The sequence below is a fragment of the Thioclava litoralis genome, from assembly GCF_045278885.1.
In the GTDB taxonomy this organism is placed as follows: Bacteria; Pseudomonadota; Alphaproteobacteria; order Rhodobacterales; family Rhodobacteraceae; genus Thioclava; species Thioclava litoralis.
On sequence record NZ_CP135444.1, the window covers coordinates 417,243 to 504,951 of the forward strand.

At 62.7% G+C, this 87,709-nt stretch carries 68 protein-coding genes (1 of these 68 running past the window's edge); 43 read left to right on the forward strand and 25 right to left on the reverse strand.

The window, feature by feature from the left end:
- From RPE78_RS15520 to RPE78_RS15560, 9 genes are all read left to right on the forward strand, one after another.
- Positions 1 to 636 carry the 3' portion of a FecCD family ABC transporter permease gene (locus tag RPE78_RS15520; RefSeq protein WP_406721704.1) on the forward strand. Its footprint begins 372 nt before the window's first position, so only the last 636 of its 1,008 coding nucleotides appear in the window; its start codon lies beyond the left edge, outside the window; its stop codon occupies positions 634 to 636.
- Entirely contained in the window at positions 636 to 1,397 is a 762-nt protein-coding gene (locus RPE78_RS15525; protein WP_330646995.1) for an ABC transporter ATP-binding protein, read from the forward strand. The genes RPE78_RS15520 and RPE78_RS15525 overlap by 1 nt, the downstream gene beginning before the upstream one ends.
- A 10-nt stretch (positions 1,398 to 1,407) precedes the next feature.
- Positions 1,408 to 1,842, forward strand: coding sequence for a pseudoazurin (locus tag RPE78_RS15530; protein WP_406721691.1), 435 nt, complete (start codon positions 1,408 to 1,410; stop codon positions 1,840 to 1,842).
- 467 nt (positions 1,843 to 2,309) lie between these two features.
- The gene (locus RPE78_RS15535; RefSeq protein ID WP_330646998.1) at positions 2,310 to 3,752 is read left to right on the forward strand and encodes a cytochrome ubiquinol oxidase subunit I; all 1,443 of its coding nucleotides are present in this window, start codon (positions 2,310 to 2,312) and stop codon (positions 3,750 to 3,752) included.
- Positions 3,753 to 3,767: 15 nt separating this feature from the next.
- A complete protein-coding gene (locus RPE78_RS15540; RefSeq protein ID WP_330647000.1) occupies positions 3,768 to 4,817 on the forward strand; it encodes a cytochrome d ubiquinol oxidase subunit II in 1,050 nt (349 codons plus the stop codon).
- Between the two features lie 6 nt (positions 4,818 to 4,823).
- A complete protein-coding gene (gene cydD / locus RPE78_RS15545; RefSeq protein WP_330647001.1) occupies positions 4,824 to 6,602 on the forward strand; it encodes a thiol reductant ABC exporter subunit CydD in 1,779 nt (592 codons plus the stop codon).
- On the forward strand, positions 6,595 to 8,268 hold the full coding sequence (gene cydC, locus RPE78_RS15550; RefSeq protein WP_330647002.1) for a thiol reductant ABC exporter subunit CydC: 1,674 nt from the start codon (positions 6,595 to 6,597) through the stop codon (positions 8,266 to 8,268). The genes cydD and cydC overlap by 8 nt, the downstream gene beginning before the upstream one ends.
- 7 nt (positions 8,269 to 8,275) lie before the next feature.
- Positions 8,276 to 9,613: an ATP-binding protein gene (locus RPE78_RS15555; RefSeq protein ID WP_330647003.1), complete on the forward strand. Its 1,338-nt coding sequence runs from the start codon at positions 8,276 to 8,278 to the stop codon at positions 9,611 to 9,613.
- Positions 9,610 to 10,146: a response regulator gene (locus RPE78_RS15560; protein WP_330647005.1), complete on the forward strand. Its 537-nt coding sequence runs from the start codon at positions 9,610 to 9,612 to the stop codon at positions 10,144 to 10,146. The genes RPE78_RS15555 and RPE78_RS15560 overlap by 4 nt, the downstream gene beginning before the upstream one ends.
- Positions 10,147 to 10,152: 6 nt before the next feature.
- On the opposite strand, the gene RPE78_RS15565 is transcribed toward RPE78_RS15560, so the two are convergent.
- On the reverse strand, positions 10,153 to 11,244 hold the full coding sequence (locus RPE78_RS15565) for an N-acetylglucosamine-6-phosphate deacetylase (protein WP_330647006.1): 1,092 nt from the start codon (positions 11,242 to 11,244) through the stop codon (positions 10,153 to 10,155).
- Between the two features lie 4 nt (positions 11,245 to 11,248).
- A complete protein-coding gene (locus tag RPE78_RS15570; RefSeq protein WP_330647007.1) occupies positions 11,249 to 12,205 on the reverse strand; it encodes an ROK family protein in 957 nt (318 codons plus the stop codon).
- Positions 12,206 to 12,480: 275 nt separating this feature from the next.
- Between RPE78_RS15570 and minC the strand changes: the two genes are divergently transcribed.
- From minC to RPE78_RS15595, 5 genes are all read left to right on the forward strand, one after another.
- Complete coding sequence (minC, locus tag RPE78_RS15575; RefSeq protein WP_330647008.1) at positions 12,481 to 13,320, forward strand: septum site-determining protein MinC; 840 nt, start codon at positions 12,481 to 12,483, stop codon at positions 13,318 to 13,320.
- A complete protein-coding gene (gene minD, locus RPE78_RS15580; RefSeq protein ID WP_330647009.1) occupies positions 13,317 to 14,186 on the forward strand; it encodes a septum site-determining protein MinD in 870 nt (289 codons plus the stop codon). The genes minC and minD overlap by 4 nt, the downstream gene beginning before the upstream one ends.
- Positions 14,183 to 14,461, forward strand: a complete 279-nt coding sequence (gene minE, locus RPE78_RS15585) for a cell division topological specificity factor MinE (RefSeq protein WP_330647010.1) — start codon at positions 14,183 to 14,185, stop codon at positions 14,459 to 14,461. The genes minD and minE overlap by 4 nt, the downstream gene beginning before the upstream one ends.
- Before the next feature lie 163 nt (positions 14,462 to 14,624).
- Complete coding sequence (locus RPE78_RS15590; RefSeq protein WP_330647012.1) at positions 14,625 to 17,933, forward strand: ATP-binding protein; 3,309 nt, start codon at positions 14,625 to 14,627, stop codon at positions 17,931 to 17,933.
- Positions 17,923 to 18,816, forward strand: a complete 894-nt coding sequence (locus RPE78_RS15595; RefSeq protein ID WP_330647013.1) for a DNA-binding response regulator — start codon at positions 17,923 to 17,925, stop codon at positions 18,814 to 18,816. Before RPE78_RS15590 ends, RPE78_RS15595 begins: the two co-directional genes overlap by 11 nt.
- A gap of 24 nt (positions 18,817 to 18,840) precedes the next feature.
- On the opposite strand, the gene urtE is transcribed toward RPE78_RS15595, so the two are convergent.
- The 5 genes from urtE to urtA form a co-directional block, all read right to left on the reverse strand.
- A complete protein-coding gene (gene urtE, locus RPE78_RS15600) occupies positions 18,841 to 19,560 on the reverse strand; it encodes an urea ABC transporter ATP-binding subunit UrtE (RefSeq protein ID WP_330647014.1) in 720 nt (239 codons plus the stop codon).
- Between the two features lie 4 nt (positions 19,561 to 19,564).
- Positions 19,565 to 20,335, reverse strand: a complete 771-nt coding sequence (gene urtD, locus RPE78_RS15605; RefSeq protein WP_330647015.1) for an urea ABC transporter ATP-binding protein UrtD — start codon at positions 20,333 to 20,335, stop codon at positions 19,565 to 19,567.
- A complete protein-coding gene (gene urtC / locus RPE78_RS15610) occupies positions 20,332 to 21,393 on the reverse strand; it encodes an urea ABC transporter permease subunit UrtC (RefSeq protein ID WP_330647016.1) in 1,062 nt (353 codons plus the stop codon). The genes urtD and urtC overlap by 4 nt, the downstream gene beginning before the upstream one ends.
- A 1-nt stretch (position 21,394) precedes the next feature.
- Complete coding sequence (gene urtB, locus RPE78_RS15615) at positions 21,395 to 22,288, reverse strand: urea ABC transporter permease subunit UrtB (protein WP_330647017.1); 894 nt, start codon at positions 22,286 to 22,288, stop codon at positions 21,395 to 21,397.
- 61 nt (positions 22,289 to 22,349) lie between these two features.
- Positions 22,350 to 23,546 (reverse strand): urea ABC transporter substrate-binding protein, encoded by a 1,197-nt coding sequence (gene urtA / locus RPE78_RS15620; protein WP_330647019.1) that lies wholly within the window; start codon positions 23,544 to 23,546, stop codon positions 22,350 to 22,352.
- Positions 23,547 to 23,768: 222 nt separating this feature from the next.
- Here urtA and RPE78_RS15625 point away from each other — a divergent pair, with 222 nt between their 5' ends.
- A complete protein-coding gene (locus RPE78_RS15625; RefSeq protein WP_330647020.1) occupies positions 23,769 to 24,353 on the forward strand; it encodes a hypothetical protein in 585 nt (194 codons plus the stop codon).
- A 6-nt stretch (positions 24,354 to 24,359) separates the two neighbouring features.
- On the opposite strand, the gene RPE78_RS15630 is transcribed toward RPE78_RS15625, so the two are convergent.
- Positions 24,360 to 25,397, reverse strand: coding sequence for a LacI family DNA-binding transcriptional regulator (locus RPE78_RS15630; RefSeq protein ID WP_330647022.1), 1,038 nt, complete (start codon positions 25,395 to 25,397; stop codon positions 24,360 to 24,362).
- Between the two features lie 211 nt (positions 25,398 to 25,608).
- Between RPE78_RS15630 and iolG the strand changes: the two genes are divergently transcribed.
- The 10 genes from iolG to RPE78_RS15680 all read left to right on the forward strand — a co-directional run bounded on the left by iolG (position 25,609) and on the right by RPE78_RS15680 (position 37,970).
- Positions 25,609 to 26,628, forward strand: a complete 1,020-nt coding sequence (gene iolG, locus RPE78_RS15635) for an inositol 2-dehydrogenase (protein WP_330647023.1) — start codon at positions 25,609 to 25,611, stop codon at positions 26,626 to 26,628.
- 169 nt (positions 26,629 to 26,797) lie between these two features.
- Positions 26,798 to 27,715, forward strand: a complete 918-nt coding sequence (locus tag RPE78_RS15640; RefSeq protein ID WP_330647025.1) for a sugar ABC transporter substrate-binding protein — start codon at positions 26,798 to 26,800, stop codon at positions 27,713 to 27,715.
- 189 nt (positions 27,716 to 27,904) lie between these two features.
- Positions 27,905 to 29,011: an ABC transporter permease gene (locus RPE78_RS15645; protein WP_330647026.1), complete on the forward strand. Its 1,107-nt coding sequence runs from the start codon at positions 27,905 to 27,907 to the stop codon at positions 29,009 to 29,011.
- 67 nt (positions 29,012 to 29,078) lie between these two features.
- Positions 29,079 to 29,837 (forward strand): ATP-binding cassette domain-containing protein, encoded by a 759-nt coding sequence (locus tag RPE78_RS15650; RefSeq protein WP_406721705.1) that lies wholly within the window; start codon positions 29,079 to 29,081, stop codon positions 29,835 to 29,837.
- A gap of 64 nt (positions 29,838 to 29,901) precedes the next feature.
- A complete protein-coding gene (locus RPE78_RS15655; RefSeq protein WP_330647028.1) occupies positions 29,902 to 31,014 on the forward strand; it encodes a Gfo/Idh/MocA family oxidoreductase in 1,113 nt (370 codons plus the stop codon).
- 43 nt (positions 31,015 to 31,057) lie between these two features.
- Positions 31,058 to 32,983 carry a 5-dehydro-2-deoxygluconokinase gene (gene iolC / locus RPE78_RS15660; protein WP_330647030.1) on the forward strand — a complete coding sequence of 642 codons (1,926 nt, stop codon included), beginning with the start codon at positions 31,058 to 31,060 and terminating at the stop codon, positions 32,981 to 32,983.
- Positions 32,984 to 33,117: 134 nt separating this feature from the next.
- Complete coding sequence (gene iolD / locus RPE78_RS15665) at positions 33,118 to 34,980, forward strand: 3D-(3,5/4)-trihydroxycyclohexane-1,2-dione acylhydrolase (decyclizing) (protein WP_330647032.1); 1,863 nt, start codon at positions 33,118 to 33,120, stop codon at positions 34,978 to 34,980.
- A 97-nt stretch (positions 34,981 to 35,077) separates the two neighbouring features.
- Positions 35,078 to 36,013, forward strand: coding sequence for a myo-inosose-2 dehydratase (iolE, locus tag RPE78_RS15670; protein ID WP_330647033.1), 936 nt, complete (start codon positions 35,078 to 35,080; stop codon positions 36,011 to 36,013).
- A 33-nt stretch (positions 36,014 to 36,046) separates the two neighbouring features.
- Positions 36,047 to 36,826, forward strand: a complete 780-nt coding sequence (locus tag RPE78_RS15675; RefSeq protein ID WP_330647034.1) for a TIM barrel protein — start codon at positions 36,047 to 36,049, stop codon at positions 36,824 to 36,826.
- Positions 36,827 to 37,001: 175 nt separating this feature from the next.
- A complete protein-coding gene (locus RPE78_RS15680; RefSeq protein WP_339109661.1) occupies positions 37,002 to 37,970 on the forward strand; it encodes a GNAT family N-acetyltransferase in 969 nt (322 codons plus the stop codon).
- Positions 37,971 to 38,122: 152 nt separating this feature from the next.
- Here RPE78_RS15680 and RPE78_RS15685 read toward each other — a convergent pair whose 3' ends face one another.
- Both RPE78_RS15685 and RPE78_RS15690 read right to left on the reverse strand, forming a co-directional pair.
- Complete coding sequence (locus tag RPE78_RS15685; protein WP_330647036.1) at positions 38,123 to 39,022, reverse strand: homocysteine S-methyltransferase family protein; 900 nt, start codon at positions 39,020 to 39,022, stop codon at positions 38,123 to 38,125.
- 22 nt (positions 39,023 to 39,044) lie between these two features.
- Positions 39,045 to 40,259: a M20 family metallopeptidase gene (locus tag RPE78_RS15690; protein ID WP_330647037.1), complete on the reverse strand. Its 1,215-nt coding sequence runs from the start codon at positions 40,257 to 40,259 to the stop codon at positions 39,045 to 39,047.
- A gap of 96 nt (positions 40,260 to 40,355) precedes the next feature.
- On the opposite strand from RPE78_RS15690, the gene RPE78_RS15695 reads away from it, so the two are divergent.
- A complete protein-coding gene (locus RPE78_RS15695) occupies positions 40,356 to 41,330 on the forward strand; it encodes an NAD(P)-dependent oxidoreductase (RefSeq protein ID WP_406721692.1) in 975 nt (324 codons plus the stop codon).
- 99 nt (positions 41,331 to 41,429) lie between these two features.
- Here the strand turns inward: RPE78_RS15695 and potE are convergent, their stop codons facing one another.
- The 5 genes from potE to RPE78_RS15720 form a co-directional block, all read right to left on the reverse strand.
- Positions 41,430 to 42,845, reverse strand: a complete 1,416-nt coding sequence (potE, locus tag RPE78_RS15700) for a putrescine-ornithine antiporter (RefSeq protein WP_330647040.1) — start codon at positions 42,843 to 42,845, stop codon at positions 41,430 to 41,432.
- A gap of 11 nt (positions 42,846 to 42,856) precedes the next feature.
- The gene (gene speC, locus RPE78_RS15705; protein WP_330647279.1) at positions 42,857 to 45,016 is read right to left on the reverse strand and encodes an ornithine decarboxylase; all 2,160 of its coding nucleotides are present in this window, start codon (positions 45,014 to 45,016) and stop codon (positions 42,857 to 42,859) included.
- A gap of 439 nt (positions 45,017 to 45,455) precedes the next feature.
- Positions 45,456 to 46,388 (reverse strand): phosphoadenosine phosphosulfate reductase, encoded by a 933-nt coding sequence (locus RPE78_RS15710; RefSeq protein ID WP_330647042.1) that lies wholly within the window; start codon positions 46,386 to 46,388, stop codon positions 45,456 to 45,458.
- Positions 46,385 to 47,338, reverse strand: coding sequence for a formylglycine-generating enzyme family protein (locus tag RPE78_RS15715; protein WP_330647043.1), 954 nt, complete (start codon positions 47,336 to 47,338; stop codon positions 46,385 to 46,387). The genes RPE78_RS15710 and RPE78_RS15715 overlap by 4 nt, the downstream gene beginning before the upstream one ends.
- On the reverse strand, positions 47,335 to 48,333 hold the full coding sequence (locus tag RPE78_RS15720; protein ID WP_330647044.1) for a hypothetical protein: 999 nt from the start codon (positions 48,331 to 48,333) through the stop codon (positions 47,335 to 47,337). Before RPE78_RS15720 ends, RPE78_RS15715 begins: the two co-directional genes overlap by 4 nt.
- A gap of 138 nt (positions 48,334 to 48,471) precedes the next feature.
- Between RPE78_RS15720 and RPE78_RS15725 the strand changes: the two genes are divergently transcribed.
- From RPE78_RS15725 to RPE78_RS15780, 12 genes are all read left to right on the forward strand, one after another.
- Positions 48,472 to 50,706: a hypothetical protein gene (locus tag RPE78_RS15725; RefSeq protein WP_330647045.1), complete on the forward strand. Its 2,235-nt coding sequence runs from the start codon at positions 48,472 to 48,474 to the stop codon at positions 50,704 to 50,706.
- A complete protein-coding gene (locus RPE78_RS15730; protein ID WP_330647046.1) occupies positions 50,703 to 52,814 on the forward strand; it encodes a sulfatase-like hydrolase/transferase in 2,112 nt (703 codons plus the stop codon). Before RPE78_RS15725 ends, RPE78_RS15730 begins: the two co-directional genes overlap by 4 nt.
- Positions 52,815 to 52,908: 94 nt before the next feature.
- Complete coding sequence (locus tag RPE78_RS15735) at positions 52,909 to 54,156, forward strand: Zn-dependent hydrolase (RefSeq protein ID WP_330647048.1); 1,248 nt, start codon at positions 52,909 to 52,911, stop codon at positions 54,154 to 54,156.
- 180 nt (positions 54,157 to 54,336) lie between these two features.
- Positions 54,337 to 55,338, forward strand: a complete 1,002-nt coding sequence (locus RPE78_RS15740; protein WP_330647049.1) for a LysR family transcriptional regulator — start codon at positions 54,337 to 54,339, stop codon at positions 55,336 to 55,338.
- Positions 55,339 to 55,547: 209 nt separating this feature from the next.
- Entirely contained in the window at positions 55,548 to 57,116 is a 1,569-nt protein-coding gene (locus tag RPE78_RS15745; protein ID WP_330647051.1) for an ABC transporter substrate-binding protein, read from the forward strand.
- Between the two features lie 76 nt (positions 57,117 to 57,192).
- On the forward strand, positions 57,193 to 58,161 hold the full coding sequence (locus tag RPE78_RS15750) for an ABC transporter permease (protein ID WP_330647053.1): 969 nt from the start codon (positions 57,193 to 57,195) through the stop codon (positions 58,159 to 58,161).
- Positions 58,162 to 58,171: 10 nt separating this feature from the next.
- The gene (locus RPE78_RS15755; protein ID WP_330647055.1) at positions 58,172 to 59,011 is read left to right on the forward strand and encodes an ABC transporter permease; all 840 of its coding nucleotides are present in this window, start codon (positions 58,172 to 58,174) and stop codon (positions 59,009 to 59,011) included.
- Positions 59,011 to 60,636, forward strand: coding sequence for an ABC transporter ATP-binding protein (locus tag RPE78_RS15760; protein WP_330647058.1), 1,626 nt, complete (start codon positions 59,011 to 59,013; stop codon positions 60,634 to 60,636). The genes RPE78_RS15755 and RPE78_RS15760 overlap by 1 nt, the downstream gene beginning before the upstream one ends.
- 41 nt (positions 60,637 to 60,677) lie before the next feature.
- Positions 60,678 to 62,060, forward strand: a complete 1,383-nt coding sequence (locus RPE78_RS15765) for an aspartate aminotransferase family protein (RefSeq protein WP_330647060.1) — start codon at positions 60,678 to 60,680, stop codon at positions 62,058 to 62,060.
- A 3-nt stretch (positions 62,061 to 62,063) separates the two neighbouring features.
- A complete protein-coding gene (locus tag RPE78_RS15770) occupies positions 62,064 to 63,485 on the forward strand; it encodes an amidase (RefSeq protein ID WP_330647061.1) in 1,422 nt (473 codons plus the stop codon).
- A gap of 49 nt (positions 63,486 to 63,534) precedes the next feature.
- Positions 63,535 to 64,599 (forward strand): phosphotransferase, encoded by a 1,065-nt coding sequence (locus RPE78_RS15775; RefSeq protein WP_330647062.1) that lies wholly within the window; start codon positions 63,535 to 63,537, stop codon positions 64,597 to 64,599.
- On the forward strand, positions 64,596 to 65,945 hold the full coding sequence (locus RPE78_RS15780; RefSeq protein WP_330647063.1) for an aspartate aminotransferase family protein: 1,350 nt from the start codon (positions 64,596 to 64,598) through the stop codon (positions 65,943 to 65,945). Before RPE78_RS15775 ends, RPE78_RS15780 begins: the two co-directional genes overlap by 4 nt.
- Positions 65,946 to 65,959: 14 nt before the next feature.
- Here the strand turns inward: RPE78_RS15780 and RPE78_RS15785 are convergent, their stop codons facing one another.
- The 7 genes from RPE78_RS15785 to cysD form a co-directional block, all read right to left on the reverse strand.
- Positions 65,960 to 66,796, reverse strand: a complete 837-nt coding sequence (locus tag RPE78_RS15785) for an ATP-binding cassette domain-containing protein (RefSeq protein WP_330647064.1) — start codon at positions 66,794 to 66,796, stop codon at positions 65,960 to 65,962.
- Entirely contained in the window at positions 66,793 to 67,629 is an 837-nt protein-coding gene (locus tag RPE78_RS15790) for an ABC transporter ATP-binding protein (protein ID WP_330647065.1), read from the reverse strand. Before RPE78_RS15790 ends, RPE78_RS15785 begins: the two co-directional genes overlap by 4 nt.
- A 1-nt stretch (position 67,630) precedes the next feature.
- Positions 67,631 to 68,512, reverse strand: a complete 882-nt coding sequence (locus RPE78_RS15795) for an ABC transporter permease subunit (RefSeq protein WP_406721706.1) — start codon at positions 68,510 to 68,512, stop codon at positions 67,631 to 67,633.
- Between the two features lie 14 nt (positions 68,513 to 68,526).
- On the reverse strand, positions 68,527 to 69,534 hold the full coding sequence (locus tag RPE78_RS15800; protein WP_330647067.1) for an ABC transporter permease subunit: 1,008 nt from the start codon (positions 69,532 to 69,534) through the stop codon (positions 68,527 to 68,529).
- 64 nt (positions 69,535 to 69,598) lie between these two features.
- Positions 69,599 to 71,200, reverse strand: a complete 1,602-nt coding sequence (locus RPE78_RS15805; protein WP_330647068.1) for an ABC transporter substrate-binding protein — start codon at positions 71,198 to 71,200, stop codon at positions 69,599 to 69,601.
- 327 nt (positions 71,201 to 71,527) lie between these two features.
- Positions 71,528 to 73,444 carry a sulfate adenylyltransferase subunit CysN gene (gene cysN / locus RPE78_RS15810; protein ID WP_330647070.1) on the reverse strand — a complete coding sequence of 639 codons (1,917 nt, stop codon included), beginning with the start codon at positions 73,442 to 73,444 and terminating at the stop codon, positions 71,528 to 71,530.
- Between the two features lie 63 nt (positions 73,445 to 73,507).
- Positions 73,508 to 74,413 (reverse strand): sulfate adenylyltransferase subunit CysD, encoded by a 906-nt coding sequence (gene cysD, locus RPE78_RS15815; protein ID WP_330647071.1) that lies wholly within the window; start codon positions 74,411 to 74,413, stop codon positions 73,508 to 73,510.
- A 104-nt stretch (positions 74,414 to 74,517) separates the two neighbouring features.
- On the opposite strand from cysD, the gene RPE78_RS15820 reads away from it, so the two are divergent.
- Positions 74,518 to 75,555, forward strand: coding sequence for a helix-turn-helix transcriptional regulator (locus tag RPE78_RS15820; RefSeq protein WP_406721693.1), 1,038 nt, complete (start codon positions 74,518 to 74,520; stop codon positions 75,553 to 75,555).
- Between the two features lie 3 nt (positions 75,556 to 75,558).
- On the opposite strand, the gene RPE78_RS15825 is transcribed toward RPE78_RS15820, so the two are convergent.
- Positions 75,559 to 76,536 (reverse strand): glycosyltransferase, encoded by a 978-nt coding sequence (locus tag RPE78_RS15825; RefSeq protein WP_330647073.1) that lies wholly within the window; start codon positions 76,534 to 76,536, stop codon positions 75,559 to 75,561.
- Between the two features lie 256 nt (positions 76,537 to 76,792).
- Here RPE78_RS15825 and RPE78_RS15830 point away from each other — a divergent pair, with 256 nt between their 5' ends.
- From RPE78_RS15830 to RPE78_RS15845, 4 genes are all read left to right on the forward strand, one after another.
- Positions 76,793 to 79,480 (forward strand): DUF4214 domain-containing protein, encoded by a 2,688-nt coding sequence (locus tag RPE78_RS15830; protein WP_406721694.1) that lies wholly within the window; start codon positions 76,793 to 76,795, stop codon positions 79,478 to 79,480.
- Positions 79,481 to 79,614: 134 nt separating this feature from the next.
- A complete protein-coding gene (gene gmd, locus RPE78_RS15835) occupies positions 79,615 to 80,643 on the forward strand; it encodes a GDP-mannose 4,6-dehydratase (protein ID WP_330647075.1) in 1,029 nt (342 codons plus the stop codon).
- Positions 80,644 to 80,699: 56 nt separating this feature from the next.
- The gene (locus RPE78_RS15840; RefSeq protein WP_330647076.1) at positions 80,700 to 83,285 is read left to right on the forward strand and encodes a glycosyltransferase; all 2,586 of its coding nucleotides are present in this window, start codon (positions 80,700 to 80,702) and stop codon (positions 83,283 to 83,285) included.
- A complete protein-coding gene (locus RPE78_RS15845; RefSeq protein WP_330647077.1) occupies positions 83,282 to 84,238 on the forward strand; it encodes a sulfotransferase family 2 domain-containing protein in 957 nt (318 codons plus the stop codon). Before RPE78_RS15840 ends, RPE78_RS15845 begins: the two co-directional genes overlap by 4 nt.
- Positions 84,239 to 84,479: 241 nt before the next feature.
- On the opposite strand, the gene RPE78_RS15850 is transcribed toward RPE78_RS15845, so the two are convergent.
- Positions 84,480 to 86,222: an NAD(P)/FAD-dependent oxidoreductase gene (locus RPE78_RS15850; protein WP_330647280.1), complete on the reverse strand. Its 1,743-nt coding sequence runs from the start codon at positions 86,220 to 86,222 to the stop codon at positions 84,480 to 84,482.
- A 158-nt stretch (positions 86,223 to 86,380) separates the two neighbouring features.
- Positions 86,381 to 87,454, reverse strand: a complete 1,074-nt coding sequence (locus tag RPE78_RS15855) for a 2,3-butanediol dehydrogenase (protein ID WP_330647078.1) — start codon at positions 87,452 to 87,454, stop codon at positions 86,381 to 86,383.
- Positions 87,455 to 87,709 lie beyond the last annotated feature (255 nt).

Below are 87,709 nucleotides of genomic sequence, written 5' to 3' on the forward strand. Positions count from 1 at the left end.
GCGCTGGCCGCCTTCGGGGCGGTGGTGGCGCTGGCCCATGCCATTCCGGGCGGCGGGCGCGGCAATCAGGGGGCGGCGGCCATCATTCTGGCGGGGATCGCGGGGAGCCAGATGTTCAACGCGCTCACCGCCTTCATCATTGCCCGCTCTGCCAATGCCGAACAGGCGCGCGGCATCATGTTCTGGCTGATGGGCAATCTGTCGGGCGTGCGCTGGGAGGACGTGGCCCCGGCGGTCTTCGTGACCTGTCTGGGCGTCGGGCTATGCCTTTGGTACCGGCGTGCACTGGATGCCTTTACCTTCGGTGCCGAGAGCGCGGCCTCGTTGGGGGTGGATATCCGCAGGACACGCGGCTTGCTGATCACGGTCACAGCGGTGATGGTGGGGGTTCTGGTGGCCAAAGTAGGGGCGATCGGCTTTGTCGGGCTGGTGGTTCCGCATGCGATGCGCTTTCTGGTCGGCACCCGCCACCAGCGCCTTGTGCCGGCCTCGGCGCTGGCGGGGGCGGTGTTTCTGGTGGCGGCGGATATTCTGGCCCGCATCATCGTTCCGGGGCAGGTGCTGCCCATCGGTGTGGTGACGGCGCTGGTCGGGGCACCGGCCTTTGCCCTGATCCTGATGCGGGGCGCGCGCTGATGGTCCTGCATCTCGAGAATGTTTGCGCCAAGGCGCATCGCACGCCGCTGCTGCACGCGATCACCCTGCAACTGGAGCCGGGGGAATGTCTGGGCCTGATCGGCCCGAACGGGTCGGGGAAATCCACCCTGATGCGGCTTATGGCGGGCTTGGGCAAACCCGCCTCGGGCGAGATCCGTTTTGGCGCAGTGCCATTGCACAGGATCTCGGCACGGGCGCGAGCGCAGAAGATCGCCTTTGTCGAACAGCAGGCCGAAACCACCGACCGTTTGCGGGTGCGCGAAGCGGTCGAATTGGGACGCATCCCCTTTCTGTCGCCCTTGCGGGGCTGGACCGCGCAGGACGACGCGCATGTGGCCAAGGCCTTGGCGGCGCTGGATATGCAGGGCATGGAGGACCGTCTCTGGCATAGCCTGTCGGGGGGCGAGAGGCAGCGGGTGCATATCGCACGGGCATTGGCGCAGACCCCCGAGTTACTGCTTCTGGACGAGCCGACAAACCATCTGGATATCCGCCATCAACTGGCCCTTATGGGCTTGGTGCGGGCATTGCCGGTGACGCGGGTGATCGCGCTGCATGATCTCAATCAGGCGTTCGGCTGTGATAGGGTCGCCTTGCTGGAGCACGGTCGACTGCGCGCGATCGGCCCCCCGTCCGAGGTCCTGACGCTGGACCATCTGCGCGGCTGCTTCGGGGTCGAGGCGCAGCATATCCGCGATCCGGACGGCAGGCCCTTGCTGCATTTTATACAGGCATTATGAGGATAGTATATTGAAATATTGTGCAATTATTGGATGTATCGCGGTGGCGGCGCTGCTATTGCCCGATGCCGTGATGGCCGAAACCCATGAGGTCAAGATGCTGAACCGCGGCGCGGGAGGGGCAATGGTCTATGAGCCGGATCATCTGACAATCGCCCTTGGCGACAGCGTGCATTTCGTGCCCACACAAAAGGGCCATAACGCGGCTTCGATCAAGGAAATGCTCCCCCAAGGCGCAACTCCGTTTCTGGGGCCGCTCTCGAAAGAAGAGACCGTGCGCTTTGATGTGGCGGGGCGCTATGGCATCAAATGCACGCCGCACTACGCGATGGGAATGGTCATGGTGATCGATGTCGGGGAAACGGTCGACCCCTTGCCCCAGACCCTGCCCGACACCATTCCGCGCCGCGCCAGAGAGCGTTTCGAGGAGATCCTGTCGCGCTAGTCATGGACGGCAAGCGGGATTGGTCCTGACAGGTTAGCTGGCGTCAAGCGGAGGCGATCCGCTTGGCGCTTTTGTGTACGTATGGGGCCTTTGGTTTCTCTGCCGCGAGAGGGATCAGCGCGAAATGGTTAAATTACAGTTAAAACCTGAGATGAGGATTTTACCATAGGGCATTGAAACATCTTTATTTTACTGAATCCCCACCAATTTCCTTCAAGGCGCATATCTATTCATTTCCTGCATGAAGACCGTCAGGCAAGTTGTTATTAACAAAACGTAAACCCCGATATGTGCCGCGCGAAAAGATGTATTCAGCATTGGACAATTTGTCCAATGCCGCGCCTTGCACTGCGGGTTTAGGAACGGGCGCGTCAGCAAATGCGGCGTTGTTTCCTGATATCGGGCATGAGGGCCTTTTCCGGCCTCGGCCAAGGGCTATGGGCGCTGCCACAGCAAAAGGCGTTGCGATGCAACCAGATCCACTCAGTGTCCTGATCTCGCGGATGGATTTCGCGCTGATCTCTTCCGTACATATCCTGTTTCCGCCGCTTACGATCGGCCTTGCCATCATCCTGTTCAGTTTCGAACTGGCATGGTTCCGTACCAATGATGAACGCTGGTACCGGCTGTGCCGCTTTTTCGAGAAGCTCTTCATTGTCAATTTCGGCGCGGGCGTGGCCACCGGCGTGACGATGGAAATGGCCTTCGGGATCCTTTACGGGCCGTTTTCACAGGCTGCGGGGCCGTTTTTCGGGCAGGTGCTGGGCTATGAGACCATCACGGCGTTCATGTATGAGGCCGGTTTTATCGGTCTGATGATCTTTGGCTGGGGTAAGATCAGCCGCAAGATGCACCTGTTTGCGACATTCAATGTGGCGCTGTCCTCGACGCTGTCGGCGATGTGGATTCTGGTGGCCAATAGCTGGATGCAGACGCCGACCGGGATCGAGTTCAAGGACGGGATGTTCCATGTCACCGACTGGCTGGCCGCGCTGTTCAATCCCAATGTCTTCGCGGCTTTCCCGCATATGCTGCTGGCGGCGGTCGAGCTGTCTTTGTGTTTTGTGGTGGCGGTCTGCGCATGGTTCGTCTTCAAGCGCCGTGAGGTCCAGCTGTTCATCCGTCCGCTGCGTTACAGCCTTGTCGCGCTGGCCGTTGTGGCGGCGGGCCAGATCTATCTGGGCGATCTGCTGGGCGAGAATGTGCTCGAGCATAAACCGGCGGCGCTGGCGGCGATGGAGGGCCAGTATGACACCTATGATGCCGATGGGAACGCCAATACCGCGTGGAACGTCATCGGCTGGCCCAACAAGGAGGGCACCGGTCTGGCATGGTCGATCAAGATCCCGCATGCGCTGTCGCTGATTGAAACCAAAACGTGGAATGGCGCGGTCGAGGGGTTGAATACTTTCCCCGAAGACGAGCGCCCGCCGGTGGTGCTGCCGTTCTACAGCTTCCGGATCATGGTCGCGATTGGCGGGGCCATTCTGGCGGTGGCGCTCTGGGGGGGCTGGCTGAGCTACCGTCGTCAGCTCTGTGCCAGCTATGCGCCGCTTCAGCGCCGCTTCCTGATGGTCTGTATCGCGATGGTTTCGCTACCGTATATCGCGGTCATTGCGGGGTGGTGGACGCGCGAGATCGGGCGTCAGCCGTGGATTGTCTACGGGATGATGCGGGTCGAGGATGGCATGTCCAACCTGTCGGTCGGTCTGGCCAGCTTCTGGTTTGCGGGCTTTGCCATTTTCGAATGCGCCGTGATTGCGGGCACGATCTGGTATCTGCTGAAGGTCTGCCGGAACGGGCCCGACCTGACCAGCCCCGTCGCGGGGGACGGAGAGGAAACGCTGGGCGAGCTGGACCTGCCCGAAGGGCCGCATGCGAAACGTCCCGAATATATCCGTCCGGTTTGAGGGGAGAAAAACGAGATGACCCAACTTGATGACATGCAGTATTTCCTTGCCAATGCCTGGTGGCTTGGTCTGGGGGTTGCGATGCTTCTTTATATCGTGCTGGACGGGGCCGATCTGGGGGCAGGGATTTTCGGGCTTGTGGTGGGCGACCATGACGAGCGCGGCGCGATCATGGCGGCGATGGCGGGCACGTGGGATGCCAACGAGACATGGCTGATCGTGGCGGGCGGCATTCTTTTCGGCACCTTCCCCTTTGTCTATGGCTCGGCGTTCCATTATCTGATGGTGCCTCTGGCCTTCGTGCTCTGGGGGGTGATGTCGCGGGCGGTTGCGATCGAATTCCGCCATCTCGCGTCCGAGAAATGGCAGCGCTTCACCGATTGGGTGTTCGGCCTGTCCAGCCTGACCGTCACCTTCTTCGGCGGCATGAGCGTGGGGGCGGTCCTGCAGGGCTTTCCGCTGGTGCATGAGGCCGGAAAGCTGCCCTATTATGCGGGCGGTGCCTTCAATTTCGTCTCGGCTTTCTCGATCTGGACGGGGATTGCCGCCTGTGTCGCGGTCACGCTTTCGGGGGTGCTTTTCGTGCGGGCGCGTTTTGAGAAAACCGAGCGTATCCGGCAGGATGCGGCCCGCTGGACGGCTGTGATCTTCTGGCTGGCAATCGGCTCTGTGCTGGTCACGCTGGTCTGGAGTGCGGTGCTCTTCGACTGGGCGCGCGACGCGTGGTTCGGGCGGCATTTCTGGGCATGGGGGCTGTTCGGGCTGGCCGCGCTGTGGTGCATCGAGCAGGTCCGCCGCGACACGCTGCGCGACCGTGATCTGGCAGCGATCCTGTGGTATAACGCCGCTGTGCTGATCCTTGGTCTGGGCATGCTGGTCACGCTGCATCCCTGGCTTGTTCCGGGGACCTGGACCATCCGTGACGGGGCAAGCCCGCAGGTGTCGCTGATCACCTTCACCATGACAATGGGGGGCTTCCTGCCGGTTATGATCATGTATAACTGGTACCAGATCTGGGTCTTCCGTGCGCGGATTTCCAAGCTGGTCGCCTACGAGCACCACTGAGCGCGCATGTCTGTGCCCGCCCGCCCGCAAGCCCCGCGTCCCCTGCATGGGGACGCCGTCCGGCCCATCGAAGGCTGGCTGCGCCGTCATGGTCTGGCGGGGCGCAGCGTTGCGGCCCTGTCGGTCTGTGCAGCGGTCGGTTCGGGGGCGATGGTGGTGCTGCAGGCCTATGCCACCGCCCGCATGATTACGGCGGTGGTGGTGGATGGGGTCGCGCTTTCGTCCTTGCAGGGCGATATATCCTTATTCATCATTTCCATGATGTTACGAGCCATTCTTGATGTTTTGCGTGAAGGGCTGGCCTTCGAGGCAGGGGGCAGGATCCGCGCGCATCTACGGCGGATCATCCTGCAGCGGATCGGGCATGCGAGGCTGCAGGATCTGCCGCCTTCGGGCGAGGTCGCGGGCATCCTGTCCGAGGGGGTTGAAGCGGTTCAGGACTATTTCGCGGCCTTCCTGCCCCAGCGTCTTGTTGCGGCTCTGATCCCTGTGCTGGTGCTGGTCTGCGTGATCCCCTTCGACTGGGTCAGCGCGCTGATCCTTGCGGTGACCGCTCCCGTCATTCCTGTCTTCATGATTGTGGTCGGCAAGGGGGCCGAGGCGCTCAACCGTCGCCAATGGCAGCGCTTGATGGTGATGGGGGCGCATCTGTTCGACCGTATCGCGGGGCTGGTGACCCTGCGCCAGCTTGGCGCGGCGCGGCGCGAGGCGGCGCTGGTTGCGGCCATGTCGGAAGGCTATCGCAGCGTCACGATGAAAGTGCTGCGTCTGGCGTTCCTGTCCTCGCTGGTGCTGGAATTCTTTTCGACCATCGCGGTGGCGATGGTGGCGGTCTATGTGGGGTTCCGCCTGTATTACGGCGATCTTACCTTTTTGCCGGGACTGTTCGCGTTGCTGGTCGCGCCCGAATTCTTCCGTCCGCTGCGCGAGATGGGCCAGCATTATCATGCACGTATGGCGGCCATCGGTGCGGGCGAGGCGATGATGGCGTTGATCGGCCCCGATCAGCCCGCCGCCACAGGGATCGCCGCCGCAGGGATCGCCCCGCGCGACTGGCGGATGCTGCGGGTGGAGGCGTTGAGCTTTACCCATGCCGACCGCTCTGCCAGCACCGATGTCGATGGGGACAGCGTGGGGCCGCTCTCCTTCACACTCGAACGCGGGCGGAGCCTTGCGGTGATGGGCGCAAGCGGGGCGGGCAAAACCACCTTGGCGCGGCTGCTTCTGGGGCAAGTCTCGCCTTCCAGCGGGCAGATCCTGCTGGACGGGCAGACGATCGCCGCGCAGGACTTGCGGGCGGGTATCGGCTGGCTGCCACAGACGCCGCGCCTGTTTGCGGGCACGCTGGCCGAGAATATCGCGCTTGGCCAGCCCGCCGCGACGCAGGCGCGGATCGAGGCTGCGGCACGGGCCCCGCAGGCGCACGGGTTTATCTCTGCCCTGCCGGAGGGCTATGCCACCCGTCTGGGGGAAGGCGGGGCGGGCCTGTCGGGCGGCCAGATCCGGCGGGTGGCGATGGCGCGGGCCCTGCTTGTCTCGCCCGCGCTTCTGATCCTTGACGAACCGACGGCGGCGCTGGATGCGCAAGGCGCGCAGGCCCTGATGCGCAGCGTTCTGGCGGCCACGCCCGATGCGGCCCGCCTGATCATCACCCATGACCGCGCCTGCGCACAGCTTGCCGATCATCTGATTATGCTGCAGGCGGGCAAGGTGGTCTTTGACGGGCCACCACAGGATCTGCCTGCGGCCTTCTTCGAGGCGCCGAAGGAGGTGCGTGATGTCTGATCTGCGGCGCCTGTTACATCTGTGCAGACCGTTCCGCTGGCGTATCGCGTTTGGGGTCGCGCTCTCGGTAACGGTGATGCTGTCGAATGTGGCGCTGATGGCCGTGTCGGGATGGTTCATCACCTCGATGGCCCTTGCGGGTCTGGGGCGGTTGACGCTGGAATTTTTCACACCGGCGGCGGCCATCCGTGGCCTTGCGCTGCTGCGGGCGGGGGCGCGCTATCTGGAACGGCTGGTGACCCATGAGGCGACGCTGGCCCTGATCGCCAAGCTGCGCCCGTGGCTTTATACGCGCCTTGTGCCGCTGGCCCCTGCCGGTCTTCGGGGGCTGCGGCATGGGGATCTGCTGGCGCGACTGCGGGGCGATGTGGATGCGCTGGAAAATGTCCACCTGCGCCTTCTGGGGCCGGTGCTTTCGGCGCTGGTTGCGGGCGGGGCGGTGGTGCTCTGGCTCGGGCTGGTCTGGTGGCCGCTGGCGCTTTGGGTGGCGCTGGGGCTTTGCGTGGCGGGCGGGCTTGTGCCGCTGATCCAGCGCGCGTTCCTGCGCCAAAGCGGCGGGCGGATCACGCGCGCCCGTGCCCGTCTACAGGCCGAAAGCGCCGATCTGACCCGCGGTCTGGCTGAATTGCAGGTGTTTGGCGCGGTGGAGCGGCAGGTCCTGCTGGTGCAGGCCTGCGCCGCGCGGATGGTGGCGGCGCAGCGCAGGCAGGCATGGCTGGGCGCGGTCTTCACCGCCTTGGGCAGCCTTGTCGGTCAGGGGATGGTGCTGGGCGCGCTGGTGCTGCTGATCCCGCAGGTCAGCAGCCACACCCTGTCGGGGCCGGAGATGGCGATGCTGGTTCTGGCGGTGATGGCGGCGATGGAAACCGTTGCGGGGCTTCCGGCGGCTGTGGCGCATTGGGACAGCACGATGGCTTCGGCGCGGCGCATTTTCGAATTGGCCGACCAGCCGCCCGAAGTCCTCGAGACGCCCCATCCCCGACCTCCGCGCGCGCCGGAACTGGTGCTGGATCATGTGTCTTTCGCCTATCCCGGCGGGCCGGAGGTGATCCGTGATCTCAGCCTGCGGCTTGTACCGGGCCAGAGCCTTGCGCTGACGGGGCCAAGCGGGGCGGGCAAGACGACGGTGCTGAATCTGGTGCAGCGGTTCTGGGACCCGTCCGAGGGGGCGATCTCGCTTTCGGGGGTGGATCTGCGGGCGCTGTCCGATGCCGATCTGCGTGGCGGGATTGCGGTGGTGGACCAGCATGTGCATCTGTTTAACGGCACGATTGCCGAAAACCTGCGGCTGGCGCAGCCCGGGGCCAGTGACGAGGCGCTTTGGAACGCGCTTGATCTGGCGGCGCTGCGGGCCGAGGTGGCAGCGATGCCGCAGGGGCTTGCGACCCGTCTGGGCGAGCTGGGAGCGCGGCTTTCGGGGGGGCAGGCGCGGCGGCTTGCCGTGGCACGGGCGGCGCTGCAAGAGGCCCCGCTGCTGCTGCTGGACGAGCCGACCGAAGGGCTGGACCGCGCCACGCAGGCACAGGTGATTGCGGGGCTGCGGCAGTTGGGGGCAGGGCGGATGATGCTGATTGTGACCCATCACCCGCAGGTTCTGGCCCTTGCGCAAAAGAAGATTATGTTAAACCCGACTGCCGCCTGCACTCCCCTGCCTGCCAGCCTCTGAAGGTCCGATGAAGACACCTGTCCTGCCGCCTGCCGCCTCCGGCGACCCCGATGACGCCATTCGGGCGCTGTCCGAAGATACCGGACGCCGCAATCTGGCGCTGCTGATCCGGCTGCGCTGGATCGCCCTTGCGGGGCAGGCGCTGGCGATTGCGGTGACCGTGCTCTATCTGGGCGCGGATCTGCCGGTGCCCGAGATGATGGCGGTGATCGGGCTGTCCTGCGCGATCAATCTCTTTGCGCTCTGGCGCTGTTGCAAGGGGCTGGCCGTTTCCGACTGGATCGTGACCGTCGAGCTGCTGATCGACATCGCGGCGCTGACCGTGCTTTTGTATTTCAGCGGCGGGGCGGCCAATCCTTTCGTGACGCTGTTCATCTTGCAGGTGATGCTGGGATTGCTGCTGGCCCCCATGCCGCAGGTGATTTTCATCCTGTCTGCGGCTGCGGCTGCGCATTTCTGGCTGCTGCGCCACGGTCGTCCGCTGCGACTGCCGGCGATGGGGCCGGAGCAAATGACCCAGATGACCGGCGACGGGTTTTTCGGCCTGCATCTGCTGGGAATGTTTCTCAGCTTCGTGCTGGCGGCGGGGCTTCTGACATGGTTTGTCAGCGGGCTGCGGCGCAATCTGGCGGCGCGGGATGCGCAGATTGCGGTCTTGCGGCAGAAACTGGTGGAAGACGAGCATTTCGTGCGTCTGGGGGTGATGGCCTCCAGCACGGCCCATGATCTGGGCACACCGCTGACCACTCTGGCGGTGACGCTGGATGAATGGCACGAAAGCGGCATTCCCGACAGTCCACGCCGCGAAAAGGTTCTGGCGCGGATGCAGCAGGAGCTGGCACGGTGCCGACATATTGTCAGCGGCATGCTTTTTGCCGCAGGGCTTGACCGGCTGGATCTGGCCGAGGCGCTGCCTGCGGGCGAATTTCTGGACGAGGTGATCACCGACTGGCGCGAGGACGGGGGCGCGCTGGAGGTGGAGATGCGGCCCGCGCCGGTGCTGGGGGCGGCGCTGATTGCCGATACGATGCTGGAACAGGCGCTGCGCAATATCCTGACCAATGCCCAGCAGGCAGGCGCGCGCCATATGACCCTGTCGGCGCATCGCGAGGCCGGTCATCTGGTGGTGGTGTTTGACGATGATGGTCCGGGATTTCCGCAGGCGGTGCTGGATCATCCGGTGCGGCCTATGGCGGCGGGCAAGGGCGACCCCGGTCGGGGGTTCGGGCTGTATCTGGTTTCCAATGCCGTGCGTAGGCTGGGCGGGGACTGGTCGGTCGAGAACAGGGCGGAAGGTGGTGCGCGGGTGCGACTGAGCCTGCCGTTGAAAGAGGACGAGACATGACAGAAGCGGTGCGTAACTTGCTGATCGTCGAGGATGATTCCGCCCTGGCGGAGACATTGACCGAGGCCATGACACGGCGCGGCTTTGCGGTGTCGCAGGCCGGTTCGACCGAAGAGGCGGCCATCGTGGCGGCGCAATCCCCGCCCGATTTTGCGCTGGTGGATCTGAAGCTTCCGGGGCGGAACGGGCTGGAATGCGTGCGCGAGCTGGCCGCGCTTGATCCGGCGCCGCGGATCGTCGTGCTGACAGGCTTTGCCTCGATTGCCACAGCGGTCGAGGCGATCAAGCTGGGTGCGGGGCATTATCTGGCCAAGCCCGCCACCGCCGCCGAGATCGAGGCCGCTTTCGCGCGTGGCGCGGGCGAGACGGATCTGGCCTTGGGGCAGGCCTCGGGGGGCATTCGGGTGAATGAATGGGAACGCATTCAGGAAGTGCTGCGCGCCACCGATTTCAATATCTCCGAGGCGGCGCGGCAACTGGGGATGCACCGCCGGACACTGGCGCGCAAACTGGCCAAACGCCAGCTGCGCTAGGCATCGCTACACCGTGACATGCTGCAGCTGGTCATCAAGCAGCAGCAGCTCGGCCACCGGCAGGCCCGCCGCAAGATCGGGACGCGCCAGCCCCATAGCATCGCGCGGCACCAGTGCCGCCATGCGATAGGCGGTCTCGACGGTCATGCCCATTCGCGTCACCGCATTGCGCAGGCAGTGCACCAGATCGGTATGGGCCCCCGCCAGCGCACCCTCGGCATTGACCAGCGCCCCGTCCTTGAGGCGGATCGTCTGGCCATAAAGCTCGAAATGGTCGGGGCCGCCAATCGTGGCCATCGCATCCGAGACCATGAACATCCGGTCGGGCAGCGGGCGCGCCTGACAGGCGATCTGCGCCATCGTGAAATCCACATGGTGGCCGTCGAGGATGATGCCCGCATAGGCCTCCGAGGCGATGGCGGCCCCCAGCAGATTGGGCGCGCGCGAGGTCATGGCGGGCATGGCGTTGTAGAGATGGGTGAAACAGCGCAGCCCCGCCGCAAGGGCCGCGCGGGTTTGTGCGGCATCGGCCATGCTATGCCCGCCCGAGACCACAACCCCCATTTGCGCCAGCTCCTGGATCACCGGCAGGGGCACACATTCGGGGGCCAGCGTCAGCATCACCGGAATATCCCGCGCGCGCAGCCGCTGCAGATCCGTCATCGTGCGGTCATCGAAGGGGCGGATGAACTGCGCCTGATGGGTGCCGCGCTTGGCGGGGTTGATATGCGGCCCCTCGATATGCAGGCCCACAAACCCCTCCATCCCGAAGGCCTCGATTGCGGCATCGACCGCGCGGGTCAGGCGCTCGGGCTCGCAGGTGATCAGCGTGGGCATGGCCCAGCCCGTGCCCCGCAGGCGCAGCGTGCGGATGATATGGGCGATCCCTTCGGCATCGGGGCGCGAGTTCAGCATCACACCGCCTGCGCCATTGACCTGCAGATCGGTCAGCGCCGGACCGGCAAACCCGACCTCTAGATCGCCGGTTTCTCCCGCCTCTGCAGCCCGAAACCCGACCAGACGGCCCTGCACCACCTCCAGCCGCAGCGGTCCGCAGAACTGTCCCGCGACCCAGCCGCGCTTGGCGATGACGATCATGATGCTATTCCTTTGCCGCTTCCTGCACCGCCAGAATGGCCGCGCCGCGTGCGCCCGAACTATCCCCATGCGCCGCCAGCCGCAAGTCGGGCAGCGCCATCGGGCCAAGCCGCACACGGGTGAAAGCCCGCGCCAGATGGTCGGTGACCTGAGGCAGTTGCGACAGCCCGCCGCCCAGAATGATGCAATCCGGATCAAGGGTCAGATGCAGCGTCAACAGCAGTTCGGCGGCCAGCGCGGCCCAGATCTCCAGCACGCCGGTGGCCGCAGGGTCGCCATTCGCCACCGCCGCCCCCAGATCCTCGGGGGGCAGGGCGTGGCCCAGTTTGTGCTGGCAGATCCGGCGCAGCCCCGGACCGGCAAGATAGGTTTCAAAACATCCCTTCCTGCCGCAGCCACAGGGGCGGATCGGCAGGCCGTGCCGTTCAAGCAGCGGCGCTGGCAGGCCCAGATGTCCGGCCTCGATTCCTGCGATGTTGCGCCGGTAGGGCAGCGCGCCGTCCAGCACATGGCCCGCCCCGATGCCCGTGCCCATGATCAGCCCCAGAACCGAGCGCGCGCCCAGACCGGCCCCGCCATGTGCCTCGGACAGGGCAAAGGCCTGCCCGTCATTGATCAGCGGGATCTTGCGCCCGATCTTGCGGGCGATGGCGGCGGGCAGGTCAAGGCCGGTCACCGGAATATTGGCGGCCATTGCCGCGCCGTTGAACGGGTTGATGATCCCCGGAAGGCCGATGCCGATCGGCAATCTGGACCCGCGTCCAGAAGTCTCCTCCAGCCAGCGGATGGCTTTGGACAGCGCTTGCAGGAACGTCTCGACGGTATCGGTCGGCGTAGGAAAGCGGGTCGCTTCAAGGCTCTGATAGCCTGCGCCGAACAAACGCGCCTCGATCTTGGTGCCCCCCAGATCGATGCCTCCGGCAATCGCGTTCGGATAGGTTTTGGCTGTAGCTGCCGCCATCGACGCGCCTCCTTCTGTCTTGCGCCAGATTAGCGGCAAGAGCTTTTCACCGCCAGTGCCGGAATTTGCTTCACATTCCGCAAGGGCATGCGTTATACGCCCCTCCATCAGCACAGCTTAAGTCATCCGATCCGGCCGGTGGGCGGCAGGAACCCGCGCAATCCGTAGCGTCAAGCTTCACAGACCCCTGTCCATAGTGGCAAGAGAGGGGCAAACATCAAAATGGGCGATCCTGAGTCGAAGCCTGAATCGGGTCTCGGGACGGGGCCCATCAAATGAGGAGCAGTTTCGTCGTGGCGAAAGACGATATCCGCAGCCGGGCCGACGCGCCCCCGGCCGTTGTACGGCCCTTCCATTTCCGTGGCCGGTTCCTGACCGCAATCGCGCTGCGTATGGAATCCGACACGCCGGACGAGGCTTTCTATACCGCGCTTGATCAACAGCTCGAGAAGACGCCGCAGCTTCTTGTCGGCTCGCCTATGGTCATCGATTTCGCTGATGTGCCCGGCTTTGCCAAGCCCGAAGCCATTCAAGACCTCGTGGCCCAGATGCGCGCGCGCAATCTGTCGGTTTTCGGGGTGCAGAACGCCAATAAGGCGCAGCGCGAGACTGCCGACCAGCTTGGGCTGATTCCGGTGATCAGCGGACGGGACGGGCCGGTGCACGAGCCGCGCAAGCCGCTGAACCCCAAGGGCCAGAACGGGGCCCACCAGCTTGGCCAGAACAAGGGCCAAACGGTCGAGGCGGAGGCCGAGACAGAGGCCGACCAGCCTGCCGCAGCCCCCGCCCAGACCCTGACCATCCGCAATCCCGTGCGCTCGGGCCAGCAGATTGTGGCCGAACATGGTGACCTGATCGTGCTGGGCTCGGTGGCCTCGGGGGCCGAATTGGTGGCCGCGGGCAATATCCACGTCTATGGCGCGCTGCGCGGGCGCGCGATGGCAGGTGTGTTCGGCGATGAAAGCTGCCGGATCTTCTGCCGTGATCTTGATGCCGAACTTCTGGCCGTGGCGGGCCTTTACCGTACCAGTGAAACCATCGGAGACGACCTGCGCCATCGGGCTGTGCAGGCTTGGCTCGAAGATGACAGACTATGCATGGAGACCTTTGCATGAGCACCCAAACCACAGATAAGGCCAAGGAAGAGCTGAAGGAAAAGCCGCCGCTCGGCCGGGTGATCGTCATCACCTCGGGCAAGGGGGGCGTTGGCAAGACGACCTCTGCCGCCGCGATTTCGGCAGGTCTGGCCAAACGCGGTTTCCGCACCGTTGTCATCGATTTCGATGTGGGTCTGCGCAACCTCGATATGATCATGGGCTGCGAACGCCGTGTGGTCTTTGACTTTATCAACGTCATTCAGGGCGATGCCCGTCTGAAACAGGCGCTGATCAAGGACAAGCGCGTTGAAACGCTGCAGATCCTGCCGACCTCGCAGACGCGCGACAAGGACGCGCTGACCAAAGAGGGCGTGGAAGAGGTGCTGAACGAGCTGAAGAAAGAGTTCGACTATATCATCTGCGACAGCCCCGCAGGGATCGAACGCGGCGCCCAGCTGGCGATGTATTTCGCCGATGAGGCGGTCGTTGTGACCAACCCCGAAGTGTCTTCGGTGCGCGATAGCGACCGCGTTCTGGGCCTGCTGGCGTCAAAAACCCAGCGCGCCGAGAAAGACGGCACCGGCGTGAAGGCGCAGGTTCTGCTGACCCGTCACGATCAGGCCCGTATCGACAAGGGCGAGATGATGACCGTGGAAGACGTGCTGGAAATTCTGGCCGTGCCGCTTCTGGGGATCGTGCCCGAAAGCCCCGCCGTGCTGCGTGCGTCCAATGTGGGCACGCCGGTCACGCTGGACGATCCGTCTTCGGCAGGTCGCGCCTATGAGGATGCGGTTGCGCGTCTGCTGGGCGAGAAAGTCGAGATGAAGGTCGAAGGTGAAAAGAAACCCGGCCTTCTGGGCCGCATCTTCGGGCGGTCGGCATGAGCCTTTTCGGATTTTCTCTCAAACCCCGTCGCAAGCAGACCGCCAATGCCGCCAAAGAGCGCCTGCAGATCCTGCTGGCGCATGAGCGCGGCTCGAACTCCTCGGGCGGGGATTACCTGCCGCAGCTGCAACGCGATATCATCGCGGTGATCCGCAAATATGTCGAAGTGGCCGATGAAGAGGTCGATATCCGCATGGAGCGCGGTGACGATATCGAAAGTCTCGAAATCAACATCGAGATGCCGTCGAAACCCGCCAAGGCGGACAAAGCCTGAGCGCCCACACTTTGCGCCATGATCTGCCGGGGCCATTGGTCCCGGCTTTCTTTTGCCTGATATATAGGCAAAGGCCGTCTTTTCGGGCGTCTATCATGCCGCATGACTTGCGCCTTGGTCTTCCCCCGTCCTAACCGGAGGAAGAGACCGGAAAGGACATGCCTTGCGCCATCAGTTCATCGCGCCCGAGCGTCGTGAGTATAATCAATGGGCGGCGAACGAGACGCTGGAGGATTTCGCGCTGCGCTTTACCGCAAGGCGGGCGCGGTTACGCCCGTCGCGTGTGGCCCATACGGCCATCGGGGCGCTGGCTTTTCTGGCCTGCGAGGCGATTGGCGGGTCGCTGACACTGGCGCATGGCACCCGCGACACGCTGGCTGCGGTGGCGGGGCTTGTGGTGCTGGCGCTGCTGGTGGGCTGGCCGATCACGCGGAACGCGGCGCGTTCGGGGCTGGATATCGACCTGCTGACGCGGGGCGCGGGCTTTGGCTATATCGGCTCGACGGTGACCTCGCTTGTCTATGCGTCTTTCACCTTCGTGCTGTTCGCGATCGAGGCTTCGATCATGTCGGTGGCGCTCAATCTGGCGCTCGGGATGCCCCTATGGCTGGGGCATATGGTGTCGGCGCTGGTCGTGCTTCCGATTGCGGCCTTCGGCATCCGGCGCATTTCGCGGATACAACGCCTGAGCCAGCCGCTATGGCTGGGGTTGCAACTGGCACCGCTTCTGGTGCTTGCGGTGGCGGGAACGGAAGACACGGTGCCCGATATGGCGTCTTGGCTGGGCTTTGGCGGCGCGGCATCGGGCGTCGATCTGCTGCAGATCGGTGCGGGGCTGTCATTGCTGCTGTCGCTCTTGCCGCAGATTGGCGAACAGGTCGATTATCTGCGCTTCCTCCCCGAGGGCAAAAGCTGGCGCAGGCGTCTGGCACTGGGCATGGCGGGGCCGGGCTGGGTGCTGATTGCCGGTGCCAAGATCATGCTTGGCTCATGGCTGACGGTCATGGCAACCCGTGCAGGCATCGCGCCCGATCTGGCCGCCCAACCCGCCATCGCCTTCGATCTGGCCTTCGGCACGCTGCTGGGCAATCCGGTTCTGGCATTGATCGCGATGGGGGTTCTGGTCTGTGTCGCGCAGGTCAAGATCAATGTGACCAATGCCTATGCCGGTTCGATCGCATGGTCGAACTTCTTTTCGCGGCTGACCCATAACCATCCGGGACGTGTGGTCTGGCTGGTGTTCAACACCGCATTGGCGCTGATGCTGATGGAGCTTGGTGTCTTTGGCGCGCTGGAAAGCATTCTGGATCTTTACGGCATTCTGGCGGTGGGCTGGCTGGGGGCTGTGGCGGGCGATCTGGCGATTGCCAAGCCGCTGGGGCTGTCGCCCAAGCTGATCGAATTCAAACGCGCCCATCTTTATGACATCAACCCCGTGGGCTGTGGTGCGATGGCGCTGTCGGTGCTGGTGTCGGTGCTGTGCCTGACGGGGTGGCTGGGGCCCTTGGCGCAGGCCTTCTGTGTGCCCGCCGGTCTGGTGGTGGCTTTTATCGCCGCGCCGCTTCTGGCTTGGGCGACGCGGGGGCGTTTCTACATCGCGCGGGGGTCGCAGATTGCCCCCGCAGCGGACGGGCTGTGTGGATGCGGGATTTGTGGCAACCGGTTCGACCCCGAGGATATGGCCCAATGTCCGGCCTATGGTGTGGCGATCTGTTCGCTGTGCTGTTCGCTGGAGGGGCGGTGCCGTGATCTGTGCAAACCGCAGGCGCGGCTGTCGCAACAGATCCGCGCGCTGTCCGAACGGGCCCTGCCGGCACGGCTCTCGCCCCGCAGGCGGGCGCGGATCGGGCAGGTTGCGGGGCTGGCGGCCGTGTTTGTTCTGGCGACGGCGGGGCTTCTGGGGGCGGTGCGCCATCAGGTGACGCGCGGGATGGCGGCAGGCTCGGCACAGGCGGTCGGCTCGGCTTTCTGGGTGATTTTCGTGGCGCTGGCGATCCTGTCGGGGCTGATGGCGTGGTTCTTCGTGCTGGCGCATGAGAACCGCCGTCAGGTCGAGGACGAGTTCGAGCGGCAGGCCGAGGCGCTGCGCCGCGAGGTGGGTGCGCGCGAACAGGCCGAGGCGCAGGCCCGTCAGGCGCGCGAGGTGGCCGAGGCCGCCAATTTCGCCAAATCGCGCTTTCTGACCGGTCTCAGCCATGAAATACGCTCGCCGCTCAATGCGATCTATGGCTATGCCCAGCTGATGGAGCGCGATCTGTCCGCTGCGCCTTCGGCGGTGGGGGTGATCCGGCGCTCGGCCGAGCATCTGACGGATCTTGTGGACGGGCTTCAGGATATCTCGCGGGTGGAAAGCGGCACGCTGGTGCTGGCGCGTGATCGCGTCGCGCTGCCCGAACTGTTGGACCAGCTGGCCGAGATCTTCCGCTTTCAGGCCGAGGCGAAGGGCTTGGATTTTGTCTATGACCGTCAGGGCTGGCTGCCGCGTCAGGTGCTGGTGGACCGCAAGCGGCTGCGGCAGGTGCTGATCAACCTGTTGTCCAATGCGGTGAAATTTACGGACCGTGGTCAGGTAGGGTTACGTCTGCGCTATCGCAACCATCTGCTGGAGGTCGAGATTTTCGACACCGGCATCGGCATTGCCCCCGAAGATCTGAAGCGTATTTTTGATCCGTTCGATCGGGGCAGCCGCGCCGATCTGGTGCCCGGCACCGGGCTGGGGCTGACCATTACCAAGCTGCTGGTCGAGATCATGGGCGGGCATATCCGCGTGGAAAGTGTGGCCGGCGAGGGCACGCGGATGGTGGTGCAACTGCTGATGTTCGAGGCAGGTGGTGACCTTCTGCCAACGGGCGCGCGGCCGGTTCTGGGCTATGAGGGGCCGCGCAAGCGCCTGCTTCTGGTGGATGATGATGCCGATCATCTGGCGCTGTTACGCCGGATACTGGCGCCTTTGGGCTTTCAGGTGGTGGTGGCGCAGAACGGGGCCGAAGCTTTGCGGCTGGCCCCCGCGCTGCGCCCCGATCTGGCGGTGCTGGATATCACCATGCCCGGCATGAGCGGTTGGGAAGTGGCGGCACGGTTGCGCGCGCTGGACCCCGAGATGCGCGTGGTGATGCTGTCGGGCAATGCCCATGACAGTCAGGCCGAAGGGGCGGGGCTTCAGGACGGGTTCCTGTCGAAGCCGGTGGATCTGGATGCGCTGCTGGCGGAGATTGGCGGGCTTTTGCAGATCGACTGGCTATATGATGCGAGACCGGCGGAGCGTCCGGCAAAGCCCGATCTGCCCGCCGATCTGCTGGAACGGCTGCTTGCGGCGGCGGAAATCGGGCATCGGCGCGGGGTGTTGGATATTCTGGAGGACTGTCCTGAAGGATCGGTTGCGCAGTGGCTGCAGCTTGCGCAGGGGTTCGAACTGCCGCGCCTTGCGCAGCAGGTGCGGATGATGATGGAGGAGGGGCGCGATGACGGATGATATCGTGTTGATCGTGGATGACACGCCGCAGACGCTGGGGCTGTTGACCGATACGCTGGAGCGCGAGGGGATGACGGTGCTGGTGGCGACCTCGGGTCAGGCGGCGCTGGATCTTCTGGCCAAGATCGCGCCGCATGTGATCTTGATGGATGCGGTGATGCCAGGGCTGGATGGCTTTGCCACCACGCGGGCCATCAAACAGACGCCGGGGCGCGAGAATATCCCCGTGATCTTCATGACCGGATTGTCAGATACCGAACATGTGGTGGCCGGATTGGCGGCAGGCGGCGTCGATTATGTCACAAAACCGATCAAGCTTGAGGAATTGATCGCCCGTATCCGCGTGCATCTGCTGAATGCGCGTCTGGCCGAAGGGGCGCGGGCGGCGCTGGATGCGACGGGGCGGTCCTTGCTGGCGATGGATGGCGGCGGGCGTATCCTGTGGTCCACGCCGCGCGCCGAAGACCTGCTGGGCGGGCTGTTTCATGGCGGGCAGCTGCTGCTGACCGATGCGCTGGTAGGGCAGCTTCTGTCGCTGACCCGTCAGACGGGCAGCACGGCGGTGGTGCCCTTGGGCGAGGCCGAGATCGGGTTCCATTACCTCAACCCCGTGCGCGAGGGTGAATATCTGTTCCGCGTCACCGAAGACCGTCCGGGCCTGCGCGAAGAGATCCTGCGCGGGCGTTTTCCGCTGACCCAGCGCGAGGCCGAGGTGCTGGTCTGGGTTGCCGCTGGCAAATCCAATCAGGACATCGCCGACATTTTGGGAAATTCGGTCGCCACGGTGAAAAAGCACCTTTTGCAGATCTATGCCAAATTATCCGTGGAAAATCGGGCCACTGCGGCGGCGATGGCGGTGCAGGTGCTGTCCGAGCAGGGATAATCTGCTCGGACCGGATGTCACACATCAGACATTGACCAGATGGGCGACTTCTGCGGCGGTATCTTCAGCGGTGCGTCCCTGACGCACCTGCCGCCCGCGTTGCAGCACGCAATAGTCATCGGCAAAGGACCATGCGAAATCGAGATATTGCTCGACGATAACGATGGTCACCCCCAGCTCGCTGCGCACGCGGCGCAGGGCATCCTCGATCTGCTGGACGACATTGGGCTGGATCCCTTCGGTCGGCTCGTCCAGCAGCAGAAGCTTCGGCTGGCCACAGAGCGCGCGACCGATGGCGAGCTGCTGTTGTTCGCCGCCCGACAGAACACCCGCCTTGCGATGGCGGATCTGGTCGAGCTTGGGGAAGAGGTCGAAGATATGGTCGGGAATGCCCTTGGCAATCAGCCCCTTACCGCGCCCCGCCAAAGCCGAAAGCCCCGACAGCAGGTTTTCTTCCACGCTCAGATGCGGGAAGACATGGCGGCCCTGCGGCACAAAGCCGATGCCTGCGCGGGAGCGCTCATGCGGCTTGGCCTGCGTCACATCCGCGCCGTCCAGTGTGATGCGGCCCTTGGTGGCTTTCTGCACGCCCATGATGGTGCGCAAAAGGGTGGTTTTGCCCACGCCATTGCGCCCGATCAGCGCCAGCGCACCGCCGCGCGCTACATTGAGGTCGATGTCGAACAACACGGGGCTTTGGCCGTAGCCTGCGCCGACGCGCTCCATTTTCAAGAGGCTGTTCATATGGTTACTCCTTTGCGCGGCCAAGGTAGACGGCGGCGACTTCCGGATCGGCGCGCACATCGGCAACCGAGCCCTGTTTCAGGAATTTGCCCTGATGCATCACGGTGACCTTGGCGCCCAGTTCCTCGACGAAGGCCATGTCATGGTCGATCACCAGCACCGCATGATCGCCCAGAAGCGAGTGGATCAGCTTGGCGGTCTTGGAGGTTTCATTCGGGCCCATCCCTGCGGTGGGTTCGTCCAGCAAGAGCAACTCGGCCCCCGTTGCGACCACCATCCCGATCTCGAGCCATTGCTTCTCGCCATGCGCCAGATCGCGCGCGAAGGTCTCTGCCCTCTCGGTCAAGCCGATCTTGTCGAGCAGCGCCTCGACCTTCTCGGCCTCTTCGCGTTTGGCCCCGTGCCCCAATCCCTTCCACCAGCGGCGGTCGCGGCGCGCCGAGACCAGAAGGTTATCGCGCACGGTCAGCGAGGGCAGCACCCCCGGCGTCTGGAATTTGCGGCAGATGCCACGGCGGACGATCTCGAATTCGGGGAGGTTGGTGATATCGGCACCGTTGAAGGTCACCGTACCCGCCGCCGATTGCACGCGCCCGATGATCGTGTCGCAAAGCGTGGATTTGCCCGCGCCATTGGGGCCGATCAGCACCCGCAGCTGGCCGCGTTCCAGCGTCATCGAGAAGTTGTCGATGGCTTTGAACCCGTCGAAATCCACCGTGATACCATCGAGTTTCAGGATATAGGGATCGGGGGTTACGGGGGTATAGGCGTTCATTTCGGCTCCTCCACGAGGTCCGCTTCGGGGATGCGGCGGTTGCGGGATTTCTCGATCAGGTCTTCGATCAGACCGGCGATCCCATTGGGCAGGAACATCACGGTCAGGATAAAGACGAGGCCCAACACATAGAGCCAGGCTTCGGGCATGGCCGAGGAGATCACATCCTTGGCGAGGTTGACGACCAGCGCCCCCAGCACCGCACCCCAGAGGCTGTGACGCCCCCCGACGGCGACCCAGACCACCATCTCGATGGAGGGGACCACACCGACAAAAGCGGGCGACACCACACCTGCGTGCAGGGTAAAAAGCGCACCGGCGATCGAGGCGAACATGCCCGCGAAGGCAAAGGCCACGACCTTATAGGGGGTGGTGTTATAGCCCAGAAAACGCACGCGATTCTCGCCGTCACGGGTGGCGCGCAGAAGGGTGCCATAGCGCGATCCGGTCAGCCATTTCGAGAAGGCGAAGACCACGACCAGCAGCGCCAGCGTGACGAAATAGAGGATGCGGTTGGTCTCGGGCGTGCCTAGTTGCAGGCCGAAGATCTCGGTAAAGCCCGTCAGCCCGTTATAGCCGCCGGTGGTGCTTTGTTGGCTGGTCAGCAGCGTGGCGAAGGTCAGGGCCACGGCTTGGGTGATCAGCGCGAAATAGACCCCCACGATGCGGCGGCGGAACACAAGCCACGAGAAGAGTGCGGCGAAAGCGGTGGGGATCACGATGATCGCCGCCAGCGCAAAAACGGGGTTGGCGAAGGGTGCCCACCACCACGGCAGCGCCATCACGCCCGACCATTCCATGAAATCGGGCAGGCTGCCTGACGGTAGCGAGGCCAGCTTCATATACATGGCGATGGAATAGCCGCCCAATCCGAAGAAGACGCCTTGGCCGAGGCTGAGGATGCCTGCCTCGCCCCAGATCAGCACGATGCCGATGGCAAGGATGCCCATCGCCAGAAAGCGGCCCAGCAGGTTGAGGTCGTAAGACGACACGAAAGAGGGCGCGAGAGCGGCCAGAGCCAGCACGGCGATCCAGCCATAGCGGTGTAATGCGGTCATCTTAATCCTCCAGAGCGCGCGAACGGGTGGCCACCACGCCTTGCGGGCGGAATTGCAGGAAGATGATCACGGCCAGCAGCATCAGAACCTGACTCATCGAGACATCAAGGAAGATTTGGCTGATGGCCGAGACAAGCCCGAGGATGATGGCGGCAATCGTGGTGCCCACCATGGACCCGAGGCCGCCCATCACCACCACAAGGAAGGCCGGAACGATATAGCTTTGCCCGACACTAGGGGTAACCGGCCCAAGGAGCGAGAGAACAACGCCGGCAAGCCCCGCGATGCCCGTGCCAAGGCAGAAGACAGCCAGATCGACGCGGCGGACATTGATGCCCGAGGCCGCGGCCATCATGCGGTCCTGATTGACGGCGCGCACCAGAAGCCCAAGGCGGGTGCGGGCAATCAAGAGCCCCAGCGCCAGCAGCACCAGAACGGCCACGCCCAGAATGAAAAGACGGGTCGAGGGGAAATAGACGCCCCCCAGCATGAAGCCGGTGTTCAGCCAGTCGGGCGCGGTCACACCCACGCCAATCGGCCCGAAGATCGAGCGCGCGGCCTGTTGCAGGATCAGGCTGACGCCCCAAGTGGCCAGCAATGTGTCAAGCGGGCGGGCGGACAGTTTGCGCACCACGGTCAGCTCCATCACGCCGCCCAAGAGGGCCGCGCCAAGGAAGGCCACGGGGATCGCGACGAGAATGGCCAGCGGTCCGGGAACCACGAGATAGGTCAGATAGGCCAGATAGCCGCCCAGCATCAGCATTTCGCCATGCGCCATATTGATCACCCGCATCAGCCCGAAGCTGAGCGCCAGACCGAGGGCGGCAAGAACGAAAAGCGAGGCGACGCTGAAACCGTTGAAGATCTGCCCGACAAGAAGGGTTGCATCTACCATGGGGTGTCTCCTGCATGTTCGAGAAAGAGGCCCCCGACATGTCGCGGGGGCCAGTCGGGGATCAGTTGGTTGCGCTCAGGTCGCAGGATTTGCCGGGGAAGGTGAGCGCGTCATAGGGTTCGGGCGCGATCTCGCCTTCGGATTTCCAGACGATGTCGAATTTGCCCTTGTCGTCGAGCTTGCCGACATAGGCGGTCTGGGTCAGCGACTGGTTGGGCGCGAAGGCCACATCGCCCATCGGCGTTGCCACATCCAGATCAACGGCGGCTTTACGCACGGCATCGGCATCGAAGCTGCCTGCTTTTTCCACAGCGGCTTTCCATGCGTAGACGTCCAGATAGCCGTGCAGCATCGGGTCGGTAATCGCGGCATCGGCGCCGAATTTCGCGCGGTAGGCATCGACGAATTTCTCGTTCGCCTCACCCGGCAGGGTCTCGAAATAGTTCCATGCGGCATAGGAGCCTGCCACCAGTTTGGTGCCCATGGCTTGCGCTTCCTGTTCGGCAATCGAGAAGCTCATGACCGGCGTGTCTTCCAGCGTGATGCCCGAAGCGGCCAGCTGTTTGAAGAAGGAGACGTTGGAATCGCCATTGAGCGTGTTGAAGATGATATCGGGCTTGGCCGCGCGGATCTTGGCGATCACGGCCGAGAAATCGGTGCCACCCAGCGGCACATATTCCTCGCCCGCCATAGTCAGCCCGTCTTCGGCGATATGTTTTTTCACGATCAGGTTGGCCGTCCGCGGGAACACGTAATCCGAGCCGACAAGGAAGATGCTCTTGTCGCCTTGGGCTTTGGCCCATTCATAGGCGGGCAGGATCTGCTGGTTGGGCTGGGCGCCGGAATACATGATATTGGCCGAGCATTCATTGCCCTCGAACTGGACCGGATACCATAGCAGGTTGTCGGTGCGCTCGAAGACCGGCAGCATGGCCTTGCGCGAGGCCGAGGTCCAGCCGCCGAAGACGGTGGCGACCTTGTCGTTTTCAATCAGCTTGGTGGCTTTTTGCGCGAAGATCGCGGGGTCGGAAGCGCCATCCTCGACGATCGCCTTGATCTGATGCCCCATCACGCCGCCTGCGGCATTGATCTCGTCAATCGCCATGACTTCGGCGTTTTTCACGGTGACTTCCGAAATCGCCATCGTGCCGGAAAGCGATTGCAGCACACCCACATTCACGCTGTCTTCGGCCAGAGCGCCCTGCGCCGAAGCAGCGCCGAAAGCCAGTGCGGCCAGTGTCAGATTGGTCTTTTTCATGAATCGTCCCCGTTGTTGTTGGCGTCGCGCTTTATGGTTGCGCGGCATGGGGAGAGCATGCGGGCCTTTGCGGGTGCCGCATATGCACCGAAGGGAGTATGGCAAAAGGCGGCGGATGCGGCCTATCACGCGCTCTGCATGGCAGCCTTGCCCGAAACGCAAGCGGAAAACCCGATGCGGCGCGCTACTCTTTTCGGGGGAGGGCGTGTGAAAGGGTAAAAAGTGCTGGCGGAATATCTTCTTGCAAAGGTCGATGGTCTGGTGCGCAAGACATTGCGTGCGGGGCCTATGCGTGATGCGCGGCGCAAGCCCGCGCGGCCTCACAGCGAGCGTGGTGAGCTGCCGCGACGCGGGCGTCTGGCCGATGTATCGGATCCGCTGGAACGCGCCTGTGTCGCGGTTATTCTGGGGCTACCGGCAGAAGAGCGGCGGGTGCTGGAACTGACCTATGGTCTGACCGGCCATTTGCCCTGTCCGCCCCATCGGGCCGCCGATATTCTGGGCTGGGGCTTGGCGCAGACCATGACCATCGGCGAAGCCGCGCTGCTGCGGTTGCGTAATTCCGCGCGGGGACGGGCGGCCTTTGCGCCCTTGCTGGCGGCCCTGCATCTGCGCCTTCTGGAGGCGGCGCAGAAGATCTACGACCTGCGGATGGCGCAGGCCCCGCGGGCCGAACGCGACCATGTGCTCTACCGTTTCTGGTGTGATCTGACGCCGGTCGAACGCCTGTGTCTGCGCGGCTTCGGCGAGGGCGAAGTGGCCGAGATGCGGCGGGCCCTTGAACACCGTGCGGCGGGGCGGATCTAGGCTGCGTCAGGCCGTCTCGCGGATGATCAGCTGGCCCAGAAACGTCTTGCTGCTGAGCGGGCTACGCGAGTCCAGCACCTCGACCAGATAGGCGGCCATGTCGCCCAGCGGCTGCTGATAGGTCGTCAGGCGGTAATTCGGGCTGGCAGCTTGCGGAACGTCGTCAAAGCCGATCACCGCGATGTCTTCGGGTACGCGCAATTTCAGATCGTGGCGGATCGCGTCGATCGTACCCAAAGCCAGCGCGTCATTCTCGCAGACGATGACATCGGGCAGATCCTGCGGGGCGCGTCCCGTCAGGCTCTGGCGGATCAGCCGTTCGGCCTTTTGCGAATCATAGGCATCCACCCATTGCGTTTCCGGCTGGCTGCCATAGGTGTCGGCCCAGTATTCCATGAAGGTCTCCTTGCGCAGAAGATGCGCCGAGAAAGTGCGCGGTCCGGCAAGGTAGAACGGTTTTCGGAAGCCCTTCTGGGTGATGTATTGTGCGATCTTCAGGGTCGCGGCCCTGTCATCGACGGCAATCGAAATGACATTTTCGTTCTGCGAGGTCCGCGCGAAGACAATCAGTTTGGGCTGGCGTCCGCCCTGCTGCACAGCATTCAGGATGTCGTCATGGAACTGGATGCCGATCAGGATGGTGGCATCGACGCGACGCTGGCTGGCATGGCGCAGGGCGGGGGCGGTGTCATCGGTATCGAGCGTATTGACCAGCAGGATATCCCAGCCCCCGCGGCGCAGGGCGCGGGTCAGATGTTCCAGCATCACCAGCTTGTGCGGATTGGCGAAATCGTCGATCAGGAGTGCCACCAGATTGGACCGTGCCGAGGACGAGCGCGCCGAGGCCAGCGCGGCGGCCCGCAGGTCGGGGATATAATCCAGCGCGGCCGCGGCCTGTAGGACCTTCTCGCGCGCCTTCTCGGAAATCGAGGCATCCTTGCGGAAGGCACGATTGACCGTCCAGCGCGACACACCGGCGGCGCGGGCGACGTCATCTGCGGTGACGTAGCTCTCTGCAGGCTGCGGGGCGGGGTCTTTTTTCATCGGTGGTCCGTCCTGTCTTCCGTAAGGGCACGGCAAAGATTTGCCGTCTGCCTACACCCAAACTGCGGGCAATCCAAAATGTATCTGACAAATAATAGGCTAGCCCATCTATTTTGCACTCGCGAGCAAATTTATCTTGCACGCGCGTGCAACGGCGGTATTAATGAGTCGTGTCGCGGCCTTGAGGAGGGCTGCACACAGGGAGGATCATATGCTGAAAGTTGGGTTGCTCGGCGCTGGCCGTATCGGGCAGGTGCATGCGGTAAACATTGCGGGGAACGCGCGTTCCAGCTTGGTGGCGGTGTCGGATGTGCATCGCCCCGGTGCCGAGGCGCTGGCTGCGAAATTCGGGGCGCAGGCGCGCTCCACCGAAGAGATCCTGAGTGATCCGTCGATTGATGCGGTGCTTGTGGCGACCTCGACCGATACCCATTCGGATCTGATCGAGGCGGCGACAGCGGCGGGAAAAGCCGTTTTATGTGAAAAGCCCGTGGATCTGTCGCTGGCTCGTGCGCGGGCCTGTCTCGGGGCGGCACGTCTGAGCGGGCGGCCCGTGATGATCGGCTTCAACCGCCGGTTCGACCCCAATTTCGCGGCGCTCAAAGCCGCCGCACAGCGCGGCGAGATCGGTAAATCCGAGCTGCTGTCGGTGACTTCGTTCGACCCTGCGCCGCCGCCGGTATCCTATATCAAAGTGTCGGGCGGGCTGTTCCGCGACATGATGATCCATGATTTCGATATGGCCAATTTCCTGATGGGCGAGGTGCCTGTGACGGTGCGCGCGGTCGGAAGCTCTATCGTTGATCCCGAGATCGGCGCGGCAGGGGATGTGGACACTGCGGTGGTGACACTGACCTATGCCGACGGGCGGATCGCGGTCATCAAGAATTCGCGCCGCGCGGTGTATGGCTATGACCAGCGTGTCGAGCTTCTGGGCTCTGACGGGCTGCTACAGGCGCAGAATATGCTGGAAAATACGGTTGTGAAGTCGACCACGGCAGGCGTCGTGAGTGCCAAGCCCACCTATTTCTTCCTTGAACGCTATATGCCCGCCTATGCGGCGGAATGGGAGGCATTCGTGTCGGCGGTGCTGGAGAATGCACCGATGCCCAGCACGCTTGAGGACGGAATTGCCGCCTTGGCGATGGCCGAAGCCGCGACCGAGTCCGCCAGAACCGGTCAGGCGGTCACGCTTGATTTGCAAGAGGATTTCTACCGGAAGGCCGTCTGAGGCCCCGCCGTTAGAAAAGTGGCTCCGTGCGGGCCTGCACCGGAAGAGGAGCCGGTTCAGGGAACGGCCGCACGGGGAGAGGCGGGGTTAATCTGCCCTCCGGCTTTGCCAGCATATGCGGGTGGCGGCGAGGCACGCCCTGCCCAAGACCTTTTTGGGAGGAGAAAGCATGAAGACCCTTTTTGCTACGGTCGCTCTGAGCGCCATGATGGCCGGTGCCGCGATGGCGCAGGAGATCATCGTTGTCAGCCACGGTCAGGCCAATGACCCGTTCTGGTCGGTTGTGAAGAATGGCGCGGTCGAGGCGGCCAAGGATACCGGCGTCACTGTCGATTTCCGTTCGCCGGAAACCTTCGATATGGTGCAGATGAGCCAGTTGATCGATGCCGCTGTCAATCAGGAGCCGGACGGGCTTGTGGTCAGCATTCCCGATGCGGATGCGCTTGGTCCGTCGATCAAACGCGCGGTCGATGCGGGGATCCCCGTCATCTCGATGAATTCGGGGGGCGATGTGTCCAAGCAGCTTGGCGCGCTTTTGCATGTCGGCCAGTCCGAATTCGACGCGGGCAAGGCGGCAGGCGAGAAGCTGTCGGAAATGGGCGGCACCAAGGGCATCTGCGTCAATCAGGAAGTGGGCAATGTCTCGCTTGATCAGCGCTGCGCTGGTTTTGCCGAAGGGTTCGGTCATCCGGTTGCGGTGATCCCGACCATGACCGATCCGGCAGAGGTGCAGGCAAAGGTGCGTGCGGCGCTGGAATCCGATCCGGATGTGAACACGGTTCTCAGTCTTTCGGCACCGCTTGTGGGGGAGCCTGCCGTGAAGGCGGTAAAGGCCCTTGGGCGCGATGATGTGCTGGTGGCGACCTTCGACATGTCGTCGTCCTTCCTGCAATCGGTGGCCGATGGCGACGCCGCTTTCGCGATCGACCAGCAGCAGTTCCTGCAGGGCTATCTGCCGGTCTCCTTCCTTGCGCTGCATGCCAAATACGGGCTGATGCCTGCAGGGGACGTGCCCTCGGGGCCGAACCTGATCACCAAAGACAAGGCCGCGCAGGTCATCGACCTTGCGGCCAAGGGAATCCGCTAAGTTTCGGAACCGGATGTCCGGCCCCGTGCCGGGCATCCGGCGCGACACGCCCCGAACACCCGCCGGTTTCAGGGCCGCGCGTCACATACAGAGCCTTCGCGGCTCTGCCATGACCACCACGCCATAGGGCAGGCTACAGCATGATTGTGGCCGCTATCTCCAAAACTGACTGCATGATGGGAGGGATTCATGCCAACGGACGCCACCATTGCGGCGGACGAACGGATCAAATCCGAGTCGTTTGCCACCAAACTCATGAAACGACCGGAACTGGGCGCGATCGGGGGGCTGATCCTCGTGACGCTGTTCTTCCTGCTGACCGCCGATGGGACGATGTTCACATTGTCCGGTATCATGAACTTCCTCACGCCCTCGGCCCAGCTCGGGATTTTGGGGATTGCCGCAGCCATGCTGATGATCGGCGGCGAATTCGACCTGTCCATCGGGTCGATGGTCGGCTTTGCGGGCATGATCTTCGGGGTTTTCACCGTCAATCTGGGGTTGCCGCTGATCTTCTCGATCCCGCTGACCATGATATTTGCCGCAGCGATCGGGGCGGCGAATGGGGCCATCGTGATGCGCACGGGGCTGCCGTCCTTTATCGTGACGCTGGCGGGGCTGTTCATCCTGCGCGGTCTGGCGCTGGTGGGGCTGAAGCTGTTTACCGGCGGCTCGACCCAGCTGCGCGGTGTGCGTGAGGCGGTCGAGGGGGATGTCCTGACCCCGGTCTTTTCGGGCGATGCCTTTCAGGGCCTGTTTGCCTGGGCTGCCAAAGCGGGCCTGATCGACAGTTTCAAATCCGGCGCACCGAAAGTGCCGGGCGTTCCGGTCGAGGTGCTGTGGTTTATCGGGCTGGCGCTGGTGGCAACCTATATCCTGCTGCGCACGCCTGTCGGGAACTGGATCTTTGCCACGGGCGGCGACAGCAACGCCGCGAAGAATTCCGGCGTTCCGGTGCGCAAGGTCAAGATCTCGCTCTTCATGCTGACGGCTGTGGCGGCAAGCCTTGTGGCTATCATCACCGTGATCGATGCCGGCTCGACCGATGCCCGTCGCGGGTTCCAGAAAGAATTCGAGGCGATCATTGCTGCCGTGATCGGGGGCTGTCTGCTGACGGGGGGCTATGGCTCGGCGATCGGGGCCTTCTTCGGGGCGATCATCTTCGGCATGGTGACCATCGGCCTGACCTATACCAATTTCGATCAGGACTGGTTCCAGGTGTTCCTTGGCGCAATGCTGCTGATTGCTGTGGTCTTCAACAATGTGATCCGCAAACGTGTGACGGGGGAGCGTTGAGATGACCCTTCAGGATAGCAAGTTCCATCATGGCTCCGTGGCCGAGGCGCAGGCCCCGATCATCGAGATGAAAGACATCACCAAGCATTTCGGCAATGTCATCGCACTGAACGGGGTGACCTTCAATGTGCGCCCCGGAGAATGTCACTGCCTTCTGGGCGATAACGGTGCGGGGAAATCGACCTTTATCAAGACCATGTCGGGCGTGCACAAGCCCACATCCGGCACGATCACCTTTGACAACAAGCCCCTGTCCTTCAACAGCCCGCGTGACGCGATGGAGGCGGGGATTGCCACGGTGTTTCAGGATCTGGCGATGATCCCGCTGATGTCGGTCACCCGCAATTTCTTCATGGGGCGCGAGCCGACCAAGGGGCGGGGGCTTCTCAAGCGGCTCGATATCGAGAGCGCCAACCAGATCACGATGGAAGAGATGCGCAAGATGGGCATCAATCTGCGCGCCCCCGATCAGGCGGTGGGCACGCTTTCGGGCGGCGAGCGGCAGACGGTGGCGATTGCCCGCGCGGTCTATTTCGGGGCGAAGGTGCTGATTCTTGACGAGCCGACCTCGGCGCTGGGGGTGCGCCAGACCTCCAACGTGCTGGCCACGATCGACCGTGTGCGGGCGCAGGGTGTGGGGGTGGTCTTCATCTCGCATAATGTGCGCCATGCCATGGCGGTGGGGGATCGTTTTACCGTGCTCAATCGTGGCCAGACACTAGGCACGGCGGAGCGTGGCAAGATCAGCTCTGCCGAGTTGCAGGACCTGATGGCGGGCGGGCAGGAACTGGCCAGCCTCGAAGGGTCGCTTGGCGGCACCATCTAGGCCACGGCCTTCGGGCAGCTTTGCCCGGAGGCATCCGAAAATCCAGCGCAGAACGGAGACCGTCATGACGGCGATGCTGCCCGAAACCCCGTTGGGGGTGGCCCTGATCGGCACGGGGTTCATGGGGAAATGTCACGCGATGGCGTGGAACAATGTGGCCACCGTGTTTGGCGGTGCGCGCCCGCGGCTGGAAGTGCTGTGTGATGCGGTCCCCGACAGGGCGCGCGCCTTGGCCCCGCAATTCGGCTTTGCCCGCAGCAGCGAGGCGTGGCAGAGCGTGATGGAGGACCCGTTGGTGGATGTGGTGTCGATCACCGTCCCGAACGGCCTGCATCTGCCGCTGGCCTGTGCCGCGCTTGAGGCGGGCAAGCATGTCTGGCTGGAAAAGCCGATGGCGCTGACGCTGAACGAGGCCGCGCAAATGGCCGCATCTGCCGCCTCCCGCCCCGATCTGGTGACGATGCTGGGCTATAACTATCTGCGTTCTCCGGCGTTTCAGGCGATGCGTGCGCTGGTCGAGGACGGCGCGCTGGGGCAGCTTTACAGCTTCCGAGGCGTCTATGACGAGGATTACGCGGCAGATCCCGATCTGCCCTGGTCCTGGCGGCATACGCTGCAAGACGGGGGGCTGGGCGCGTTGGGCGATCTTGGCTGCCATCTGGTCAGCCAGATGATCGCGCTGATGGGGCCGGTTGCGGGGCTCTGCGCGCAGACCCATATCGCGATCCCCGAACGCCCCTCGGCCACGGGCATGACACCGGTGGAAAACGAGGATAGCGCAATGGCGATGTTGCGCTTTGCATCGGGGGCACAGGGCTCGTTTGCCACCTCGCGCGTGGCGCGGGGGCGCAAATGCCATCTGGCATGGGAGATCCACGGCAGCCTTGGCAGCCTGCGGTTCGATCAGGAACATATGAACGAATTCTGGCTGCACAGGCGTGGTGAGGCGGGGTTTACCCGCCACCTGACAGGGCCGGATCAGCCCGATTTCGGCGCATTCTGCCCCGCAGCGGGTCACAATTTCGGCTTTAACGAACAGAAAGTGGTCGAGGCGCGCGACCTGTTACAGGCCATTGCGGGCGGCCCTGCATGCGGGCCGGATTTTGCCCGTGGCCACGAGATCGAGACGGTGATCCATGCAATGGCGCGCTCGGGCGGGCAATGGATTGAACTCTAAAGACGTGATCCGCCGGAGGAGGCCGGATCGCAGGGAGGGACTTATGAAGACGTTGGATGTAATCACGATCGGTCGCGCGGGCGTTGATCTTTATGGCTCTCAGATCGGGGGCCGTCTGGAAGATATGGGGTCTTTCGAGAAATATATCGGGGGCAGCCCGACCAATATCGCTTGCGGCACGGCGCGTCTGGGGCTGCGCTCGGGGCTGATCACGCGGGTGGGCGACGAGCATATGGGCCGCTTCATCCGAGAGGAGCTTATGCGTCACGGGGTGAATGTCGAGGGGGTGAGCACCGATCCCGAGCGTCTGACGGCGCTGGTCATCCTCGGCATCCGTGACGAGGAACAGTTCCCGCTGATCTTCTACCGCGAGAATTGCGCCGATATGGCCCTGTGCGAGGCGGATATCGACGAGGGGCTGATTGCCCGGACGCGCTCGGTTCTGGCCACGGGCACCCATCTGTCGAACCCCAAAACGGAAGCGGCGACCCTGAAGGCGCTGAAGCTGGCGCGGCAGTATGGTGCAAAGACGGCGCTCGATATCGATTACCGTCCGAACCTCTGGGGGGTGGCAGGTCATGGCGAGGGCGAAAGCCGCTTTGTGGAATCTGCCGCTGTTACCGCCAAGCTACAGAAGAGCCTGCATTATTTCGACCTGATCGTGGGCACGGAAGAAGAGTTCCACATCGCGGGCGGCACGACCGACACCATCGCGGCGCTCAAGGCTGTGCGGGCGGTGTCGAACGCCACGCTGATCTGCAAACGCGGGGCGGCGGGTGCTGCGGCCTTTGAAGGCGCGATCCCCGACAGCCTTGACGGGGGCCAGACCGGCCCCGGTTTCCCGATCGAGGTGTTCAATGTGCTGGGCGCGGGCGACGGGTTTTTTTCGGGGCTTCTCAAGGGCTGGCTGGAGGGCGAAACCTGGCCCAAGGCGCTGGAATATGCCAATGCCTGCGGGGCCTTTGCTGTCTCGCGCCACGGCTGCACGCCGGCCTATCCCTCGCTTGAAGAACTCGACTTCTTCCTGAGCCGCGGCGTCACACAGCCCGATCTGCGCAATGACCGCGATCTCGAGCAGATTCATTGGGCCACCAATCGCCATCGCAGTCATGGCGGTGATTTCTCGGAGATGCGGGTCTTCGCCTTCGACCACCGTATGCAGCTTGAAGAGATGGAGGGCTATACGCTGAAGAAGGGGGGCGCCTTCAAAGAGCTGTGCCTCGAGGCCGCGCTGAAGGTCCAGCAAGGCCGCTCGGGCTACGGGATCCTGTGCGACAACCGTATCGGTCGCCATGCGTTGCATGCCGCCTCGGGCACGGGCCTGTGGATCGGTCGTCCCTGCGAATGGCCCGGCTCGCGCCCGCTGGAGCTTGAACCCGAGCTTGGCCCCGATTGTGGCGGGCTGAAGGAATGGGCGCGCGAGAATGTGGTGAAAGTGCTGTGTTTCTGCCATCCCGAGGATGATGCCGACATCTGGGCCAGACAACTGGATCGGGTCCGTAAACTCTATGCGGCCGCGCGGCGGAACAACCTCGAATTCCTGCTCGAGATCATCCCGTCGAAAGTGGCCGCGACCGATGACGACACCACGGCCCATCTGATCCGGCGCTTCTATGCCGAAGGGATCTATCCCGATTGGTGGAAGCTGGAGCCTTTGGCATCGCAGGCCGGATGGGCCAAGGCCTGCGATGCCATCGAGGCATATGACCGCCATACCCGTGGCATTGTCGTACTGGGGCTGGATGCGCCCGAAGCCGAACTGGCGGCAAGCTTCGAGATCGCCGCAGGCTTTCCGCTGGTCAAGGGCTTTGCCGTGGGCCGCACGATCTTCGGCTCGGTGGCGCGTGACTGGTTGGCGGGACGGATGGGGGATGACGAGGCCGTGGCCGAAATGGCCACCCGCTATGCCCGTCTCGCAGATATCTGGGACAAGGCGCGGGCGGCTGCGACCGCTGTTGCCGCCGAATAGCCACAGCACCGGCGCGCCCCAGCGGGGGCGAAGCCGCCGATGCGCGCGCGCCGCGGGGTCAATCCCTGCGGCGCGCGCGACCCCCACCCGAAGACGGGGCCCCTTGAACGGGGGCACAGCAAAGGAAGATGACTATGGGCACGATCCGCATGACCGCCGCACAGGCGATGGTAAAATGGCTCAGCGTGCAGCTGACGCCCGAGGGCGAGCGGTATATCGAGGGGATCTGGGCGATCTTCGGCCACGGCAATGTCGCGGGCTTGGGGCAGGCGCTCGAGGAGATCGGTGCAGATTTCCCGACATGGCGCGGCCAGAATGAACAGACGATGGCCCATACGGCGCTGGCCTATAGCAAGGGACTGGCCCGCCGCCGCGCGATGGCGGTGACCTCCTCCATCGGGCCGGGGGCCACCAATCTCGTCACGGCGGCAGCACTTGCGCATGTGAACCGCCTGCCGATCCTGCTGATCCCCGGTGACGTCTTCGCCAATCGCCGCCCCGATCCGGTGCTGCAACAGGTCGAAGCCTTCGAGGATGGCACGCTCTCGGCCAATGACTGCCTGCGCCCCGTTTCGCGCTATTACGACCGGATCACGCGGCCCGAACATCTGCTTACAGCGCTCCCCCGCGCGCTGGCCACAATGACCGATCCGGCCTCCTGTGGCCCCGTCACGCTGGCCTTCTGTCAGGATGTGCAATCGGAACCCTATGAGTACCCGGCCGAATTCTTCACCCCCAGAACCTGGCATATCCGCCGCCCCGCGCCCGATGCGCGCGAGCTGGAAAACGCCATTGCGATGATCCGCGCGGCCCGAAGCCCTGTCATCGTCGCAGGCGGCGGGGTGATCTATTCCCGGGCCGAGGCCATGCTGGCCGAGTTTGCCACCCGCCACAATATCCCCGTCGTCGAGACGCAGGCGGGCAAGTCGGCGCTCTCGCAATTCCACCCGATGAATTTTGGCGCCTCCGGTGTCGATGGCTCGGCGGCCGCCAATGCCGCCTCGCGCCGCGCTGATTTGGTGATCGGCATCGGCACGCGGCTGCAGGATTTCACCACCGGCTCGCGCACGCTCTTTGCCAATCCCGGGGCAAGGCGTCTGTCGATCAATGTCGCGGCCTATGATGCGGTGAAACATGGGGCCGAGCCCCTGATGGCCGATGCCAAAGTGGCGCTCGCGGCGCTTACGGCAGGGCTTGGGGAATATCGCGCCGGGGAGGCCGACCAGAGCGCGCGCGAGGATTGGCTGCGCGCTGTGACGCATCATTGCCGCGACCGCAGCGACGAGCGGGCGACAGGCGAACGCCCTCTTGATGCCGAAGTCATCGGTGCGGTCCAGCGCGCCGCCCCCGAAAGCATCGTGATGTGCGCCGCCGGCACCATGCCCGGCGCGCTCAAGCTGCTCTGGCAGCCAATGCAGGGCGGCTATCACATGGAATATGGCTATAGCTGCATGGGCTACGAGATCGCAGGCGGCATGGGGCTCAAACTTGCCAATCCTGACCGCGAGGTGATCTGCTTTGTGGGCGACGGCTCCTATATGATGGCCAATTCGGAACTGGCCACAGCGGTGATGCGGCGTATCCCCTTCACCGTGGTGCTGACCGATAATGCGGGCTATGGCTGTATCAACCGCCTGCAGACGCTGGGCTGCGGCGGCAATCCGTTCAACAATATGTATGTCGATTGCACCATCGAGGCCCAGCCGCGGATCGACTATGCGGCCCATGCGGCATCCATGGGCGCATATGCGGTGAAGGCGAAAGATATCAAGGACCTGGAGGCGCAGCTGGTACTGGCCCGCACCCGCGATCTCCCGACCGTGATCGTGATCGAGACCACGGCAAAAGACTTCCCCGGCACGGGGATCGCCACGAGCGCCGGCGAGGCCGGCCAGTTCTGGGATGTCGCCATTCCCGCCACGGGCCACGCCCCCAACCGTGCCGCCGCCTATCAGCGTTACATCGACAACATCACCCGACAGCAGACCGTCAACTGACATGCGCGCCGGAGGGCCCCCGCAGGGGGGCTCCGACGCCGCGTGCAGGGGGCTCGATGCCCCCAATCGCGGCCCGCAACCGTAAAAGGAGAGTTCCATGATCAAATTCGGCACCAACCCCATCGCATGGGCCAATGATGACGACCAGTCCATCGGTGCGGATATTCCCACCGCGCGCATCCTTGACGAGGCGGGCCGTCTGATCGGCTTCGACGGGATCGAGAACGGCCACCGCTGGCCGCAGGACGACCCCGAAGCCCTGCGCAGTCTGCTGGCGCAATACGGGCTCGTTTTCATCTCGGGCTGGTATTCCACCGAACTCCTGACCCGCTCGGTGGAAGAGGAAATCGCAGCCGTTCAGGGGCATCTGGCCAAACTCAAACACAATGGCTGCAAGGTCTGTATCGTGTGCGAATGCTCCAATACCGTCCACGGACAGCCCCTGACACCCGTCAATGACCGCCCCGTGCTGAACGCCGTCGAAATGGCCGGGTTCGGGGCCAAGATGGAAGCCTTCGCGGCCTATCTGGCGGGCGAGGGCGTGACGCTGGTCTACCATCACCATATGGGCTCGGTTGTGGAAAGCCCCGCAGATATCGATGCTTTCATGGCCGCCACCGGTCCCGCAACCCATCTGCTGTTCGATGCGGGCCATTGCGCCTTCGGAGGTGGCGATCCGGCACTGGTGCTGGCCCGCCATATCAAGCGCGTCGCGCATTTCCATGCCAAGAATATCCGCCCCGAGATCACGGCCAAGGTGCGTGCTGAAAACCTCTCCTTCCTGCAAGGCGTGCGGGCGGGGGCGTTCACCGTGCCCGGCGATCAGGAGGGCGCGGTCGATTTCGCGCCGCTTCTGCGGATCCTCCGACAGAACGGCTATGACGGCTGGATCGTGATCGAGGCAGAGCAAGACCCCCATGAACGCAATCCGCTCCTGTATCAGACCCTCGGGTTGCATACGCTCAAACGGATCGCGAAAGAGGTCGGATTTGATCTCGTCCCGTCCCCGCACCCCGAGACCGTCGGGGCCTGAGCCTGCGATTTCATGCCTGTTGGAGACCCTAGGATGACACAGCCTTTCCAGCTTGCCGCCTGCGCCGAGATGCTCTGGCGCGACAAACCCATCGAATGGCGCGCCGCGCGCCTGACCGAGCAAGGTCTCGGCGTGGGGCTTTGGAACTGGCCCGATCACGATCTGGCCAAGCTCGAAGCGGTGGGGGCCGATTATACGATCATGAACGGCTATCTCGAAGGACGGCTGGCCGATGCGGAGGGGGCGGATCTGCTCCTCGCCTCGGCCCGCGAGACGATCAAGGTGGGCAAGCGGCTTGGCGTGCGTCGGCTCAATCTGCACGGCACCGGTCTGGGCGAGGGCGGTTTGCCGATCTGGCGGCACGAGACGGTCACGGGGCCGATGTGGCTGAAAGCTCGCGACACGCTCGAGCGGATCTGCGATCTGGCCGCCGAGGAGGGCGTGGTCTTTACCTTGGAAAATCTCAACCAAATGGACCATCCGGGCTGTCCTTTCGGGGCGACGGGGGATGTTCTGGCGCTTGTCTCTTCGATTGACCGCCCCGAGCTGCGGATGAATCTCGACCTCTATCATACGCAGATCGGGGAGGGGGATCTGCTGCGCTGGTGCGAGAAATCCCTGCCTTGGATCGGCGAGCTGCAGGTGGCCGACACGCCCGGTCGTTGCGAGCCGGGCACTGGCGAGATCAATTATCCGGTCATCGCCCGTGGTTTGCAGGCGATGGGCTATCATGGGCCTGTCGGGCTGGAGGCATGGGCGCAGGGCGATAGCGATGCAGCCGTCGCGGCCTTCGTCGCGGCCTTCACCCTCTAGGGCACGGCCCCACCGCCTTTACACGCCCTGCTGTCCGGCCCTGTCCCGTCGGGGGCAGGGCATCGCGACAAAAAGCATCACTCCAGCAGAATCTATCAACTGGCGCGCAGATACGGTATAAACGGCTTTGTTTTGTCGTTTAGACTGGTCGCGACCTATTGATGAGGAAGGGTGCATGAGCCGCAATACCACGATTGGTCCGTGTTCCGAAACGATGCCTCAGGCGGCAAGAACGCGGTATATTGATTTCATGGCGCATCAACATGTGGCCGACGAGAATTCCATTCAGATCGATAGCTATAAAGCCGATATCATCACGCTGACCCCCGCGCACCGGCAGGCGCTGCACGAACTGACGGTTTCGGTGTTCTGGCCCCATCGCGCGCGGGATCTGGATGTGTTTCTGGCGCTCGGGCGGGGCTATCTGGCGATAGACGGGATCGGACGTCCCTTGGGGTCGGCGATGTATTTTCCGGTGGGCGAGGATTACGCCATGTTCGGGATGATGATCACCACACCGCGTCTGCAAAGCTACGGGGCAGGCGCGCGCCTCTTGCGGCGGATCATGCGCGATTGTGAAGGCCGCGACCTGCGGCTGTCTGCCACCCGTGCAGCCTACCGTCTTTATGAATATGCCGGTTTCGTGCCGGTGGGCACGATCTGGCAGCATCAGGGTATCGTGCGGCCCATGCGGCCGCCCACCGCTGTGCCGGGGCTGGAGGTGCGCCCGCTGGAGCCTGCCGATCTGGCGCAGATCCACGCGCTTGACAGCCATGCCTACGGGGCCGATCGTCATGCGATGCTGGAGATGTTCGTGAGGCTTTCCGACGGGATGGTGGCCCTGCGAGAGGGTCGGGTGGTGGGCTATGCGCTCAAACGCGACTTCGGAAAGGGCGTAGTGATCGGGCCGCTTGTGGCCGAGAATGACCGCATCGCCATGCAGCTGGCAACTCCGTTCCTACAGGCGCTGGAGGGCCAGTTCGCCCGTCTGGATACGCCGGTTGAAAGCGAGCAATTCGCGGCCTTTCTGGCATCGGCGGGCCTCGGGGTCTTCGATACCGTCACCGAAATGCGCAATGGCGTGATGCGGCGCCCGCAGGACGGGCTACAGATCTACGGGCTTTCGGCGCATTCTCTGGGATGATCGGGGCTCTGGGATGATCCGGGCTTTGGGATGATCTGCCCTGATAGCCCCCCCCGCGGGGCGTCCGGCAGGACACCGGCGCCATCGTAACAGAAAACGCCCCGCGAGGGAAAACCTGCGGGGCGCCAGTCGGGATGTGCGTCAGAGCCCGCTCAGGCTTTCTGCGCCAGATGCGCGGCAATCGCTGCGATATGCTCGGAGCCGATCCCGCAGCATCCGCCCACCATCGTGGCCCCTGCCGCGATCCACTGATCGACCCATTGCAGATAGCCCGCCGGCGTCAGATCCTTGCGGACCTGCGAGAGCACTTCATTGGCGGCCCCGTCATCATCTTGCGATTCAAAGGCATTGGCATAGATGCCGATCGGCAGTTGTGCGTCGCCAAAGGCGGCACGGGCGGCCTTGATGGCGGGTTCCATGACTTCGGGCATGGAGCAGTTGAACAGCAGCGCCTCGGCCCCCAGTTCCTGCGCCAGACGGGCAGCCTCCGCGACGCTCTCACCGCTGCGCAGGGCCGGAGGCTGGTCCAGTGCCCCTTCGCTGTCATGCAGGGTGAAGGACAGCCAGACCGGCTTGCCGCTGGATTTGGCGGCGGCGACGGCACAGCGGGCCTCGGCAAGGCTGCTGAGCGTTTCGGCCACCCACAGATCGACCTTGTCCTGCATCGCGCCGACCAGCATGTCGAGGATCGGGCGGGCGATGGCCGCGTCGAAAGCTTCGGGCATATAGGAGCCGCAGGGCGGCGGCAGGCTGCCTGCCACGCGCGCGCCCGGGAATTTGTCGGCGGCGGCGCGGGCCAGACGGGCGGCATCGGTTGCCAGAGCGGCCCCATCGCGGGCAAATCGCTCTTCGCCCAGATGGAAAGGCACGACGGCATAGCTATTGGTGGTGATGACCTGCGCACCGGCTTTCAGGAAGGCCTCATGCGCGACCTGCACGATCTCGGGGGTTTCGATCAGCGCGACCGCCGACCATTCGGGTTGGCGCAGTTCGGCCCCCCAATGTTGCAATTCGCGGCTCATGCCGCCGTCGAGGAGAGTGATGGTGGTCATTGAAAGGGTCCTCCAATCGCGCTTATCGCGCAGGGCTTAGGAAATCGGCGGCCAACCGGCTGAGGGCTCTTGCCGAAAGCGTGATGGCGCTTTCATCGGGTTGGTAATCCGAATTGTGCAGGCGGTCATCCCGACCGGGCTGGCCCGAGCCGACATGGAATTGCAGCGCGGGCAGACGTTCGGAGAAATAGGAAAAATCCTCGGCTCCGAAATCGGTGCCCGTCTGCGTATGGGGAGCGGTGCCGAAATGCGCGCTCAGGCTGGTCAGCGCACGGTCGACCAGCGTTTTGTCATTTTGCAACGCAGGCGCACCGCGCAGATAGGTGACCTCGGCCCGGACCCCGAGCGCACGGGCGGTATCGGTGCAGATCTGGCGGAAGCGTTCCTCGGCCATGTCGCGGGTCTGTGCCGAGCGGCAACGGATCGTGCCTTTGAAGCTACAGCTATCGGGGATGATATTTTCGGTGAACCCGCCCGCGATCTGGCCGATGGTCAGCACCATCGGGTCGGCGGGGTCCATCCGGCGCGACACGATGGTCTGCAACTGTGTGATGATATGCGCGCAGGCCACGATCGGGTCCAGCGCAAGATGTGGCCGCGCGGCATGGCCCGAAGACCCGAGAACCGTCACGCAGAATTCATCGCTCGAGGCGGTGCTGGCGCCGTGGATCAGGCGCAGCTCTCCTGCGGGGAGTTCCGGCTGGTTGTGGAAGGCGATGGCCATATCGGCGCCCTCCGCAGCCCCGTCTGCGATCATCGCGGCGGCACCGCTTTCAACGGTTTCCTCGGCAGGCTGGAACACCAGTCGCACCCGTCCGGCAAGCTCTTGTGTCAGATCTCTGAGCACATAGGCCGCCCCCAGCAGGGCCGATGTGTGGATATCATGCCCGCAGGCATGCATCGCGCCCTGTATCTGCGAGGCGAAGGGCAGATCCGTGCGCTCCTCGATGGGCAGGGCATCCATATCGGCGCGCAGGATCAGGCAGGGGCCGGGCAGGGCCCCCGTGATTTCGGCAATCACGCCGGTGCGTCCGATACCGGTGGTGACCTCAAGCCCCATCTGCCGCAATTCATGCGCGACCAGATCCGCCGTCCGCTGCGTTTCAAAGCCGATTTCCGGATGGGCGTGGATGTCGCGGCGCAGCGCGACCAGATGCGGGGCGATCTCGGCCACCTTGTCATCGATCCGGCGCGTCAGATCGTTGATGCCCGTCTCGCTTGGGGGGAAGTGGGTCATGCTACACTCGCAGAGGCGTTGGGAGTTTCTCCTTGGCATCAATTATACGATTGTGCAACAAAAAGCCGAAACAGTCCGCACAGAAGGAACATGACAATGCCCGAGACGGTCATTCACGGCGTCTATCTGAGCCAGACTCTGGACCTTGAGGCGCTGTATGGCGCGGCCTTGCATGCGCAAGGTGCCGATGTCGTGCTCTGTCGCCCCGAGGAGGTGACCGATCCGTCCGCGATCCGCTTCGCGATCTGCTGGCTGCCCGAAGACACGGCCTTTGCGCCCTATCCGAACCTGCATTTGGCGATGTCGATCGGGGCGGGGGTGGATGCGCTTCTGGCGCATCCGGGGCTTGAGGGGCAAGGCCCGCGCCCGCCCGTGCAGATCGCGCGGGTGCGCGACCCGCATCAGGCCGATCTCATGGCCGGTTTCGCGGCCCATGAGGTGCTGCATCACGAACGGTCCTTTGGTGCGCTGGCCGCGCAGGCGCAGGCGCGGTGTTGGGCCCCGCTGCCCTTGCGGGCACCTGCGGCGTCTGTGGTGGCGGTGCTGGGGCATGGCACGATGGGGCGGGCCGTGGCGCGCGCGATGCGGGCCTTGGGGTTCAGGGTGCGGGTGGCCTGCCGGTCCTTGCCCGAGACCGCGGCCCGCATCGAAGGGGTGGAATACTGTTTTGGCCCCGAGGCCATGCGGGAGGCCGCACAGGAGGCGCGCTATCTGGTCAATGTGCTGCCCTTGACCCCCGCCACCGAGAATGTGCTGCAGGGCGCGCTTTTCGCCTGTCTGGCGCAGGGGGCCTATCTGGTGCAGATCGGTCGGGGCGAACATCTGGTCGAGGCCGATTTGCTGGCCGCCTTGGAGTCGGGGCAGCTGGCGGGGGCGACGCTGGATGTGTTCCGCACCGAACCGCTGCCGCAAGATCATCCGTTCTGGACACATCCGCTGCTGCGGATCACGCCGCATGTGGCCAGTGACTCTTTGCCAGACGTCGTGGCCGCGCAGGTCGTGCAGACCGCAAGAGAGCTGCGGGACGGGGCGGCACTGACCTATCTGGTCGATCGCCTGCGCGGCTACTAAGCCCGCTTCGCCAACCATCCTTTGTCAAGCGCCATAGGAAACGGGCCCCGAAGGGCCCGTTGCAAGAGGTCTGTGCAAGCAGATCCGGTACGCGTCGGATTAGCGGCTTTCTTCCAGCACGGCTTTCTGCGCACTGGCGGCCACGGCGGTATAGGTGCCGTTGGCATCGGGGGTTGCGGCTGTCTCGCCCGTGCCCGGCTGACGCACGGGACGGTGATTGAGCCGCGCGGCCACAAGGCTGAACAGCACCCATCCCGCAAAGGTCACCAGACCGCCATACATCATTGCCTGCGTGCCCGTGGCATAAAGCGCATAAAGGCTGTAGAGGGCGGCGATGATGGCCACGATATTGGTGGTCCGCGCCGCAGAATCCGGCACTTTCTCGGCATGCTGCAACGAGCTGAGTGCCGACATCGACAGGATATAGGGGATCAGGTTGGTCATCACCGCCAGATTGACCAGCAAGGAGAACTGTGTGTTCAGCGTGGGGCTGATGGTCATCAGCGACAGTGCCGTTTGCGCCAGCGTGATCACGCAGATCCCGACGATCGGCGCGCCGGATTGGGTGACTTTGGCGAAGAAGGGCAGGAAATAGCCCGTAACAGCCGAAGACCGCGCCACCTCGGCAATGGTGAACTGCCAGCCCAGCAGCGAACCGAAGCACGAGATCACCATCAGGCCGATCACGATCTTGCCCACGGTCGGGTCCATGATCTGGGCGAAAACCAGGCCGAAAGGCGCATTCGAGGCCGCAAGCTGGTCAATCGGCACGATCCCCGCGATCACGCTGGTCGAGGCAATATACAGCAACGCCGTGATGCCGGTCGCGATTAGCACGGCAAGGGGGATATTGCGTTTGGGGTTTTCCACCGCATCGCCGTTGGCGCTGGCCGATTCCAGCCCCAGAAACGCCCAGAGCGTGACCGAGATCGAGGCGCTCAACGCCTGGAAGGTCGGCATGTCATGGGGGTTCCATGCCGCGACATAGCGGCTGGGGTCAAACCAGAACCAGCCCAGAAGGGCGATACCCGCCACCGGCAGGATCACGCCCCAGACGGTAAAGGTGCCCAGCTTCCCCGTGATCTTCGGGCCGCCGAAATTGAGCACCGAAGCCAGCCACAGGCAACCGATGGTCAGCAATCCCGTCATCAGCGGTGAAAGTTCCACCCCAAGGAACGAGGCCCCATAGCCCACCGTCGTGACCGCAATCGCCACATTGGCGATAACCAGCGACACGAAATAGGTATAGTTGGTCATGAAGTTGCCGGACCGGCCATGCGCATATTCGGCATAGCCGCCCATCCCGCCTTGGTGGTTGGAATAGGTGCCCGCCCGTGCGAACGCATAGGCCAGAAGCATGGCACCGATGGCGGTGACAATCCATGACAGGACCGAGATATTGCCCACCTGCGCAAGGTTCGCAGGCAGCAAGATGATGCCGGACCCCATCATGTTCACCACCGTGATCGTGGTTAACGAGACAAGGCCCATCCGGTTTTCTTGTTTATGTGCCATTACGGGGTTCCTTAATTTTTAAGCACGTAACCATAGGCGCGGATGTATCCGTCGGCCTCGGTTTTCAGGTGGACGCCCTGCAATTCGGGCGCGAAACCGGGCAATTTGTTGATGCCTTCCTCAAGGGTCAGGAAGTAATCGCGCGTCAGGTCGGTCCAGGCTTCGCCGGGGACGACACACAGGATGCCCGGCGGATAGGGCAGCGCCCCTTCGGCACAGATGCGGCCCGAAATCTCGCTCAGCGGCACCAGATCCACATTGCCGCGCTGGAAGTCCCAGTTTGCCTCATGGGCAGGGCGGCGCACCGGCGGGAAATTCGGCTCGCGGAACATGTCCTTCTGCATCTGCTTGACGTTCTTGGCCTTGTAGAAATCATGCATTTCCTGACAGAGCTGCCGGATCGTGTAGCCGCGATAGCGGGCCGCATGCTCGGTATAGATCCCGGGCAGAACACGCGCCAAGGGCTGGTCCTGTTGTACGGCCTCTTCAAAGCGGATCAGCGTGGCCACCAGATTCTGCATCTTGGTGATCAGCTCGGCAGGCGTCATCAGGAACAGGATCGAGTTGAGATCGGCCTTCTCGTTGATGATATGGTTGTCGCGCAGGAAATTCGCCAGAATATTCGCGGGAATACCGAAATCCTCGTAATCGAAGCTTTCGACCTTCAGCCCCGGTGTGGTCAGCAGAAGCTTGTTCGGGTCAACGAAATACTGCCCCTTCTTGTAGCCCTCGAACCCATGCCAGTCGTCTTCGGGATCGAAGGCGAAATAGGCGCGGTCGTTCATGATTTCTTCGGTCGGGGCATCTTCCCACAGCCGCCCATAAACCTTCTTGGGGACGAAAGGACGGATCATCGAACATTGGCGCAGGATCATCTTGCGCGCCTCGATGCCGACCCGCAGCGCATTGGCCCAAAGCCGTTTGCCGCCGCCATCGGCATGCATCTTCGCGTTCACCTCCAGCGCCGCGAACATCGGATAGAACGGGCTGGTCGAATAATGCATCATGTAGGAATTGTTGAAGCGGTCGCCATTGATATAGCGCGGCTCCGAGGCGATATGCGCGTCCTTTTTGTGGATCTGCGAGGCCTGCGAGAACCCGGCCTGCTGTTTATGCACGCTCTGGGTGACGATGATGCCGGGATCCTCGGGTTTGAGATCGAGAAGCAGCGGCGAGCAATCCGACATGATCGGAATGAACTGCTCGTAGCCGACCCAGGCGCTGTCAAACAGGATATAGTCGCACAGCTTTCCGATACGGTCGATGACCTGACGCGCGTTGTAGATGGTGCCGTCATAGGTGCCAAGCTGGATCACGGCCAGCCGGATCGGGCGCTCGGCCTTGGCCCGCTCGGGATCGATCCGTGCGATCCGCTCGCGGATATAGCTTTCCTCGAAGCAATGCTCGTCGATCCCGCCGATCAGCCCGTAGGCATTGCGCGCGGTTTCCAGATAGATCGGCGTCGCCTGCGACAGGAAGAGCGCGCCGTGGTGGACCGACTTATGGTTGTTGCGGTCAAACAGCACCAGATCCCCGGGGGTCAGGATGGCGTTCAATGCGATCTTGTTCGAGGTCGAAGTGCCGTTGAGCACCAGATAGGTGTAATCCGAATTGAACACACGGGCGGCGTGCATTTCGGCCTGTTTGGGCAGCCCTTCATGGATCAGCAGATCGCCCATCTTCACATCGGCATTGCACAGGTCCGTGCGGAACAGGTTCTCGCCATAGAATTCATAGAAGCGGCGGCCTGCGGGGTGGCGCTGGAAAAACTGTCCGCCCTGATGGCCGGGGCAGTCGAACTGGGCATAGCCTTCCCGCTCGTATTGGGTGAGTTCGCGGAAGAAGGGCGGCAGAACATCATGGTCGAATTTGGCTGCCGCCACTTCGACCATACGCCCGAAATACTCGACATTGTTTTCTTCGCGCGCCAGAACGCCGGTCAGCCCTTTCAGGCCGGGCGTGGTATTTGGGTCTTCGTCCGAGACGGCAAAAACCGGAATATTGAAGCCCAGTGCCTGCACATGGTCGAGAAGACCGGCATCAATATCCGCTTCGGAAAGAACCACCGCCGATACATCGGTAAAATTGGTGCTTTTTACGGAAACTGTTGCACGGTCTGTGCGAAGATACTCTTCGATCTCGGGGCTGAACGCAATCTTTCCAACAGGAATGGACACGGATCTTTCCTCCTAATTCAACACTGAAATAATTGTGCTCACAATGAGCTACATTCCTTCCATGACATGGGTCAATTTATTGATAAATAACGGATACGTGATTTATGTCGCCAAAATCCCTTTTGCGGTCCATTTCGGGTTCCCTGTAGTTTTGCCCGTTTCTGCCCATAAAATAAGCAGAAAACCCGCGTCGCGCCGGTAGATTGATCAGTAAATTAAAAGAGTTAGCGGATATATGTCGATGCTATTTCCTGATTGTATTTATCAGGAAATAGGGCTTTGGAACGTCCATCCGGTGGGCCGTTCGGGCGCTTTGGGGGGGGGCGACCTGCGTCAGAGTGTCGCGGGTGATGCAGCGCGGTCCGCTGGCCGACAAGGGGCGCCAGTCGGGCTCGGCGATCGGGCGCGGCAGGTCGGAATTGTGGAACAGGCGTCAGAGGCCGGGCGGATGTCCGGTCCGGCCAAGCGCCTTTGCCGCGGCAAGGAAGTGGTTGAGAAAGACCGGCCGTTTGACGGGCAGGCTGTCGCGCAGCACGGCCTGCGTATACCCGTAGACCAGCCCTTGCCGGCGGCTTTGCAGCAGACGGGTCAACAGTGCCTTCTGGTACAGCGGCAACCGGCGGCGGGCGCGCAGATGGTGATAGACCTGCGCCTCGGTCAGGTCTTCGGCCACAAGGCCGCACACGATCGGTTTCAATACCGACATCTTGGTCAGCATGGTGGCCATATTATGGCCCAGATGGCGGCAGCGGATGGGGTGGATATTGGGGCCACGGAACAGCGCCGCATGCACGGCATCCTCACGCTCGAACGGGTCATGGAACAGCCAGACCGCCTTGGCGCAGGCCACCTGATCGGGTGCATAGCCGTAACGCCCGCTGAAATCCCGCCGCCACGCGCCCCTGAAGCGCGGCTCCCAGCCGCCGGTGATGTCGCGATCCAGCGTGGCCTGTGGCGAGAGCGCGATGACGATGGACCCCGGCACGGCAGAGGAAAAGGCGCAGGCGGCATAGCCTGCCATGGATGTGCCGTAAAACACCACCTTGCGGAATTTTGCGAAAAACCCGCTGTCGCGCAGCTCGTCGAAAAAGTCCAGCACCGCTTGCGCGCGATACCATGTCCAGCCATGCGCGCCGATCCCCAAGGCCGACCAGCCCTGCGCGGTAATGAACTTGACGCCCCAAGGCATACGGTCCTCGGGATGCTGGCGGGCATCATCGAGATTGTCGAAGGTCACCACCAATATGTCCCCGCCTTCGACGAAAAGCGCCTTATGTTCGGCATCGAGCTGGCGGAAAAACCCCTGATCGGCACCGATGTTATTCATGGCGGACGCCCATGCGTCTTTGGCCTGCGGGGATGTCATGATGTGGTCTCCGGATCGGCGGCAACGCGAAAACTGATATGGCCTGTGGAACTGTCGGGGGTGGTTCGGGTGCGCGAATGGGTGAAATACCGCTCGCAATAGGAGGCGTGGCACAGATGCGAGCCGCCCCGTATGACACGCTCCTCGCCGCTGGCTGGCCCCTTCGGATCAAGCAGCGGTGGCATCTGCGCATGGGGCAACGGGCCGAACCAGTCGGCGCACCAGTCCCATGCATTGCCCGTCATATCATAAAGCCCGAAACCATTGGGAGGATATTGCCCGACAGGGGCCAGACCGGCAAAGCCGTCCTCGGCCCTGTCTTCGGTGGGAAAGTGACCTTGCCAGACATTATGCCCGTGCCGTCCTTCGCGCAGCGCCTCCTCTCCCCAAGGATAGGCCTTGCGGGCCAGACCACCGCGCGCGGCGCATTCCCATTCGGCCTCGAAGGGCAGGCGCAGGCCGGTGAACTGGCAAAAAGCCTGCGCGTCCTCCCATGCCACATGCACCACCGGATGATCGGGACGGTCGCGCCAGTCCGAACCGGGCCCCTGTGGTGCCGCCCAGAACGCGCCCGGCACCGCGCGCCACCACGGAGCCTCTGCGGGGCCCTTGAACGGCGCGCCCTGTTCGGTGGCATACAGGTGGAAGACAAAGGACCAGCCCTCGCGCTCGGCCACTGTGACATAGCCACTCTCCGCGATGAAACGGGCGAAGTGCCGGTTGGTGACCTGCCGTGCGGCAAGGCGGAATGGCGACACCCGCACCTGTCGGGCAGGGCCGGAGAGGTCGGCGGCATATCGCGGGCTATAGGTGCCCATCTCGAACAGCCCGCCCGCAATCTCGCAGAGATCTTGCATCAGACTGGCGCGGAACGCGGCGGAGGCGTGCGGGGCCAGCGTGGCGGCGCGATGGCCGGTATGGCGGGTCAGTCCCGAACAGCAGCCGCTCATTTCGGGGCCTGTTCTATCCGGGCCCGTTCTATCCGGGGCTGTTCTATCCGGCGCTGTGCCAGAGCCGCGCGCTTGCGCGGCGGCAGGGCCTCCAGCGCGGCCTGTCGCGCCTTGACGAAAACGGGGCCTTTCTTCTCGCGCATGACCGCATCCGACCATGCCACGACCTTCGCGTGTTTTCCGGCCTTCTGCAGGCTGTGCAGCACAAGCTTCTTATAGGTCAAAGAGCTGTGCCGCGCGCGCAAAAGCCGCGCGATCCCGAGGCGGTCGGCATGTCCTTCGATGCAGGCCGAGACGATGGGCTTTAAAATTCCCATATCGCGCCAGACCGACAGCATCCCATGCCCCATAAAGGGGCATTTGACCTTTTCGACCTGCGGCCCGCGGAAAAGCGCGACATGGGCCGCATCGGCGGCGATGCGGCTGTCATAGAACATCCAGACCTTTTCTGCCGCACCGATCATATCCGGCGCAAAACCGTAAGGGCCCGAAAAATCATTGCGCCAAGCGGGACGGAAGCGCCGCTCCCAGGAGGCTTCACTGCGTGACAGGGTCGATTGCGGATTGATGGCCAGCACGGTTGCGCCGGGCGCTGCGGCGGAAAAGGCACAAGCCGCATAGCCGCCCATCGAGGTGCCGTAAAAGACCACCCGCCGGAACAGGGCAAAGAACCCGTCCTTTTTGAGCCGTTCGAAAAACGCCCAGACTGCGGGGTCGCGATACCATGTCGCGCCATGTGCCATCAGCCCCAAAGACGACCATCCCTGCGCCGAGATGAAATCCACCGCCCAAGGCAGGCGGTCCGTCTTCTGGCGCGTATCGTCGAGATTGTCGAACACGACGACCAGCGTATCGGCTTTCGGGCCGGTGGCGGGAATATAGATCGCCTTATGCAGGGGGCCTATATCCTCGAAAAAGCCGCTCTGCTCGGCCTGCGCCAATAGCGTTTGCCGCCATGCCTCGGCGCGGGCGGCTTTGTCGTTCTTGGCATCCATCGGGCTCTGTCCGCTGCTAGAAAGTCGCAATCACAGTATAAGCGTCAAGTTTTAACTTGGTAAATCTTGGAACCGAAGAAAAACTGTCGCTAGAATGCGCAAAACCGCTATTCATGACCGTTTCTTATAGAGCATCCAATGTCTGATACTGATTCCGAAGACCTCGCCGAGGATCATGCGCGCCTGCCCGAAAAACAGGCACCCGAAGAGATCCTGCCGGCATGGTATCGCGAAATCTATCCGGCGGGCGGTTGCGACGGTTTTTACGAGAAAATCGGAGATCATGCGCTGATCCATGTGGATCGTGGCCCCGAAACGCTGGTGGTGACCTTCGATAACCTGTCGGATGCGGGCTATAAGGGCTATGACATCCGCGCATGGGCCGAGAATTTCCTGCGTGACAGCGGTGTCAGCCATCTGGGCGTGGTGGCACAGGGGCCGACATGGTTTCGGGATGCGGCGCTGATTGCGCGGATGGAGGCTTTGGCCGCGCAAGGCTTTTTCCGCCGCTTCGAGCGCGTGGTCATGGCGGGCACCTCTATGGGCGGCTTTGGCGCGCTGGCCTTTGCCGATCTGGCACCGGGCTGTGATGTGCTGGCCTTCAGCCCGCAGACCACTCTGGCGGCTGGTCTTGTACCGTGGGAAACCCGCTTTGCCCCTGGTCGTGCGCAGGATTGGACGCTGTCGCGGTCGGATGCGGCGCGGACCCTTGCGGGCGTCAACCGCATCTGGCTGGTCTATGATCCGTTTCTTGCACCCGACCGCCAGCAGGCGCTACGCCTGCCGCAAGACAGGGTGATCGCGCTGAAAGCCTTCGGGCAGGGGCATAAGACCGCGCTGGTCCTGCGCCGGATGGAGCAGTTGAAAGCGGTGATGGGCGCGGCGATTGACGGCACATTGACGCCTGCGCTGTTCTACCGGCTGACGCGGGGGCGCAAGGATCTGTATCTCTATCGCAAGGTGATGGAAGGGCATTTGTCCGATCGTGGCCATGCCGCCCGTATCCCTGCCTTCCAGCGCGCCTTCCGCCTTCGGGCGCAAAGGACGCGCCCTGCCGGTTCCGTTCCGGAAACATCCGCGCCCGAGGCGCAAAAGGAAATTGTTATGCCCGATGCTTCCCGCCCACTCCACAATGGGCCCGCCCGCAAACCCCGCACCTTGGGCAATGTCTGGCAGCTGATCGATGACGGGCAGAGCCTGCGCTACCTGTCCGACCAATATCGCGGTCAGGTGATGGGGTTCGCGGAGCGTCACGGGGTGACCTTGGCGCAGACGCCTGATGTGGCTTTGGGGATGGCCTGCGTGGGGGGCTCGGCGGGGGTGCCGCGCCCCTTGCCCGAGCGTTTCGACTACCATATCCGCGATGAGGCCCTATCGCAGGACAGCGCGCCCTATGGCGCCACGGCGCAGGGCGTGGCCAGCCTGTCCTCGGCCCGCGCGCGCCATCATGCGCTGCGGAATGTGATTGCTCTGTCGCAGCCGCAGGCGGGGATCACGGCGGCGGAATCCCTGCCCGAGGCGGCGATCTACCAGAGGCTGTTCCAGCGTATCGCACAGGCGAAAGAGGCTCTGGCCCCTTGGGGGAAGTCGCTGTTTATCGACCGGATCTCGCTGGATCTTCTGGCGGGGGCGCCCGATATGCTGGAGCTGGAGGCTCAGGCCCATTACAGTGAGGTGATCCAATGGCTCAGGCCGCAGGTGGCAAGGGCTGCGGGGCAGTCCAGCCTGCCGCATGTGACCCTGTGCCAGAAGGCTGGCAGCCGCACCGATGGCACCTCCGAGGTGATCCTGGCCGAGGGGCGGCTGGAGATTTACGAACCCGCCTTGGGGATCATTGTGGCAAGCCCCAGCTATATGCTGCGCCTGATGCCCGAGACGGTGGCGACGATCCTGCCCGAAGACCGGCTCTGGCTGGATGAACTTGAGGCCTGCGCCATCGAGACCGTGCAGAATGGTGGCAAATGGCACTGTCCCAGCCTGCGGCAGGTGCTGGTGAATGGCGTGCGTATCTTTGCGGAATTTGCCACCCTCGGGCCGCTGGAATTTGACGAAACCCAGCCGCATCATGGCTTTACGCTATCGGGCTGTGATAATGGCGCGCAGATCACTGCGATCGGGCTGGGGCCGCATCGCGCAGGCGGGCAGTTTGTGGTGCTTGACTGCGACCGCGTGCCAACAGGCCCCGCGCTGCATCTGGATTATGCCTTTGGCCAAAGCCTGCCGCCCGCAGGTGATGACCGCCCCGCCAATCGCGGCGCGCTGCGTGAGGTCTGGTCGCGCCCGAGCCTGCTGCAAGAAGGTCGCCATCTGCACCGCTATGCGCTGTCCTCGCGGCTGCCGGTGATGCCCAGCAATCTGCAGGTGACCCCATGAGCCGCCCCAATATCCTCTTTATCAGCCTTGATGACGCCTTCGCCTATTGGCGCTTTCGCGATGTCTTCGGTGTCAGGCTGCAGACCCCCAATCTGGACCGGATCTGCGCCCAAGGCACGGCCTTCCACCAGGCCTATTGTCAGGTGCCAGTCTGCGGGCCGTCGCGGGCCAGCTTCCTCTCGGGGCTTGCCCCGCATCAGACCGGTATCTTCGACAATTACAGCGAGATCTTCGAACTTCTGCGCCCCGACCAGATGTGGTCCTATCGGCTGAAGGCGGCGGGCTATTATTGCGCAACCGCCGGCAAGCTGCATCACGGCTATATCCCGCGCCCGCCCGAAATCCACGAGGCGCTTTATTCGCATGAGGCCCATCCCTGTCTCTTTGGTCCGCGCTCCTCGGCACCCTCCAAGGATTACGGCGGCGGCGGGCGCGGCATTGGCACCACCGACACGCGAGATGACAGCCGCTATTATGACCATTTCTCCTCGCAGGATGCAGTGGAGTTTCTCACCAGCTACCAAGGCCCCGCGCCCTTCTACCGCGAGGCCGGTTTCCATAACCCCCATCCGCCCTTCAAAACGCCCGCGCGCTTCAAGGAGATGTATGACGAGGACGCTTTCACCATGCCCGAAGGCTGGGAGGCACCCGATGATGCGTTTGCCAGACGGTCCTTCCCGCCCAATCTGGACCTGAAAAATGACCGCTTCTGGCGCAAGACCGTGCGCAATTACTTCTCGGCCTATAGCCATGCGGATTACCATATCGGGCGGGTCTGGGATGCGCTTCAGGCGTCTGGACATGCGGGCAATACCATCACCATCATCGGGGCCGATCATGGCTATCACATGGGCGACAAAGGGCGTTTCCGCAAATATACGCTGTGGGAAGAAGCCGCAGGGGTGCCGCTGATCATCCATGACCCGCGGCAGGCTCCGCAGGTGGTGGAAGACCCTGTGGCGATGCTGGATGTGGGGCCGACGGTGCTGGATTATGCGGGGCTTGCGCCGATGCGCGGCGCGGCGGGGCGGTCTTTGCGCCCGCAGGTCGAGGGCGCGCAGGTCGAGGGCCGTGCCGTGCCCAGCTTCTGGTTCGGCTCGGCGGCGATCAGGCAGGGCGATCACCGCTATATCGCCTATCAGGACGGCAGCGACAGGCTGTATGACCTGCGGACGGACCCGTGGCAGATGACGGATCTGGCCGATGATCCGGCGCGTGCGCGCCTGCGCGAGACGCTGGAAGATACCTGCCGCGACTACGGGCTGAGCATGGGGGCAAGCGAGGCGCCTGCACTTTATACTTCTGTCCCCGAGGGCGGCAAACCGCCTGCCACACCGCCCACGAACGGGGTGATCTCCTTCGAGGCGCCGGACCCCGCGACCCCCGCCCATCCGGGATGGCGGCGTTATTTCATCCGCCCGCGCGAGGATATGGAGCTTACTCTACCCGAGGCCTATCGCGAGCTATATTACGCGGGCGATATCGGGGATGGGGCCGAGACCCTGACGGTGAATTGTAACGACCTTGGCTGCCATCTGGATTTTGTCGGCGGGCATAAGCGCTTTCATCTGGTGGTGCGCGGCGGGCGCGGCGACGACCGGATCGAGACCGCGCATGAAACCCTGCATCTGACGCTTCTGGCAGGGCGCAACAGGGTCGAGGCGGGCTTCAGTGACACCGAGATCCACGGCGGCTCGGGCCATGATGCGATCGACTGCCAGCGCGGCGGGAATGTTATTTATGGCGGCTCGGGCAGCCTTGAGGTCACCTGTGGCTCGGGCCATGACGTGATCCATACGGCGGCGGTGGCCACGCAGATCACGGGCGGCACAGGCCGTGCCGAGATCCACCTGAACGCGGGCCGCACCCATGTCACCCTGCCCGAAGGCCAGACGCCCGAGCAGACGGTTTTCCATGTCAAACGGACCGGATTGCCGCAGCGCATCACGGGCTATGCGGGCGGGCGGATCGACCTGTCGGATTGGGCGGGGGGCTACCGGCTGCAGGCAGAGGGGCCGGATGTGCGGCTAAGCTCTGCCACCGAAAGCCTGCTGTTTGACGCCACCACGGTGGAGCTGGTGCAGGCAGGGATCGACCGCACCCCATAGGCCCGCGTGATAGGCCCCATCGCGCGTCTTGATTGGCGCGCGCGTGCGTCCCGTGCTTCCCTTGTGGCAGCAGAACAGGATCGGGAGCGCGAGGATGGAACCACGACACGGGCAGGGCCTTATCGATCAGGAGCGGCTGTGGTCCGATCTGATGACGCTGGGGGCGATTGGCGGCACGCCCGCAGGCGGGTCGATGCGCGGCGCATTAAGCCCTGCCGACCGCGAGGGGCGGGCGCTGTTTTCCCATTGGGCGATTGAGGCGGGGCTGAGCCTGCGGGCCGACCGGATCGGCAATCTCTTCGCGCGGCGCGAGGGGCGCGATCCGCAGGCGGCCCCTGTGATGATCGGCAGTCATCTGGATACCCAACTGCCGGGTGGGCGCTTTGACGGGGTGTTGGGGGTGCTGGCAGGGCTTGCGGTCTGCCGCGCGCTGGATCGGGCCGGCATTGTCACCCGCCGTCCCATCGAGGTGGTGGATTGGACCAATGAGGAAGGCGCGCGTTTCCAGCCCGGGGTGATGGGGTCGGCCGTTTATACCGGTGCGCTGGATCTGGACGAGGCGCTGGCGCGTCAGGACCCGCAGGGGATCAGCGTCGCGCAGGCCCTCCACCAGACGGGCACGGCAGGCACGGCACCTGTACCGGGCCGTATACCGCACAGCTATCTTGAGCTGCATATTGAACAGGGGCCCGAGCTTGACACGCGGGGCAAGACCATCGGTATGGTCACGACCTCTTCGGCCATGTGCTCGGGTTATGCCACGATCCGTGGCGCCAATGGCCATACGCAGACGCTGGCCATGTCCAGACGGCGGAACGCCTTGGCGGGGGCGGCCCGTCTGGTGCTGGCCATCGAAGAGATCGGGGCGGGGCTTGAGCCTGCGGGGATGGTCAGTGCCTCGGTGCTGGAGAACTGGCCCAATAACCGCGTCAATATTCCCCATCTCAGCACGCTGTCATGGGCGGTCGTGGGCTTTGATCCGGCCCTGCGAAACGCCGCCGTGGCCCGTATCGAGGCCGCCGCCGCCGACATCGCGCGCGAGACGGGGCTGGAGATCGAGATCGACCATCGCCATTACCGCGAGCCCTGCCACTTTGACGATGCCCTGATCGCGCGGGGGATGGCGCGGGCGGCGGCGCGTGGATTGCCGGCCATGACCCTGCCCACGCTGACCGCGCATGATGCGCTCAGCTTTACCGCGCTCTGCCCGACCGCGTTGATCTTCGTGCCCTGCAAGGACGGCGTCTCGCATAGCGAGGCCGAATGGTGCCGCCCCGAAGATGCGGCCAGAGGGGCCGAGATCTTGCTCGATCTTGCCTGCGAGGCGGCAGACGCCCCTTAAGCCCGTCGCAAGGCATTCCAAGGCGCCCGCTGCCTTATCCTTGGGCAAAGCCGTCTTTATGGCGGGCTTGCCTTCGGGTTGTGGGCGGTGTTCTCTTGACCGCAGGCACGGGCTGGGGCGCCTTTGATCTGTCTGGAAACCCTCCTCGGGGCGCGGGGAGGGTGCATAAAGGGGAACGGCATGAAGGATATCGGCTTTTCGCATCTGGACTGGAACCTGCTGCGCAGCTTCGTGACCATCGCGCAATCCAGCTCGATCACCGATGCGGCGCAGCGGTTGTGCCTGACGCAACCGGCGGTGTCGGGCTGCCTTAAGCGGCTGGAAGAACAGGTGGGCTACCGGCTGATCGAGCGATCTTCGACCATGTTCGAACTGACCGAGGCCGGACGGCGACTTCTGCACGAAGCGATCGATATTACGGCTGCGGTCTCGCGCCTGCCCGCCTCGCTGGGCGAGGCCGAGAAAGTGCTGACCGGCGAGGCCACGATCGTGCTGGCCTCGCATGTGGAAAGCCCCGAATTCGATGCCGCTCTTGCCTGTTTCCACCAGCGTCATCCGCAAGTCGGGCTGACCCTCAAGGTCGAAGCCTCGCGCGAGGGCTTGGCGATGGTGGCGGCCAAACGCGCCGATATGGCGGTCTGTGTGGTGGGCGATAGCAATCTGCAACTGGAGTATACGCTGCTCTTCCAAGAGCATTTCGGGCTTTACTGCGGCCCGAGCCATCCGCTGTTCGGGCGCGAGGATCTGTCGGTCAGCGACCTGAACGGCTTTGCCTCGGTGGGGTATCTGGCCGAAAGCAGCAACCGTGCGCTGCATGAGCTGACCGCTTTGCGCCAGCGCTGCGGGCTGAAGCCCGATCTGGTGGGCCGCTCGCATAATCTCGAAGAGATCAAGCGGATGATCATTGCCGGTTTCGGCATCGGTCCTTTGCCCGTGCATGTGGTCGAACGCGATTGTGCGGCCGGCAGGCTCTGGCGTCTGCCCCCCTTCGAGGGCACCCCGCAGGCGGGCGTCTATGTCGTGACCCAGCCCGCCGCATTGCGCACCCGCATTGCCGACGAGCTGCATCGTGTGTTTAGCGAACAGGTCGCCGCGCACCCGCCCGAAAGCCGCATTTACGGCGGCGCAGACCCCGCGCCGGAGCAGGGACGGGGCGCGCGCCCGCGCCCTCTGGCTGTATAGCGCAGACTGATAGGGTGGATCGGGCAATATAATTCGACAACGCCTGCCCCCCGTCGCAAGCTTTGTTTCGGGATGTGACCAGCGCTTTCCAAGGGCGATCCGGAAATATTCCCTTCGGGTGTGCAGGCTGTTTTCGCCACAGCCGCCCCCGATATGACCCGATGATAAAGGCCGGATCACACGGCCGATCCAACAGGAAGGTCCAAACCATGATGTCTACAACTTCGCTCCGTCAGGGGGCGTTGGCGCTTTCGCTTTGTCTGGGCGCAACGACCGTATTCGCCCAAGAGACCCCCGTCGAGGGCGGGCGCCTCGATCTTGTCGTCCAGCCCGAACCGCCGAGCCTCATGATCGGCATCACCACCAATGGCCCCAGCCTTCTGGTGGCGGGGTCGATCTACGAGGGCTTGCTGAAATATGACAGCAACCTCGAACCGATGCCCTCGCTGGCCGAAAGCTGGGAGGTCTCGGATGATGCGATGACCTATACCTTCCATCTGCGCAAGGGCGTGAAATTCTCCGATGGCGAGCCCTTCAGCGCCAAGGATGTGATGTTCACCTTCACCAAATTCCTGACCGAGACCAACCCGAAATGGCGCGAGGTGATGCGCCATGTCGAGACGCTGGAATCGCCCGATGACAATACGGTCGTCTTCAAGCTGAAAGCCCCCTATGGGCCGTTCATCCGCTCGTTCAGCTATACCGTGTCCCCGATCATTCCGGCCCATCTTTACGAGGGCACGGATTTCGCGAAAAACCCCAATAACGACAAGCCCGTGGGCACCGGTCCCTTCGAACTGAAGGAATGGAAGAAGGGCGCCTATATCGATCTGGTGAAAAATCCCGATTACTGGGCCGAGGGCAAGCCGCATCTGGACGAAGTCGTCTATCACGTCGTCCCCGATGCCGCCTCGCGCGCCACCGCCTTTGAAACCCGCACCGTCTCGGTTCTGCCCGGCGGCTCGGTCGAAAACTTCGACATCCCGCGTCTGGCCAAGGAAGAGGGCGTCTGCGTCACCGAGAAGGGCTGGGAATATAACAGCCCGCTGTCCTTCCTGTGGCTGAACAACCGCACCGCCCCGATGGATAATGTGAAGTTCCGTCAGGCGGTGATGTATGCGCTGAACCGCCCGCTGATGCAGAAGGTCGTCTGGAACGGCTACGGCAAGGTGGCGACCGGTCCGATCACCTCGACCATCCCCTTCTATGACAAGGTCGATCCGCAATATGATTATGACCCGAAAAAGGCCAAGGAACTCCTGAAGGAGATCGGCTATGACGGCAAACCGCTGCGCCTGCTGCCGCTGCCCTATGGCGAGACGTGGCAACGCTGGGCCGAGGTGGTCAAGCAGAACCTTGCCGCCGTGGGTATTCCGGTCGAGATCGAATCCACCGATGTGGCGGGCTGGAACCAGAAGACCGCACAATGGGATTATGACATCGCCTTCACCTATCTCTACCAGAACGGCGATCCGGCCCTTGGTGTGGCGCGGAACTATATCTCCAGCCAGATCGTGAAGGGCAATCCCTTCGCCAATGTCGAGGGCTATTCCAACCCCGAGATCGACCAGATGTTCGACGAGGCGGCTGTGGCCGCAACCGATGCCGAACGTCAGGCGCTCTACACCAAGATCCAGACCCAGCTGCAGGAAGATGTACCGGTGGCATGGCTGCAGGAACTCAGCTTCCCCGCGCTTTACGACTGCAAGGTGCATGATCTGATCAGCACTGCAAACGGGATCGGTAACTCGCTGGGCGAGGCCTGGATCGAGAAGTAATCCCTATGTTCTGCCATGATTTGTCCGGGCGCGATGCGCGTGCCCGGACCTTCCCCGACCAAAACGAGCCCCCCTCATGCTACGTTTCCTGATCGGGCGCGTGGTGAAGATCGTGATTATCCTCTTCGCCATTACCGTCCTGAATTTCTGTCTGATCCATATGGCCCCCGGCGATCCCGCGCTGGTGATGGCGGGCGAGGCCGGTGACGCCGACCCGCAGTTCATCGAAGACCTGCGCCGCCAGTTCGGGCTGGACCAGCCGTTCTATATCCAGCTCTGGACCTATCTGTCGCATTTCGCGCAGGGCGATCTGGGCTATTCCTACCGCCAGCAGGCCCCTGTTCTGTCGCTGATCCTCGAGCGCCTTCCGGCCACGCTGATCCTGTCGATCTCGGCCTTTGTGATCTCGCTGGGCTTGGGCGTTGTGGCGGGTGTCGTCGCGGCTGCGCGTCAGGGCCGCTGGTCTGATAGCGTGATCTCGACCGTCGCGCTTCTGTTCTATGCCACGCCCCTGTTCTGGATGGCGCTGATGGCGGTCTTGCTGTTTTCCGTGACCTTCGGCTGGTTTCCGGCCTTCGGCTATGAAACCGCCGCCTCCAGCTATACCGGCCTTGCCCGCGCTTGGGATATCGCCCAGCATCTGGTGCTGCCTGCGGTGACACTGGGGCTGTTCTTCATGGCCACCTATGTGCGCATCACCCGCGCCTCCATGCTGGAAGTCAACCGGCTGGACTTTGTGAAAACCGCCCGCGCCAAGGGGTTGAAGCCCAGCGTGATCCAGCGCCGCCATGTGCTGCGCAATGCGATCCTGCCGGTGGTGACGCTGGCCGGTCTGCATGCGGGCCAGCTTGTCGGCGGCGCCGTGCTGATCGAGACGGTCTTTGCATGGCCCGGCATCGGACGGCTGATGTTCGAGGCGCTACAAAGCCGCGATTACAACCTGCTTCTGGGGGTATTCACCGTCTCGGCAGCGCTTGTGTTGCTGTTCAACCTGTTCACCGACCTGCTGTACCGCGTGGTCGATCCCCGTATCCGTCTGGCATAAGGAGAGAAAGATGAAAGAGTTCTGGAAAGCCTATGCCGCAAATCGCGGTGCGGTCGTCGGGCTGATCATTCTGGCCGTGGTGCTGCTTGGGTCGATCACCGCGCCCTTCTTTTTCCCCACCTCGCCTTGGGATATGGTGAATATGCCCTTCGTGGCGCCCTTTCAGGACGAGATGACGCCCCTTGGCACCGACACCCTGGGCCGTGATATCGCCGCAGGGCTGGCACATGGGGCCTATGTCTCGCTGTTGGTGGGGGTGATCTCGACGGTCGTCAGCCTCGCCATCGGCATCCCGATCGGGGCGCTTGCGGGCTATTTCGGCGGCTGGGTGGATGATGTTCTGTCGCGCATCACCGAGTTCTTCCAGGTGATCCCCTCCTTTGCCTTTGCCGTGGTGCTGGTGGCGATCTTCGAGCCCTCGCTGTGGTCGATCATCACCGCCATCGCCCTTGTCAGCTGGCCGCCCGTGGCGCGTCTTTTGCGCGGCGAGGTCATGGCCCTGCGCCACCGCGAATTCATCGAGGCCGCGCAGCTTTCGGGGCAATCGGGGCTGACCATCATCCGCCGCCAGATCCTGCCCAATACGATCTCGCCGGTGATCGTGCTGGCCTCGATGATGGTGGCCACCGCCATCCTGACCGAATCCGCGTTGGATTTCATGGGCTTGGGCGATCCGAACGTCATGAGCTGGGGCTATATCATCGGCGCGGGCCGCACGGTTCTGGCGCAGGCATGGTGGGTCAGCTTCTTCCCCGGCGTGGCGATCCTGCTGACGGTTCTGGCCTTCAACCTGATCGGCGAGGGGCTGAACGATGCCCTCAACCCGCGTCTTGCGAAAAGGAGAGCGTGATGCGCGATGCAACCATGACCAAACCTGCCGTCCGTATCGAGGGGCTGAAGATCGCACTTCCCGAAGGGGCCGACCGTCTCTATGCCGTAGACCGCGTGAGTTTCGACCTCTGGCCCGGCAAGATCCTTTGCGTGGTGGGCGAAAGCGGCTCGGGCAAGTCGATGTCGGCCAATGCGCTGATGGGGCTGTTGCCCGAGGGGCTGATGGTCAATGATGGCCGGATCCGGCTGGGCGAGGAAGATCTGGTGGGGCTGTCAGATGCCCAGATGCGTGCCCTGCGCGGCAAGCGCGTAGCGATGATTTTCCAAGAACCCATGTCGGCGCTGAACCCGCTGATGCGGATCGAGGATCAGATCGCCGAGGTCTTCGAGGCCCATGGGCTCTTGCGCCCCGCCGAACGCCGCGCCCGAGCGTTGGACCTGCTGACCGAGGTGGGGCTGCCCGACCCCAAACGCGCAGCGAGGGCCTATCCGCACCAGCTGTCGGGCGGGCAGCGCCAGCGGGTGGTGATCGCCATGGCGCTGGCCTTGGAACCCGAGGTTCTGGTGGCCGATGAGCCCACCACCGCACTGGATGTGACCACTCAGGCGCAGATCCTCGAACTTATCCGCAACCTCCAGCAAAGCCGCAATATGGCGGTGATGTTCATCACCCATGACTTTGGCGTGGTGGCCGAAATTGCCGATTATGTGACGGTGATGAAACTGGGCCGTGTGGTCGAGGAAGGCCCCGCCGAGCGCGTGCTGCATCACCCCGAGCACCCTTATACCATCGGGCTGATCGACGCGATCCCGAAGCTGCGCGCAGGCCGTGCAGCCGCGCCTACGCGCCCGCCCCTGATGCAGGTGGAAGGCGCCTGTAAAACCTACCGCACAGGCGGCGGCATGTTCCGCAAGGCGCGTGTAGTCGAGGCGGTGAAGGATATCACCGTGACCATCGGGCGCGGCGAAACCCTTGGGATTGTTGGTGAATCCGGTTCGGGAAAATCCTCTTTCGGGCGGTGTCTTGTGAAGCTGCAGGATTTGGATGCGGGGCGCATGCTGCTGGACGGGCAGGATATGACCCATGCCACAGGCCCCGCGTTGCAGGATCTGCGCGCCCGTGTGCAGATGATCTTCCAGGACCCGTTCTCCTCGCTCAACCCGCGTATCCGCGTGGGTCAGGCGATTGCCGATGGCCCCATCGCCCATGGCACGCCGCCCAAACAGGCGATGGCCGAGGCCGAGGCGCTGCTGGCCCGTGTCGGCCTTCCCGGATCGGCCAAACGCTTCCCGCATGAGTTCTCGGGCGGGCAGCGCCAGCGGATCGGGATTGCCCGTGCGCTTGCGCTGAAACCCGAGATTATCGTGGCCGATGAGGCGGTCTCGGCGCTGGATGTGTCCATTCAGGCGCAGGTGCTGGAACTGCTGGAAGAACTCAAACGCGAGCTTGGCCTCAGCCTTGTGTTCATCACCCATGATCTGCGTGTCGCCGCCCAGATCTGTGATAGGGTGATGGTCATGCAAAAGGGCGCTTGCGTCGAAATCGGGCCGGGGGCGCAGGTGTTTGACGCACCGAAACACCCCTATACCCGCTCTTTGATCGAAGCCATTCCCGGCAAGGACTGGGATCTGGCCTTCAGCTGAAATCATATGGCGCCAAGGCGCCGAAACCAAGGACGACGAAGATGTCTCAATCGAAAACCATTGCGCCCAATTCCATCGAAGCGCGCGATATTGCCTATCAGTTCCACCCCTCGGTCGATCTGCGCCGCTATGAGGAAGAGGGCGGTCTGATCATCGACCGCGGCGAGGGCATCTATGTCTTCGACCAAGCGGGCAAGCGCTATATCGAGGGGCTTGCGGGTCTGTGGTCGGTGGCCGTGGGCTTCAATGAAAAGCGTCTGGCCGATGTGGCCTATGCGCAGATGCAGAAACTGCCCTATTATCACAGCTTCAACTACAAGGCGCATGGCCCTTCGGTCGATCTGGCCGAGAAGCTGGTACAGATCTCGCCCGAGCATCTGACCAAGGTGCATTTCACCTCGTCGGGGTCCGAGGCCAATGATCTCGTGGTGAAGATGATCTGGTATCGTTCGAATGCGCTGGGTCTGCCGGATAAGAAGAAGATCATCGGCCGCGTGAAGGGCTATCACGGGGTGACGATTGCGGCGGGATCGGTCACCGGTATTCCGGCAAACCACGGCAGCTTCGATCTGCCGCTTGACCGGATGATCCACACGCTGACGCCCGATTACCCGCGCGACCATCTGGAAGGCGAGACCGAAGAGCAATTCTCCGCCCGTATGGCCGAGGCGCTGGAAGAGCTGATCCTGCGTGAAGGCCCCGAGACGATTGCCGCGATGTTCGGCGAGCCGGTGATGGGCGCGGGCGGTGTCATCGTGCCGCCCAAGGGCTATTGGGAGGCCATTCAGGCCGTTTTGCGCAAATATGACATTCTTCTGGTGGCTGATGAGGTCATTTGCGGCTTTGGCCGGACAGGCAAGATGTTTGCCTGTGAGGTCTATGGCATCAAGCCCGATGTGATGGTGACCTCGAAACAGATTTCCTCGTCCTATATGCCGCTGTCGGCGATCCTGATGAGCGATGATTTCTACAACCCCATCGCCGATGAAAGCCACCGTCTGGGGGTGTTTGCGCATGGCTATACCGCCTCGGGCCACCCTGTGGCCACCGCTGTGGGGCTTGAGAATATCAAGATCATCGAAGAGCGTGATCTGGTGGGCAATGCCGCCCGTCTGGAAGCCCAGTTCCTCTCGGGGCTGAGGGGGCTGGAAAGCCATCCGATGGCGCTGTGGTCGCGGGGCGTCGGGCTGATTGGCGCGCTTGAGATCAAGGGCACCGCCAAAGTGGGCGAGATGGGTCAGCTGGCGCAGGCCTGCCTGCTGGAAGAGGGGCTGATCGTGCGTGCGATTGGCGATGCGATCTGCCTCTGCCCGCCGCTGGTTATCACCGCCGAGCAGGTGGACGAGATGATCGCCGCCATCGGGCGGGCGCTGGATGCGCTGGCCGAAACCGATCTGGCACGCAGCGTTCTTGAGGAGGCGTAAGCAATGGACGTGATCGACAAGACCGATCTGGGCGAGATGAGCGCCACCGAACTGACCCGCGCCTATGCGGCCAAAGAGGCTTCGCCCGTCGAGGCGGTGCAGGCCTCGCTTGACCGCATCGCGAAATTCGATGGTGCGGTCAATGCTTTCGTCTATGTGGTGGCCGAAGAGGCGCTGGCCGAGGCGCGCGCCTCCGAGGCTCGCTGGGCCAAGGGCGCGCCGCTTTCGCCCATCGACGGGGTGCCTGCCACCATCAAGGAACTGACCCGCGTGAAGGGCATCCCCTTCCGCAAGGGCTCGGTTCTGGGCGAGAAAGAGCCATCGCCCACCGATCTGGAAATCGTCACCAAGCTGCGTCAGGCCGGCACGCCGATCTTGGGCACCACCGCCTCGCCGGAATTTGGCTGGAAGGGTCTGACCCATGGGCCGGAGGGCGGCAATACGCTCAACCCTTGGAATACCGCGCGCGCCTCGGGCGGGTCTTCGGGCGGGGCGGCTGTGGCGGCGGCACTGAATATGGGCGTGCTGCATGAAGGCTCGGACGGGGCGGGCTCGATCCGTATTCCGTCCTCCTTCTGCGGGGTCTTCGGGATCAAGCCGACCTTCGGCTGGGTGCCCTCGACCGCGCCCACGGGGCTGTTTGAACTGGCGCATCGTGGTCCGCTGACCCGTACCGTCGAAGACAGCGGGCTGTTCCTCAATGCGGTGGCAGGCCCTTCGGTGAATGCGCTTTATGGCCGCTCGCCCAAGGAGGTGACCGATTTCGCGGCCGCCAGCCGCCGCTCGATCAAGGGGATGCGTATCGCCTATGCCCGTACGCTGGATGGTGCGCCCGTGGCCCCTGCGGTGGCCGAAGCCGTGGACCGTGCGGCTAAGGCTCTGGCCGATCTGGGCGCGATTGTCGAAGAGGCCGATCCCGGTTTTGCAAGCCCGCAGCAGGCGCTCCTGGATCTGTGGTATGCAGCTCAGGCTTGGGCGGTCGAGCAGGTCAACCCGACGCCTGAACAGATTGCCAAGATGGACCCCGGTTTCGTGTCGATCACCGAGCAGGGGCGGCTTCTGAGCGCGCGCGACTTTATCGCCGCCGATCAGATCCGCGCCCAGCTGAAGGTGACCATGGCCAAGTTCCATGAGCGCTATGACGCGCTGATGCTGCCCACCATGCCGCTGACCGCCTTTGAGGCAGGCGTCGATGTGCCGACCGGTTCCGGCATGACCGAATGGACGGATTGGTCGCCCTTCACCTATCCGTTCAATATGACCGAACAGCCTGCCGTCTCGGTGAACTGCGGCTTTGATGCGGATGGCCTGCCGATCGGTCTGCAATTCGTGGGCCGCTGGTTCGAAGACGAGGTGGTTCTGGCGCTGGCGGCGGCCTATCAGGCGGCTCATCCGACGCCATTTGTGGATGCTCCGCGCAGCTGATAGCCTCTGGCCTGTCCCGAAACGGGGCGGGCCACAGCCGGAGAGTGACATGACAGACCTGAAGGACGCGCTTGCCTTTGCAGGGCAGGGCGGTTTGGCCACCCGTTTCACCCGTATCGGCCCCGAAGAGGCGGCAGCCCTGTGCCAGCAGACCTATGGTATTTCGGGCAGGGTGAAGCGGCTTGAGACCGAAAAGGACGACACCTATCTGATCAGCGCGCCGGACGCCCGCTATATCCTGAAGATCGCCAATCCCGATGAAGCGCAAGCCGAGCTGGATCTGCAGAATGCGGTGCTTGACCATCTGGCCGTGCATTTCGCCCGCCCCGCGCCGCGGCTGATCCGTGCGATCTCGGGCGAGGGGATGCTACGCGAGCCTGCCTCGGGGCGGTTCTACCGGCTGCTCAGTTTCGTCGAAGGCACGCCTCTGGATATGATGGACCTTGCGCCCGAGACCCTGCCCGAGATCGGGCGGGTGTTGGGCGAATTGCGGCTGGCTTTGGCGGGGTTTACCCATCCGGCGCAAAACCGCGAGCTGGTCTGGGATGTGCAGCATGTGATGCGCCTGCGGCCCTTGCTGGCCGAGGTCAGCCTGCCCCCCGAGCATCACGCGCTTGCGGGCGAAGCCTTCGCGCGGTTGGCCGAGGTGGCGCATCGTATTCCGCGGCTCGCGCGTCAGGTGGTGCATAATGACTTCTACGCCTCGAATATCGTGGCCGATCCCGAAACGGGCCGCCTGACGGGGGTCATCGATTTCGGCGATGTGGTGGAATCGGCGGTGGCGATTGATCTGGCGGTGGCGCTGATGGGGCAAATCCTGACCGATTTCACCCCCGATCAGGATATCTTCGCCCCCGCCTATCCGGTGCTTGCGGGCTATCTGGAGGTTGCGCCCATCGCCAAAACAGACCTCGCCATGGTGCCCCATATGGTCATGGCGCGGGTTCTGGTGCGGGCGGTGATGACCCAATATCGCGCGGCCCTCATGCCCGAGAACGCCCCCTATATCCTACGCAAGGCCGCGCCCAGCTGGGCGCAGCTTCAATGGTTTCTGGCGCGCCCGACCGCTGAGGTCGAGGATATCCTGCGTGCCCCCCTCCGGAGTTTCTCATGAATACAGATACCCTCGACAAACCCGTCATCGGTATGGTCAACGGGTTCGATCCCTCGAAGGCGGCAAATCTTGACCCCGCGCTGGCAGACCGCATCGACCGCCGCACCCGCCTGCTGGGCCCTGCCTATCGGCTGTTCTATCAAGAGCCCCTGACGGTTGACCGCGGCGAGGGCGCCTATCTTTATGCCCCTGATGGCCGCGATTATCTGGACGCCTATAACAATGTGGTCTCGCTGGGCCATGCCCACCCCCGCGTGGTCGAGGCGGTCTCGGCGCAGATGGGCAAGCTTTGCACCCATACCCGCTATGTGCAGGACGGCATCCTTGATCTGGCCGAGGAAATGCTACCGACATTCGGCGGGCAGATCGCGGAAAACGGCCATATGATGTTCACCTGCACGGGGTCGGAGGCCAATGATCTGGCCACCCGTATCGCCATGCATAAGACCGGCAAGCGCGGGGTGATCATCACCTCCGAGGCCTATCACGGCACCTCGCATCTGACGGCGGGCTATTCGCCCTCTCTGGGCGCGAAATCGCCCTTGGGCACATGGGTGCGCCGCGTCTCCGCCCCCGATAGCTACCGCCGTGATGTGGCCACTCTGGGCGCGCAAATGGCCGCCGAGGTCAAAGCCCGGATCGAGGATCTGGAGCGCCATGGCGACGGCATCGCCTGTTTTATCGCCGACAGCCTGTTTTCCTCCGATGGTATCTATTCCGATCCGAAGGGCCTCTTGGCGCCGGTGGCCGAGGTGGTGCGCGCGCATGGCGGCATCATGATCGCCGATGAGGTGCAATCGGGCTTTGGCCGCTCGGGCGAGGCGATGTGGGGCTATCAGCGTCTGGGCATCGACCCCGAGATCGTCACCATGGGCAAACCGATGGGCAATGGCTTTCCGGTGGCGGGGATCGCGGTCCGCCATGATGTGGTCGCACCCTTCGGGCAGGATCTGCGCTATTTCAACACTTTCGGCGGCAATACGGTGGCGATTGCGGCGGCGCGCGCGGTGTTCGACACAATCCGCGAGGATAACCTGCTGGCCAATGCCGTGCGTATGGGCGATGCCATCCGCGACGGCCTGCGCAGCCTGAAGGACGAACGTATCGGCGATGTGCGGGGTGTGGGCCTCTATGTGGCCTGCGAGTTCGTGACCGACCATACCACCAAGACCCATGATGCCGCGATAGCCACCGCCTGTGTCAATCTGATGCGCAAGAAAGGCGTGCTGATTTCCTCAACAGGGCCGGGGGCGAATATCCTGAAAATCCGCCCGCCGCTGATCTTTGATGCCTCCCATGTGGACCGGCTCCTCAGCACGGTTGAAGCCGCGCTGAAGGAGATCTGATCAAACTGGTTTAATCACACGGGCGCGCGGGCCTTCCTGCGCGCCACCCGCGCGCGGATCGCGGCCAAATCAGTCACCGGCGTCGCTGCGAAAAGCTGGCGGGTATAGGGGTGCTGCGGGTCGGCGAAGATCTGGTCGCGCGAGGCCTGCTCGACCGCCTCGCCCTTGTTCATCACCATCACCTCATCGGCGATATAGCGCACGACTGACAGGTCATGGCTGATGAAGACATAGGTCAGGCCCAGCTCCTCCTGCAGGTCCGACAGAAGGTTCAAAACCTGCGCCTGCACCGAAAGATCCAGCGCCGAAACCGCCTCATCGAGCACCAACAGCTCGGGGTTCAGCATCAAGGCCCGCGCAATCGCGATCCGCTGGCGCTGCCCGCCCGAGAACATATGCGGATAGCGGTTGAAATGCGCGGCCTGCAGCCCGACCTTCTCCAGCATTGCCTCGGCCTTCTCGCGCCGTTCCTTGCCGCTGTCTTTGGTGTTCAGCAAAAGCGGCTCGGTCAGGCAATCGCCGACTTTCTGGCGCGGGTTCAAAGACCCATAGGGGTTCTGGAACACCATCTGCACCATAGAGCGCAACCTGTGGTCAGGCTTTCGCTTCGAGATATCGACAGCCTGACCGCCAATCTCAAGGCTGCCGCCCGATTGCGCATCGATCAAAGCGATGATCCGCGCGAGTGTCGATTTGCCCGAACCACTCTCGCCCACGATGGCCAGCGTCTTGCCCTTCTCAACGGCGAAATCAACACCTTTCACGGCGCGCACGGTCTTCGCGCGGCCAAGAAGACCGCCCGACACATGGTAATCCTGCGTCAGGCCGCGCCCTTGAACGACTGTGCTCATGCACCTTCCTCCGTGTAATAGTCCGAGACCGTGGGCAGGCGGTCGCCCGTGGCAAGCTCCGGCAGAGCCGACAAAAGCGCTTTCGTGTAAGGATGCTGCGGGGCTTCGAACAGCGTTAGCACATCGGCCTCCTCCATTTTACGCCCCTTATATTGCACCACGACGCGGTCGGCGGTTTCGGCCACCACGCCCATGTCATGGGTGATCAATATCAGCCCCATCCCATGCGCCTCCTGCAGATCCATCAATAGATCAAGGATCTGCTTCTGGATCGTCACATCCAGCGCCGTGGTCGGCTCATCGGCGATCAGCAGTTTCGGGCCGGTGGCGATCGCCATTGCGATCATCACCCGTTGGCACTGCCCGCCCGACATCTGATGCGGATAGGCGTCGATCTTGGTCGCGGGCTCAGGGATGCCCACCTGCTCGAACAGATGGATCGCCTCGGCACGGGCAGCGGCTCTGCCCAGACCCTTGTTGAGACGCAGCACCTCCTCGATCTGGAAGCCCACCGTGAAGGCAGGGTTGAGCGAGGCGATGGGTTCCTGGAAGATCATCGTGATCTCGCGCCCGATCAGGCGGCGGCGTTCGGCCTTTGACATGCGCAAGAGATCGCGCCCGTCATAGGTCATTTCATCGGCGGTGACGGTGGCGGTGTCGGGCAAAAGCCCCATCACCGCCAGCATCGAGACCGATTTGCCCGAGCCAGATTCGCCCACGATGGCCAGCACCTCGCCTGCATCGACGAATGTGTCGATCCCGTCCACCGCCTTGAAGGGGCCGGAAGAGGTGGCGAAGCTGACCGTCAGGTTCTTGATCTTCAGAAGGGCCATATCAGCTCCGTTTCAGTTTCGGGTCAAGGGCGTCACGCAGCCCGTCGCCCATCAGGTTGATCGCCAGAACCGAGATCAGGATCGCAAGGCCCGGAAAGGTCACAACCCACCATGCCCGCAGGATGAATTCACGCGCCTCGGCCAGCATGGTGCCCCATTCGGGCGAGGGCGGCTGTGCGCCCATCCCCAGAAAGCCCAAGGCGGCGGCATCCAAGACGGCCGACGAAAACGACAGCGTTGCCTGCACGATCAGCGGAGCCAGACAGTTCGGCAGGATGGTCTTCAGCATCAGCCGCAGAGGCCCTGCGCCCGCCATACGGGCGGCCACCACGTAGTCACGCGATTTCTCGCCCATGACGGCGGCGCGGGTCAGGCGCGCGAAATGCGGCTGATAGACGATGGCGATGGCGATCATCGCATTGGTCAGCCCCGGCCCCAAGATTGCCACCAGCACCAGAGCCAGAAGCAGCGAGGGGAAGGCGAGGATGATATCCATCACCCGCATGATCACGGTATCGACCCAGCCGCCAAAGAAACCGGCCAGAAGCCCAAGAATGATCCCGCCCGACAGCGCCACCAGCACCACCACCACACCGATAAACAGCGAATAGCGCGACCCATAGATCAGCCGTGACAGCATATCGCGGCCCACCGCATCGGTGCCCAGAAGGAACTCGGGGCGCCCGCCTTCCGCCCATGAAGGCGGCACCAGAAGCGCATCGCGATATTGTTGGGCGGCCTCATGCGGGGCCAGAAGCGGCGCGAAAACCGCCACCAGCACCATCAGCGCGAAGACGCAAAGCCCCACCACAGCGCCTTTGTTACGGCGGAAATCATGCCAGAAATCCGCGATCATCTTGCGACGGATCTGGCCGTCGGTCATCTGGAGAGTTGTGCTCATTTGTGACGGATCCTCGGATTGATGAGGCCATAGGTCAGATCGACGATCAGATTCACCACCATCACGACGCCCGCAATCAGCAGAAGACCCGATTGCACGACCGGATAATCACGGCGCGAGATGGAATCGATCATCCATTTACCGACTCCGGGCCAGCTGAAGATGGTCTCGGTCAGGATAGCGCCCGCCATCAACAGGCCGATCTGCAGCCCGATCGTGGTCACCACCGGCACCATCGCATTGCGCAGCGCATGGACCATGACGACGCGACGCCCCGTCAGGCCCTTGGCGCGGGCGGTCCGGACATAGTCCTCGCCCATCACCTCCAGCATGGCGGAACGGGTCTGCCGCGCGATCACCGCCAGCGGAATAGTGCCCAGCACCACCGAGGGCAGGATCAAGTGGGAGAGCGCCGAACGGAACGCGCCGTCCTGCCCCGACAGAAGGCTGTCGATCAGCATGAAGCCCGTGGGCGTGTCAAAGAAATACATCAGCGACATCCGCCCCGAGACCGGCGTCCAGCCCAAGGTCCCCGAGAAGAAGATGATGAGAAGAAGCCCCCACCAGAAGATCGGCATGGAAAAGCCGACAAGGGCGGTGGTCATCGAGATCTGGTCAAACCAGCTGCCACGCTTGACGGCCGCCAGCACCCCCACCGGCACGCCGATCAGCGTGGCGAGGAGGATCGCGCAAAGCGATAGTTCCACGGTTGCGGGGAAAAGCTGCAAGAATTCATCCAGCACCGGCTTTTTCGTCACGATCGAATTGCCGAAATCACCATGCAGAAGCCGCCAGAGGAAGTCGAGATATTGCGCCCAGACAGGGCGGTCAAAGCCCAGTTGCGCGGCCAGTTGGGCATGGCGTTCGGGGGTGATGCCCCTTTCGCCCGCAAGCAACGTCACCGGATCGCCCGGCAGCACGCGGACAAAGCCGAAGGCCACAATCGTGATGCCGATCAGCGTCGGCACCAGATAGAGAAGTTTGTTCAGGAAGAAGCGGATCATGTCATCGCCTTGCAATGAGGCACGCGGAAACTGCCCGCGCGCCCGATGTGACCTTACGCGAGGCTTATTTCAGATCGACGGTCTCGAAGGTGAAATCGCCCAGAGGGCTCATCACGAAGCCTTCGACATTTTTCCGCATCGGCACATATTGGGTGGAATGCGCGAGCGTGTCCCACGGCGCTTGATCCTTGAAGATCACCTGCGCCTGTTCATAGAGCTTGGTACGCTCGGCCTGATCGGTGGTGGCTTTGGCCTTGGTGATCAGGTCCGAGAAATCCTTGTTGCACCATTGCGCACGGTTCGAGCCCCCATCGCCCGTAGCCGCACAGCTCAAGAGCACGCCCATGAAGTTGTCGGGGTCGCCATTGTCACCCGTCCAGCCCATGATCACCGCACCCTTACGCGCCGGATCGGTGGAGCGTTTCAGATATTCGCCCCACTCATAGGAGACGATCGACGCCTTCACGCCGACTTTCTCAAGATCGGCCTGCATCAGCTCGGCAGTGCGCCGCGCATTGGGCATATAGGGGCGCTGGACGGGCATCGCCCAGATTTCCATATCCAGATCCTTCACCCCCGCATCTGCCAGCATCTGCTTGGCTTTCTCGGGGTCATAGGGATCGTCCTGAATGCTGTCATTATAGGACCACATGGTCGGCGGGATCGGGTTTTTGGCCACTTCGCCCGCGCCTTGGAAGACCGCATCGATGATCGCCTGCTTGTTGATCGCCATATTCAGGGCGCGGCGGACCTCGGGCTTGTCAAAAGGCGCCACGGTGGTGTTATAGGCCAGATAGGCCACGTTCAGGCCTGGCTGGCTGTCAAGCTTGAGATTGCTATCGGCTTTGATCGCCTCCAGATCGGCGGGCGAGGGATAGGGCATCAGCTGGCATTCATTGGCCTGCAGGCGCTGCAGACGGACCGAGGCTTCGGGAGTGATTGCAAAGACCAGATCATCGATCTTGGGCGCGGTGCCCCAGTAGTCGGGGTTCTTCTTGTAACGGATGACGGCATCCTGCTGATAGGCCACGAACTGGAACGGGCCGGTGCCCACGGGCACCTGATTGAACTGCGCCTGCTTGCCGTCTTTGGCCAGCGTATCGGCATATTCCTTCGACACGATCGACATGAAGGGCATGGCGAGATTGGCGAGGAAGGGCGCTTCGGGACGGGTCAGGGTGATCTTGACCGTCAGATCATCGACCTTCTCGATCGAGGAAATCAGATCGGCCATCTCCATCGCCGAGTAATATTCATAGGTGATGCCGGGCAGATAGTCATGCCACGGGTTTTCCGCATTGCCCTGACGGTCGAAGCTGAAGATCACGTCATCGGCATTCATGGTGCGGGTGGGCGTATAGCCCTGAACCGATTGCCACTTCACATCGGGGCGCAGGTGGAACGTGTAGGTCAGGCCGTCATCGGACACATCCCAAGAGGTCGCCAGACCCGGCTCGATTTCGGTCGTGCCCTTCTTGAACTCCACCAGACGGTTGAAGACCGGATGCGCGGAGGCATCGAAGGTCGTGCCAGCGGTATAGGGCGCGGGATCGAAGCCTTCGGGCGAGGCTTCCGAGCAATAGACAAAAGTTTTCGCGAATGCCGGTGCCGAAAGCCCGAGCATGAGTGCAGAAGCAGCCAAAAGGCTACGCGTCATCTTCGACATGATTTCCCCTCTCTGTCACATCGGAGGGCCTCGGTTGTGAAGGCCATCCGGTCTTCCGGAATTTTGACTATCCGGTAAAACATGAAAGAAGGTATCGGCAAAATTCGATATGACAAGCCATTCCAAGCGTTCATCGTCACGTAAAAGAGAACAAAAACTTATATTGCGGGATATTTCGGCGGAATGGTGAAAACTTGCTGATCGCTCGGGATATCTGAAATTTTCACACGGCTGTGACCAGAATATCGGGGCGGAAAAGGCGTTTTTGCATGCAAAACGCCCCGCCGATCAAGGCGGGGCGCAGAGAACCGGCATGAAAACCGTTTGTTACGGAATCAGGCGCGCGATGATCAGATCGGCGGCCTCTTCCGGCGTCATCTCGGTGGTGTCGATGCGCAGCTCGGCATTGTCGGGCGCCTCATAGGGGCTGTCGATACCGGTGAAGTTCTTCAACTGACCCGAACGGGCCTTCTTGTAGAGACCCTTCACATCGCGCTCTTCGGCCACTTCCAGCGGCGTATCCACGAAGACCTCGACAAACTCGCCCGGCTGCATCATGGAGCGCACCATGTCGCGCTCCGAACGGAAGGGCGAGATGAAGGCGGTGATCACGATGAGACCGGCATCGGTCATCAGCTTGGCGACCTCGCCCACGCGGCGGATATTCTCGATCCGGTCGGCCTCGGTGAAGCCCAGATCCTTGTTCAGCCCGTGACGCACGTTATCGCCATCCAGAAGGAAGGTATGGCGGTTCATCCGCGCCAGTTTCTTCTCGACGATATTGGCGATAGTCGATTTGCCCGAGCCCGACAGACCCGTCAGCCACAGCACGGCGGGCTTCTGGTTCTTCATCGCCGCATGGCTCTCGCGCGAGATATCGGTGGCCTGCCAATGGACATTGGTCGAGCGGCGCAGTGCGAAATGCAGCATACCGGCGGCGACCGTCTGGTTGGTCATCTTGTCGATGAGGATAAAGCCACCAAGGTCGTGGTTTTCCTCATAGGGCGCAAAGGGGATCTCGCGGTCGGTGGTGATATTGGCCACGCCGATCGCGTTCAGATCCAGCGTCTTGGTCGCCAGATGTTCCTGCGTGTTGACATTGACCTCGTATTTCGGCGCCTGAACGGTGGCCGAAACGGTCTGGGTGCCGATCTTCAGCCAGTAGGCGCGACCGGGGATCATCTCTTCCTCATCCATCCAGATGATGGTGGATTCGAACTGGTCGGCCACTTCCAGCGGGCTTTGCGCCGCCACGATGACCTGCCCGCGCGAACAGTCGATCTCGTCTTCCAGCGTCAGGGTAACCGCTTCACCGGCAATCGCCTCGTCGCGATCGCCCTCGAAGGTGACGATTTTCGCAACCTTGGAGGTCTTGCCCGAAGGCAGCACGCGGATTTCATCGCCCGGGCTGACACGACCCGAGGCAATCAACCCCGCGAAGCCGCGGAAGTCGAGGTTCGGACGGTTCACCCATTGCACCGGCATACGGAAGGGCGCATCGACAGGCTCATGCGACGAGGTGATCTCGACGGTTTCCAGATGCGGCAGCAGCGGCGTGCCGGTGAACCACGGCATATTGTCCGACGATGTGGTGATATTGTCGCCCTTGTAGCCCGAAATCGGCATCGGCACGAAATCTTCCAGCCCGATGGTTTTGCCGAATTCGGTGTAATCGGCGACGATCTTGTCGAAGGTTTCCTGACTATAGCCCACAAGGTCCATCTTGTTGACCGCCAGCACCACATTCTTGATGCCCAGCAGTTTCACCAGATAGGAGTGACGTTTGGTCTGGGTCAGCACGCCCTTGCGCGCGTCGATCAGGATTACGGCCAGATCGGCGGTCGAGGCGCCGGTGACCATATTGCGGGTATATTGCTCGTGGCCGGGGGTGTCGGCGACGATGAACTTGCGCTTTTCGGTGGCGAAGAAGCGGTAGGCCACATCGATGGTGATGCCCTGCTCGCGCTCGGCGGCAAGACCGTCAACCAGAAGCGCGAAGTCGATCTCTTGGCCCTGGGTGCCGACACGTTTGGAATCGGCTTCCAGCGTGGCAAGCTGGTCTTCGAAGATCATCTTGCTATCATAGAGCAGACGCCCGATCAGCGTCGATTTCCCGTCATCGACCGAGCCGCAGGTGATGAAGCGCAGCATGGTCTTATGCTGGTGGACCTGCAGATACTGGTCGATATCTTCCGCGATCAGCGCGTCGGTCTTATAGATCGGGTCATTGGTTTGGGTGGTCATGTGCGTGCACCTGAATTCTTATATCCGGAGAAAGGCGGGCCTTCCGGCCCGAGCCAAAAGCGATCAGAAGTAGCCTTCCTGCTTCTTCTTCTCCATCGAGGCGGCCTGATCATGGTCGATCGCACGGCCCTGACGTTCCGAGGTGGTGGTCAGCAGCGTTTCCTGAATGACCTCCGGCAGCGTGGTGGCCTGGCTTTCGACGGCCCCCGTCAGCGGGTAGCAGCCCAGCGTGCGGAAACGGACCGAGCGCATCACCGGCTCTTCGCCCTCTTTCAGGCGGAAGCGGTCGTCATCCACCATCAGGATCATGCCATCGCGTTCCACCGTCGGGCGCGGAGCTGCGAAATACAGCGGCACGATCTCGATGCCCTCGAGGTGGATATATTGCCAGATGTCCAGCTCGGTCCAGTTCGAGATCGGGAAGACCCGCATCGACTCGCCCTTGTTCTTGCGGGCGTTATACAGGCGCCACAGCTCGGGGCGCTGGTTCTTCGGGTCCCAGCGGTGCTGGGCGGTGCGGAAGGAGAACACACGCTCTTTCGCGCGGGATTTCTCCTCGTCGCGGCGCGCGCCACCGAAGGCCGCGTCAAAGCCGTATTTGTCCAGCGCCTGTTTCAGACCTTCGGTCTTCCACATATCGGTATGCAGCGAGCCGTGGTCGAAGGGGTTGATGCCTTTGGCTTTGGCTTCGGGATTCTGATAGACCAGAAGCTCCATCCCCGCATCTTTTGCCGCCTTGTCGCGCAGCTCGTACATCGCGCGGAATTTCCACGTGGTGTCCACATGCAGCAGCGGGAAGGGCGGCGGCGCGGGGTAGAAGGCCTTCTTCGCCAGATGCAGCATGACCGCCGAGTCCTTGCCGACGGAGTAAAGCATTACGGGGTTTTCCGCCTCGGCCACGACTTCACGCAGGATATGGATGCTCTCGGCTTCCAGCCGCTGAAGATGGGTAAGAGATGTCTTGGTCATGATGGTCTCTGGTCAAACTTCGTGTTGACACCAGAGGTAAGCCTGTCACTTTGGTCGCGAACCTCCCATATGGGGGGTATTTGGTTTTTTCTGGAAACGCTGCCGTGATCTATAGCGAAGAGACTGTTCTCAAATCACTCTTTGCCGCCGCCTCGGGGGTGACAGAGTTGCCCGTGGCCGAAACGGGCACGTCCCCCGCGCGTGATCTGTGGCCGGATTTCCTGCAATCTCTGGCGCAAATGAGCGGCGGCGACGGGGCGGGGCTTGTCCAGCTGCGCGGGACAGCGGTGGGGCAAAGCTGGGCATGGGGCCATGCCGTGCCGCAGTTCGAGCGCGACACCTATGAACGCCTGCGCAGCCAGCGGGTCTATAGCCAGACAGACCTGCCAGCCTATCAGGCAGGCGAGATGGCGCTGAGGGTTCTGCGCTGGCGGGTGGATGCCACCAGCCATGCCGTGATCTGGGTCGCCCGCCACGGAACCGATTTCCGTGCCCGCGACGGGGTCGGGCTGACACGTCTGGCCCCGTATCTCGGTCCGGCGCTGATCTCGTGGCAGGCGCTTCAGGCCGAACGGCTGCGCGCCCGGAAGGAACGGCAGATCGGGCAGGATCTGGGCGGTTTCTGGCTGCGGTTTTCGGGGGCGGGGCGGGTTCTGGCCCAGTCCGAGGGTCTGGCGCAAAGGCTGGAGGGCACCGCTTTGCACATCACCGAACAGGGCTGGCCGGAATTTGCCACCCCCGATCTGGCGCGGCAGTTCCGTGCGACCTTGGGTCAGATCGCCCCGATATCGGGCGAGGTGGTCAGGATGGCGGGGATGCTGGATCTGTCGCTTGCGCGGCCCTTGCAACTGGTGCTGCGGGCCGATCCGTCGGCCGTGTCGGTGCTGGGGCTGCTGCGGCAACCCCGCGCGGCCAGCGAGCTTGGCGAAAATCATGTGATGCAGTTCTACGGACTGGCCCGAAACGAGGCGCGGCTGGCGATCTGCCTGTGCGACGGGCTATCGCTCAACGCTGCGGGCGAGGCGCTTGGCTGGTCACGCGAGACGGCGCGCAGCTATTCCAAACAGCTTTACGCCCGCCTCGGGGTCAGCGGCCAGACGGGCGTCTTGCGGCTGATGCTGGGCGGGGCGATATGGTTCTAGCGGTCACAGCCGTCCGGTGCGGGCCATGACCTGCAACACACGGTCCCCCTGCAGGGTCTGGCGGTGTATATTCAGTTCGCGCAGCGCACGGGCATAGGCCCCGCCACCTGTTCTGCGCGCCGCGACAAAGCGGGTCAGCAGCGCGTCATTCTCGGGGGTCAGGGCCAGACGGTTGGCCCAGAGTGCGGCCAGGTTGGCATCAAGCCACTCTGCATAATGGCGCTTGGCCACCGTGCCCAGCCGCTTGAGCCGCCCCCGCACCGGCCCGTGATGCCCAAGCTGGTTCGACCCGTGCTGACGGTAATAGAGGGTCGGCTTGGGATCATTGAAGATCTCGGCCCCCGCGCCGGAGAGCATGATATAGATCCACCAGTCATGATAGGAGACCCGCGCCGCAATCGCCGCCTGCGCCGATTGTGCCAGAATGGCGGCGGCGGGCGGCGACAGCATCAGCGTATTACCGCCCAGAATATTCTGCACCAGCGCGTTACGGAAAGATGGCCCCCGCCGGTGCAGATGCGACAGGCCCAGCTTGTTCAGGCGGGTATCGGTCAGAATGGTGCGGCTGGCATAGACCAGCGGATCATGACCAAGATCGCCTGTGCGTTTCATCCAGCGCAAGGCACGGGCCAGCTTGACCTTGGACCAGACGTCATCCTGATCGGACAGGGCCAGAACCGCCTCCGGAGCCTCTTTGGCCGCCCGTGCCGCCAGTGTCAGAAAGGCGGGGGCGACGCCGGCTTTGGGGCCATCAAAGAGGCGCACCTGTTTGGGATGACGCTGGCGGAAGGCTTCCAGAATCTCGCGTGTAGCATCGGTCGAGCCGTCGTCGCTGGCATCAAGCGACCAGTTCCGGTGGGTCTGGCGCTCGAAGCTTGCAAGCTGCTCGGGCAGATAGGCGGCCCCGTTACGACACGCCATGATGATCCGCACATGCGGCGTCTGGGCAAAGGTCAGAAGAGAAGTCAGCGGTCCGGTCATGGGGCCATCTTTGCGCCTTGGCACGGCGCTTGTCCAGCGCACATCCGGGGCCGGACCCAAAGCCAGAGCGCGGGCCACTGGCAGCCGCAAGCCCCGTCCCGACATACCGCATTTAACGAAAATCCAAGCGAAAAGCCTTGTTTCGTTCTCATTTTGATCCGGCTTCGGGCAGGCTTTGTTTGCATGTTTGGCAATGTGGGGAACAAACGGGGTCGGGCGCTTGGTCATGGCCTCGTGCTGGGTCGGGATAAAGGTGATGGGGTATCTGACGCATCTGGGCATGGTGACTTCTGGCACCAGCCGTTACATGACGCAAATCGACGATCTGATGCTGTCGCTGGATGGCAGCCTGTTATATCAGGCCTCCGGCGAAGGAGGGGGCATCGTTGTGCGCGATGCCGAAACGGGGGCCAAACTGCTGGATCTGGCCGCCTATCCCAGCGGGTCCGGCCTGTCCGGATCTGTCGAAATCGCGCTTTGCGACCTGAACGGAAAGGCCGCGTTGCTGGTCTCGGGGCCTTACAGCAGCGGCGTCACAGGCTATTGGGTGGCCAATAATGGCACGCTCAATCAGGCGTTCACGCTTGATTATGGGAGCCTTGACGCCCTCGACCAACTGGAAGTCGTCACACAGGGCGGCCAGAACTTTCTGGTGGGCGCAGGGCGCGCGCAGGGCGGGTTCTCGGTGTGGTCTGTCGGCGCGGATAACGGGCTCACCCTGACGGCACGGGCCGATATCGCAGCGGGCAACCTGACGGCGCTGGAAACCGTCACAATCGACGGGGCAAGCTATATTCTGGCGCTCTCGGGCCAGCCCCCCTCACTGAACTGCTATGGCCTGTCCGAAACGGGCAAGGTGACCGCCAAGGGCGATCTTGACCTGAATGACGGGCTGGCCGTCTCTGATCCGGTGGCTCTGGCACAGGTTACACTGGGCGATCAGGTCTTTGTGCTGGTCGGCGCGCAGGGATCGGGCTCTGTCTCCGTCGCGGCTCTGGGGGCGGATGGACGGCTGACCATCACCGATCAGGTCAATGACGATCTCACGACGCGCTTCGGGCAACTCACCGTTCTGGAGGCGATCAATCACAACGGGCGCGCCTATGTGGTGGCCGGTGGCGGTGATGACGGCATAAGTCTGATGACCCTGCTGCCGGACGGGCGTCTGGTCCATCTTGAAACGCTGGCCGATACCACAGGCATGGCGCTGGAGGCCCCTTCGGCCTTGGAACTGGCCGTGGTGGACGGCGAATTGCGACTGTATGCGGCAGGGCGTGGCGAGGCCGAAAGCGGTGTCGCGGCGCTCTCGCTCTATCGGGTCGAGGTCGATCCCGGTCTGACCTTGCTGGCCGAGGATGCAGGATCTGCCCTGACGGGCGGCGGCGCGGATGATGTGCTGATGGGCGGCGACGGCAAGGACACGCTCAAAGGCGGGGCGGGCAATGACATTCTGACCGATGGCGCGGGGACCGACCGGCTGTGGGGCGGCGCGGGGGCGGATATATTCGTCTTCACCAAAGACGGCGCGACCGACCGGATCGAGGATTTCGAGGTGGGGGTCGACCGGATCGACCTGTCCCAGATCGGGCGGTTCTATACTGTCGATGCGCTGACGATAAAATCCATCACGGGCGGGGCACAGATCACCATCGGGGGCGAAACGCTTACGGTGATGTCGTCGGATGGCAGAAGCCTGAGCGCCGCCGATTTCGACATTTCCGATTTGCGCGATATCTGGCATGTCGATGTCAGCAGTCTCACGGTCGGGCCGCAGCATCTGGTCGGCACGGCCCAGGATGACTGGATCGAGGGGGATAGCGGTGCGGATACGCTGACCGGCGGGCGCGGGGCCGACACCTTGCTGGGAGGAGAGGGCAATGACCTTCTGTTGGGCGAGATCGAAGAGGGCAAATTCGATACGGCCTCCGCGCAGGTTGTCCGGCTGTTCCAGGCCACTCTGGACCGCGCCCCCAATGCCGAAGGCCATCTGGATTGGACCGCGCAAATCCTGTCCGGAGAGAAAACGCTGACCGAAGTGGCGCAGGGCTTTGTCGATTCTGCCGAGTTTCAGAACACTTACGGCGAGCTGAATGACACGCAATTCGTCACCCAGCTGTATCAGAACGTGCTGGGGCGCGCCCCCGATGCCGCCGGTCTGAAAAGCTGGACGACCTATCTGGCGCAGGACGGCACGACCCGCGCCGATGTGGTGGTGGGCTTTTCCGAAAGCACCGAATTCAGCCGCGCCATGCAATCCGAGGTTCTGGACATGTCGCGCGCGGGTTATCAATCGGACTGGGTGGATGATGTGTTCCGCCTCTATCAAGCGACGCTGGGACGGGCGCCCGACCTCGGGGGGATCACCGCATGGACCACCGCCCTGTCGCAGGGCACGCCCTTTGAGGATGTCGTCTCCGGCTTCGTCAATTCGACCGAATTCCAGCAAAGCTACGGCCAACTGGACAACGAAGCCTTCGTCACGCTGCTTTACGAGAACGTTCTGGGGCGGGCACCCGGTTCGGCGGGGCTGGCCGACTGGTGCGCACGGATGGAAGATCAGGGCTGGAGCCGCGCCGATGTGGTGGAAGGGTTCTCGCAAAGCGGCGAATTTACGCGACAGATGGCCGACCCGCTGAAAAACTGGATGGTCGATCAGGGCGAGTGGAACCAGCTTGAGGGCGGAGCGGGAGACAATATCCTGTTTGGCGGGATGATGGCGGACCGCTTCGTGTTTTCCGCCGACACACCGGGCACACATCTGGTGGTGGATTATCAGCCGTGGGATTGCCTGTCTTTTGAAGGCTTTGGCTATCAGAGCATCGAGGATATCCGCGCCCAGTTCTCGCAAGAGGGGGATGATGCGATTTTCATCGATCAGGATGTCGAGGTGGTCTTGCGCAACACATTGATCAGCGAAATCGATTATGACAGCTGCCAGTTCTGATCGCCCCTGGGCCAGAAAAGACAACCTGAAAGAGAAAAACCGTTCCCAAGTAAGCTTTTGTTAACTATCCTTACCCTAGCGTTCAGTATGTTGCACTTTCGGGTTGATCCTTGAGATTTCTCAATGAGGGACAAATGACCAAGACTGCATTTATCACCGGCGTGACCGGACAGGACGGAGCCTATCTTGCCCGCCTCCTTCTGCAAAAAGGCTATGAAGTTCATGGGGGTGTGCGGCGGATTTCACAGCCGGACATGGCACGGCTTGATGCGCTGGGAATTACAGATCAGGTCCATTTCCATGATTTCGACCTGAGTGATTCCAACAATATCTTCCGCACCATCCGCGATGTGCCGATGGATGAATTCTACAACCTTGCCGCGCAAAGTTTTGTCGGGGCCTCGTGGGATCTTCCCGTTTACACCGCCGAGATCGACGGCATGGCCGTGGTGCGCATTCTCGATGCCTTGCGCAGCCTGCGCCCCGAATGCCGTTTCTATCAGGCCTCGACCTCGGAAATGTTCGGTGAGGTCCGGGCCGTTCCGCAACTGGAAAGCACACCCTTCTATCCCCGCTCACCTTATGGCGTGTCGAAGGTCTTCGCCCATTACATGACGGTCAATTACCGCGAGAGTTTCGGCATGCATGCCTCCTCGGGGATCTTGTTCAATCACGAAAGCCCGCTGCGTGGCAAGGAATTCGTCACCCGTAAAATCTCGATGGGTCTGGCGGCTTTGGCGCATGGGGCCAATGCGCCGGTGGAACTTGGCAATATGGCAGCCAAGCGCGATTGGGGATTTGCGGGGGATTATGTCGAAGGCATGTGGCGAATGCTGCAGCGCGAAAATGCTGGCGATTTCGTTCTGGCCACCGGCACAAGCACCACCATCCGCGATTTCTTCACCTATGTCGGGGAAGCGCTGGATATGGAGGTGATCTGGGAAGGAGAGGGGCCACAGGAAGCCGCTTACGACCGTCTCAGCGGGCGCCGCCTCATGCAGGTCAATCCCAAATTCTACCGCCCCGCCGAAGTGGATCTGTTGCTCGGGGATCCCTCGAAAGCCTGTAACGAACTGGGCTGGAAGGCCAAAACAGATGTGCGCAGCCTCGCCATGATGATGGCGAAAGCCGATTACGATGCGCAGGCAAGGCAGCTTCGCTAGGGCAGGCGCGCTCGGCGGCAGGCCTCTAGGAAAGCGTCGTCAAAGGGAGGGAACCCATGCGGAATGCGGTGCGTGGCCTGCGCAAGGCAGGCGGTGTCTGGTCTTACGGGCGCAAGGCATTGTCTTACGGCAAAACGCTGAAGCTGCGCCGCGAAATACGTCGCAAACAGGCCCCTTATCGTGGCCATGTCGAGGGCGTCTTCGATCAGGACGGCACGCTGCGCGGGTGGATTTATGACACTCGCCAGCCGCAGCAGTCGGACCTGCGCGTCGGCCTTTATGCGGGAGATCTGCTGCTGGATGTGGTGGCGGTCGAGCATCCGCGCGATGATGTCAAAGCACATTACGGCTGCACGGTTCAGTGCGGGTTTGCCTTTGCGCTCTCTGCCTCGTTGATGGACCAGATCAGACAGGCCGGCGGCGAGGTGGTGATCCGGACACATGGCACGACCGAGCGCGAGATCGGTCGGCTGCACCTTACCCCCCAACCTGAAACCGCCCCCGCCACCCCCGAGATGACGACACTGATCCGCCGCTTCCTGACCGAGGATCTGGCCGGTCTCACAGGGGTTCTGGATGGGGAGACGCCCCCCCAGACAGCGACCCCGTCGCCCGCCCCTATGCTGCTTCCGCATCAGGCGCTTTTTGCGACAGATCCCGTTATTCCCCCTGACCAATGTGCCCCGAGCGGCCTGCCCGGCTATCTGGAATTCACCCGCCATCGCAATCGCGTCGATCAGGAATTCCCCGTCACGCCGGAGAACACAGAGCGTGACCGCTTTCTGTATTTCTACCTCACCACCTATAATGCGACCCGAAAACAGCGCATTCCCCTGAGCGCGGAGGATATCGCCTATCTCAACGAGCCGCTTGTCATGGGAGGCGTGCGCCATAGCCTGACCCGCGCCATGTGGTGGCGGTTGTGCGGGCGGCGGGATCTGCTGGCCGATCTGGACCTGAACGACCGCGCCTCTTATGTGCGGATGGTCTTCTGGTGGCTCTGGCAGGATGCGGCCCATCTGAAACTGGAAGATTGCCTTGTGCCGCAGAAGATGGCCGATCTGATGCGCCATATCCAGCCCTCGCGCCTCTGCGATGACTGGCCCCTGACCACCTTCAGCGAACGGTTTTTCAATGCGACGGTCACGCTGCATTTTCTGGCCCCCGGACGCTGTGCCGAAAGCCGCAAGCAGCTATATCTGATCCTGATGGTGATGGCCCTCAAACGGCCGGATATTCTGCGCTACATCCCGCGCGAGCTGGTCATGCGGCTGCTGACCCCCGTTGACGGGCAGGGCCGTTCCGAACTGGAACTGTTTCTGGCGCAGCTTCTGGAGCGCGACAGTTGCACCTTCCCGCTTGCCAGCTTTGCCCATAGCGTGCGCCTCAAGGGGTTCGACCTCGACAGCCTGTCCTTCCTGACCTGTTGCGACGCGGGCCACCGGCTGGAAGCCGCAGCCCTGCCCGTGCCGCAAGGGGCGCTGGCCGATATCCAGCTGATCGGCCCCCTGGCCAAGGCTTCGGGCTTGGGGCAGGCCGCGCGCCTGTCGGCAGACATTCTCTCGCGCACCGGAAAACACCTGCGCTGTGTCGATTTCGACATGGACAACCCCGCTCCCGAGGGGTTCAGCTCGGAGGCGCGCGTGGATGCCTATGGTCCGGCCAGAGTCAATCTGATCCATCTCAATGCCGAATCCGTGCCGCTGGCCTTTGCCTATCAGCCTGATGTCTTCTCTGGCGCCTATAATATCGGCTATTTCTACTGGGAGCTCGACCGCCCCGCCGCCTGCCACTATCTGGCCCTGGAGATGCTGGATGAAATCTGGCTTTCGTCCGATTACGGCGTGCGGATTTACCGCCCCGAATTCGACGGCCCCGTCTGCAATGTCGGCATGTGTTTCGAACCGAATGACGATATCGACCGGCAGGAGGCACGGAAATTCGTCGAAAAACGCTTCCGTCTGTCGGCGCGGCATTTCATCTGCCTGGTGGCCTTCGACAGTTTTTCGTTCGTGCAGCGCAAGAACCCGCTCAACGCGCTGCGCAGCTTCCAGAAGGCCTTCGCGGGGGTGCCCGATGCGCGTTTGATCGTCAAAACCCAGAACCGGCAGTCGGTTTTCGATCCGGTGCAGATCCGGATCTGGGACGAGATGGAAGCCATGATGGCCCGCGATCCGCGCATCCTGCTGATGAACGAGACGCTGACCTACAGGGATCTGCTGCATCTCAAGAAGGGCTCGGATTGCTACCTTTCGCTGCATCGCTCCGAAGGATGGGGCTTCGGGATGATCGAGGCGATGAGCCTTGGTGTGCCGGTGGTCTGTTCGGCCTATTCCGGCAATCTGGAATTTTGCGATGCGCAAACGGCATGGCTTGTGCCCTGCACCGAGATCGGTCTGGAAAAGGGCGATTACATCTTTACGCCGAAGGGGGCGGTCTGGGCCGAACCCGATGTGGAGGCGGCGGCCCGACAGTTGCGCCGCGTCTATGACGATCCGGTGGCACGGGCAGCCAAAACGGCCCATGCGCTGGATCATATCCGCCGGAATTTCTCGGCAGAAGCCATCGCTACACGCTACAATGCGCGGCTTGAGGAGATACTGGCAGAGCTTGATCACGCCCCGAAAGAGGCTGCGGAATGACCCTGACCACCCAAAAGACAGCCCCCTCCGTGCCGCCCGAACTTCTGCGTGCTGCGTTCCAGCTTTTTCTGCAGCGCGACCCGAACCCGCAAGCCCGGAACCAGTTTGCGGATTTCGGCGCCCTGATCGGTGCGCTCTTCGGTTCGAAAGAATTTCTGGCCTCGGCACAAGCGCAAAAGACCAATCTGCCTTGGCCGGAGCGGCAATATTTCATCGCGCGCGATCTTGGCATCCTTTACTGCCCCATCGGCAAGAATGCCTGTAGTTTCTTCAAGCGGGCGATGGTCACACTGGCGCAGCATCCCGCGCGGGCGGTGCTGGACCGGTCGATCCACCAACTGACCGATCATATCTGCACGGGCCTGCAGCTTTCGGATTATAGCGAGACAGAGATTGACGCGATCTGGCGCGACCCCGATCTTTACAGTTTCGCGATCCTGCGCGATCCGCTGCGCCGCCTGTTATCGGCCTATATCGAGAAATTCGTGGTGAACCGCCTTGATGCGGCCAATCTACGCTATCATACCGGACCGGTCATCGAGGCTGTCCAGAAAGCACAGGGGCTGGAGACCCCCGATTACCATCGCGGCATCCGGTTTCGGGATTTCGTCAACCATATCCTGTCCCAACCGCCCGAGCAGCTGGACCCGCATTGGCGGCCTCAGCATCTGTATCTGGGCGCACATCGCTGGAGCGCGCTTTACGACTTCGACCATCTCGACCGCGCCGTGCAAGATCTGGAGCAGATGTCGGGGATCGAGCTCAAACGCCCGCCGGTGAACCGCTCCGGCAGCGGCGTCGGGCAGGCGCATTTCGGGGCAGACCAGCTTTTGCCCGAAGTGCTGGATAAACTGCCGATGATCGAGGCGGAATCGTTCTTTCCAGACGAGATCCGCGCAAAGATCCGCCAGTATTATGCCCAAGATGTGGCCTTGATGGCGCAGACACGGTAACGCCGCGCGGCACGCACGGGATCGGGCGGGATCGGGCGGAACACCCCGTTGAAACAGCTCCAGAGAGCACGCGCTTTCGGACTGTCGGGGAGTGCGATGCAAGGATCGCGGCATTTTATGCACTTAGCATAAGGATCGGGGCGGCGGCTGATTGCGCAATCCCGGGATGCGCCGGCCTGTCATCCGCTGCGCTCCGGCCCCGCATGTGCCATGCGGGGCCAGAGCTTTGTCGCGGTGCCGGTCAGCTAAGATGATGCGGCGGCTCAAGCCCGTAAACCGGTGTCTCGATCCCCGCGTGACGTGCCTTGAGCTGCAGGGCCAGATAGCGCGAATAATGGCGCGACTGGTGCAGATTGCCGCCGTGGAACCATAGCCCTTCCTGCATCGTGGGCTTCCACATATTGCGCTGTTCGCCTTCCCACGGGCCGGGATCTTTGGTGGTATCGGACCCCAAGCCCCAGCATTTGCCAACCTTGTCCGCCACTTCTTGCGAAATCAGGTCCGCCGCCCAGCCATTCATCGAGCCATAGCCCGTGGCATAGATCACCAGATCGGCGGGCAGCTCGGTGCCATCTTCCAGCACCACCGCATCTTCGGTCAGGTGGCTGACACCCTTGCCCGATTGCAGCTTGATCGAGCCGTCAATCACCAGATCGCAGGCCCCCACATCGATATAATAGCCCGACCCCCGACGCAGATATTTCATGAACAGACCGGATTCATCATCCCCGAAATCCAGCATGAACCCCGCCTTTTCAAGGTCGCGATAGAAATCGGCATCGCGTTTCTTGATCTCGGCATATTGCGGCACATGCCATTCATGCATGATCTTGTAGGGCAGCGATGCAAAGATCATATCCGCCTTATCGGTGGTGATGCCATTGGCCACCGCCTCTTCGGAATAGAGCGCGCCCAGACAGACCTCGCGCAAGCTGTCGGATTTGACGATATGGGTCGAGGACCGCTGCACCATCGTCACATCCGCGCCGTTTTCCCAAAGGGCGGCACAGATATCATGGGCCGAGTTATTCGCCCCGATCACCACCACCTTCTTGCCACGATAGGCATCAGGCCCGGGGTGCTGGCTGGAATGCTGCTGTTCCCCCTTGAAGACATCCTGCCCCTTGAAGCTCGGAATATTGGGCTTGCCCGACATGCCCGTGGCCATCACAAGCTGCTTGGGATGCAGCGTGATCTCTTCCCCCGCGCGGTCCAGCACCACCGTCCATTCACCTTTGGCCGCGTCATAGGTCGCGGATTTGGCACGGGTGGAGGACCAGTAATTCAGCTCCATCACACGGGTATACATCTCGAGCCAGTCCCCGATCTTGTCCTTGGGGGCAAAAACCGGCCAGTTGTCGGGGAAGGGAATATAGGGCAGGTGGTCATACCAGACCGGATCATGCAGGCAGAGCGATTTATACCGCTTGCGCCACTGGTCGCCCGGACGCTCATGCGCATCGACCACGATGGTCGGCACGTCCAGCTGGCGCAGCCGCGCCCCCAAAGCAATGCCGCCCTGACCGCCACCGATGATCAGCACATAGGGCTGGGTCTCCACACCAAGGGTCGATGCCTCGTGCTCGCGCTTTTCCTTCCACGTCAGGCGGTTCGGGTCATGGCCATGCTCTGCCCCCATAGGTCTGCGCAGCTTGCGGGGCTCTTCATGACCTTTCAGTTCGTGCAGCGTGGTCAGAAGGGTCCAGATTTTCCCCTCTTTCATACGGATATAGCCCACGCCGCGCCCCAGAGAGGTCTCCAGCTGCAACCACCCCTCGGTCACGCCATCGGCCTCGCTCACCGCTTCGGCGGGATCAAGATGGATGGAATGCGTGCGGATTACCGGCAGCTGGACTGCGGCCATATCGGCAATGGCCGGACGGCCTTCCAGCGTTTTCAGGTTCCATGTAAAGGCGGCAAGATCGCGCCAGTATCCCGTTTCCAGAAACAGGTTGGCCACAGCCTGCGCATCACAGGCGATCATTGCGCGTTCAAGATCATTCACGAGCGCCTGCAAAGCGCCGTGTTGGGTCGTATCGAGCATGGGTTCTCCTCCCTTGGCTCCGGTGAAGCCGCGGCGGATCCTGCGGGCGGAGCCTCCTCAAACCCCGTGCCCCCGCAAAAAACCGCCGCCGCAGTGAATTAGGCCTCCAGATCGATCAGGATCTTGAGGTGGTTGCCAGCCGGATCAAGCAGCGCGTCAAAGCCTTCCTTGACGGCATCATCGAGCTTGATTTTCTTGGTGACGACTTTTTTCGAAGGAATAGCGCCAGAGGCAATCAGGTCCATCACCCGCGGCCAGCTATGCGCCGGATAGCACCAAGACCCCTTTAGGGTCACATCTTTGAACGTTACATCAAAGAAGTTCAATTTGCCCACGCCCGGATGCACACCTGTGGCGACAATCGTCCCCTGCTTCCGGACCGCATCGAGACAGGATTGAAGGGCATGTTCATTGCCAACGCATTCGATGGCAATGTCACATCCCAAATTGTCTTGTGTATGCGCCTGCACAACCTCGGTCAGATTGTCTTTCGCCGGATTAACCGTGATCACCTCCGGCAGAACCTCTTTCGCGAGCTTCAATCGCGTCTCGTTCATGTCAGAAACAAAGAGTTTTGTCGCGCCGAAGGCCTTGGCGGTCAGCAGAGCCAAGATACCGATCGGCCCTGCGCCGGTGATCAGCACGCTATCGCCGGCCCGAACTCCCGCGCGGTCGCAGGCATAAACGGTGACAGCCGTCGGTTCGACCAGAGCGGCTTCCTCGTCGCTGAGTGCATCCGGAATTTTGTAGACGTTATAATCGTTCAGAATGGAGGCTTCAGCCATCCCCCCCCATTGCCAGCTAAGCCCGACAAGACCCAGCACAGGCGACAGGTTCAGCCAGCCGCGTTCACCGAAATATTCTCCTGTGCGGGGGCCAATGAGCGGCTGAATTGCAACCCGATCCCCGACTTTGACATTTGTCACTCCCTCGCCAACGGCTGTGACGGTTCCGCCGAATTCATGACCGAGAATCTGCGGCCCATGCGCCCCCGTATAAGGATGAGGTTCTTTGGGAATGAAAATCGGCCCATGCGCGTATTCGTGCAAATCGGTCCCGCAAATCCCAACGAAGCGATTCTTCACCGCCACTTGGCCCGGACCGGGTTTGGCAACATCTTCGATATCTTCGACACGCAGATCTTTTGCCGCGTGGAAACGTAGCGCTTTCATTGACGCTTCTCCTTCTCACTTACGGCTCTCATGATGCGCGCTTGTCTGCGACAAAATAGCCCGACTTATCTTGAGTAAGGTTTTCAATGGCTTGCTAATTTGACCTGTTGCACTCCCTGCCGCACCTGTTGCATCCGGTTGCAACAGCTATGCTGCGATGCCGCATGAATGCTGCACCATGCAGACGACCCCGTTTCCAGCCAAGCCATTGTCGATTAGGCTTTCTTGGCCGCGAGGGCCTTGGAAGGGGACGGC

Excerpts from the sequence above, each read along its gene's own strand:
- RPE78_RS15595 (WP_330647013.1), top strand. The coding sequence starts at position 17,923 with ATGACGGATGATATCGTGTTGATCGTGGATGACACGCCGCAGACGCTG.
- cysD (WP_330647071.1), bottom strand. The coding sequence starts at position 74,413 with ATGACCAAGACATCTCTTACCCATCTTCAGCGGCTGGAAGCCGAGAGC.
- RPE78_RS15830 (WP_406721694.1), top strand. The coding sequence starts at position 76,793 with ATGGGGTATCTGACGCATCTGGGCATGGTGACTTCTGGCACCAGCCGT.
- RPE78_RS15725 (WP_330647045.1), top strand. The coding sequence starts at position 48,472 with ATGTCTGATACTGATTCCGAAGACCTCGCCGAGGATCATGCGCGCCTG.
- RPE78_RS15780 (WP_330647063.1), top strand. The coding sequence starts at position 64,596 with ATGAATACAGATACCCTCGACAAACCCGTCATCGGTATGGTCAACGGG.
- urtB (WP_330647017.1), bottom strand. The coding sequence starts at position 22,288 with ATGGTAGATGCAACCCTTCTTGTCGGGCAGATCTTCAACGGTTTCAGC.
- RPE78_RS15710 (WP_330647042.1), bottom strand. The coding sequence starts at position 46,388 with ATGACATCCCCGCAGGCCAAAGACGCATGGGCGTCCGCCATGAATAAC.
- RPE78_RS15795 (WP_406721706.1), bottom strand. The coding sequence starts at position 68,512 with ATGACCGACGGCCAGATCCGTCGCAAGATGATCGCGGATTTCTGGCAT.
- minC (WP_330647008.1), top strand. The coding sequence starts at position 12,481 with ATGAGGAGCAGTTTCGTCGTGGCGAAAGACGATATCCGCAGCCGGGCC.
- RPE78_RS15655 (WP_330647028.1), top strand. The coding sequence starts at position 29,902 with ATGACGGCGATGCTGCCCGAAACCCCGTTGGGGGTGGCCCTGATCGGC.
- iolD (WP_330647032.1), top strand. The coding sequence starts at position 33,118 with ATGGGCACGATCCGCATGACCGCCGCACAGGCGATGGTAAAATGGCTC.
- RPE78_RS15735 (WP_330647048.1), top strand. The coding sequence starts at position 52,909 with ATGGAACCACGACACGGGCAGGGCCTTATCGATCAGGAGCGGCTGTGG.
- RPE78_RS15630 (WP_330647022.1), bottom strand. The coding sequence starts at position 25,397 with ATGAAAAAAGACCCCGCCCCGCAGCCTGCAGAGAGCTACGTCACCGCA.
- urtE (WP_330647014.1), bottom strand. The coding sequence starts at position 19,560 with ATGAACAGCCTCTTGAAAATGGAGCGCGTCGGCGCAGGCTACGGCCAA.
- iolG (WP_330647023.1), top strand. The coding sequence starts at position 25,609 with ATGCTGAAAGTTGGGTTGCTCGGCGCTGGCCGTATCGGGCAGGTGCAT.
- RPE78_RS15525 (WP_330646995.1), top strand. The coding sequence starts at position 636 with ATGGTCCTGCATCTCGAGAATGTTTGCGCCAAGGCGCATCGCACGCCG.
- RPE78_RS15745 (WP_330647051.1), top strand. The coding sequence starts at position 55,548 with ATGATGTCTACAACTTCGCTCCGTCAGGGGGCGTTGGCGCTTTCGCTT.
- gmd (WP_330647075.1), top strand. The coding sequence starts at position 79,615 with ATGACCAAGACTGCATTTATCACCGGCGTGACCGGACAGGACGGAGCC.
- RPE78_RS15790 (WP_330647065.1), bottom strand. The coding sequence starts at position 67,629 with ATGGCCCTTCTGAAGATCAAGAACCTGACGGTCAGCTTCGCCACCTCT.
- potE (WP_330647040.1), bottom strand. The coding sequence starts at position 42,845 with ATGGCACATAAACAAGAAAACCGGATGGGCCTTGTCTCGTTAACCACG.
- iolC (WP_330647030.1), top strand. The coding sequence starts at position 31,058 with ATGAAGACGTTGGATGTAATCACGATCGGTCGCGCGGGCGTTGATCTT.
- RPE78_RS15695 (WP_406721692.1), top strand. The coding sequence starts at position 40,356 with ATGCCCGAGACGGTCATTCACGGCGTCTATCTGAGCCAGACTCTGGAC.
- RPE78_RS15775 (WP_330647062.1), top strand. The coding sequence starts at position 63,535 with ATGACAGACCTGAAGGACGCGCTTGCCTTTGCAGGGCAGGGCGGTTTG.
- urtC (WP_330647016.1), bottom strand. The coding sequence starts at position 21,393 with ATGACCGCATTACACCGCTATGGCTGGATCGCCGTGCTGGCTCTGGCC.
- RPE78_RS15565 (WP_330647006.1), bottom strand. The coding sequence starts at position 11,244 with ATGATCGTCATCGCCAAGCGCGGCTGGGTCGCGGGACAGTTCTGCGGA.
- cysN (WP_330647070.1), bottom strand. The coding sequence starts at position 73,444 with ATGACCACCCAAACCAATGACCCGATCTATAAGACCGACGCGCTGATC.
- RPE78_RS15640 (WP_330647025.1), top strand. The coding sequence starts at position 26,798 with ATGAAGACCCTTTTTGCTACGGTCGCTCTGAGCGCCATGATGGCCGGT.
- RPE78_RS15690 (WP_330647037.1), bottom strand. The coding sequence starts at position 40,259 with ATGACCCACTTCCCCCCAAGCGAGACGGGCATCAACGATCTGACGCGC.
- RPE78_RS15750 (WP_330647053.1), top strand. The coding sequence starts at position 57,193 with ATGCTACGTTTCCTGATCGGGCGCGTGGTGAAGATCGTGATTATCCTC.
- RPE78_RS15755 (WP_330647055.1), top strand. The coding sequence starts at position 58,172 with ATGAAAGAGTTCTGGAAAGCCTATGCCGCAAATCGCGGTGCGGTCGTC.
- RPE78_RS15785 (WP_330647064.1), bottom strand. The coding sequence starts at position 66,796 with ATGAGCACAGTCGTTCAAGGGCGCGGCCTGACGCAGGATTACCATGTG.
- RPE78_RS15740 (WP_330647049.1), top strand. The coding sequence starts at position 54,337 with ATGAAGGATATCGGCTTTTCGCATCTGGACTGGAACCTGCTGCGCAGC.
- RPE78_RS15685 (WP_330647036.1), bottom strand. The coding sequence starts at position 39,022 with ATGACCACCATCACTCTCCTCGACGGCGGCATGAGCCGCGAATTGCAA.
- minD (WP_330647009.1), top strand. The coding sequence starts at position 13,317 with ATGAGCACCCAAACCACAGATAAGGCCAAGGAAGAGCTGAAGGAAAAG.
- RPE78_RS15535 (WP_330646998.1), top strand. The coding sequence starts at position 2,310 with ATGCAACCAGATCCACTCAGTGTCCTGATCTCGCGGATGGATTTCGCG.
- cydC (WP_330647002.1), top strand. The coding sequence starts at position 6,595 with ATGTCTGATCTGCGGCGCCTGTTACATCTGTGCAGACCGTTCCGCTGG.
- RPE78_RS15680 (WP_339109661.1), top strand. The coding sequence starts at position 37,002 with ATGAGCCGCAATACCACGATTGGTCCGTGTTCCGAAACGATGCCTCAG.
- RPE78_RS15855 (WP_330647078.1), bottom strand. The coding sequence starts at position 87,454 with ATGAAAGCGCTACGTTTCCACGCGGCAAAAGATCTGCGTGTCGAAGAT.
- minE (WP_330647010.1), top strand. The coding sequence starts at position 14,183 with ATGAGCCTTTTCGGATTTTCTCTCAAACCCCGTCGCAAGCAGACCGCC.
- RPE78_RS15675 (WP_330647034.1), top strand. The coding sequence starts at position 36,047 with ATGACACAGCCTTTCCAGCTTGCCGCCTGCGCCGAGATGCTCTGGCGC.
- RPE78_RS15730 (WP_330647046.1), top strand. The coding sequence starts at position 50,703 with ATGAGCCGCCCCAATATCCTCTTTATCAGCCTTGATGACGCCTTCGCC.
- cydD (WP_330647001.1), top strand. The coding sequence starts at position 4,824 with ATGTCTGTGCCCGCCCGCCCGCAAGCCCCGCGTCCCCTGCATGGGGAC.
- RPE78_RS15825 (WP_330647073.1), bottom strand. The coding sequence starts at position 76,536 with ATGACCGGACCGCTGACTTCTCTTCTGACCTTTGCCCAGACGCCGCAT.
- RPE78_RS15770 (WP_330647061.1), top strand. The coding sequence starts at position 62,064 with ATGGACGTGATCGACAAGACCGATCTGGGCGAGATGAGCGCCACCGAA.
- RPE78_RS15800 (WP_330647067.1), bottom strand. The coding sequence starts at position 69,534 with ATGATCCGCTTCTTCCTGAACAAACTTCTCTATCTGGTGCCGACGCTG.
- RPE78_RS15650 (WP_406721705.1), top strand. The coding sequence starts at position 29,079 with ATGAAAGACATCACCAAGCATTTCGGCAATGTCATCGCACTGAACGGG.
- RPE78_RS15570 (WP_330647007.1), bottom strand. The coding sequence starts at position 12,205 with ATGGCGGCAGCTACAGCCAAAACCTATCCGAACGCGATTGCCGGAGGC.
- iolE (WP_330647033.1), top strand. The coding sequence starts at position 35,078 with ATGATCAAATTCGGCACCAACCCCATCGCATGGGCCAATGATGACGAC.
- RPE78_RS15760 (WP_330647058.1), top strand. The coding sequence starts at position 59,011 with ATGCGCGATGCAACCATGACCAAACCTGCCGTCCGTATCGAGGGGCTG.
- RPE78_RS15765 (WP_330647060.1), top strand. The coding sequence starts at position 60,678 with ATGTCTCAATCGAAAACCATTGCGCCCAATTCCATCGAAGCGCGCGAT.
- RPE78_RS15645 (WP_330647026.1), top strand. The coding sequence starts at position 27,905 with ATGCCAACGGACGCCACCATTGCGGCGGACGAACGGATCAAATCCGAG.
- RPE78_RS15720 (WP_330647044.1), bottom strand. The coding sequence starts at position 48,333 with ATGGATGCCAAGAACGACAAAGCCGCCCGCGCCGAGGCATGGCGGCAA.
- urtA (WP_330647019.1), bottom strand. The coding sequence starts at position 23,546 with ATGAAAAAGACCAATCTGACACTGGCCGCACTGGCTTTCGGCGCTGCT.
- RPE78_RS15715 (WP_330647043.1), bottom strand. The coding sequence starts at position 47,338 with ATGAGCGGCTGCTGTTCGGGACTGACCCGCCATACCGGCCATCGCGCC.
- RPE78_RS15540 (WP_330647000.1), top strand. The coding sequence starts at position 3,768 with ATGACCCAACTTGATGACATGCAGTATTTCCTTGCCAATGCCTGGTGG.
- RPE78_RS15805 (WP_330647068.1), bottom strand. The coding sequence starts at position 71,200 with ATGTCGAAGATGACGCGTAGCCTTTTGGCTGCTTCTGCACTCATGCTC.
- RPE78_RS15555 (WP_330647003.1), top strand. The coding sequence starts at position 8,276 with ATGAAGACACCTGTCCTGCCGCCTGCCGCCTCCGGCGACCCCGATGAC.
- RPE78_RS15840 (WP_330647076.1), top strand. The coding sequence starts at position 80,700 with ATGCGGAATGCGGTGCGTGGCCTGCGCAAGGCAGGCGGTGTCTGGTCT.
- RPE78_RS15850 (WP_330647280.1), bottom strand. The coding sequence starts at position 86,222 with ATGATCGCCTGTGATGCGCAGGCTGTGGCCAACCTGTTTCTGGAAACG.
- RPE78_RS15560 (WP_330647005.1), top strand. The coding sequence starts at position 9,610 with ATGACAGAAGCGGTGCGTAACTTGCTGATCGTCGAGGATGATTCCGCC.
- RPE78_RS15845 (WP_330647077.1), top strand. The coding sequence starts at position 83,282 with ATGACCCTGACCACCCAAAAGACAGCCCCCTCCGTGCCGCCCGAACTT.
- urtD (WP_330647015.1), bottom strand. The coding sequence starts at position 20,335 with ATGAACGCCTATACCCCCGTAACCCCCGATCCCTATATCCTGAAACTC.